This window comes from Pseudomonas sp. UBA6562 (genome assembly GCF_002434265.1).
Taxonomy (GTDB): domain Bacteria; phylum Pseudomonadota; class Gammaproteobacteria; order Pseudomonadales; family Pseudomonadaceae; genus Aquipseudomonas.
The window spans coordinates 1-115,343 of sequence record NZ_DJJS01000006.1 but is presented as its reverse complement, the minus strand read 5'-3'; the positions used below and the strand labels follow the sequence as shown (position 1 = coordinate 115,343).

General features: G+C 63.3%; 90 protein-coding genes, 2 tRNA genes, 1 other RNA gene and 5 pseudogenes (1 of these 98 running past the window's edge). 59 read left to right on the top strand and 39 right to left on the bottom strand.

Translation table 11 applies throughout. The features are described 5' to 3' along the window. The 7 genes and pseudogenes from B4M43_RS08200 to B4M43_RS08175 form a co-directional block, all read right to left on the bottom strand. Positions 1-1,772, bottom strand: partial view of a non-ribosomal peptide synthetase gene (locus B4M43_RS08200; RefSeq protein ID WP_296265934.1) — the 5' end (the start) only. Its footprint begins 10,063 nt before the window's first position; the window shows 1,772 of its 11,835 coding nt (coding positions 1-1,772); its start codon is at positions 1,770-1,772; the stop codon falls past the left edge of the window. After that, positions 1,772-3,643 (bottom strand): annotated as a pseudogene (locus B4M43_RS21115) (amino acid adenylation domain-containing protein); the annotation flags it as partial. The gene B4M43_RS08200 and the pseudogene B4M43_RS21115, both read right to left, overlap by 1 nt. Before the next feature lie 54 nt (positions 3,644-3,697). Beyond that, a pseudogene (locus B4M43_RS08195) lies at positions 3,698-9,622 on the bottom strand (amino acid adenylation domain-containing protein); the annotation flags it as partial. Positions 9,623-9,987: 365 nt separating this feature from the next. Continuing rightward, complete coding sequence (locus B4M43_RS08190) at positions 9,988-10,884, bottom strand: formylglycine-generating enzyme family protein (protein WP_296265930.1); 897 nt, start codon at positions 10,882-10,884, stop codon at positions 9,988-9,990. Between the two features lie 392 nt (positions 10,885-11,276). Next, a complete protein-coding gene (locus tag B4M43_RS08185) occupies positions 11,277-11,750 on the bottom strand; it encodes a nuclear transport factor 2 family protein (protein ID WP_296265928.1) in 474 nt (157 codons plus the stop codon). Between the two features lie 99 nt (positions 11,751-11,849). Then, positions 11,850-12,305, bottom strand: coding sequence for a hypothetical protein (locus tag B4M43_RS08180; protein WP_296265926.1), 456 nt, complete (start codon positions 12,303-12,305; stop codon positions 11,850-11,852). Between the two features lie 53 nt (positions 12,306-12,358). After that, positions 12,359-13,354 (bottom strand): hypothetical protein, encoded by a 996-nt coding sequence (locus tag B4M43_RS08175; protein ID WP_296265925.1) that lies wholly within the window; start codon positions 13,352-13,354, stop codon positions 12,359-12,361. A gap of 393 nt (positions 13,355-13,747) precedes the next feature. On the opposite strand from B4M43_RS08175, the gene B4M43_RS08170 reads away from it, so the two are divergent. The 5 genes from B4M43_RS08170 (at position 13,748) to B4M43_RS08150 (ending at position 17,945) form a co-directional block, all read left to right on the top strand. Next, positions 13,748-14,188, top strand: coding sequence for a DUF2231 domain-containing protein (locus B4M43_RS08170; protein ID WP_296265923.1), 441 nt, complete (start codon positions 13,748-13,750; stop codon positions 14,186-14,188). After that, complete coding sequence (locus tag B4M43_RS08165) at positions 14,185-15,477, top strand: PQQ-dependent sugar dehydrogenase (protein WP_296265921.1); 1,293 nt, start codon at positions 14,185-14,187, stop codon at positions 15,475-15,477. The genes B4M43_RS08170 and B4M43_RS08165 overlap by 4 nt, the downstream gene beginning before the upstream one ends. 630 nt (positions 15,478-16,107) lie before the next feature. Next, entirely contained in the window at positions 16,108-16,359 is a 252-nt protein-coding gene (locus tag B4M43_RS08160) for a hypothetical protein (protein ID WP_296265919.1), read from the top strand. 21 nt (positions 16,360-16,380) lie between these two features. Beyond that, positions 16,381-16,929: a hypothetical protein gene (locus B4M43_RS08155; RefSeq protein ID WP_296265917.1), complete on the top strand. Its 549-nt coding sequence runs from the start codon at positions 16,381-16,383 to the stop codon at positions 16,927-16,929. Positions 16,930-17,066: 137 nt separating this feature from the next. Further along, complete coding sequence (locus tag B4M43_RS08150) at positions 17,067-17,945, top strand: hypothetical protein (RefSeq protein WP_296265915.1); 879 nt, start codon at positions 17,067-17,069, stop codon at positions 17,943-17,945. A gap of 192 nt (positions 17,946-18,137) precedes the next feature. Here B4M43_RS08150 and B4M43_RS08145 read toward each other — a convergent pair whose 3' ends face one another. Beyond that, complete coding sequence (locus tag B4M43_RS08145) at positions 18,138-19,097, bottom strand: methyltransferase (protein ID WP_414707832.1); 960 nt, start codon at positions 19,095-19,097, stop codon at positions 18,138-18,140. A 23-nt stretch (positions 19,098-19,120) separates the two neighbouring features. Further along, entirely contained in the window at positions 19,121-20,497 is a 1,377-nt protein-coding gene (locus B4M43_RS08140; RefSeq protein WP_296265910.1) for an iron-containing redox enzyme family protein, read from the bottom strand. A gap of 197 nt (positions 20,498-20,694) precedes the next feature. On the opposite strand from B4M43_RS08140, the gene B4M43_RS08135 reads away from it, so the two are divergent. The 10 genes from B4M43_RS08135 (at position 20,695) to B4M43_RS08090 (ending at position 29,985) form a co-directional block, all read left to right on the top strand. Further along, positions 20,695-20,979, top strand: coding sequence for a YceK/YidQ family lipoprotein (locus B4M43_RS08135; protein ID WP_296265909.1), 285 nt, complete (start codon positions 20,695-20,697; stop codon positions 20,977-20,979). Positions 20,980-21,328: 349 nt separating this feature from the next. Then, positions 21,329-22,540 (top strand): methyl-accepting chemotaxis protein, encoded by a 1,212-nt coding sequence (locus tag B4M43_RS08130; RefSeq protein ID WP_296265907.1) that lies wholly within the window; start codon positions 21,329-21,331, stop codon positions 22,538-22,540. 9 nt (positions 22,541-22,549) lie between these two features. Further along, entirely contained in the window at positions 22,550-22,918 is a 369-nt protein-coding gene (locus B4M43_RS08125) for a response regulator (protein ID WP_296265905.1), read from the top strand. A 23-nt stretch (positions 22,919-22,941) separates the two neighbouring features. Continuing rightward, positions 22,942-23,229 (top strand): STAS domain-containing protein, encoded by a 288-nt coding sequence (locus B4M43_RS08120; RefSeq protein ID WP_296265903.1) that lies wholly within the window; start codon positions 22,942-22,944, stop codon positions 23,227-23,229. A gap of 40 nt (positions 23,230-23,269) precedes the next feature. Continuing rightward, entirely contained in the window at positions 23,270-25,330 is a 2,061-nt protein-coding gene (locus B4M43_RS08115) for a chemotaxis protein CheA (protein WP_296265901.1), read from the top strand. Between the two features lie 29 nt (positions 25,331-25,359). Beyond that, positions 25,360-27,018: a methyl-accepting chemotaxis protein gene (locus tag B4M43_RS08110; protein WP_296265899.1), complete on the top strand. Its 1,659-nt coding sequence runs from the start codon at positions 25,360-25,362 to the stop codon at positions 27,016-27,018. Between the two features lie 39 nt (positions 27,019-27,057). Then, positions 27,058-27,597 (top strand): chemotaxis protein CheW, encoded by a 540-nt coding sequence (locus tag B4M43_RS08105; protein WP_296265897.1) that lies wholly within the window; start codon positions 27,058-27,060, stop codon positions 27,595-27,597. A gap of 9 nt (positions 27,598-27,606) precedes the next feature. Beyond that, on the top strand, positions 27,607-28,416 hold the full coding sequence (locus B4M43_RS08100) for a CheR family methyltransferase (protein ID WP_296265895.1): 810 nt from the start codon (positions 27,607-27,609) through the stop codon (positions 28,414-28,416). Then, positions 28,413-28,916: a chemoreceptor glutamine deamidase CheD gene (gene cheD / locus B4M43_RS08095; protein WP_296265893.1), complete on the top strand. Its 504-nt coding sequence runs from the start codon at positions 28,413-28,415 to the stop codon at positions 28,914-28,916. Before B4M43_RS08100 ends, cheD begins: the two co-directional genes overlap by 4 nt. Further along, entirely contained in the window at positions 28,909-29,985 is a 1,077-nt protein-coding gene (locus tag B4M43_RS08090; protein ID WP_296265891.1) for a protein-glutamate methylesterase/protein-glutamine glutaminase, read from the top strand. Before cheD ends, B4M43_RS08090 begins: the two co-directional genes overlap by 8 nt. 83 nt (positions 29,986-30,068) lie before the next feature. Here B4M43_RS08090 and B4M43_RS08085 read toward each other — a convergent pair whose 3' ends face one another. From B4M43_RS08085 to B4M43_RS08075, 3 genes are read right to left on the bottom strand one after another with little or no spacing between them, the layout of a single operon-like run. After that, positions 30,069-32,519, bottom strand: a complete 2,451-nt coding sequence (locus tag B4M43_RS08085; protein WP_296265889.1) for an alpha/beta fold hydrolase — start codon at positions 32,517-32,519, stop codon at positions 30,069-30,071. 9 nt (positions 32,520-32,528) lie between these two features. After that, on the bottom strand, positions 32,529-33,971 hold the full coding sequence (locus B4M43_RS08080) for a TIGR01777 family oxidoreductase (protein ID WP_296265887.1): 1,443 nt from the start codon (positions 33,969-33,971) through the stop codon (positions 32,529-32,531). A 2-nt stretch (positions 33,972-33,973) separates the two neighbouring features. Then, positions 33,974-34,441: a cell division protein gene (locus tag B4M43_RS08075; RefSeq protein WP_296265885.1), complete on the bottom strand. Its 468-nt coding sequence runs from the start codon at positions 34,439-34,441 to the stop codon at positions 33,974-33,976. A gap of 191 nt (positions 34,442-34,632) precedes the next feature. Here B4M43_RS08075 and B4M43_RS08070 point away from each other — a divergent pair, with 191 nt between their 5' ends. Further along, positions 34,633-35,055, top strand: a complete 423-nt coding sequence (locus B4M43_RS08070) for a DUF1493 family protein (RefSeq protein WP_296265883.1) — start codon at positions 34,633-34,635, stop codon at positions 35,053-35,055. A gap of 5 nt (positions 35,056-35,060) precedes the next feature. Here the strand turns inward: B4M43_RS08070 and B4M43_RS08065 are convergent. Both B4M43_RS08065 and B4M43_RS08060 read right to left on the bottom strand, forming a co-directional pair. Next, positions 35,061-35,907, bottom strand: a pseudogene (locus B4M43_RS08065) (IS5 family transposase). 410 nt (positions 35,908-36,317) lie between these two features. After that, positions 36,318-38,015, bottom strand: a complete 1,698-nt coding sequence (locus B4M43_RS08060) for a hypothetical protein (protein WP_296265882.1) — start codon at positions 38,013-38,015, stop codon at positions 36,318-36,320. 164 nt (positions 38,016-38,179) lie between these two features. Between B4M43_RS08060 and B4M43_RS08055 the strand changes: the two are divergent. After that, positions 38,180-38,692, top strand: a pseudogene (locus tag B4M43_RS08055) (IS5 family transposase); the annotation flags it as partial. Here B4M43_RS08055 and B4M43_RS08050 read toward each other — a convergent pair. Continuing rightward, a pseudogene (locus B4M43_RS08050) lies at positions 38,688-39,542 on the bottom strand (IS5 family transposase). The pseudogenes B4M43_RS08055 and B4M43_RS08050 overlap by 5 nt on opposite strands. A 769-nt stretch (positions 39,543-40,311) precedes the next feature. Here B4M43_RS08050 and B4M43_RS08045 point away from each other — a divergent pair. Next, a complete protein-coding gene (locus B4M43_RS08045) occupies positions 40,312-40,593 on the top strand; it encodes a DUF3077 domain-containing protein (RefSeq protein ID WP_296265880.1) in 282 nt (93 codons plus the stop codon). A gap of 199 nt (positions 40,594-40,792) precedes the next feature. On the opposite strand, the gene B4M43_RS08040 is transcribed toward B4M43_RS08045, so the two are convergent. The 6 genes from B4M43_RS08040 to B4M43_RS08015 all read right to left on the bottom strand — a co-directional run bounded on the left by B4M43_RS08040 (position 40,793) and on the right by B4M43_RS08015 (position 50,055). Continuing rightward, positions 40,793-42,682 carry a DNA/RNA helicase domain-containing protein gene (locus B4M43_RS08040; RefSeq protein ID WP_296265878.1) on the bottom strand — a complete coding sequence of 630 codons (1,890 nt, stop codon included), beginning with the start codon at positions 42,680-42,682 and terminating at the stop codon, positions 40,793-40,795. 168 nt (positions 42,683-42,850) lie between these two features. After that, positions 42,851-43,250: a transfer-messenger RNA gene (gene ssrA, locus B4M43_RS08035) on the bottom strand. Positions 43,251-43,353: 103 nt separating this feature from the next. Next, on the bottom strand, positions 43,354-43,653 hold the full coding sequence (locus B4M43_RS08030; RefSeq protein WP_296265876.1) for a hypothetical protein: 300 nt from the start codon (positions 43,651-43,653) through the stop codon (positions 43,354-43,356). An 88-nt stretch (positions 43,654-43,741) separates the two neighbouring features. Beyond that, on the bottom strand, positions 43,742-46,564 hold the full coding sequence (locus B4M43_RS08025) for an FAD-binding and (Fe-S)-binding domain-containing protein (protein ID WP_296265875.1): 2,823 nt from the start codon (positions 46,562-46,564) through the stop codon (positions 43,742-43,744). 243 nt (positions 46,565-46,807) lie between these two features. Then, positions 46,808-47,953: an FMN-dependent L-lactate dehydrogenase LldD gene (lldD, locus tag B4M43_RS08020; protein WP_296265873.1), complete on the bottom strand. Its 1,146-nt coding sequence runs from the start codon at positions 47,951-47,953 to the stop codon at positions 46,808-46,810. Between the two features lie 437 nt (positions 47,954-48,390). Continuing rightward, positions 48,391-50,055 (bottom strand): lactate permease LctP family transporter, encoded by a 1,665-nt coding sequence (locus tag B4M43_RS08015; RefSeq protein ID WP_296265871.1) that lies wholly within the window; start codon positions 50,053-50,055, stop codon positions 48,391-48,393. Between the two features lie 254 nt (positions 50,056-50,309). On the opposite strand from B4M43_RS08015, the gene B4M43_RS08010 reads away from it, so the two are divergent. Next, the gene (locus B4M43_RS08010; RefSeq protein ID WP_296265869.1) at positions 50,310-51,077 is read left to right on the top strand and encodes an FCD domain-containing protein; all 768 of its coding nucleotides are present in this window, start codon (positions 50,310-50,312) and stop codon (positions 51,075-51,077) included. Between the two features lie 34 nt (positions 51,078-51,111). Here B4M43_RS08010 and smpB read toward each other — a convergent pair whose 3' ends face one another. Further along, positions 51,112-51,594 carry an SsrA-binding protein SmpB gene (gene smpB / locus B4M43_RS08005; protein WP_296265867.1) on the bottom strand — a complete coding sequence of 161 codons (483 nt, stop codon included), beginning with the start codon at positions 51,592-51,594 and terminating at the stop codon, positions 51,112-51,114. Positions 51,595-51,757: 163 nt separating this feature from the next. Between smpB and B4M43_RS08000 the strand changes: the two genes are divergently transcribed. Next, positions 51,758-52,192 carry a type II toxin-antitoxin system RatA family toxin gene (locus B4M43_RS08000; RefSeq protein WP_296265865.1) on the top strand — a complete coding sequence of 145 codons (435 nt, stop codon included), beginning with the start codon at positions 51,758-51,760 and terminating at the stop codon, positions 52,190-52,192. 74 nt (positions 52,193-52,266) lie between these two features. On the opposite strand, the gene B4M43_RS07995 is transcribed toward B4M43_RS08000, so the two are convergent. Next, positions 52,267-52,800, bottom strand: coding sequence for an outer membrane protein assembly factor BamE (locus B4M43_RS07995; protein ID WP_296265863.1), 534 nt, complete (start codon positions 52,798-52,800; stop codon positions 52,267-52,269). 97 nt (positions 52,801-52,897) lie between these two features. On the opposite strand from B4M43_RS07995, the gene fur reads away from it, so the two are divergent. Beyond that, positions 52,898-53,302 carry a ferric iron uptake transcriptional regulator gene (fur, locus tag B4M43_RS07990; RefSeq protein ID WP_296265860.1) on the top strand — a complete coding sequence of 135 codons (405 nt, stop codon included), beginning with the start codon at positions 52,898-52,900 and terminating at the stop codon, positions 53,300-53,302. Positions 53,303-53,374: 72 nt separating this feature from the next. Here the strand turns inward: fur and recN are convergent, their stop codons facing one another. Next, entirely contained in the window at positions 53,375-55,048 is a 1,674-nt protein-coding gene (recN, locus tag B4M43_RS07985) for a DNA repair protein RecN (RefSeq protein ID WP_296265858.1), read from the bottom strand. A gap of 195 nt (positions 55,049-55,243) precedes the next feature. Between recN and grpE the strand changes: the two genes are divergently transcribed. The 8 genes from grpE (at position 55,244) to B4M43_RS07945 (ending at position 65,629) form a co-directional block, all read left to right on the top strand. Then, positions 55,244-55,798 (top strand): nucleotide exchange factor GrpE, encoded by a 555-nt coding sequence (grpE, locus tag B4M43_RS07980; RefSeq protein WP_296265856.1) that lies wholly within the window; start codon positions 55,244-55,246, stop codon positions 55,796-55,798. 100 nt (positions 55,799-55,898) lie between these two features. Further along, positions 55,899-57,821: a molecular chaperone DnaK gene (gene dnaK / locus B4M43_RS07975; RefSeq protein WP_296265854.1), complete on the top strand. Its 1,923-nt coding sequence runs from the start codon at positions 55,899-55,901 to the stop codon at positions 57,819-57,821. Positions 57,822-58,033: 212 nt separating this feature from the next. After that, complete coding sequence (gene dnaJ, locus B4M43_RS07970) at positions 58,034-59,155, top strand: molecular chaperone DnaJ (protein WP_296265853.1); 1,122 nt, start codon at positions 58,034-58,036, stop codon at positions 59,153-59,155. A gap of 12 nt (positions 59,156-59,167) precedes the next feature. Continuing rightward, entirely contained in the window at positions 59,168-59,974 is an 807-nt protein-coding gene (gene dapB, locus B4M43_RS07965; RefSeq protein ID WP_296265851.1) for a 4-hydroxy-tetrahydrodipicolinate reductase, read from the top strand. A 285-nt stretch (positions 59,975-60,259) separates the two neighbouring features. Then, positions 60,260-61,396, top strand: coding sequence for a glutamine-hydrolyzing carbamoyl-phosphate synthase small subunit (carA, locus tag B4M43_RS07960; RefSeq protein WP_296265849.1), 1,137 nt, complete (start codon positions 60,260-60,262; stop codon positions 61,394-61,396). Between the two features lie 105 nt (positions 61,397-61,501). Beyond that, positions 61,502-64,723 (top strand): carbamoyl-phosphate synthase large subunit, encoded by a 3,222-nt coding sequence (gene carB, locus B4M43_RS07955; protein ID WP_296265847.1) that lies wholly within the window; start codon positions 61,502-61,504, stop codon positions 64,721-64,723. Beyond that, positions 64,720-65,202: a transcription elongation factor GreA gene (gene greA / locus B4M43_RS07950; RefSeq protein WP_296265845.1), complete on the top strand. Its 483-nt coding sequence runs from the start codon at positions 64,720-64,722 to the stop codon at positions 65,200-65,202. The genes carB and greA overlap by 4 nt, the downstream gene beginning before the upstream one ends. Further along, positions 65,180-65,629, top strand: a complete 450-nt coding sequence (locus tag B4M43_RS07945; protein ID WP_296265843.1) for an MFS transporter — start codon at positions 65,180-65,182, stop codon at positions 65,627-65,629. The genes greA and B4M43_RS07945 overlap by 23 nt, the downstream gene beginning before the upstream one ends. A gap of 12 nt (positions 65,630-65,641) precedes the next feature. On the opposite strand, the gene yhbY is transcribed toward B4M43_RS07945, so the two are convergent. Further along, positions 65,642-65,950: a ribosome assembly RNA-binding protein YhbY gene (gene yhbY, locus B4M43_RS07940; protein WP_296265841.1), complete on the bottom strand. Its 309-nt coding sequence runs from the start codon at positions 65,948-65,950 to the stop codon at positions 65,642-65,644. 101 nt (positions 65,951-66,051) lie between these two features. On the opposite strand from yhbY, the gene rlmE reads away from it, so the two are divergent. The 16 genes from rlmE (at position 66,052) to B4M43_RS07860 (ending at position 82,087) form a co-directional block, all read left to right on the top strand. Beyond that, positions 66,052-66,675: a 23S rRNA (uridine(2552)-2'-O)-methyltransferase RlmE gene (gene rlmE, locus B4M43_RS07935; protein WP_296265840.1), complete on the top strand. Its 624-nt coding sequence runs from the start codon at positions 66,052-66,054 to the stop codon at positions 66,673-66,675. 207 nt (positions 66,676-66,882) lie between these two features. After that, a complete protein-coding gene (gene ftsH / locus B4M43_RS07930) occupies positions 66,883-68,790 on the top strand; it encodes an ATP-dependent zinc metalloprotease FtsH (RefSeq protein ID WP_296265838.1) in 1,908 nt (635 codons plus the stop codon). A gap of 8 nt (positions 68,791-68,798) precedes the next feature. Beyond that, entirely contained in the window at positions 68,799-69,650 is an 852-nt protein-coding gene (gene folP, locus B4M43_RS07925; protein WP_296265837.1) for a dihydropteroate synthase, read from the top strand. Between the two features lie 17 nt (positions 69,651-69,667). After that, the gene (gene glmM / locus B4M43_RS07920) at positions 69,668-71,008 is read left to right on the top strand and encodes a phosphoglucosamine mutase (protein ID WP_296265835.1); all 1,341 of its coding nucleotides are present in this window, start codon (positions 69,668-69,670) and stop codon (positions 71,006-71,008) included. A gap of 66 nt (positions 71,009-71,074) precedes the next feature. After that, positions 71,075-71,830, top strand: a complete 756-nt coding sequence (gene tpiA, locus B4M43_RS07915) for a triose-phosphate isomerase (RefSeq protein WP_296265833.1) — start codon at positions 71,075-71,077, stop codon at positions 71,828-71,830. A 1-nt stretch (position 71,831) separates the two neighbouring features. Continuing rightward, complete coding sequence (gene secG / locus B4M43_RS07910; protein WP_296265831.1) at positions 71,832-72,224, top strand: preprotein translocase subunit SecG; 393 nt, start codon at positions 71,832-71,834, stop codon at positions 72,222-72,224. 46 nt (positions 72,225-72,270) lie between these two features. Further along, positions 72,271-72,356 (top strand) — tRNA-Leu (locus tag B4M43_RS07905). Positions 72,357-72,454: 98 nt separating this feature from the next. Beyond that, positions 72,455-72,531, top strand: a tRNA-Met gene (locus B4M43_RS07900). Between the two features lie 129 nt (positions 72,532-72,660). Then, on the top strand, positions 72,661-73,119 hold the full coding sequence (gene rimP / locus B4M43_RS07895) for a ribosome maturation factor RimP (RefSeq protein ID WP_296267283.1): 459 nt from the start codon (positions 72,661-72,663) through the stop codon (positions 73,117-73,119). A gap of 59 nt (positions 73,120-73,178) precedes the next feature. Next, positions 73,179-74,660 carry a transcription termination factor NusA gene (gene nusA, locus B4M43_RS07890; protein ID WP_296265829.1) on the top strand — a complete coding sequence of 494 codons (1,482 nt, stop codon included), beginning with the start codon at positions 73,179-73,181 and terminating at the stop codon, positions 74,658-74,660. 27 nt (positions 74,661-74,687) lie between these two features. Next, positions 74,688-77,213 carry a translation initiation factor IF-2 gene (gene infB / locus B4M43_RS07885; RefSeq protein ID WP_296265826.1) on the top strand — a complete coding sequence of 842 codons (2,526 nt, stop codon included), beginning with the start codon at positions 74,688-74,690 and terminating at the stop codon, positions 77,211-77,213. Between the two features lie 115 nt (positions 77,214-77,328). After that, positions 77,329-77,730, top strand: a complete 402-nt coding sequence (gene rbfA / locus B4M43_RS07880; RefSeq protein WP_296265823.1) for a 30S ribosome-binding factor RbfA — start codon at positions 77,329-77,331, stop codon at positions 77,728-77,730. Positions 77,731-77,733: 3 nt separating this feature from the next. Continuing rightward, complete coding sequence (gene truB, locus B4M43_RS07875; protein ID WP_296265821.1) at positions 77,734-78,651, top strand: tRNA pseudouridine(55) synthase TruB; 918 nt, start codon at positions 77,734-77,736, stop codon at positions 78,649-78,651. Between the two features lie 189 nt (positions 78,652-78,840). Next, entirely contained in the window at positions 78,841-79,110 is a 270-nt protein-coding gene (rpsO, locus tag B4M43_RS07870; protein WP_296265820.1) for a 30S ribosomal protein S15, read from the top strand. A gap of 249 nt (positions 79,111-79,359) precedes the next feature. Further along, entirely contained in the window at positions 79,360-81,465 is a 2,106-nt protein-coding gene (pnp, locus tag B4M43_RS07865) for a polyribonucleotide nucleotidyltransferase (RefSeq protein ID WP_296265818.1), read from the top strand. 262 nt (positions 81,466-81,727) lie between these two features. Then, positions 81,728-82,087 carry a BON domain-containing protein gene (locus B4M43_RS07860; RefSeq protein WP_296265816.1) on the top strand — a complete coding sequence of 120 codons (360 nt, stop codon included), beginning with the start codon at positions 81,728-81,730 and terminating at the stop codon, positions 82,085-82,087. An 88-nt stretch (positions 82,088-82,175) separates the two neighbouring features. Here B4M43_RS07860 and B4M43_RS07855 read toward each other — a convergent pair whose 3' ends face one another. From B4M43_RS07855 to dksA, 11 genes are all read right to left on the bottom strand, one after another. Further along, on the bottom strand, positions 82,176-85,106 hold the full coding sequence (locus B4M43_RS07855) for a DUF748 domain-containing protein (protein WP_296265814.1): 2,931 nt from the start codon (positions 85,104-85,106) through the stop codon (positions 82,176-82,178). Positions 85,107-85,328: 222 nt separating this feature from the next. Then, positions 85,329-86,993: a glucose-6-phosphate isomerase gene (pgi, locus tag B4M43_RS07850; protein ID WP_296265812.1), complete on the bottom strand. Its 1,665-nt coding sequence runs from the start codon at positions 86,991-86,993 to the stop codon at positions 85,329-85,331. Positions 86,994-87,131: 138 nt separating this feature from the next. Next, a complete protein-coding gene (panC, locus tag B4M43_RS07845) occupies positions 87,132-87,995 on the bottom strand; it encodes a pantoate--beta-alanine ligase (protein WP_296265810.1) in 864 nt (287 codons plus the stop codon). After that, positions 87,992-88,792, bottom strand: a complete 801-nt coding sequence (panB, locus tag B4M43_RS07840) for a 3-methyl-2-oxobutanoate hydroxymethyltransferase (protein WP_296265808.1) — start codon at positions 88,790-88,792, stop codon at positions 87,992-87,994. Before panB ends, panC begins: the two co-directional genes overlap by 4 nt. A gap of 240 nt (positions 88,793-89,032) precedes the next feature. After that, a complete protein-coding gene (folK, locus tag B4M43_RS07835) occupies positions 89,033-89,512 on the bottom strand; it encodes a 2-amino-4-hydroxy-6-hydroxymethyldihydropteridine diphosphokinase (RefSeq protein WP_296265806.1) in 480 nt (159 codons plus the stop codon). Continuing rightward, positions 89,509-90,894: a polynucleotide adenylyltransferase PcnB gene (locus tag B4M43_RS07830; RefSeq protein ID WP_296265804.1), complete on the bottom strand. Its 1,386-nt coding sequence runs from the start codon at positions 90,892-90,894 to the stop codon at positions 89,509-89,511. The genes folK and B4M43_RS07830 overlap by 4 nt, the downstream gene beginning before the upstream one ends. 694 nt (positions 90,895-91,588) lie before the next feature. Next, entirely contained in the window at positions 91,589-93,037 is a 1,449-nt protein-coding gene (locus tag B4M43_RS07825; RefSeq protein WP_296265802.1) for a sigma-54-dependent transcriptional regulator, read from the bottom strand. A 4-nt stretch (positions 93,038-93,041) separates the two neighbouring features. Beyond that, positions 93,042-96,026: a sensor histidine kinase gene (locus tag B4M43_RS07820; RefSeq protein WP_296265800.1), complete on the bottom strand. Its 2,985-nt coding sequence runs from the start codon at positions 96,024-96,026 to the stop codon at positions 93,042-93,044. After that, positions 96,010-96,186, bottom strand: coding sequence for a hypothetical protein (locus B4M43_RS07815; RefSeq protein ID WP_010796831.1), 177 nt, complete (start codon positions 96,184-96,186; stop codon positions 96,010-96,012). The genes B4M43_RS07820 and B4M43_RS07815 overlap by 17 nt, the downstream gene beginning before the upstream one ends. 113 nt (positions 96,187-96,299) lie before the next feature. Beyond that, the gene (gluQRS, locus tag B4M43_RS07810) at positions 96,300-97,187 is read right to left on the bottom strand and encodes a tRNA glutamyl-Q(34) synthetase GluQRS (protein ID WP_296265792.1); all 888 of its coding nucleotides are present in this window, start codon (positions 97,185-97,187) and stop codon (positions 96,300-96,302) included. A 63-nt stretch (positions 97,188-97,250) separates the two neighbouring features. Then, positions 97,251-97,697, bottom strand: a complete 447-nt coding sequence (dksA, locus tag B4M43_RS07805) for an RNA polymerase-binding protein DksA (RefSeq protein ID WP_296265790.1) — start codon at positions 97,695-97,697, stop codon at positions 97,251-97,253. Between the two features lie 208 nt (positions 97,698-97,905). Here dksA and B4M43_RS07800 point away from each other — a divergent pair, with 208 nt between their 5' ends. Beyond that, positions 97,906-99,078 (top strand): pyridoxal phosphate-dependent aminotransferase, encoded by a 1,173-nt coding sequence (locus tag B4M43_RS07800; RefSeq protein WP_296265788.1) that lies wholly within the window; start codon positions 97,906-97,908, stop codon positions 99,076-99,078. Then, positions 99,078-99,791 (top strand): DNA/RNA nuclease SfsA, encoded by a 714-nt coding sequence (gene sfsA, locus B4M43_RS07795; protein WP_296265786.1) that lies wholly within the window; start codon positions 99,078-99,080, stop codon positions 99,789-99,791. Before B4M43_RS07800 ends, sfsA begins: the two co-directional genes overlap by 1 nt. On the opposite strand, the gene B4M43_RS07790 is transcribed toward sfsA, so the two are convergent. After that, positions 99,754-100,101, bottom strand: coding sequence for a Rieske (2Fe-2S) protein (locus B4M43_RS07790; protein WP_296265784.1), 348 nt, complete (start codon positions 100,099-100,101; stop codon positions 99,754-99,756). The genes sfsA and B4M43_RS07790 overlap by 38 nt on opposite strands. A 150-nt stretch (positions 100,102-100,251) precedes the next feature. On the opposite strand from B4M43_RS07790, the gene B4M43_RS07785 reads away from it, so the two are divergent. The 3 genes from B4M43_RS07785 to B4M43_RS07775 are packed head-to-tail and all read left to right on the top strand — an operon-like array spanning position 100,252 to position 102,934. Beyond that, positions 100,252-101,133, top strand: coding sequence for a heme/hemin ABC transporter substrate-binding protein (locus tag B4M43_RS07785; RefSeq protein WP_414707823.1), 882 nt, complete (start codon positions 100,252-100,254; stop codon positions 101,131-101,133). A 50-nt stretch (positions 101,134-101,183) separates the two neighbouring features. Next, positions 101,184-102,167, top strand: a complete 984-nt coding sequence (locus tag B4M43_RS07780) for a FecCD family ABC transporter permease (protein ID WP_296267281.1) — start codon at positions 101,184-101,186, stop codon at positions 102,165-102,167. Next, positions 102,167-102,934, top strand: a complete 768-nt coding sequence (locus tag B4M43_RS07775; protein ID WP_296265780.1) for a heme ABC transporter ATP-binding protein — start codon at positions 102,167-102,169, stop codon at positions 102,932-102,934. Before B4M43_RS07780 ends, B4M43_RS07775 begins: the two co-directional genes overlap by 1 nt. Positions 102,935-103,242: 308 nt before the next feature. On the opposite strand, the gene B4M43_RS07770 is transcribed toward B4M43_RS07775, so the two are convergent. Next, entirely contained in the window at positions 103,243-103,518 is a 276-nt protein-coding gene (locus tag B4M43_RS07770) for a TfoX/Sxy family protein (RefSeq protein ID WP_296265779.1), read from the bottom strand. A gap of 141 nt (positions 103,519-103,659) precedes the next feature. Further along, complete coding sequence (locus B4M43_RS07765) at positions 103,660-105,219, bottom strand: AAA family ATPase (protein WP_296265778.1); 1,560 nt, start codon at positions 105,217-105,219, stop codon at positions 103,660-103,662. A 116-nt stretch (positions 105,220-105,335) separates the two neighbouring features. On the opposite strand from B4M43_RS07765, the gene mrcB reads away from it, so the two are divergent. The 9 genes from mrcB (at position 105,336) to msrQ (ending at position 115,209) form a co-directional block, all read left to right on the top strand. Further along, the gene (gene mrcB, locus B4M43_RS07760; RefSeq protein WP_296265777.1) at positions 105,336-107,657 is read left to right on the top strand and encodes a penicillin-binding protein 1B; all 2,322 of its coding nucleotides are present in this window, start codon (positions 105,336-105,338) and stop codon (positions 107,655-107,657) included. Positions 107,658-107,667: 10 nt separating this feature from the next. After that, positions 107,668-108,465 (top strand): tetratricopeptide repeat protein, encoded by a 798-nt coding sequence (locus B4M43_RS07755; RefSeq protein WP_296265776.1) that lies wholly within the window; start codon positions 107,668-107,670, stop codon positions 108,463-108,465. Continuing rightward, the gene (locus tag B4M43_RS07750; RefSeq protein ID WP_296265774.1) at positions 108,462-108,797 is read left to right on the top strand and encodes a YqcC family protein; all 336 of its coding nucleotides are present in this window, start codon (positions 108,462-108,464) and stop codon (positions 108,795-108,797) included. The genes B4M43_RS07755 and B4M43_RS07750 overlap by 4 nt, the downstream gene beginning before the upstream one ends. Positions 108,798-109,206: 409 nt before the next feature. Continuing rightward, a complete protein-coding gene (locus B4M43_RS07745; protein ID WP_296265772.1) occupies positions 109,207-110,931 on the top strand; it encodes an acetolactate synthase 3 large subunit in 1,725 nt (574 codons plus the stop codon). A 1-nt stretch (position 110,932) separates the two neighbouring features. Then, complete coding sequence (gene ilvN / locus B4M43_RS07740) at positions 110,933-111,424, top strand: acetolactate synthase small subunit (protein WP_296265768.1); 492 nt, start codon at positions 110,933-110,935, stop codon at positions 111,422-111,424. Positions 111,425-111,480: 56 nt separating this feature from the next. Next, positions 111,481-112,497 (top strand): ketol-acid reductoisomerase, encoded by a 1,017-nt coding sequence (gene ilvC / locus B4M43_RS07735; protein ID WP_296265765.1) that lies wholly within the window; start codon positions 111,481-111,483, stop codon positions 112,495-112,497. 154 nt (positions 112,498-112,651) lie between these two features. After that, positions 112,652-113,503, top strand: coding sequence for a CDP-diacylglycerol--serine O-phosphatidyltransferase (gene pssA, locus B4M43_RS07730; RefSeq protein ID WP_296265763.1), 852 nt, complete (start codon positions 112,652-112,654; stop codon positions 113,501-113,503). A gap of 78 nt (positions 113,504-113,581) precedes the next feature. Then, positions 113,582-114,595, top strand: a complete 1,014-nt coding sequence (msrP, locus tag B4M43_RS07725; RefSeq protein ID WP_296265761.1) for a protein-methionine-sulfoxide reductase catalytic subunit MsrP — start codon at positions 113,582-113,584, stop codon at positions 114,593-114,595. Continuing rightward, entirely contained in the window at positions 114,595-115,209 is a 615-nt protein-coding gene (msrQ, locus tag B4M43_RS07720) for a protein-methionine-sulfoxide reductase heme-binding subunit MsrQ (RefSeq protein ID WP_296265759.1), read from the top strand. Before msrP ends, msrQ begins: the two co-directional genes overlap by 1 nt. Positions 115,210-115,343: the final 134 nt, after the last annotated feature.

Here is a 115,343-nt window from a genome sequence, read left to right as displayed (position 1 = left end):
GAGTTGGGGTCGAGCGGCACATAGGCGCCCCCCGCCTTGAGGATGGCGAGCATCCCCACCAGCATCTCGAACGAGCGCTCGCAGGCCAGGCCCACCAGGCGATCCGGGCCGACACCTTGGCCGATCAGACGATGGGCCAGGCGGTTGGCGCGGCGGTTGAGCTGGTCGTAGCTCAAGTGTTCGCCGGCCAGGCTCAGGGCGATGGCGTCGGGGCGCAACGCCGCTTGGCGCTCGATCAGCCGATGCAGGCAGTGCTCGACCGGGAACGCCTGCGGCGCCGGATTCCATTGCGCCAGGGTGGCGCGTAAGCCATCGGCGCCGAGCAGGTCCAGCTCGCCGACTCGCTGCTGCGGGTCGCGCACGATGCTGCGCAGCAGGTTGTGCCACTGTGCGGCCAAGCGCTCGGCGTCGGCGGCATCGAACAGGTCGGTGGCGTAGATCAGCGCGGCGCGTATGCTTTCGTGGGAGTCGTAGGTGTTCAGGGCCAGGTCGAACTGCGCGGTCTGGCTGCTCCAGTCGAGGGGCTCGATGCGCAGGCCGTCGTGGGCGGCAGCGGGCGGGCGTGCCTCTGCGGGATCGGCCGCCAGGTGGTTGTAGACCACCTGGAACAAGGGGTTGTGGCTGAGGTTGCGCGCCAGGTGCAGGGCCTCGACCAGTTGCTCGAAGGGCAGGTCCTGGTGCGCCTGGGCGCCCAGCGCGCGTTGCTTGACCTGGGCCAGCAGGTCGGTGAAGGGCTGTTGCCCGTCGATGTCGGCGCGCAGCACCTGGGTGTTGACGAAGAAACCGATCAAGCCCTCGGTCTCGACCCGGTTGCGGTTGGCGACGGGCACGCCGACGCGGATGTCGGGCTGCCCCGAGCAGCGGTGCAGCAGGGTCTGGAACGACGCCAGCAAGAGCATGAACAGGGTCACGCCCTGCCGTTGCGCCAAAGCCTTGAGCGCCTGGGCCAGGTCGCCGTCCAGGTCCACCGTGAGCCGCTCGCCGCGGCCATCGCGCAGCGCCGGGCGGGCGCGGCTGGCGGGCAGTTGCAGCAAGGGTTGCTCGTCGCCCATCTGCTCCAGCCAATAGGCCAGTTGCGCGTCGCGGCCACCGGCTTCCATCCAGTGGCGCTGCCACAGCGCATAGTCGGCGTACTGGATCGGCAAGGGCGGCAGTGCCCCGGCACCGGCGTAACCGGCGATCAGCTCGCGCACCATCACTTGCATCGACCAGGCGTCGGAAACGATGTGGTGCTGCACCAGCAGCAACACGTGCTCGTCTTCGGCCAGGCGCAGCAGGCGCACGCGCAGCAACGCCTGGTTGGGCAGGTCGAACGGTTCGGCGATGGCGGCGGCGACGAAAGCCTGCAAACGGCTTTCCGGGCTGCCGGGGCCGAGCGGCAAAGGCATTTGTTCGATGACGATGCGCGCCTCGGGCTCGACCACCTGATGGCGTACCCCGTCGCTTTCCACGAAGCGTGTGCGCAGGCTCTCATGGCGCGCCAGCAGCGCGTCGAAGCTCGCCTGCAAGGCCTGCACGTCGAGCGCGCCGCGCAGGCGCAGGGCGGTCGGCAGGTTGTAGGCGGTGCTGGTCGGGTCCAGTTCCCAGAGGAACCACTGGCGCTCCTGGGCGAACGACAACGGCACCTGGGCAAACGCCTGGCGCGTGACCGGGATCGGCAGGCGGGCGACGTCGATGCCCTTGTTGAGCATCTGCTGGTACAGCGTCTTGCGCGGCGCGCTGGGCAGTTTGACGAAACGCTCGATCAGCTCGGACAGGGCTTTGCTTTGCATCATTGGGTCTCCAGCTCATCGAGCAGGTCGAACAGGTCGTTCAGTTCGGTTTCGGTGGTGGCGGCGGCGGGCGCCGGCAGGCGGCGGGCGAAGTCTTCCAGGCTGGCGCTTTCGAACAGCGCCGCCAGCGGCGCCTCGATGGCCAGTTCCAGCTGCACCCGCGAGGTCACCTGGGTGGCCAGCAGGGAGTTGCCGCCCAAGGCGAAGAAGTTGTCGTCCAGGCCTATGCGTTCGGTTTTCAATACGCTCTGCCAGATGGCCGCCAAGGCTCGCTCGAGGGCGCCGGTCGGGGAGCGGAAGCACTGCTCCGGGCCGCCGACGTCCAGGCGCGCCAGGGCCTTGCGGTCGAGCTTGCCGTTGGCGTTGCGCGGCATCTGTTCGAGCACTTGGTACAAAGCCGGGACCATGTAGGTCGGCAGGCGGGCCTTGAGGAAGTCGCGCAGCGCGTCCAGCGCGCCAGGGCCGGCGGCCTCCGGCGCATCGAGGGTGAGGAAGGCCACCAGGCGTTTGCCCAGGGCGTGCTCGGCGACGATCACCGCCGCTTCGCGGATGCCGTCGAACTGGCCGATCTGCGCTTCGATCTCGCCCAGTTCGATGCGGTAGCCGTTGACCTTGACCTGCTGGTCGACACGGCCCAGGTACTCCAGTGCACCGTCCTCTTTGCGCCGACGCGCCAGGTCGCCGGTCTTGTACAGGCGCTCGCCCGCTTGCAGGGCGAAGGGGTTGGGCACGAACACCGCCACGGTCTTGGCCGCGTCGGCGCAGTAGCCGCGGCCCACGCCGACGCCGGCCACGCACAGCTCGCCCACTGCGCCGTCGGGCACTGGGTCGAGGTAGGCGTCGAGCAGGTACAGGCGGTTGTTGTCGGTGGGGTAGCCGATGGGGATGTGGGTGCGCGTGGTGCTGGCCGCGTCGATGCGGAAGAAGGCCACGTCGTCCGAGCACTCGGCCGGACCATAGGCGTTGACCAGCGCAATGCGCGGGTAGCGCTGCAACCAGGCGGCGGCGGTTTCGGCCGGCAGCGCTTCGCCGGTCGGCAGCAGCCAGCGCAGCGCGGGCAGCTCGGCCTGCCGCTCTTCGAGCAGGGCCTGGATCAGTGCCGGGACGATTTCCAGCACACTGACGCCGCGCTCGCGCACCTGGCGCAGCAGTTCGCTGGGGTGGCGCGACACGGCATCGGGGAAGATGCGCACCTGGGCGCCGCACAGCAGCGCAGTGAGGAACTGCCACACGGAAATATCGAACGACTGCGAGGCGGTCTGGGCGATGACGTCGCGCTCGTCCAGTTGCAGGTACGGCAGCTTGCTCAGCTGGTTGTTGAGCATGCCGGCCTGCTCGACCATCACGCCCTTGGGTTGGCCGGTGGAGCCGGAGGTGAAGATCACGTAGGCCAGGCTGTTGGGCGCGCTGTACACGCCCGGGCGGGCGTCGCCGGCGCCGAGGGCTTCGAGTTCCTCCCAGACCAGCAGGCGCACCGGGTGGGCGACGCCTGCCAGCAACTGCTCGGCGCGGGTCTTTTGCCGGACGGTGCAGAGCAGGGCCGGGGCTCGGCTGCGGGCGAGGATGTCGGCCAGGCGCTCGTCGGGGTGGCTCGGGTCGAGCGGCAGGTAGCCGGCGCCGGCCTTGAAGGCGCCGACGATGCTCGCCAGCAATTCCAGGTTGCGGTCGGCCAGCAGTGCCACCGCCTGGTCCTGGCCGACGCCCTGGGCGAGCAGGGCCTGGCCGACGCGGTTGGCCTGGCGGTCGAGTTCGCGGTAGCTCCACTGCCGTTCGTCGCAGGCAGCGGCGATGGCGTCGCCACGGCGCTCGACCTGGGCTTCGAACAACTCGACGAAGGAGCGCTCGAGGGCATGCTCGGCGCCGCTGTGGTTGTGTCGCAGGGCGAAGGCGTGCGGGTCGCTCGGCGCTGGGCGAGTGACCTCGCGCAGCGGTCGTTGCAGTTGTTCGGGCAGGCGCTCCAGGTAGGCCTGGAACTGCGCCAACAGGGTGTCCATGGTGGCGCGGTCGAAGTAGCGGGTGTCGTAGGACAGGTGCAGGCCCAGCTGTTCGCCGGGGTAGACCACCACGGTGATGGGGTAGTTGGTATGGGTGCGCGACGACTCCGACACCACGCCCATGTCCCGCGCGTCGCTGCCCACCGAGGCGTCGAGCGGCGCGTTCTCGAACACGAACAGGCTGTCGAACAGCGCCTGGCCCGTGGGCAGTTCGCTGCAGGCCTGGATGCGCACCAGCGGCAGGTAGTCGTACTCGCGCAGCGACACGTTGCTGTCGAGGATGCCGTGCAGCCAGTCCAGGGTGGATACGGACTGCTCGGGGGTCGGCACCTGTACGCGCAGCGGCACGCTGTTGATGAACAGGCCGACGGTGTCCTGCATCTCGGGAATGTGCGCCGGGCGCCCGGACACGGTCACGCCGAAGACGATGTCCTGGGTGCGGCTGTAGTGGTGCAGGGTCAGCGCCCAGGCCGCCTGGACGAAGGTGTTGAGCGTCAGCCGGTGGCGGTTGGCGGCGTCCAGCAGGCGTGCGCTGTGCTCGCTGCCGAGCCAGGTGTAGTTGTCGTCGATGCGCGAGTGCGCCGCGCCGCTGACCTGGGGGCGGTCGGTGGGCAGCGGCGTGGTCTGCTCGAGGCCGGCCAGTTGTTCACGCCAGAAGGCTTCGGCGGCCTGTGGGTCCTGGGCTTGCAGCCATTCGATGAAGTGCCGGAAGCGGTACGGCGTGCGCAACTGGCTGGGGCGCCGTTCGCGGGCGGCGTGGTACAGCTCGAAGAAGTCGGCCATCAGCAGCGAGCGGCACCAGGCGTCGATGAGGATGTGGTGGTTGCTCATGACGAAGCGGTGGCTGTGGTCGGCGAGCTTGATCAGCTGGAAGCGGATCGGCGGCTCGCGGCCCAGGTCGAAGCCGGCTTCGCGCTCTTCGCGCAGCAACTCGAGGATGTGGGGTTCGGCCCGTTCCAGCGGCAGGTCGCTGAGGTCGAGCAGTTTGACCTTGACCTGCGTGTCGCGGTGGATCACCTGCAACAGCTCGCCGCCGGTGTTCCACAGGAACGAGGCGCGCACCGCTTCGTAGCGCTGCACCACCTGCTGCCAGGCCGCGTCGAACAGGGCGTAGTCCAGCGGTTCGCGAATGGTGTAGCACTCCTGCATGAAGTAGATGCCCGAGTGCTGCTCCAGCAGGGTGTGCACCAGCAGGCCTTCCTGCATGGGCGACAGCGGGAAGATGTCGTCGATGTTGCGCGCCGGCATCGGCAGCGCGTCGAGCTGCGCCTGGCTGAGCGGGGCGAGGGGGAAGTCCGACGGCGTCACGCCATGGTGCTCACCGTCGGCGCAATGGGCGATCACGGCGTGCAGTTCGGTCTGGCACAGCTGCGCCAGGGCCTCGATGTGCGCGGGTTCGAACATTGCTTGGCTGAAGGTCCATGCCAGGTTCAGGCGGCCGTCGAAGACCTGGCCGTTGACCGTCAGCCAGTTGCCCAGCGGGGCACTGGCGTGTTTCTCGTCGCCGACCGGGTCCGCGCAGGGGGCGAACAGCGCGGCAGTCTCGCCGCCGAAGCTGCCGTCGAACTGGCCCAGGTAGTTGAAGGTGATGCGCGGCGTCGGCAATGCGGCCAGGCTGGCTTGCGCCTCGGCGCTGCCCAGATAGCGCAACGCGCCGTAGCCCAGGCCGTTGTCCGGCACGCCGCGCAGTTGTTCCTTGATGGTCTTGATCGAGGCAGCGAGGTCCGCCTGGGGCGACAGGCGCATCGGGAACAGGCTGGTGAACCAGCCGATCGTGCGGGTCAGGTCGAGGTCGTCGAACAGCGCCTCGCGGCCATGGCCTTCGAGCTGCACCAGCACCTCGGGCAGGCCGCTCCAGCGCTGTACGGCGCGGGCCAGGGCGGTCAGCAGCAGGTCGTTGATGCGCGTGCGGTAGGCGGCGGGGGCCACTTGCAGCAGCTGGCGAGTGTGCGCCTGGCTCAGTTGCGTGCCCACCGTGCGCGCATCGCGGGCCAGCAGTGGGGTGTCGGCCTTGGCGCCGGGCAGGTCGGCGACGAGGCCGTCCAATTGGCTATGCCAGTAAGCCAGCTCCGCCTCGGCGGCCGGGCGCTGGGCGTGCTGGCGCAGACGCTCGCCCCATGCCTTGAAGGCGCTGGTCTTGGCCATTGGCCGTGGCGTCTGGTTGGCTTGCAACTGGTCGTACACCTGTTGCAGGTCGTCGAACAGGATGCGCCACGACACGCCGTCGACCACCAGGTGGTGGATCACCAACAGCAGGCGCTGGCCGCCGTCTGCGCGGGTCATGAGCACGGCGCGCAGCAGCGGCCCGTGGGCCAGGTCGAGGCTGCGCTGGGCGTCGTTGGCGAGCGCCAATTGCGCGGCGTCGTCGGCCACTTCGGCCTGCCACAACAGGTTGGCGTCGGCGGCGATGGCGGCGTGATGCGCTTGCCAGCCGTCGGCGCCTTGGGTGAAGCGCAGGCGCAGGGCGTCATGGTGCGCCACCAAAACATCCAGTGCCTGGGCGAGCAGGGCGGGGTCCAGCGCCGCGCCGGGCTCGAGCATCACCGATTGGTTCCACTGCGCCCGCTCGCGCAAGGCACTGGCGAAGAACGCCTGCTGGATCGGCAGCAAGGGCGCTACGCCCGTGACCGGCCCTTGGTCGAGCGCCTGGCGGTCGGTGGCGATGCTGGCCACCTGGGCCAGGGCCTGGATGGTCTGTTGCTTGAACAGGTCCTTGGGGGTGAAGTGGATGCCGGCCTGGCGTGCGCGGCTGACCACCTGGATCGACAGGATCGAATCGCCGCCCAGCTCGAAGAAGTTCTCGTCGATGCCGATCTGCTCGCGGTTCAGCGAGGCCTGCCAGAGGGCGGCGATGCGCTGTTCCAGCTCGCTGCGCGGCGCCAGGTAGCCGCGCGGGCTGCCTTGGCTGTCGAGGGCGGGCAGGGCCTGGCGGTCGAGCTTGCCGTTGCGGGTCAGCGGCAGGGCGTCGAGGAACAGGTAGTGGGCCGGGACCATGTAGTCGGGCAGCACCTGTTGCAGCGCTTGGCGCAGGGCTTGGGCCGACTGGGCTTGGGTCGGCGCCAGGTACGCCACCAGTTGCATGCCGTGGGCGCCGGGCTGGGCGAGCACCGCCGCTTCGGCGATGCCGGGCTGGCGCAGCAGGTGGCTTTCGATTTCGCCCAGCTCGATGCGCAGGCCGCGGACCTTCACCTGGTGGTCGATGCGGCTCAGGTAGTCCAGGCTCGCATCGGGGCGGCAGCGAGTCAGGTCGCCGGTGCGGTACAGGCGTTGTCCGGGCGCGCCGAAGGGGTCGGGCACGAAGCGCTCGGCGGTCAGCGCCGGACGCTGGTGGTAGCCACGGGCGAGGCCGGCGCCGCCCAGGTACAGCTCGCCTGGTGTGCCAAGCGGGCAGGGCTGCAACTGGCCGTCGAGCACCCAGGCCTGGGCGTTGTCGATAGGGCGGCCGATGGGGGCGATGGCGCCGTCGATGGCGCGTTCGATCGCTTGGTGGCAACTGTCGATGGTGGCCTCGGTGGGGCCGTACAGGTTGACCACCTGGCCGTCGAAGCGCGCGCGGATCTGCGCCACCAGCTCCGCGCCCAGGGCTTCGCCGCCCAGCAGCAACAGGCGCAGGCCGGCCAGTTGTGCGGGCTCGGCCTGGGGCAGCAGGGCTTGCAGCAGCGAAGGCGCCATCTGCAACACGCTGATGCCTTCGACCTGCACCTCCTGCCAAAGCAGCGACAGGTCCTGGCCCAGGGCGGGGCTGGCCAGTACCAGTTCGGCGCCCTGTTGCAGCGGCAACCAGAACTCCCACACCGAGGCGTCGAAGCTGAAGGCGGTCTTTTGCAGCACGCGGTCGTCGGCCTGCAGTTGCAGGGCGCCCTGCATCCAGGCCATGTGGTTGCTCAGCCCGCCGTGGCGCACCTGCACGCCCTTGGGCTGGCCGGTGGAGCCGGAGGTGTAGATGAGGTAGGCCAGGTGCTCGGGGTCGACGGGCCGTTGTGGCGCCTGGGCGCTGTAGGTGCCGAGGTCGGCCACGGCCACCGCCTGGACGCCCTCGGGCAGCGGGAAGTCGGCGGCTTGCTCGGGTTGCAGCAGCACCAGGGCCACGCCGCTGTCGCGCAGCATGTAGTCGAGGCGCTCGCGGGGGTAGCTTGGGTCCAGCGGCAGGTAGGCGCCACCGGCCTTGAGGATCGCCAGCAGGCCCACCACCAGTTCGACGCTGCGTTCCAGGGCCACGCCCACGCGCACTTCGGGGCCGACGCCCGCGGCGATCAGACGGTGCGCCAGCTGGTTGGCGCGGCGCTCCAGGTCGGCATAGCTGAGGGTAGCGCCCGCGCAGCGCACGGCAGTGCGTTCGGGGGTCAGTGCGGCCTGGGCGGCCACTTGCAGGTGCACGGCGGGCAGGGCGCTGTGGTCGTGCTGCGGGCCTTGGGCGGCGGCGCACATGGCATCGCGTTGCGCGGCGTCGAGCATGTCCAGCTCGCCCAGCGTGTGCTGCGGATCGCGCAGCAGGGCGTCGAGCAGGTTCGACCAATGGCCGGCCAGTGTGGCGATGCGCGCGGGCGTGAACAGCGTGGCGTCGTATTCCAGGCAGGCTTCGACGCTGCGGGCGCTGTAGGCGACGTCCAGCGACAGGTCGAACTTGGCCTCTTGCTGGCCCAGTGGCAGGAAGTCCAAGGCCAGGTCGGCGAAGCGCAAGGGGCCGTTGTCGGCACCGGCCACGCGCCAGTTGAACAGAGTCTGGAACAGCGGGTTGGCCTGGGTGCTGCGTTGCAGGTGCAGCTGTTCGAGGATCAGCTCCACCGGGTGGTCGGCGTATTCCAGGGTGGCCAAGGCGTGGCGGCGCAGGCCGTGCAGGAAGTCCAGCGCGGGCTGGCTCGGGTCCAGGCGCGCGCGGAAGATCTGGCTGCTGACGAAGTAGCCGACCAGCCCTTGGGTCTGCGCCTGGTTGCGGCTGGCGTTGGGCACGCCGACGGTGAAGTCGCTCTGCCCGGCGTGGCGGCCCAGCAGCAGTTGCCAGGCGCCGAGCAGCACGCCGAAGGGCGTCAGGCCCTGGGCCTGGCAGAAGGCGTTGAGGCGCTCGACCTGGGCAGGCGCCAGGTGCAGACGGTGGGTGGCGGCCAGGGGCGCGCGGCTGTCGTCGCGCGGGTGGTCGGTGGGCAGGTGCAGCGGCTCCAGGCTGTCGCCCAGGTAGCTTTGCCAATAGGCGGCGGCCTGGTCGTGGGCAGCGCTGCGGGGATAATCCTCGCGCTGCCAGCGGGCGTAGTCGGCGTACTGGATGGTCGGGCGTTGCAGGGCCTGGCCCTGGTAGGCGCGGGCCAGGTCCTGCATGAGGATCGGATTGGACCAGGCGTCGGAGACGATGTGGTGCATGTTCAGCAGCAGCACGTGGCGCTGCGCCGGCAGGGCGATCAGGGTGGCGCGGATCAGCGGCGCCTGGCCCAGGTCGAAGGGCGTGCCGGCTTCGTCGATCAGGCACCGGTGCAGGCGCGCTTGCCGGGTTTCATCGTCGAGGTCGCGCAGGTCCTGGCGCTGCAGGTGCAGGCGCGCGTGCGGGTCGACCACCTGCTGCGGCTGGCCGTCGACTTCGACGAAGCGCGTGCGCAGGATGTCGTGGCGTTCGATCACCTGCTGCAAGGCCGCTTGCAGCCGCTCGGCGTCCAGCGCGCCGTCGAGCTGCAAGGCGCGCGGCAGGTTGTAGGCCGAGCTTTGCGGGGCGAACTGCTGGAGGAACCAGAGACGCTGCTGGGCGAACGACACCGCTTGCGGCGCCTGCCCGGCCACCGCCGCGATGACCGGCGCAGGGCCTTGTTCGTCGGCCAGCAGAAGGGCCAGCAAGTCGTCGTCGGAAGGGGGAAGCTGTGCAGTGGTCATCGGGTTCGTCGCCGTCGGCAGAGGAATTGGGCAGTACCGAGGAAGACGAAGGACGGGCGGGGGTATTTATAGGCGGGGGGCGACCTGGATGGCCGGTCAGGCTCGGACGGCGTGCATGGCTGATGGATGGGGGCGCAGCCTTCGGGCCGGCTTCGCCGTCCATCGCGGCTAAAGCCGCTCCCACACATCGGAGCGCCGAACCGGCCGCTCCTTTAGGGCACTCCCGCAGGCCACTAGGTTTCCGGATAAAACCCACTGTGTGGGAGCGGCCGGTTCGGCGCTCCGATCAGCCGCGATGGCCGGCATCGCCGGCCTGATTCAGGCAGCGCGCATTTATAGCTGTCGGAGCGCCGACTTGGCCGTGCTTACAGCTCGCGGGCCACGCGGAAACCCAACCAGTCCCCACGCCGCTCGGTATGGCGGTAGTTGCGGTTGCCCGAGCGCGAGAAGATCGGCGCTTCGGTCCAGTCGTTGCCGCGGATCATGCGCACCACGCAGTCGCCCGCCGTCCAGGCGCTGCCGTCGCTCGGGGCGCCTTCGTAGGTGTCGTTCTGGCAGTCGGCGGTCCATTCGTAGACGTTGCCGTGGGCGTCGTAGATACCGAAGGCATTCGGTGCGTAGCTGCCGGCCGGGGCGATGTAGCTGAAGCCGTCTTCGGGGCCGTAGGTGTTGGCGTGCTGGGCGATGCTGTAGGGCTTGCCCGGGTCGCGCGGGAACGGCTGCGGGCCGGTGCTGCCGGCGCGTGCGGCGTATTCGCGTTCGGCTTCGCTGAGCAGGCGGTAGTGCTGGCCGGTCTTCTTCGACAGCCAGACGGCGTAGGCCTCGGCTTCGCGGTAGTCCATGCACACGGCCGGGTAGCGGGCGGCGTCGTGGCTTTTGTATTCCTTGGTTTCGCTGTAGCGCGGCACCCCGGCGATGCACTCGCGGCCGGGGCGGTCGTCGCCGCTGGGCATCGTGTAGCCCGTGTCGGCGAGGTAGGCCTGCCATTGGCCGTTGAGCACCTGGAAGCGGCTGACGGCGAAGGGCTTGGCGAAGGTCACCTGGTGCAGCGGGCCTTCGTCGTCTTCACGGCCCTGTTCGCCGTCGGGCGTGCCCATGGTGAAGCTGCCGGCCGGCAGCACGACCATGTCCGGGCAGCCGGGCTTGCAGTCGGTGAACACCTCGCCGGCTTTGGCGGGCGCTGCCTGCGACCAGGGCGCTAGGACGCAGAGCAACGCGCCGAGGGCGACGCGGGAGAAGGCGGTGCAGAGGGGCTGGGTCATGGCGCGAGGGGTTCCCGGAACGTGGAGGCGATGGGCGGCGCGGCAGCGGCTGGCTTCAGCTGGCTGCGATGACGCCTGTGGCATTAGCGTTGTCTGGGAGGACGAGTGGACAGCGGGGGGATTTAACGGGCAGGTGGGGCGCTGGGCGTTTCGCTCTCGAGCGGCGGTAGGCGACGCAGAGGGTTGATGGGCTGGTCTATGACGGGTGTTGGCGCAGTGCTGCCGGGGCTGGCCTATGACGGATATTGGCGCAGCGCTGCCGGGGCTGGCCTGCAACGGGTATTGGCGCAGTGTTGCCGAGGCTGGCCTGTGGCAGGCATTGGCGCAATGCTGCCAAGACCCGCCTTGGCGCTGACAGGGCCTTGGCCGCTACGCGGTACGCCGAAGCGGAGTCAAAGCCCGAGTTCCGACAACCCCGGGTGGTCGTCCGGACGACGCCCCAGCGGCCAGCGGAACTTGCGTTCGGCTTCGCCGATGGGCAGGTCGTTGATGCAGGCGAAGCGGCGGTGCATCAGACCGTTGGCGGCGAACTCCCAATTCTCGTTGCCATAGGAGCGGAACCAGTTGCCCGAGTCGTCATGCCATTCGTAGGCGTAGCGCACGGCGATGCGGTTGTCGGCGAAGGCCCAGAGTTCCTTGATCAGGCGGTAGTCGAGCTCCTTGCGCCACTTGCGGGTGAGGAAGGCTTTGGCTTCTTCGCGGTTGCTGACGAACTCGACGCGGTTGCGCCATTGGGTGTCGGGGGTGTAGGCCAGGGATACCTTTTCCGGGTCGCGGGAATTCCAGCCGTCTTCGGCGAGGCGGACTTTTTGCACGGCCGTCTCCAAGGTAAAGGGGGGCAGGGGTGGGCGGCTGTCGGTGGTCATGGCGGGCTCCGGGGACGAGGTGATCGATGGCGTGACGGATGACTGTGCCGTAGCGAACGACGTTCCGGTTTTTGCGATAGGCGGCAGAACTTCTTCCGCTCATGCATCGCGCAGAGCTTCGTGTGCCGTCGAAGCCTCGCCGGCCTGCCGCCGCGCTCGACGCCGCGCCACCTTGAGCATGACCAGCCCCGTGATGCCGGGCATGGGGAAGATCAGGATGGCCGTTTCCACCCAGCCCAGCGAGCCATCGGACAAAATCATGGCCAGTACGCCGCTGTTGAGGATCAAGCCCCAGATCAGTGCGACGACCACAGCGGTGACCACACGAGGGTCGGCGTGCGGCGCCGGTTTTTCGGCCATGGCTTCGGCGAACGCTTTCCAGCAACCGCGCAGGCCGTAGGCCGAGATGATCACGATGGGAATGGCTATCCCCGGCGCGCTGAACAGCAGAATGATCAGGAACGGCAAGCCGACCATGAACGACCAGGTGACCGGGACCAGCCCGACCAGGGCGCCGAGGCTCAGGTAGATGCGCAGTTTCTTCAAAGGGGTCATGGGCGACTTGTCTCCAGGCGTCGAGGTTCGGGCAGGGTGGGCGTTCGCATGGCTCAGGGGCTCTCGGGCGGGTCGGGCGTGGAATTGGCGTCCTCCAGGTCCTCCAGGTCCTCGATGACCTTGAGCACCTGCCCGTCCGCGGCCTGCACCACGGTGTGTCCACCGGCCACGACCTGCCCGCTGCGCGTGTCGCGAGCCTGCAGGTCGTTCGGCAGGTAGAACTCCAGCTCGCCAGCGCGGTGCATGAGCTGGGTCCCGGCCGAGTAGCACATGGGCCCGAACTCACCGGGCCGGTCGAGCACGCCGCTCCAGGCCTGCGGCTGCCCGTAGGGCCGCGTGCCTCGCATGCTCAACGAATGCAGGCGCAAGCCGAGCACATCGACCGATCGCTCTTCGTCGCGGGCGACCCACCACTGCGCGCCAGCGATCAAGGTCACCGGCCCTGGCCAAACGATACCGCCCAGGCGTGTACCTGCGGCCAGCACGCAACGGTCAAGTGTCCATTGGCTTGGCTTGAACCTGGCGCCTGTAGGCACGTGGAGCTCGACGATGCCTGGCTCGCATCGCCAGCCGTCCACCGTTTGGCCGCTTGAGGTATGAAGCTGCGCACGGGTGTCCGACAGCTTCAGGCTGTGCACGGACATGCCTTTGATAATGAGGGGGTCGGGCGCAAAAGACGCTTTGTCCAAGCTGTCCATACCCCAGGGGATGGGCAGGCCGGGGGGCGAGGGGATGGGTTCGATCCGCTCGAGGTGCGCCCGTGTGCCTGCCGGCAGCACCAGCTCACCGAGTACCGTTTCCCGCTCCAACCGCGGATTCTGCGCACGCCACGTTTGCCATTCTTCGCTGTGTGACAGGCTATAGGGCACGCTGGCGACCACCAGCAGCGCCAACAACGCCGCGAAGCGCCCGCTGCGGGCGAGGATGTAGCGGTTGCTGCGCGGGACCATCAGCGCCACCACCGCGGTGAGCATGAGCCAGAGGAAGATGGTGCTGGAGATAAAGGCCAGATAGCCGCGCAGCAGAAATTGAAGGTCGACGGACGTCATGGCCATCCTTGGGAGCCTCGAACAGGGGGGCGCAGGGTAAACCAACGCAGCGTCCGAGCCAAAGGTCGCCCTCGACCGTTCAAACGCCACCAAACCATCGAACCCAAGTTCGCCCTCGACCGTTCGAACGCCACCAAACCATCGAACCCAAGCTCGCTCTCGACCGTCCGAACACCACCAAACCATCGAACCCAAGTTCGCCCTCGACCGTCTGAACGCCACCAATCCATTTGATAAGGGCTGTATGTCAAAACGTTTCAGTGGGCTGTCGAACCTGAACTAACCCCCCCGCAGCGCAATCCTTCTCTATGCGCAGTCAGCACCCGCCAGATGGACCGGTTCCTTCGCACCGGCCGTCGTCCCCCTCGGATCGCCGAACGATAAGGAACCGCCGTGACCACGACCACCTACCCCGACTACCGGTGCCGACCCGGCCCGCTGCATTCGATCCTCCTGGGCGGCAGCGTGCCACTGTTCCTCGGCGCCTTGCTCAGCGACATCGCCTACAACAACACCTTCCAGATCCAATGGGCCAACTTCGCTTCCTGGCTGATCGCCGGCGGTCTGTTGTTCGCAGGCCTGGCGCTGCTGTTCGCGCTGGGCAACCTGGTCCGTGCCGAGCACAAGGGCGGCCGCCCGGTGCTGTACTTCATCCTGCTGCTGGTCACCTGGGTGCTGGGCCTGGTCAACGCTTTCGAGCACGCCAAGGACGCCTACGCCGTGATGCCGTCGGGCCTGATCCTGTCGGCCATCGTCGCCGTATTGATCCTGATCACCGCCTGGCTGGGCTTGAGCAATCTGCGCAGCGACCTGCGCACGGGAGACGCCCGATGAAAACCTTAGGCGCATTGACCACCCTCAGCGTGGCGCTGCTGCTCAGCGCCTGCGGCGGCGAAGCCGACAGCACCCTGGCCCGCGGCCCCGACCCGAAACTGCCGGAGCCGCAGCGCGGCCTGCTGCCGAGCATGAAGATTGCCGAACCCGAGGCCTGGGGCGAGCAGAAACCCACCGTGCCGGACGGCTTCAGCATCACCGCCATCGCCACCGACCTGAAGATTCCGCGCCAGACCCTGGTGTTGCCCAACGGCGATATCCTGGTGGCCGAAGGCCGTGGCGGCAACGCCGCCAAGCTCAAGCCCAAGGACGTGATCGCCGGCTACATCAAGGCCAAGGGCAACACCCAGGTCAAAGGCGGCAACCGCCTGACCCTGCTGCGCGACGCCGACGGCGACGGTACCTACGAGACCAAGACCGTCTTCGCCGAAAACCTCAATGCCCCTTACGGCCTGGCCTTCTTCGACGGCAACCTGTACGTCGCCAACCAGGACGCCGTGGTGCGCTTCGCCTACCAGGACGGCCAGACCCAGGCCAGCGGCGCACCGACCAAGCTGGTCGACCTGCCCTCGGCGATCAACCACCACTGGACCAAGTCCATGACCATCAGCCCCGACGGTCGCTACCTGTACGTCGGCATCGGCTCGAACAGCAACATCGGCGAGCGCGGCATGGAAGTGGAAATCGACCGCGCGATGATCTGGCAGATCGACGCCGCGACCGGCATGCACAAGCCTTACGCCACCGGCGTGCGCAACCCCACGGCGCTGAGCATCCAGCCCGAGACCGGCCAGCTGTGGGCGGTGGCCAACGAACGCGACGAACTGGGCCCGGACCTGGTGCCCGACTACCTGACCTCGATCCAGGAAGGCAAATTCTACGGCTGGCCGTACGCCTACTGGGGCCAGAACGCCGACAAGCGCGTGCAGCCGTTCAAGCAGGAAATGGTCGATATCGCCACCAAGCCGGACTACAGCCTGGGCTCGCACGTCGCGGCATTGGGTGTGGACTTCTCCATTCCCGAGATGGGCACGCAGTTCGCCAACGGTGCCTTCGTGGGTGAGCACGGCAGCTGGAACCGCGACAACCCGGTGGGCTACAAGGTGATCTTCGTGCCGTTCGCCGATGGGCGGCCGTCGGGCGAGCCGGTGGACTTCGCCACAGGGTTCCGCAGCGAAGACGGCAAGACCCGTGGTCGGCCGGTGGGCGTGACGGTGGATCCGAAAGGGGCACTGATCATTGCCGACGACTTGGCCAACACTGTGTGGCGCGTGACGCGCAACCGTTGAGCGAGAAGCCCCGGCGCAGGGTGACTGCGCCGGGGCTTGTGGCGGCTGTTAAGAAGCTGCTACAGCGCAAGCTTCGACCAATGCTTCCGCTCTCTTCCTTGAGCAATGTGTGACGGCAGCCGGCGCTTCGCGGCGCCCAAGCCCTGCGCGCGTCAAATGAGACGCCACCTATTTCGATCAGCGATGCCTACCGTCAGCAGCAACTTTCGACGCCGCCGATGCGGCAGCGAGATATGCCCTCAAGTATCGGAATTCGAATGCAACCGGCCCTCAATACGTCCCCTGGTTCCCGCCGGCCGGCAGTGCCATTGCAAGCACTTGCATACTTGCAAAGCCGCGACATAGTCACCGACCCTGATCTACAGGCGAGCATGGTAAGGACACTCCGAATGTGGTTCAAACCCCTTGCGTTAGGCGTTCTACTGTTGCCATTGGTGAGCGCGTGCGTTGCCAAGTCCTTCCAACCGCCTTCCAATGCATGAAGCGCGCAGGCTATACACGCGCCGATGGTCTCGACCTGTGTGCGTTGGCTAAGGGTCGTGAGCTGAAGGCTTGCGCTTCAGCCCATTGAAACGATGAAGATACTGATCCGATTGCGATGAGTTGCCCACACACAAGGAAGATCACTCCATGAAATATGCACTGTTCGCAACACTGTTCCTCGCCCTTGGCGGCTGCGTGACCCTGTCCGGCGTATACACCGTCACTGCCCAGGACGCCTCGGGCAAGCCGATCCCGAAACTCGGCAAGATCGTTGCCGAGGGCCGGCACATCTACACCGCGCGCAATGCCATGTGCAGCATCGCACCGGACGCCACGGTGATCATCCGTAACGCCGACACCGGTGAAGAGCTCAAGGGCGAGAGCCCTCACCGCTGCTGACTGCACTGACGAGGAGCGCTCATGAAAACACTACCGATCCTCGGTTTGGCCGTGGCCGTGAGTGGCTGCGGCAACCTCTCCAATATCCGCGCGTTTTCCACCGATTACGTAGAGCCCAGCGCCGGTGAGACCGCACGCCTGCGCGTAGTCACCAACGGCATGGTGCGCGGCATACCCGCTAGCGACTGTATCGACTGGCGTGTGCCCGGCGCCGGAGTGATGGCGGTGGCCAAGTCCGGATTCGCCGACCGCAACAATGGCCGCAGCCTGGGTATGCCCGTGGGCAGTTGGCGCCTGAATGAGCCGAGCCTGGCGAGTGCCGAACTCAAGGTGCCGGCGGGCAAACCCTTCATCCTGAATTTTCTGAGCGAGGGGTATGGCTCGGCAGGCCGGTCGCGCAATTGCCGACAGTCGTATCGCTTCGTGCCCAAGGCCGGCCAGGACTACGAGGCGATCTTCTACGAGGCCGGCGGGTGTGTGGTGGCGTTGCGGCGGTTGTATCAGGAGGGCTGGACAGAGACTGGACCTATGGAAAGGGCAGAGCTTTGTCGGATGACGGACGCGCTTTAACACCTCATGGCGGGCGAGGCGTTCGATGTGCCTCGCCTAGATACTCCAATGCCACGTCACCAGTCCATCGGACTGAACGCCCCTTCGCCTGCGCGGTTCTCAAATGGAACATCCAGTGAGTTTTGCAGGGGTTCGAGATGACGATCACCATCAACAGCTATACCACCGTGAAGAAACGCGAGCGCGTGCCGCACGACGTCTTCGCCCACTACTGGCGCGACGTGCACGGGCCGCTGTGCTCGCGGTTGCCGGGGTTGGGTCTGTACATCCAGCACCATTTCTCGCGCAACCAGGATGCGCATTTATGGCCGCTGGCTGACGGTGTGCGTGAGATTGCGGACTACGAACTCGATGGCGGCGTGGAGATCGGCTTCAAGTCCGCCGACCAGCAGGCACGCTTCAAGGAAGCCAGCCCGTTGCTGTTTTCGGACGAGCAAAACATGTTCGAAGAGACGCTGGCCTACGACCTCCCGCAAGGCTCGCTGATGGTGAAGAACCTGTTGGCGGACGAGCGGCTTAACGGGCTCGACCATGCCGACCGGATCCATGTGCATCTGAGCCCACGGCAGGGGTTGGAGGATTTGCAGGCGTACGTGCGCGACCAACTGGCGCCGGTGCTGGCGGCAGATGCTTCAGTGCTGAAAGTGCAATTGCACCTGTGCGCACCCTTCGAGAACGACGGCAACCATCCACCCGCGCCGAATGTGGCGCACACGGCAACGCCGGAACGGATGGAGCTGGTGGTGATGGAAGTGGCGTTTGGCAACCCGGTGGCGCGGCGGCGATTCTTCGACAGTGAGGCGTTCAAGAACACCTTGGCGGATCAGGCTCGGCATATACGGTCGCTGAAAGCGTTTGCCGTGAGTGGCGTGTACAAGTACGTGGTCGATGGCGAAATGACTACGGCCGGACTGCGCGGGAGCCGGGCGGCGGAGTTGATCGAGTATCTGGGGGCTGTCAATCAGCTGGAGAGTAAGGTGGAGGCGGTGTTCAAGAGCGTGGAGGCTGCGCAGTAAACCGACTTGACGCAACACAGGCTTGGCGCATTCCTGTTGGAGATGGGCTGGGTCTGCTTGCACCGCTTAAGGAGGAAGCAGGCTGTCAGTAGCAGGCTTTGCGCGAGTTGCCCCTGTCTTGCCTACCAGGGTGCTGACCTTGATTGAAGTTCCAGCACCCTGGGTGTCGAAAAGTAAGCGTTGCAAGCTCGCTTACGGAGTCTTGGTCACGGTAAGCACGACCGCAGCGATGCGCTCCGCGCAGGCGTAATTGTCCGACTCCAGCTCCTCTCCAAACACATCCGGATCGACCTCGCGATACGACCAGGTAAACCCTGGCTTGTCGACCAGAGGCTGGGCGCTTTCCAGGAACAGGTCGGTGCCGTCCACCCAAGGGGTGCCCGTGTAAAGAAGAAGGGTGCCACCCGGCGTCAACCGGTCCAGCGCTTGCTCGACGATACGCACGGCCAGTTCCGACCCCAGGCGATCGCCGCCATGGCGGTAGGCCCGCTTTTGCGTGTCCTGCATGTATGGCGGGTTGGCGACGATCAGGTCGAACTGGCCCGAAGCCCCGTTCAACAGGTCGCTGTAGCGAGGCGAAACGTTTTCGGTCTGCGCCAAGGCCGCGTTGACGGCCGTGAAGCGCAGCGCGGTCGGGTTGATGTCCAGCGCCTGTACCTGGGCTTCGGGTCTGGCGTGGGCGATCACGATGGCGCCCGCGCCGCTGCCGCAACCGATGTCCGCCGCAGTGCGTATGGGATGCGTCGAAGCGCCTAAGTGCGCTTCGATGGCCTGGGCGAAGCGGTAGGTGTCGGGGCCGAAGAAGACGGCATCGCGCGCAGTGGTGGGGAAGCCCGAGTGGACGAAGAGCAGCTCGCCCAGGCTTGAGTAGCGCACGGTACTGATCCAATGCCCGTCCTGAGCGCGGATGACCTCGCTTTCCCATAATGCCTCAGCTTCCACGCCAGGCAGCACATGCGCTTCGAACGGGCGGTTCCAGCCGAAGACATCCCGCACGTCACGCGCCTCACGGTTCTGCGCTCTTTCGTTGTTGCGCTGGTGGGTCAGCGGCGTGACGGTCATGAACCGGTAGTTGTCCGCCAGCAACTGGCGGCCCATCTGTAGCAAGGCCAGATCATGGGCCCGCTCTTCAGGCGCAGCAGCCTCATCCATAGCTGCCTGGGTATCGAGTGGGCTCATACCGCCAACGATCCTTCCGCAAGTTTACGGGCGTACACGCGAGTGGCACTCAGCCCCTCGGGCGTCGCATGGTGCGCGGGCGACAACAGGTCGATCAGCGCGTCCGTCGCCACCGTAGTGCGGGACGACGCAGCCGTGGACGCCGCATCAGCCGACAGGCGACGGCGGAACTGCGCACGGAAGGGGTTCTGCCGTCTGGCCGCGTGCTCGTCGAGCCAATCCCCGGCGATCCAGTCGCGCAACAGCTGCATTTCATAGCCGTTGAACACCCCGAACATCGGCGCGCCCGGCCCGTCCATCAACTGCCAGAAACGGCTGTCGGCCGGGTCCTGGTTGTGTTTGATCCAGCCCTTGTTCTCCAGCACCGTGAGGAATTCGCGGCAGCGCCCAGGCTCCGACAGCCACTCGTTGACCGTGCGCCCGTCGAGACGGCAGTAGTCGGAGTGCAGGTGCTGGCCGAAGGTACGCTTGCGCTCCAGCATGGCGACCACTTCCTGCTCCAGGTCGAAGCCGGAAATCACGGCTTTGGTGCCTTTGCCCAGTTCGTTGAGCAAATAACCGGCGCGCATTCTGGCGATGAAGTCCTCACGGGTATCGTCCGTGGGCAACAGGTCCAGCACAGTGTCCACCGCCTTGCGGGCATGGCCGGTACTGGCGTTGTCGATGGTGACGTGGAGGGTGAAGTAATAGGGGTCGATGCCCAGCTCGTTCAGCTCGAACGAAGAGATGAGCAAGTGCAGCGGCAATTGTTCGTAGCCCAGGTTGTAGCCGAGCAGTTCGGGCAGGTATTCGTCGCCCAGGTGGCCGAGCGCCAGCTGGATGGCGCCTTGCACGTACAGCGCCTCTTCGAGCAGTTCGGTCGGCGCGCAGTCGTGGTCGGCCAGCAACTTGCGGTAGAGCACGACATGGTTCAGGCCGGGATCGCCGTCGCCCAACTCTTCCAGGTAGGTGCGGATCAGGTTGTGGTAGCGCCAGTCGCCGGCGTGGGAGAGCGAGTTGTACAGCCAGGCGCCGTCGACCAGTTTGGTCGGGGCCACGTGTTGGAGGAAGTACAGGGCATGGGCCTTGCTGCCGAAGTATTGGCGGCCCTCGCCGGCATGCCGGCCCTTGAGGTACTCGCGGTAGGCGCAGGCGACAGCGTCGCCGTTGTCTTCGATCCAGGTCGGCAGGTCGTCGAGGTTTTCGGGTAGGCCTTCGACTTCGTCGCCGAGTTGTTTGGCTTGCGCCAGTTGGGCTTGCAGAAAACCGCGTACCGGCGTCAGGTCGGTGTCTTGCGGATGGCGTAACAGAGCGTGGTAAACCGAAACGGGGGTACAGGCTTCCGGCGGCGTGGTGGCAGTCAGGCGTGGGGCGAGATTTCGCAGGGAAGTCATACGGGGCCTACACGGTTTTATGGTTTCTAAGTGGGAGGTAGGCGTGGCGGGATAAATTCCATAGAGTTCGGTGTGGGCTGACCGGTGGTGGCGGGCCGTTCGAAAGCGCTGGCGGCCTTCGTGCTGACCAGCAGGTATGCTACCGGCACGCCGCAATCGGACGACCACGGACGACGGCTTCATTCATAAGGAAATCCATGCGCGCAAGAGTCCTGCTGTTGGCCCTGTCGCTGTCGTTGAGCGGTTGTTTCAGCACCTTGGGGCATTTGAGCGGGGACCGCTGCGTGTATCACGGCACGCGGTTGTCCTGGGTCTGGGCGACCGAACCCAGCCTGTCGGGTGGCTGGCCCTTTCTGATCGATACGCCTTTTTCGGCTGTGCTGGATACGGTGCTGCTGCCTTACGACCTGACCGCGTTCCTGCCGGAGGACATGGGCGGCGACCACGAGCCATGTGAGATCAGGCCATTGAGAATCATGTGACGGGTTACCAACCAGAGGGAACGACTTCTTCGTCGTTCGCTTAAAAATCCAGGCGACTATTCCCTGTCGCCAAAGCAACTCGCCATCGCCACAAACCGCCTCTTGTCCCGCGCACCCCGCCAGCAATTGCAGCAACAGCCGCCAAGACGCTGACATCTTTAGCCTCCCAAAAACCGGTGCCGATGGTTTCGCTCGGGCGAAATCCGGACGGCTGTGGACACTCCGAGCACACAGGCATCCGCCGGTCATGAATCGGACGGAAGGCACCTAGATTGTCTAAAGTTGTTACAAACAAGGCTGATAACCCTTTTGTCATCTCCACCCGCTACACCGTTCAAGGATCGAACTCATGACCCAGCGTCAGTCCAGCCGCATTGCCTCTCCCGGTGTTCCGCGTCTTAGTTGGTTTGCGTTCGTTCCTGTCGTTCCGGCCGTCATCTGGATACTCGTGCAATCGACCTCGACGGCCAACCTGCTGGCCTGCGCGGCACTGGCAGCGATCGGCCTGGGTGCCTGTGCCTGGAGCGCGGCCTCGCAGCGCAACGCACTGCAACGAGCGCTCGCACAGGCGCAAGCGGAGCAGTCGAGTGCGCATGCGGACGACGGCATGGCCGTCCGGGCACAGCTCGACGAAGTCCTGCTCGGCGCCATGCCCATCTGGGCCAAGCAGGTGGAAAGCTCGCGCCACCAGACCGAAGAAGCCATCGTCAGCCTGGCGGATCGCTTCACCGGGATCGCCACCCGCTTGCAGGAAACCGTACAGGCGTCGCAGCACGCGGCCGGCGAACTGGACGGGCAGGCCGCTGACGGCGCCCTCGAAGCGCTGGCGCGCAGCGACGGCGAATTGAGCCAGGTGATCGACTCGCTCAAGGCCACCCAGACCAGCCGCGACCAGACCCTGGCCCAGGTACGCAGCCTGACCGCCTATACCGGCGAACTGCGGACCATGGCCGCCGATGTGGCGGCGATTGCCGCACAGACCAACCTGCTGGCCCTCAACGCGGCCATCGAAGCGGCGCGTGCCGGCGAGGCCGGTCGCGGCTTCGCGGTGGTGGCCGATGCGGTGCGCAGCTTGTCGAGCAAGTCCAGCGAAACCGGCCAGCAGATGTCGGCCAAGGTCGACATCATCAACAACGCCATCACCCAACTGGTGCAGGCCGCCTCCAACAGCGCCGACCAGGACAGCCATTCGGTGAGCGAGTCCGAACACACCATCCAGGTGGTGCTCGCCCGCTTCCAGAGCATCACCGGGCGTTTGGCCGATTCCGCCGACCTGCTCAAGCAGGAAAGCCACGGTATCCGCGACGAGATGACCGAGGTGCTGGTCAACCTGCAGTTCCAGGACCGGGTCAGCCAGATACTCAGCCACGTGCGCGACAACATGCACGCCCTGCACGGGCATCTCGTGCAGGCCAACCAGGCCCCCGACCAGCCGCTGGCCATCGACGCCCGGCAATGGCTGGCGCGCATGGAAACCACCTACGCCACCGAGGAGCAACGGCGCCTCCACCATGGCGAGGCGGCGGTGCAACCCAATTCCCAAGACATCACTTTCTTCTAGGAGCCCAGCATGGCGAAGAATGTATTAGTGGTCGACGACTCCAGCAGCGTACGGCAGGTGGTCGGCATCGCGCTGAAAAGCGCCGGTTACGACGTGATCGAGGCCAGCGACGGCAAGGACGCCCTGAACAAGCTGACCGGGCAGAAGGTGCACCTGATCATCAGCGACGTGAACATGCCCAACATGGACGGCATCACCTTCGTCAAGGAGGTCAAGAAGCTGGCCAGCTACAAGTTCACGCCGATCATCATGCTGACCACCGAGTCCCAGGCCTCGAAGAAGGCCGAAGGCCAGGCCGCGGGCGCCAAGGCCTGGGTGGTCAAACCGTTCCAGCCGGCGCAGATGCTGGCGGCGGTCTCGAAACTGATCCTGCCCTGACACCCGGCGCCAGGGAGGCCGACATGCCGCTCACCCTCGAAACCCTCGACGGCACCACCCAGGTGGGCGTCGACGGCGAACTCACGATCTACACCGTCGCCGAACTGGCGGGCACCTTGCTGCCGCAGATCGGCGCCGCGCCGCGCCTGGCGCTGGACCTGTCCCAGGTCACGGAAATGGACGGCGCCGGCTTGCAGTGGCTGGCCGTCGTCCAGCGCGAAGCCGGCCTCGCCGGCAGCGCCTTGCAGGTGACCGGCCAGAGCCAGGCGGTCACGCAGGCGCTCCAACTGTGTCGCAGCGCCGCGCTGTAACCGGCACTGCTCCGTTCATCGCTCGACAAGGAAGGTCCAGGTGGGCATCAATCTCGATCAGGCATTGCAGACCTTCATCGTCGAGGCGCGCGAACTGTTGCAAGCCATGGAGCAATCCCTGCTGCAACTGGAAAGCGACCCCGACGACCAGGATGCCCTCGGCGCGATCTTCCGCGCCGCGCACACCATCAAAGGGTCCGCCGGGCTGTTCGGCCTCGGGTCGATCGTAGGCTTCACGCACATCGTCGAAGACGTGCTCGACCGCCTGCGCGAGGGCAGCGTGGCGGTGGACGCGGCCCTGATCGCGTTGCTGCTCAAGTGCGGCGACCACATGCTCGAACTGATCGACGTGGTCGCCAGCCGCGGCGAGGCGCCGAGCCCGGCCGCGCTGGCCCGCGACGAAGCCCTGCGCGAGGCGCTGAGCGCCTATCAGACGTTACGCACCGCCACTGCCGACGCCGCTCCCGCGGTACTGGCCGACGACGCGCAGGCCGACGTGCTCTGGCACATTTCCCTGCGTTTCGGCGTGGACGTGTTCCGCAATGGCATGGACCCGCTGTCGTTCCTGCGCTACCTCGAAACCCTGGGGCAGATGGTGCAGGTCACCACTTTGACTGACAGCATTCCCGCCCTGGAACACTGGGACCCGGAAAGCTGCTACCTGGGCTTCGAGATCGACCTGCGCTCGACGGCCAGCCAGGCCACGCTCGTTGAGGTGTTCGACTTCGTGCGCGACGACTGTGAGGTGCATATCCAGGCGGTCGACGAAACGCCCGACAGCGACGTGCCCAGCAACAGCGGCGTGGCCACCGGCAACGACCTGATCGTGGCGCATGCCGAGCAGGATTCGGCGCCTGCTCCGGCCCAGCGCCTGCCGGCCAACACCGAGGCGAAAACCCGCGACGGCAGCTACGTACGGGTCAACGCCGACAAGCTCGACGCGTTGATCAACCTGGTCGGCGAACTGGTGATCGCCAGCGCCGGCGCGAGCCTGCTGGCGCGCGCCTGCGACAACGACCCGCTGCAGGAAGCCACCTCGACGGTGTCGGGGCTGGTGGAGGACATCCTCGACGGCGCCCTGCACCTGCGCATGGTCCCCATCGGCGAGACCTTCAACCGCTTCCGCCGCGTGGTGCGCGACGTCAGCCAGGAACTGGGCAAGGACATCGAGCTGATCATCGACGGCGCGGACACCGAGCTGGACAAGACCGTGGTGGAGAAGATCGGCGACCCGCTGATGCACCTGCTGCGCAACGCCATGGACCACGGCATCGAAAGCGCCGAGGCGCGGCGTGCGGCGGGCAAACCGAGCAAGGGCCACCTGAGCCTCAACGCCTACCACGACTCCGGCAGCATCGTCATCGAAATCGCCGACGACGGCGCCGGCCTCGACCGCGAGCGCATCCTGGCCAAGGCCCAGGAGCGTGGGCTGGTGGCGAGCGGGGCGGTGCTCACCGACCAGGAGGTCTACAACCTGATCTTCGAAGCGGGGTTCTCCACCGCCGAGGCCGTCACCAACCTGTCCGGGCGCGGCGTGGGCATGGACGTGGTCAAGCGCAACATCACCCTGTTGCGCGGCACCGTCGACCTCGACAGCCGCCCCGGCCAGGGCACGTTGGTGCGCATCCGTCTGCCGCTGACCCTGGCGATCATCAATGGCTTCCTGGTCGGCATCGACCAGTCCACCTACGTGATTCCGCTGGACATGGTCCAGGAGTGCATCGAACTGGACGACCGCCAGCGCCAGTCCGGCCGCGACCAGGGCTACCTGGACCTGCGCGGCGAGGTGCTGCCCCTGGTGGACCTGCGCGACCACTTCGACCACGAAGGCCCGCCCGCGCGCCGGCAGAACGTGGTGGTGGTGCGCTACGCCGAGCACAAGGCCGGGCTGGTGGTCGACGACCTGCACGGCGAGTTCCAGACCGTGATCAAGCCCCTGGGCAAGCTGTTCGGCGCCCTGCGCGGCATCAGCGGCTCGACCATCCTCGGCAGCGGGGCGGTGGCCCTGATCCTGGACGTGCCGGCCCTGCTCAACCAACTCGTACAACTGGAAGCCCGCACGGCCCAGGCGCCTCAGTCGCCGACGCCTTCCGCCCGCTGACGTCTTTGCAACTCCATGGAGGTTCCCCGATGAAATGGTTCTACGATCTCAAGATTTCCACCAAGCTGATCAGCTCGTTTCTGGTGGTCCTGGCACTGACCGGGGCCATGGGCACCTTCGCCATCCTGCAGCTCGGTGCCGTCAACCATGCCGCTCAGGAGATCAAGAGCAATTGGATGCCCTCCATGCGGGCAGCGGCAGGCATGCGCTTTTTCGCCGCCACTTACCGGTTGAAGGAAAACCGCCACCTCAGCACCGAGATCGCCGAAGAAAAGACCCAGGCCGAACGTGAAGCCGAAGAGGCGCGCGAGCAGTTCGAAACCCGCATGCAGACCTACGAGCCGCTGGTGGCCAGCGACGAGGATCGGCAACTGCTGCTCAGCGTGAGAAGCGCCTGGGACGCCTACCTCGAGAGCAGCAAACAGGTGCTGGCGCTGTCCCGTCAGAACCAGGAAGCGCAGGCGCGCAGCTTGCTCCGGGGCGAATCCAAAGGGCACTTCGACGAGGTGACGGCACGCTTGCAGAAAATGGTCGAGCTCAACGATGCCGGTGCGAGTGCTGCGGGTGACAAGGGCTCGGCGCTGTACGAGCGTGCCCGCGTGTCGATCATCGCGGTGCTGGTCCTGGCATTGCTGATCGGCCTGGGCCTGGCGCTGTTCATCGCACGGATCATCTCCCGCCCCCTGCGCCAAGCCGCGAGCGCCGCCGAGCACCTGGCCGAAGGCAACCTCAACGCGCACATCGAGGCGGGTGGCAAGGACGAGACCGGCATGGTGCTCAACGCCATGCGCAACATGGTCGGCAAGCTGGCGCACATCATCGGTGAAGTGCGCAACGCCGCCGACAACCTCGCCAGCGCCTCCGAGCAGGTCAGCGCCACCGCGCAATCGATGAGCCAGGCCACCAGCGAGCAGGCCGCCAGCGTCGAGGAAACCAGCGCGTCGGTGGAGCAGATGAGCGCCAGCATCAACCAGAACACCGAAAACGCCAAGGTCACCGACGGCATGGCCAGCAAAGCCGCCAAGGAAGCCACCGAGGGCGGCGAATCGGTGCAGCAGACGGTGGTGGCGATGAAGAAGATCGCCCAGCGCATCAGCATCATCGACGACATCGCCTACCAGACCAACCTGCTCGCGCTCAACGCCGCCATCGAGGCCGCACGGGCCGGCGAGCACGGCAAGGGCTTCGCCGTGGTGGCCGCCGAAGTGCGCAAGCTGGCCGAACGCAGCCAGGTGGCCGCCCAGGAAATCGGCGAGCTGTCGTCGAGCAGCGTGGACATGGCCGAGAAGGCCGGCAGCCTGCTCGACGAAATGGTGCCGTCGATCAACAAGACCTCCGACCTGGTGCAGGAAATCAGCGCCGCGTCCGAAGAGCAGGCCGCCGGGGTCGCGCAGATCAACACGGCGATGACCCAGCTCAACCAGGTGACCCAGCAGAACGCCTCCAGCAGCGAGGAGCTGGCGGCCACCGCCGAAGAGATGAGCAGCCAGGCCGAGCAACTGCAACAGGCCATGAGTTTCTTCGTACTCGATGCAGCGTCCAAGCCTGCGCCTCAGAGCGGCGGCACGGACAGCCCCGGCAGCACGCCCAACCGCCAACCGCCACGCAGCAAACCCGTGCCGGCGCGCAAGGCGTTCGCCTACAACATGGCCAGTGCGCCGGACGAGTCGGATTTCACCCGTTTCTGATCCCACGATCGACGCGGGCCTACCAGGGAGAGCAGCGACATGGGCGCAGTAACGACGACGCGGCAGCGCGCAGTGGCGGTGGACGAGGACGGGCAGTACCTGACCTTCATGCTGGGCGGCGAAATGTTCGCCATCGGCATTCTGGGCATCAAGGAAATCATCGAATACGGCAGCCTGACCGTGGTGCCGATGATGCCCGCGTTCGTGCGCGGGGTGATCAACCTGCGCGGTGCCGTGGTGCCGGTGGTGGACCTGTCGGCGCGCTTCGGGCGGGCCCACTCGGCGATCACCCGGCGCTCCTGCGTGATCATCCTCGAAGCGAGCAGCGAAGACGGCCAGCCCCAGGACATCGGCCTGCTGGTCGATACGGTGTCTGCCGTGCAGGAGATCCCGGCCACACAGATCGAGCCGCCACCGAGCTTCGGTGCGCGCATCCGCGCCGACTTCATCAGCGGCATGGCCAAGGTCGACGGCAAATTCGTCATCGTGCTGGCGGCGGACAAGGTGCTGTCCATCGACGAGATGGCCAGCATCGCCGAGGCCGGCCAGGCGCCGGCCGCCGACCTCGACCCGCGCTGAGGCCCGACCATGCCCAACACCGTTGCCATCGACGACCGCGAGTTCGGCCAGTTCCAGAGCTGGCTGTACCGCGCGGCCGGCATCAACCTGTCGCCGGCCAAGAAAGCCCTGGTGGCCGGGCGCCTGTTCAAGCGCCTCAAGCACTACGAGCTGCAGAGCTATGGCGAGTACTTCAAGCTGATCATGCACGACCAGCGCAAGGGCGAACTGCAGGTCGCGCTGGATCTGCTGACTACCAACGAAACCTATTTCTTCCGCGAGCCCAAGCACTTCGACTTCCTGCGCCAACACGTGCTGCCCCAGGTCGCACCGGGCCGCACGTTCCGCGTGTGGAGCGCGGCCAGCTCCACCGGCGAGGAGCCCTACAGCCTGGCCATGACCCTGGCCGAAAGCCTGGGCAGCACGTCCTGGGAAGTGGTCGGCTCGGACATCAGCTCCCAGGTGCTGGCCAAGGCGCGCACCGGGCACTACTCGATGGAGCGCATCGAGACCTTGCCCAAGCCGTTGCTGGTCAAATACTGCCTCAAGGGCATCGGTCGCCAGGCCGGCACCGTGCTGATCGACAAGACCCTGCGCAACCGTGTCAATTTCGTCCAGGTCAACCTCAACGAAGCGCTGCCGGCGCTGGGCGAGTTCGAGGTGATCTTCCTGCGCAACGTGATGATCTATTTCGACCAGCCGACCAAGTGCCAAGTGGTCGCACGCCTGTTGCCGCTGCTCAAGCAAGGCGGTTACCTGATCATCAGCCACTCGGAAAGCCTGCACGGGGTCAACGACACCCTGAAGCTGGTGGCCCCCTCGATCTACCGCAAACCATGAAAAAGCCCATCGGTGCCACCGAAGTGGTCCTGGCCCCCGGCCAAGTCAGTTTTGCCACACGGCCGACGCGCCTGCGCACCTTGCTCGGCTCGTGCGTGGCGATCACCTTCTGGCACCCGCAGCGGCTGATCGGCGGCATGTGCCACTTCATGCTGCCGGGGCGCCCGCGCAAGCAGCAGCCCCTCGATGGCCGCTATGCCGACGAAGCCCTGGAACTGTTGCTGCGCCACGCGCAAGCCAATGGCACCCAGGCCCAGGACTATCAGGTCAAGCTGTTCGGCGGCGGCGAGATGTTCCCCGAGCTGCGCCGCCGCCTGCCGACGCAGGACGTGGCCGGTCTGAACATTCGCGCGGCGCTGGCCCTGACCGAGCGCCACCACCTGCACCTGACGGCCCAGGACATGGGCAGCACCGGCCACCGCACGATCCTGTTCGACCTGTGGAACGGCAACGTCTGGGTCCGGCACCAACCAATGGGAACCCTTCAAGAACATGCCTAGCAAAAAAATCAGTGTGCTGCTGGTCGACGATTCCGCCGTGGTGCGCCAGGTGCTGCAGGCGATTCTCGGCGACACGCCGGACATCCACGTCATGGGCGCGGCGTCCGACCCGCTGTTCGCCATGGACAAGCTGGCGCGGGAATGGCCGGATGTGATCGTGCTCGATGTGGAGATGCCGCGTATGGATGGCATCACCTTTCTGAAGAAGATCATGAGCGAGCGGCCGACGCCGGTGATCATCTGTTCGTCGTTGACGCAGAAGGGGGCGGAGACCTCCTTGCAGGCGTTGTCGGCGGGGGCGGTGGAGATCATCACCAAGCCTTCCACTGGGTTGAAGGGGTTTCTGCTCGAATCGGCGGCTGAGTTGGTGGCGGCGGTGCGGGCTGCTGCCAATGCCAATGTCAGGAACTTGGGCAAGCGGAGTGCGAGCCCTGTACCGGCGCCGGCTACCAAGCTGAGTGCGGATGCGATCCTGCCTGCGGGGACCGGCCAAGCCATGGCCCAGACCACCGAGCGTATCGTCGCCATCGGCACCTCCACCGGCGGCACCCAGGCGCTGGAAGCGGTGCTGACGGCGCTGCCGCGGGTGTGCCCAGGGATGGTGATCGTGCAGCACATGCCGGAGAAGTTCACCGCTTCGTTCGCCGAGCGGCTCAATAGCGTGTGCCAGATCGAGGTGCGCGAGGCACGTAACAATGATCGGATTTTGCCGGGGCTGGCGTTGATTGCGCCTGGGGGGAAGCATTTGATGGTTACGCGCAGTGGGGCGTATTACCACGCGCAGGTGATCGATGGGCCGTTGGTGAATCGGCATCGGCCCTCGGTGGATGTGTTGTTTCGGTCGGTGGCGCGGTTTGCGGGGCGGAATGCGACGGGGATCATCATGACAGGGATGGGGGACGATGGGGCGCGGGGGTTGAAGGAGATGCTCGAGGCGGGGGCGGCGACCGTTGCTCAGGATGAAGCCAGTTGCGTGGTGTTTGGGATGCCCAAGGAAGCCATCAAGCTCAATGCCGCTCAACGGATCATGGCGTTGGGGGAGATCCATCAGGCGATTTTGTATAAGTGAATCTAAGGCGCGCATGGCGCCTTTTGATGGGCCTGTGCGAAGGACGAAGGGGCAGGGCGGGCCCTATCGTCCTGCCTGACCGATCAAGCGGGATGTTCGCCCACCGCCAGACTCAACGCTCCATCGCGGTACACCACCTCTCGCCCTACCCACCCCGCATCCAACTGCGGCAACACCGCCGAAGGCTTGCGCAACTCTCGCAGCAACGTAGACCCATGGGACAACCGCCCGCCCATGCGCGCGACCACGGCCTTGGCCTGCTGGTACTGCGCATGGCGCCCAGGGTCCAGCGTCTCCTCGAACAGGATGTCCTGCCCCAGAATCCCGCGCACATGGCCGGGGTAGATCATGAAGCCCACCGCCTGTTCCAGCCCTTCGCTGCCGTCCTGCCAGAAGCTGCCGGCCCGGCTGCGCACGTCGGGGTGGGGCGCGAACCAGGCTTCACGCTCCGCCGGCGGCATCGCGTGATGCACGCGGAAGAAGATGCGCATGAGGTTGTCGCGATACCACTCGCGCACCTGCAAGTAGTAGCCGCGCAGCCCGATCAGGCCCATGCGGTGGGCCAAGGCCACGGGCCGAGGCCAGCGCGGCAGCGGTTGCAGCGGCAGGTCGACCAGGTCGGGGCGCGGCGTGCCGGGGTCGGTTTCCCATGGCAGACGGTGTGGGCTGTTGCTCAAATCGTCGTAGGCCGTGGCCGGGCGCCCCAGCAGGAAACCGCCGCTGCTGGCCAGGGCCGTGGCGATGCACAGATTGCCCTGCACCACGAACACGTAGAAACGGCTGAACCAGTCGGCCAGGCGCTGCCCGTCGGTGCCCTCGGCCTTGAGCTGCGCCAACTCCGCATCGAAGCGTTGCAGCCCCGGCTCCAAGGTCGCCAGGTGCCGGCGAGCGATGCGCTGCATGCGCCAGAACAGCGGCAGCGAGCGCAGCACCCGCCATGGTCGCCACGGCAAGGCCGGCGTCGCGCCGCCCACCTCGCCGGCATAGTTGGCGGCCGAGACGCCCCAGTCCGACAGACGCGCCAGAAACAGGTCGTTGTTGATGTAGGACGCCCCGCCGAATACGGCGGTGAACGGCTCGTTGTCCTGCAACACGCGGCTGTCCCAGCGCGCCATCACCGCCGGAATGCTCGCTGCCGCGCGGCGCTGGGCGTATTCGACGAAACGGCTGGGCTGCGGCGGCAGGATCTCGGCGATATTGGCGGCGGTCAGGTGACGGCGCCAGCCATGCTCGCTGATCGGGCGGTACTGCAACAGCCACAGCTGCTGCCCATCCCAGGCCCACTCGACGTCGCCGGGCACGTAGTGGAAGACCTTGAGCACGCCTTGCAGGAAAGCCCACAACGCCGCCGCATCCAGCCCATGCCGAGGCTCGAACGCGCCGCTTTCCCACGCAGGCCCCAAACGCGACAGCACCGCCCGTTCAGGCGTGGCCTGACCGTCGGCGAGCGACTCCAGATGCCCCTCCACCCATTCCACTTCCACGGCCAAATGCCGCACGAAGGCGATGCCCGACAGCAGCGGCGTGACGAAGCGCTGCACCACCACTTCCTCGACACCCGCCGTGCGCAGTTGCCGCACGCGTTCCGCGACCTCATGGCCCGGCACCCGCAGGTAGGTGGTGCTCAGGCCGGCATTGGCGGCGTCGGCCTGGTCCTCGCCGTAGCTGGAAGAGCGCACCGCCCAAGTGACCTGCGGGTGCTCGGCGAGCAGCGGCGGCAGGCGCGGGTCGTGCTCATGGTCGAGGGTCAGCGCCTGCGGCACCGGCTGCCCGGCCAGCTCCGCCAGGCGCAAACGCCCACCCTTGGTGTGCGCCACGAAACCCGGCGCACCCGACTCCACCCACGCGGCGAAGGCCTGCGGCGCGTCGATCCACGGGTAATGCCCCCAGCCCGGTTGCAGGCTGATGCGCAAATCGGCCCGCGCCAGAATCGCCGACCAGGCCGCCGCCTGGGCGATGCCGAGCATACGGTCCTGATCGCCCCACACCAGCTCGACCGGGTCGGTGACCCACTCCAGCAAGGTCAGCGCCGTGTCGGCGCGCAACTGGTCCCACGACGGCACGAACGCCCGGCACCGCGCATAGCCCGCGCCCATGCGCCGATACTGCGCCTCGCTCCAAGGCTGCCTGGAAAACTTGTGCGCGAACCACTGCGGCTTGTGGCTCAGCGACCAGTGGATGGCCTTGCGCAGCACCAGCGGCGACATCAGCGCCGGCAAACGCCGCTGCCAGAGAAACGCCCCCACCGGTGACAGCAGCACACTGCGCGCGAAGTGGCCGGGCCGACGCTGCAAGGCGTGCAGCACGATCAGCGCACTCACCCCCACGGCCACGATGGCCTGGCCAGGCTCGGTCATCTCCAGCAGAGCTTGGGCGTAGCCCGACAGGTCCGCGCACGGCGGCTGCGGATTGCTGCCGAAGCCCGGCAGTTCCAGGGCCTGCACGCGGTAATGCTCGAAGTGCGGCAGGGCATCGTCCCACCAGTCGGCCGCGCTGCCGTTTCCGGCCAATAGGTACAGCAAAGGCTTGCTCATCGAGGCTCCTCAGGCCAGGTCGCGCAACGCGCTGTCCAGGGTCGGATAGTGGAAGCGGTAACCCGCCTGCTGCAAGCGCGTGGGCAGCACGCGCTGACCGTCAAAGAACAGCTCGGCCATTTCGCCCGCCAACGCCCGCACCGGCGCCGCCGGCACATGCAGCCACACTGGGCGCTTGAGCCGGGCACCGGCCGCCTCGACGAACGCCGCCTGGCTGACCGGCTCGGGCGCCACCAGGTTGTAGGTGCCGTGCAGGGACGCATCCTCCATTGCCCGCGCCATCACCTGCAACACATCCTCCCGGTGCACCCAGCTCATCACCTGGCGACCGTCCCCCATGCGCCCACCCAAGCCCAGCCGCAGCGGCAGCAACAGCGCCGGCAACGCACCGCCAGGCCCGAACACCACACCCAAACGCAACACCACCTGCCGCACACCGAGCTCAGCAGCAGGCCGCGCCGCCGCTTCCCAGCTCGCGCACAGCTCGGCCATGAAACCACTGCCCATGCTCGCGCCTTCGTCCAACGGCTCGCTGCCGTCGCGCACCCCATAGAAGCCCACCGCCGACGCCTGAATCCACAAAGCCGGCCGATGCGTCGCCCCGCGCATCCACCCCAACAGCGCCTGCGTGGTCGCCACCCGGCTCGCCAGCAGCTTCGCCTTGCGCCGCGCCGACCACCGCGGCCCCGCGACCGGCATGCCCGCCAGGTTGATCACCACATCGAAGCGCTCGTCCAGCCCCAGCTTGCCCAGCGCACGCACACACCGCGCCCGCCCATCGAACTGATAGGCCGCCCGCAACGGATCGCGCGCCAGCACCGTCACGGTGTGCCCGGCATCGAGCAACTGATTGACCAGCGCTTCGCCAATGAACCCCGTGCCCCCCGTCACCAGCACCTGCCGATACGCCCCCATGACGAAGGGATTGGCCGGCAGCCCCTTGCGCTGCATGCGCAACGCCGCCAGCCCGTCGCGGACACCCGACACCGTCACGCCAATGGCGAACAGCGTCAGCAACCACCCCTGCCAATCCAGGTCGATCGGCACCAGCCCACTGGGCAACTGCGACCACGCCAGCAACTGCACCCCATACAACGCAAAGAACGCCCCCGCATTGATGGCCAGCACCGTGTGCATGATGCGCTCGATGGCCGGCAGCTTGCGGCTGCGGTCTTCGACGACGAAGTCCCACAAGGTCAGGCCGATTTCCAGCGTGAACAGCACCGCGATCACGATCGCCCACACACCCTGGAATGCCAGATGCGCGATGCCCAGGAACAGCACCCCGTAGAAGCACGAGCGCACGGCATGGATCGCCAGCTCCAGCCGCGCGCTGTGGCGCTGGGGCAGGGCGACGGTGAGTTCGTGGTGGTAGAGGGTATCCAGCGCACCGAGGAAACCTTGGCAGAGCAGCAGGGTGATGGCCCAGTGCAGGGCGGGGAGGTCGGCCACGTTCAAGTCCTTTTGTGAGTGGAGGTGGGGCGGTCATGGCGGTAGAGCCCTATCAGAGGGGGTAACAGGGCCAGTAGTGCCACGACGTCGACGATCAGGTGCGACCAGATGCCGGCTTGGAGGGAGATGAGGATGTCCTGGGGGGCCCAGAGGACGAGGCCGGCGATGAGCCAGGCCCAGGCGTGGTGGGAGCGGAAGCGGTTGCCCAGGTGGATGAGGGCGAGCATGTAGAGGGCGTAGCTTTGCAGGGTGGCGCCGAAGAGGGCTTGCCACCAGATTTGCTGGTTGCGGGCGAAGGTGGGGGCGGGGGTGGGCCAGAAGGCTTGTTCGATGGTGAGTTGGTAGGGGTCTAGGAGCGGGTTGTGGGCTGCCCAGGTGAGGAGTAGGCCTGCGAGGAGGTGGGTTAGGGCGGCGGTTTGGAGCCAGCGGATGTAGAGGTGGCGGGGTGGGGGGCGGTGGTTGGGGGTCATGGGGTGGTGTGGGTTTCGGGGGGTAGTGGATGTTGGGGGTGTTTTGGGTGCTGGGTTAATGGTACTGCGGTTGCAGGCGTGATTCTTATCGCCGGGTGGACGTTTACGGTAGTGGGGCTAGGGTTGGTAGGCTACGGAACAGGTGTGACTGAAGATTCTATTGTGAGCGGCGAAGGGTAGGTTTTCTAGTTATGGATGAGTCTGTTGATTACGAGCTGATGGATAGGATTGTTGTTTGTATCCAGGATACGGTGGGTTTTGGGAGGAGGGCGTTTGAGCGTTTTAGCTTGGCGACTGATGTTGCGAGGGATTTGGGGGTAGATGGGGACGATGCGAATGAGCTGATGGTGGAGTTTTTCGAGAGGTTCTCTATTGAGCTTAATGATTATGATCCTTATCGGTATTTTGTGGAGGAGGGGTTTAATATTTTCTTTTTCAGGCGCGCTAAGGATAGGCGGGGGAATATACCGTTGAGGGTGGGGATGTTGTATTTGGCGTTGAGGGAAAAGCGTTGGGATATGCAGGGTTTTGAAAGGGATGTGTTCAGTGATGCGCCGCTTTATGGACGTACAGAGGATATTCCTGTTGAGGGTTACAAGATAAAGAGTCGTTGATGTGCCTAGGCTCCGTACGAAATAAGGCTACGTAGACACCGCATGGAGCAAGCCAGCGAGACCATTGCTGCATAACTTTTTGCGAGCTTGTCGAAACGCGTTAAGAGCTGGCGATTCTCTTTCAGCCAGCCGAACATGCGCTCGATGACGTTGCGCTGTCGGTATTTGGGCTGGTCGAACAGCATGGACAAACCGGGCTTAGGCTTACGCTTAATCGAGCGCATCGGAATGACGGGCTGTATGCAGCAGCGGTCGCAATACTGGCGCAAGGAATCTGCGTCATAGCCTTTATCAGCTAACAGCCACTTGCAGCGTTTACGGGGCCGGCTGCGCTGGGTGGAAGGTATGCTGATGCCATCAAGCAGCGGCTGTGCATAGCTGGTATCACTGGCTTGACCGCCAGAAAGGAGGAAACGCAACGGTACTCCGTTGGCGTCGCAGAGCATGTGAATCTTGGTCGTCATACCACCACGACTGCGGCCTAGAGCATGATAGGCTCGTCAGATTCCTTTTTTTTGCACCTGACGAAGCCCGAGTGGCACGCACTGCGGTCGAGTCGATCATCCAGGTCTGCAGATCAATCAAACCTTGCTCGTTCTGCTTAAGGTGCAAGCGCTTGAGCATCCGATCAAATGCCCCGTTGTTTCGCCAGTCGCGGAACCGTTGATAGACGGTCGACCAAGGTCCGAAACGCTCTGGCATGTCACGCCAGGTGGCACCGGAGCAAAGTACCCAAAGCACGCCATTGAGCATCATCCGGTCACATACTCGAGGCCGCCCACGCCTACGTTCGATGAAAAGATCGGAGACTGCATCCCAAGTCTCATCCGAAATCTTGTACCGCTTCGCCATCACAGGACTCCTTTCAGTTGATGGTCGGGGAATGTACAAAATCCTTGGTGCCGAGGGGCAATAACTGGGTTTCTACGAATTTCGTACAGAGCCTAGAACCTTAATTTTCTCTGGTTTCAAAGAGCTAGAGGCCTTGTTGAGGGGATGTGGTTTGACACTTGAATCCTGTTGCATTTTTCTGAAAATTGATGGCTCAACCAGAAGCGATCTATGAGTTCCATTAATTGCATGATTGTAGTAGGAGAGGAAGGCGAGTCAGACGCTCACCTCGCTCAATTTATCATGAACAGCTCATCAATTAGCTTTCGGTTTCATTGCAGCGCTGCGGCAAAATCAAATAGATGTATTTATATTAAATGCATCACTACCGTATCCCACAAATACAGTCTATCCATTGCCTCAAATTCGAATCATTTCTTCGTATAATTTTTTTTGGGTGTGGCTATTTTGGGATTGACAAGTACGATAATATCGCCCAAAGGGAAGAAGAAAGACTCTGGCTCCACCTGGGCGATTGCCTGCTCCACAGACTCTCGAAGGATTATGACGAATTCTACGGCCGACGCTTTAGGGTTAATTGTCCGTTGACGCAAGAAGTTACCCCAATCGCACCAGACTGCTCGTGTGTCGTGATCTTCAGCCGCGGTATAGTGAGCATGATAACGTCCTAAAACTATAAGATGGATCGAAGGATCTTCATCAGATTTTATCGAAAGTCGCTCCTTCACTCCATTAAGGCCAACCGACGCTATCCAGTTAGATACAGCCAATACCCATCTGTTGCTGTCACGGACTAAACTACTTGCATTATTCCGTCTCAACTTTTCATCATTCATAAATGGCTGCTGCCATTTTAGCTGAAAAAAGATAAGGCTGTTGCAATTAGTATCATACGCAACGAAATCAATATCTGTGACCACCCTGCCATCTTGTTTTATATTGACGCCACCCGAGCATATCCATCGAGGATATATAAACTGATTCATAAGCTCAGAAATCCATCGCAGTTCGCGCCGGTTTGCCGCCTCGAACCATTCTTTTTCGTATCTCCTGTGCAACTCTTTCCAAAGGAATGGAAATGGATTGAGCTCTAGTCCGTACATTGGAAGAACTACGAAATCTCGACTTGTCCTGACAACAGGTGCGAGCGCTGGCACGCCACTATTCAAATGATAATTAGAATTGTCCGGACTTAGTGTTAAGTGGCCGAGTATTTCAGATACATCTTCTTGCGTTTTTTGAAGAAAATTAGCCACTCCCCTGACAAGGTCTTTGAGAAGCGCGCCGCCAGTAAAAAGATTTCTTATGCCTATCCTGGGATCGTCTGCGTTACGAAGTCCGGCATAACATAATCTTTGTTGCGACATCGCGGACAATGCTTCCAAGACTTCTATATACGCTGCATATGGGCGACCGCCAAATTGATCGTTGTCATCTAACATATCCCTAAATGAGATTCTCCGCAGATATAAGGCCGCCCACTCTCTAAAGTACTCATCAACGCCATCGAACGGTAGCTCTTCAGGGGACCTATTACTGCGTAAGTACTTAACTAAATCAGGCAGTACCTCCATGTGGCGTAACTCCAAGGCTTCTTCCTGTTGGCGATCCTGTACAACTGTCATGTCGCTGAGCCAGTTCAGTCCTTCTAAGCCAACCTGCTCGCGATAGGCAGTTGTATTATCGATCGATAGCAAGAGTAGCGTCTTTCCTCTCAACTTGCGCTGATCGATTTCAGCCTTTAGGGCACCCGAGCGCAACAAATTTAACTGCTTCTCAGCTATGGTAAGGTAGCCCATTCGCACCAGGAACTCGTCTGTTTGTTCGGCCGTTCTCGGGTTCGAGGCAAAAAGCTTAGGCACATCGGGTTTTAGCTTGGTAGGTAAAACTTTTTGCAGGGCGGCGTTAATCGCATGTTTGCGAATATTTTCCATCTGTCGCTCTGAATCCTTTAAATGCTGCAACTCTGGGATTAGTTCGCGACAGAATGTAAAGTCAATAGCGCGAAGAGTCTCAAATGTCAAAGCTTCTGAAGGTTTTTCATAACCGCTTAATAGGTATCGTTCATCTTCGATTGTTGTTTGGAGGAGATCTATTGGATTTTTCATGATTGTCTATGTGAGCGGGATTATAAATTAAGTCATCTTCGTTCAAAGAATAGGTGGGGAACAGGACTATTTCTAGGCTGTGTACGAAATTCGTAGAAATCTAGTTATCGCCCCCCATTCTTAGGGATTTTGTAAAGTCCTGGGTCATTAACGAAGGGAATCCTGTGACAGCAAAGCGGTACGCAATTTCGGACGAGGTCTGGGATGTGGTCTCCGATCTCTTCATTGAAACACGTACGCATGGCTGGCCTCGAGCGAGCGACCGGCTAATGCTCGATGACGCACTCTGGGTGCTTTGCTCCGAAGCGGCATGGCGTAACATGCCTGAACGTTCCGGCCCCTGGTCAACTTTGTCCCAACGGTTCGGGAACTGGCGAATCAACGGGGCACGTGATCGGATGCTCAAGCGCTTGCACCTGAGGCTGAACGAACAAGGTTTGATAGATTTACAGACTTGAATGATCGACTTAACCGCAATGCGCGCTACTCGAGCCTCGTCAGATGCTCGAAAACAGGAGTTTGACGAGCCTACCGATCACGCTTTAGGCCGCAGCCGCTGGGGCTTGACCAAAATCTACATGCTCTGCGACGTCAACGGAATACCGTCGCGCTTTCTTCTCTCTGGCGGTCAAGCCAGTGACATCAGCTACGTGCAGCCGCTGCGCGAGGGCGTTAGGCACTGTACGAAATAAGGCGCCGTAGACCCCGCATGGCGCAAGCCAGCGAGACCAGCGCTGCATAACTTTTTGCGAGCTTGTCGAAGCGTGTTACGAGTCGGCGATTTTCTTCCAGCCACCCGAACATGCACTCGATGACATTGCGTTGTCGATACTTGGGCCGGTCGAACAACCTGGGCAAACCTGGCTTAGGCTTGCGCTTCATCGAGCGCATCGGAATGACGGGCTGCATGCGGCAGCGGTCGCAGTACTGGCGCAAGGCCTCTACGTCATAGCCTTTGTCGGCTAGCAGCAACTTGCAGCGTTTACGAGGCCGCCTCCGCTGGGCGGAAGGTATGCTGACGCCATCGAGCAGCGGCTGCGTATAGCTATATCACTGGCTTGACCGCCAGAGAAGAGAAAGCGCAACGGTACCCGTTGGCGTCGCAGAGCATGTGGATTTTGGTCGTCAGACCACCGCGACTGCGGCCTAGAGCGTGATCGGCAGGCTCGTCAGATTCCTTTTTTTTCGAGCACCTGACGAGGCCCGAGTGGCACGCACTGCGGTCGAGTCGATCATCCAGGTCTGCAGATCAATCAAACCTTGCTCGTTCAGCTTCAGGTGCAAGCGCTTGAGCATCCGATCGAATGCCCCGTTGTTTCGCCCGTCCCGAAACTGTTGATCCACGGTCAACCAGGGGCCGAAACGCTCCGGCATGTCACGCCAGGCAGCACTGGAACAAAGTACCCAAAGCACGCCATAGAGCATCAGCCGGTCACTTACTCGAGGCCGACCACGCCTACGGGTTCCGATGAAAAGATCGGAGACCGCATCCCAGGCCTCGTCCGAAACTTCGTACCGATTCGCCAGCAGAGGGTTCCTTTCCGTTGATGGCCGGAGAATGTACAAATCCTTGGGGGCGAGGGGCAATCACTAGGTTTCTACGAATTTCATACAGAGCCTAGGAAAGCTAGCCGGGGCGGCGGTTGCAGCCAGTAGATGGAAAGGCGACAGAGTGGAGGTTTGGCGGTGCTATTCGCGTATCTGCTTGGCCCTACAGCCGACCACGTGATTTCTCAATGTTTCAAAAAATCAGACTTTTCGTCTTCTCTGTAGGACTTTTCCCAAAGATACTCCTTCCCTCGTAAAAGCGTTGTACTGGGCCAACACGCGCTCTAGTCTCGCCGAGTCGTTGCACCTCAACGACCGGTTTTGACAGACCGAGCATTGTTGGTCACGCGTCGCGCCTCTATGGCGGCTGTACGTGGGGCACCTCGTGTGCGCCGAGTGCCAACAATCTCGGTCTGTCAACCCGCGTATAGCTGCCACCCTTCCGTTTGACAGCGGAGGTGGCAGTTCAACCATTGTTGGAGAAAGAACATGCTCAAGATCGTTCCAGATCCACCGCTTCCCACACCTCTGAAATACCTCTATCGCCTAATACATATGCCCGTTCTAGCCCAAGAGCAAAGCGGGCGGATGGCCTTTTGCACAAAGCGGTTAGCGAAGCAGGGTCGCAGGACATTCAGGCGGCTAAGTGGAGCTTTGATAACGGCCCGATCAATCAGCGTTTATGGCCGTACTGGTAGTGTGTTGATGAGTGCTCGGTATCACTTTCGAATGGAGGAGGGGAATCGCCATGGGCGGTAAGTACACGAATCAGGATTCGCGTGTTACGCCCGGCATCGCGAAATGTTCGGAGGGCCAGCAGTCGCCCGACTTGTTTCGAGTCGCTCAAGGTATCCCCTTGGACTACGCGCTTGAGCAGGCATGCGTGATGATCGGGTGCGTACAAAGGCTGACCTATGTCGGCGTCATGGAGAAGGATGAAACGCTGGTTTGGGCTGCGCACCTGCTGTCTGGCATGGGGCAGGCGCTTGTTGCAGATGTGAGAATTGCTTTGAGCTATGCCGACGCATAACCGAAGCCTTCGCTGATCTTTGCGGCCGTTTTCGGAGGGGGGCTTTCACTACAATGTTGCCCCAAAAACTACTAGGCGAGTGAAGCCCCCAACAAATTCCTGAGCATGGGGGAGAGCTGTTTCCACGAGCTGAAACGGGAATTGACTCGGAAGGACTTGCGGGGTGCGAGCACAGGCTAAGCCCCGCAATGATCAAAACCTACATCACAGATGATGAGCCTTGCACCGGCTCAGAAGTACCTATCGCCTGCTGAAAATAAGCAGCTGTCTCAGGGTCGGTGCAGTAGAGGTAGCAACCTTTCATACCCCTCGTCATGAGCGTTCTGTAGGTGTTCTTGATGATTGCCTCTGTCTCGCGCTGCGCAAGCTCAGGATTCATCTTGCTTAGCTTTTTGTAGCCCTTGATAGATTTGTCGAAGCGATCTCGCTGTCCCGGATCGGTTACAACTCGCCCATTACGAACGATCAGGTCAGGACCAATAATCACCCCGATGTAATCGACCTCTAGCCCCTGGCAGGTGTGTATGCACCCCACTTGCTCGACTGATTGAGGTGCAACGATCCAAAGACTACCGTCCTGACTAAGATTCCACTGACGGCGGTAGTCCCCAATCACTATATCGTCGGCATAAGCGTCTTTCTTGCTGAGCCAAGGCCAGCAATAGCCTGCGACAACGCGCGCCTTGTTTGCCGAATTACGGGCTTTGATCGCATCGTGGAGCGCCTGCGGATCGTCGAAAATCTGAAACTCGTAGCTTTCAGGGTTCAGATGATCATTAGCCGTTTGCCGAATTTGCAGGGCATTATCCAACCAAGCCAAGTACCCGTCAGAGCCACTGCAGCGAAATTGAGAGGCGAGCGAATACTCTTCAATTACCGCACCTTTGGCCTGCGCGTACTGCCGAATCTTCGCTTTGCTACCGATGTCGGCTAGCGTGACTCGCTGCGCCTCATCGATGAAAAACACCGTGCATTTGGAGGAACCTATCAGTTCTTTAATCTGGTTCTCGCCCAAATTGCCATACAAACCGCTTTTTTCGTTCAGGCGATGAGCTTCATCCACGACCAACGCGTCAAACAGGTTCGGTTCAACATCAATGAACGAGCCGGAACCGGTAAACATGTGTGAGAACTTTGTTCGGGTGAGAGTGCCGATCAATTTGGTCTCATAGACTCGCCGAGGTGCAGCGTTTTTCGAGACATATTTGCCTACCAGACCCTTGGCGGTGAGTTTGACCAACAGGTTCAGGGCAAGCACCGTTTTGCCAGTGCCTGGTCCTCCCTCGATGATTAGCACCCTAGGCTGATCCGCCGAAGCTCCTTGGATAGCTGCCAGCGCTGCTTCGTAGACTTCTTTCTGGTCGTCGATTAGAACGAATTCAGGATTTCCTTTGAGCAAGCCGCTCAGGGCATCGGCTAGGGCCTTGGAAGGCCGAATTCTGCCATTGGCTAGCTCGTACAGGACTGCTTTGTCGTCGCCCGAGTGAATGTACTGTTGGATGAAGGATCGGAGCTTGACCAGCTCATCTTTGCCCTTTAGGAACAGAGGCGCTTTGTCGATGTAGGGCTGGTAGTGGGAGGAGTCAATCACGCCGTCGCGTGCGTAATTGTGCAGGTACGCGCAAGGCCGAAGTGTGATGCCTTGGGCATAAACCGCTTCGTTGAAGCCTTCCAGCAAGGAGGCGTAAGACCATGCCTGGTAGGACGGGTGGACGGTTTCGTTCATGCCTTTGCCAAGGGCTGTGACAACAATCGCATCCTTGTGGGACTGTTTTGAGCTGCTCCACTGCTTGAGCTCGACTAGGACGACATTCTTTTCGCCAGCGGGTCCGTGGCCGGTCAGGGTGAAGTCAATGCGCTTCGAGGACTGAGGGAGGTGCAATTCGATCGCCACGCCGCTATTAGCAGGTATGCCTGGCGCCCTGAGCGCTTTGGCCATGTAGCCCAATGAACCTTTCCAGGAAGCTAGCTCCGAAGGCCCAACGGTCTTGCCTGTTTTAGCGCTGTAGCGAGCGAGGATGACGTCTTCGATATCGTCATTATCTGTGTCGTAGAGGAATTGCTGCTGGGTTGCTTCGTAGACGATCACTCGGTCTTCCCTGAGTCCGATGTAGGAATGGTCCTATTTTTCGGTGGGTTGACGACAATGTCTAGTTTGTCGAGAGCGGTAGGGAGATATAGCTGACAATCCAGTTGTAGGGTCTGTGAATTCAAGCCAAAAAAAAGACGCCCTAAGGCGTCTTCTTCATCTCGGATTTGGTGGAGCCGGGGGGATTTGAACCCCCGTCCGCCAGTACTCCGCTGTCGGTACTACATGCTTAGCCATCTCAACTGAGTTAATCCGCAGCCGCCCGAGTGGCAGGGTGCTTTGGACGAGCTGGGTAAGTTTTAGTCGCTTTGCCCCCAACGTGCTACACGACGATCCTGTTCTGTATGACAGTCACTTCGGGTTTACAGGCATCCCCTGGTGACTGCTGGAGCCGAAGCTACCAGAAGCAACGGGTCAAGAGGACCGCTTAAGCGGCCAGCTTGAACTCCGCGCCGTAGTTTTCGTCATTGGCAACTATAGAAAGTTGCAACAGTGGATTTACGAGTTCTGTTACCAACTCGGCATGCACCTAGAGTTTCGCGACCGGCGTCGAATCCTAATCGGCCCCATACTCAGCTCTAGCTGACCGCACCTTTCGATGCGAAGGCGCAGTGTACGCCTTTATGCGGGCGACGTCGAATTTTCGTCGAGGCGCCCGCTCTAGCTCGCCCTTAGGCGCCGCCACCGCTGCCGGAAGCGCTGCCGCTGCCTTTTTCGGTTTTGTTCAGCTCGCTCAGGACCTTGGTGGAGATGGTGACGCATTTCTCCTTGTCGCCGTTGGTCTGGGCCATCTTCGCTTCTTTGACCTGGTCGCCGACCGTCATCTTGGTGGCTTCGGACGCGGTGGTCATGGTCTTCATGGTGTCGTCGATTTTCTGCAGGTTACCCGCACAAAGGTCTTCGGCGGCGAAGACCGGGGAGGCCAGCAGGGTGGCAGCCGCGAACAGGGCTGAAAGCGCAGTACCTTTCATGGATGTCTCCTTCTGAGGCCTCGGGAAGGTGGGCCTAATGCATGGACTGCGCCGCGATTGCAGGGGTTCCGTGTAAATGCTGGCGTATTCATGGCGAGGGTTGCGGCGGCTTGGGTTGGGTCACGCGGTCCACCAGGTAGACCAGGCTGTGGTAGTCGATGCCGCTGTAGGTGGACAGGCCGATTTCGCAGGTGCGGCTGGTGGAGATGCCTTCGTCGCAGTGCTGTACGGCGTCTTTCAGGCTGCGCAGGGCGTGGGCGTTGAGTTCGGGGGTGGTGAAGCCTTTGTCGCCAGCGAAGCCGCAGCAGTGGATGCCTTCGGGGATCACCACTTGGGTGCTGCAACGGCGGGCGAGGTCGATCAGGGCCTGGCTTTCGCCCAGGTGCTGGGTGCTGCAGGTGACGTGTACGGCGATGGGGGTGCTCTGCGGGGTGAAGGTCAGGCGCTCGAGCAGGTGGGTGCGGATGAAGCGCACCGGGTCGTAGAGGTCGAGGCGGGTGTCGGCCAGGTCCTGCATCAGGCGCAGGGTGCAGGGGCTGGTGTCGCAGTAGATCGGGTCGAGGCCGCCGCGGCTCGCTAGCAATAGGGCGGCGAGCAGTTCCTGGCGTTTGTGTTCGGCTTGCTCGGGGTAGCCTTTGGAGGCGAAGGGTTGGCCGCAGCACAGGCTGTCGGCCTGCTCGGGGAAGATCACCTGGTAGCCGGCTTTTTCCAGCAGGGCGCGGGTTTTTTCTATTAAAGGCGTTTGCTCGCGGTCGGCGTAGGCGGGGCCCATCACGCGGGACACGCAGGCGGCGAGGTACACCACGCGTGGGCGGTCGTCTTTTGGGCTGGGGGCGAAGCTGAGGGGGCGCAGGGGTTGCGGCATGGCGGGCGTCCACATGGGCAGTTTGCCCCGGCTGGCCTGGGTCAGACGCGCACTCAGGCGTTGCAGGCGCGGGGCGCCCAGCAGGCGGCGGGCGCCGTTGGCGGTGGCCAGGGTGAGGCGGGCGCCTTTCAGGGTGGTGGCGAAGTGCTCGGCCAGCCAGTGGGCGGTGGTGCCGTGCTGGGCGGCCTGGCTGCGTAGTTTCTTCACCAGTTCGCCGGTGTTGATGCCCACCGGGCAGCGTTGGGCGCACAGGCCGGTGGCGGCGCAGGTGTCGAGGCCCTGGTACTGGAAGTGGTCGAGCAGCTCGCGAGTGCTTTCGCCGGCGCGGCGGCGGGCCTGGATGTCGCGCCACATGACGATGCGCTGGCGCGGGCTGAGGGTCAGGCCCTTGGACGGGCAGACGGGTTCGCAGAAGCCGCACTCGATGCACTTGTCGACGATGTCGTCGGCGGCGGGCAGGGGTTTCAGATTCTTGAGGTGGATGTCGGGGTCTTCGCTGAGCACCACGTCGGGGTTGAGGATGCCGTTGGGGTCGAGCAGGCGCTTGAGCTGCCACATCAGTTGGTAGGCGTCGTGGCCCCATTCCAGCTCGACGAAGGGTGCCATGTTGCGGCCGGTGCCGTGTTCGGCCTTGAGCGAGCCGCCGAACTCCACGGCCACCAGTTGCGCGACGTCGTCCATGAAGGCCTGGTAGCGCGCCACTTCCGCCTGGCTGTTGAAGCCTTGGGTGAAGACGAAGTGCAGGTTGCCTTCCAGGGCGTGGCCGAAAATGATCGCTTCGTCGTAGCGGTGCTTGTCGAACAGCTGGATCAGGCGGTTCACGCCTTCGGCCAGTTGCTCCACGGGGAAGGTGACGTCTTCGATGATCACCGTGGTGCCGGTCTGACGCACGGCGCCGACGGCGGGGAAGGTGTCTTTGCGCATTTTCCACAGCTGGTTGTACACGGCCGGGTCTTCGCTGAAGTCGACCCGTTGTTCGACCGGGAAGTGGGCGATGGAAGCCATCACTTGCGTCAGTTGTTCGTGCAGCAGGCTCTGGCTGGCGGCGCGGGATTCGATCAGCAGGGCGCAGGCGCCGTCCGACAGGCCCGTGACCCACACCGGCATGCCGGGCATGGCCTGCACCGAGCGCAGGCTGCGGCGGTCGAGCAGTTCCACGGCCGAGACCGGTTGCTGTTTGAGCAGCGGCACGGCGCGGCAGCAGGTTTCGACGCTGGGGAACACCACCAGGGCGCTGGCCTTGTGCGGGTGGTCGGGCACGGTGTCGTAGGTGACGGCGCTGATGAAGCCCAAGGTGCCTTCGGAACCGACCAGCAGGTGTTGCAGGATGTCGAGCGGGGCGTCGTAGTCCACCAGGGCGTTGAGCGACAGGCCGGTGGTGTTCTTCAGGCGGTATTTGTGCCGGATGCGCGCGGCGAGTTCGGTGTTGGCGCGGGTTTCCTGGCCGAGGCGGGCGAGGGCGGCGAGCAGGTCGGCGTGGCTGCGCTCGAAGGCGGCGACGCTGGTTGGGTCTTCGCTGTCGAGGCTGGTGCCGTCGGCCAGCACCAGGCGCAGGCCGGCGAGGGTGTGGTAAGTGTTCTGCGCGGTGCCGCAACACATGCCGCTGGCGTTGTTGGCGACGATGCCGCCGATCTTGCAGGCGTTGATCGAGGCTGGGTCCGGGCCGATCTTGCGGCCGTAGGGGGCCAGCCAGGCGTTGGCCTGGGCGCCGATGACGCCGGGTTGCAGACGGATCTGCGCGCCGTCGTCGCGGATTTCGCGGGCGTTCCAGTGGTCGCCCAGGACGATCAGGACAGAGTCGGTGATGGCTTGGCCGGAGAGGCTGGTGCCGGCGGCGCGGAAGGTCACGGGGACGCGGTCGCGTTGGGCGAGTTTGAGCAGGGCGACGACTTCGGCTTCGGATTCGACGCGGATCACCAGTTGAGGGATGAGGCGGTAGAAGCTGGCGTCGGTGCCGAAGGCCAGGGTGGAGGTGGGGTCGTCGAAGCGGCGGTCGGCGGGGATGAGGGCGGTGGCGTCGCGGAGGAATGAGGTGGGGAGGGTCATGTCGGTTCCTTGGCGGGGTGCCACGTTTTTGGGTGGTTTCGAAAGGCCTGGATGCTGCGTTGGAAAGCAGTCGGGGCGATTTGTCTGGCGTTCGTTGGTGAAATCAGTAATTGCGGGTATGGGCCTGTGGGTTGCGATTCATCTCTAAAGATTGGCGGCGGGGCCGTTGGGCCGGCGGTGCCGGCCATCGCGGCTGAAGCCGCTCCTACAGGGGGAGCGAGTTGATCCCACAGGGGGTAGGCATCAGGTGTAGGTGGTTTGTACGAGGGAGTCGCGGGTGATGTCGGCGATCGACTTGGCGCCGGTCAGTACCATCGCCACGCGCATCTCTTTTTCGAACAGTTCCAGCAGGTTCTTTACGCTGGCTTCACCATGGGTGGCCAGGGCGTAGAGGAAGGCGCGGCCGATCAGCACGCTGTCGGCGCCGAGGGCGATCATGCGCACCACGTCGAGGCCGCTGCGGATGCCGGAGTCGGCGAGGATCTTGATCTGCCCCTTGACCGCGTCGGCGATGGCCGGCAAGGCGCGGGCGGTGGACAGCACGCCGTCGAGCTGGCGGCCGCCGTGGTTGGAGACGACGATGCCGTCGGCGCCGAATTTCACCGCATCGCGGGCGTCGTCGGGGTCGAGGATGCCCTTGATGATCATCGGGCCGTCCCAGAATTCACGGATCCATTCCAGGTCTTTCCACGAGATCGACGGGTCGAAGTTGTTGCCCAGCCAGCCGATGTAGTCGGCCAGGCCCGTGGGGTTGCCGCGGTAGGTGGAGATGTTGCCCAGGTCGTGGGGCTTGCCCATCACGCCGACGTCCCAAGCCCATTGCGGATGGGTCATGGCTTGCAGCATGCGCCGCAGCGGGCCGTTGCGTCCGCTCATGCCGGAGTGGGCGTCGCGGTAGCGGGCACCGGGCACGGGCATGTCGACGGTGAACACCAGGGTGCGCACGCCGGCGGCCTTGGCCCGCTCCAGGGCGTTGCGCATGAAGCCACGGTCCTTGAGTACGTAGAGCTGGAACCACATGGGCCGGTTGATGGCCGGCGCCACTTCTTCGATGGGGCACACCGACACGGTCGACATCGTGAAGGGAATGCCATGGGCGGCGGCGGCGCGCGCGGCCTGGACTTCGCCGCGGCGGGCGTACATGCCGGTGAGGCCGACCGGGGCGAGGGCGACCGGCATGCTCAGCGTTTCGCCGAACAGGTCGGTGGCCAGGCTCAGTTGCGACATGTCGTTGAGCACGCGCTGGCGCAGGGCGATGCTGGCCAGGTCTTCGACGTTGTGGCGCAGGGTGTACTCGGCGTAGGCGCCGCCGTCGGCGTAGTGGAACAGGAAGGGCGGCAGCTTGCGCTGGGCGGCGGCGCGGTAGTCGGTGGACGCGGAAATGATCATGGTGTCTCGCAGCGTGGGTGGAGGCGGTTGCCGGACGCGGGGTGGGCGTGCGGATTTCGCATCGATGCGTGTAGGAACAGCCCCTGGTTCCACGGGGCGATGTGAAACCTGGCTGCTGGATTCTGCGCCCATTGGCAGGTACAGGGGGTACGGTGCCGGGCACTGTATGAAAAGCTTTGGGGGTAGGTCATGCCGCGGCGACACCCGGCGCAATCCCTACGCAGGGCTCGGCGACTGCACCTGTTTTCGCCTTGTCTGGCCGATACTCCAAGACTTTTCATACACATCCAGTGCCCAGCCCGGTGGTGAACCAGCATTGATGGGGCGTGGCGCAGAGATGCTGGGCACAGCCCCTGCACAGGGGTCGGTGAACTGCATCTGTCTTCGTCTTGCCTGACCGGTGTCCCAAGACTTTCCATACAGCCCCAATCCTCAGCCTAGTGGTGAACCAGCATCCCGGTCAGCCAATAGGCCTGGACCAGAGTAATCACGCCAACGATGGTGGCGAAGAACAAGCTGTGTTTCACGGTGAAGCGGAACAGGTCCGACTCCTTGCCGACCAGGCCGGTGGCGGCGCAGGCCACGGCGATGGACTGCGGGGAAATCATCTTGCCGGTTACCCCGCCACTGGTGTTGGCCGCCACCAGCAGGGTGTCGCTGACGCCGATCTGGTGCGCGGTGGTGGCCTGCAACGAGCTGAACAGGGCGTTGGACGAGGTATCGGAGCCGGTCAGGAACACGCCCAGCCAGCCGAGGAACGGCGAGAAGAACGGGAACGCCGCGCCGGTGCCGGCCAGCACCAGGGCCATGGTCGAGGACATGCCGGAGTAATTGGTGACGAAGGCGAAGGCCAGCACCATGCCGATCGACAGGATCGGCCAGCGCAGCTCCCACAGGGTTTCCTTCAAAGTGGTCAGACCAGTTTTGCAACTGACCTTGAGCACCCACATGGAAATCAGCGCCGAGAGGAAGATGGCGGTGCCGGTGGCCGAGATCGGGTCGAACTTGAATACGGCCGGCATGGCCGTGGCAGTGGTGACGATGGGCGCGGTCTTGATGACCAGTTGATCCAGGTGCGGGATGGCGAAGTTGAACACGAAGTTGTACATCGCACCGCCCGGTGCGAAGGCGGCCTTGAAGGGCTTCAGTGTCCAGATAGTCACCAGCACGGTGAGGATCAGGAACGGCGACCAGGCCTTGAAGATTTCCCCGAGACTGTAAGGCGAAGGCTGGCTACCGCCGCCTTGGGCGAGTACGGCGCCGCCTTGGCTCTGGACCATCGAGCGCTTGGGCTGCCAGACCTTGAGGAACAGGGTCAGGGCGATCAGGCTGGCCAGGGCCGAGGTAATGTCGGGCAGCTCCGGGCCGATGAAGTTGGAGGTGAAGTACTGGGTCACGGCGAAGCTCAGGCCGGCCACCAGGGCAGCGGGCCAGGTTTCCTTCACGCCGCGCAGGCCGTCCATCATGAACACCAGCCAGAACGGCACGAACAGCGACAGCAGCGGCAGTTGGCGGCCGGTCATGGCGCCGATGTGGAAGGCGTCGATGCCGGTCACCTGGCCGGCGACGATGATCGGGATGCCCAGCGCGCCGAAGGCCACCGGGGCGGTGTTGGCGATCAGGCACAGGCCGGCGGCGTACAGCGGGTTGAAGCCCAGGCCCACCAGCAGCGCGGCGGTGATCGCCACGGGGGCGCCGAAGCCGGCCGCGCCTTCCAGGAAGGCGCCGAAGCAGAAGCCGATCAGCAGCACCTGCAGGCGCTGGTCGTCGGTGATCGACAGCACCGAGCTGCGGATCACTTCGAACTGGCCGCTCTTGACCGTGAGTTTGTACAGGAACACGGCGGCGACGATGATCCAGGCGATCGGCCACAGGCCGTAGAGGAAGCCATAGCCTGCGGCGGCCAGGGCCATATCGGCCGGCATGTTGAAGGCGAAGATGGCGATCAGGATCGACAGGCCGAGGGTGATGCTGCCGGCCACGTGACCCTTGAGACGAAACACCGCCAGGGCCAGGAAGAAGAACACGATGGGCACGACGGCGGCCAGGGCGGAGAGGCCGAGACTGCCCAGTGGGGCATAGAGTTGTTGCCAAGTTTGCATATGGGGAGACCCCTAATTGTTGTTAGTCAGCGTTGGCACTGGATAATTGGTAATACCAATTTACAATGGCTGATGGCTAGGTTAAAAGCCTTGTCTGGGGTGTGTCAATTTGTCTCGGTGCCAACTTTGGTCGAGGGTCGATGAGCGGTGCTGGGTACGGCGGCGGATTTCGTCGTCTGGGGCGTGTCGCGCTGGCCTGGATCGGCGAGAATAGAGCGCTTCGGGAGTCGCCCGAGGTTCGTGGAGAGCATGTGATGGTTTTTGATCAGGTCCGCCAGCGGCGGCTGTCCGACGGTATCGTCGAGCGCTTGGAGGGGATGATTCTCGAAGGCACCCTGACCTCGGGGCAGCGCTTGCCGGCCGAGCGTGCGCTGGCCGAGCAGTTCGGCGTGTCGCGGCCGTCGCTGCGTGAAGCCATTCAGAAGTTGGTGGCCAAGGGCTTGCTGGTCAGCCGCCAGGGCGGCGGCAACTATGTGGCCGAGGCCTTGGGTTCGACCTTCAGCGATCCGTTGCTGCAACTGCTCGAGCGCAACGGCGATGCCCAGCGCGACCTGCTGGAGTTTCGCCATACCCTGGAGGCCTCATGCGCGTTCTATGCGGCGCAGCGGGCGACCGAGCCGGACCGGGCGCGGCTGACGGCGGCGTTTGAGGCGTTGCAGGACTGCTACAGCCGGGCGGGCGACGTGAGCCGGGCCGAAGAAGGGGTGGCGGATGCGAGTTTCCACTTGGCGATTGCCGAAGCGAGCCACAACGCGGTGTTATTGCACACCATCCGCGGGCTGTTCGATCTGCTCAAGCGCAACGTGGTGACCAACATCGGCGGCATGTACCAGCAGCGTTCGGAAACGCGCGACATGCTCATCGGTCAGCACCGCGAGCTGTACAAGGCGATCATGGAAGGGCGTGCCGAGGATGCGCGGGAAGTGTCGAGCCGACACATTCTCTATGTGCAGGAAGTGTTGGCCGAAGCCCAGCAGGAGGCGCAGCGGGTGGCGCGGGCCGAGCGGCGCAGCGGGCATTGAGCGACCGCCCACCCTGGGGTGGGCGGGGGCAGGGTCAGAGGTCCTTGCCTTTGCTGCGCACGGCGCGCTGGATCTCGCGGTTGGAGTCGCGCTCGCGCAGGGTGTCGCGCTTGTCGAACTCCTTCTTGCCCTTGCCCAGGGCAATTTCGCACTTGATCAGGTGCTTGCTCCAGAACAGCGCCAGGGCCACGCAGGTGTAACCCTTCTGCGCCACGGCCGATTCCAGGCGTTCCAGCTCGCGCTTGTTCAGCAGCAGTTTGCGCGTGCGCATCGGGTCGGCGATGACGTGGGTGCTGGCGGTGGTCAGCGGCGTGATGTGGCTGCCGAACAACCAGGCTTCGCCATCCTTGAGCAGCACGTAGCTGTCTACCAGGTGCGCCTTGCCGGCGCGCAGACTTTTCACTTCCCAACCGGACAGGACCAATCCGGCCTCGAACTTGTGTTCGATGAAGTAATCGTGGCGCGCTTTCTTGTTCTGCGCGATGGTCCCTGTCGGATGTTTCTTTTGTTTAGCCATAGGGGCGGCATTATAGGGATTCGTTACGCTGGCGGCTACGGGATTTGGGTGTGCTTGAGCCTGTGGATTGAATGCCGGACAATGGGCCATCCTCGTCCTTGAACAGGACCAGTTTCCGATGCGCCACGAGGCGCTACCGCCCCGCTCTGGAAGTGATGCCTGGATGACTACCCATATTCAACGCTCCGCCCTGCTGCCGTACCCCGCGCAGATGCTGTACGACCTGGTCAACGATGTCGCCAGTTACCCGGAGTTTTTGCCGTGGTGCTCATCCACCACCGTGCTCGAAGCCAGCGAAACCCAGATGCGCGCCAAGCTCGAAGTGGCCAAGGGTGGCATCAGCCAGCACCTGGTCACACGCAATACGCTGGTGCCGGGCCAGTCGATCGAGATGAACCTCGAAGAAGGGCCGTTCAGCCAGTTGCACGGCGTCTGGACCTTCAAGCCCCTGGGCGAGAAGGCCTGCAAGATCAGCCTGGACCTGTCGTTCGACTACGCCGGTTCCCTGGTGCGCGCGACCTTGGGGCCGCTGTTCAACCAGGCCGCCAATACCCTGGTCGATGCGTTCTGCGAAAGGGCCAAACAGCTTGCGGGCTGATCAGGGCGCGCACTTGTCGAGCAGGCACAAAAAAGCCCGGGGTTGAATGCCCGGGCTTTTTTATTGCACACCTGTTATGGCGAAGTTTCCAGCGGGGCTGGAACGGGCACTGGCGTGGTTTCGATGCTGTCGATCTCGCGCTGGATGGACTCTTCGGTGGAACCTGGCGCTGCAGGTTTTTCAACCGGCTGCTGCACGGGCGCTTCGCCCGAACCTTCCTGCGGCACGACATTGGTGTCGCTGCCACCGCCGAGGATTTCCTGGTCGCGGCTGACGCCTGGCATGAAGTCGCCGGCGAGGTTGACCAACTGGTCGTTTTCGTTGAAGAAGATGCTCATGCGTTCTTGCTGGCGTTTACCGCCGCCAGGCTGAAGGCTATAGAGGTAATCCCAGCGATTGGTATTGAACGTGTCCTGCAGCAGGGGATTGCCCATGATAAACCGCACTTGCCGTCGGGTCATTCCCGGACGCAATTGGTCTATCATGTCCTGCGTGACGACATTGCCCTGCTGGATGTCGATTTTGTAAACCCCGGGAAACGAGCAACCGGCGAGTGCGAGCAGTCCCACAAGGGTGAGGCTGTTTAGCAAGAGCTTGGTGTTTTGCATCGGTGGGCGACTTCCACTATCTTGGCTGGACAACGTAAACCCCGATCATACCCGTATTAAGAGAAGCTGCGAAGCAGCATCGGCGAGAAAGCTGACCATGGTTGAAAATAGCGAACTACGCAAAGCCGGGCTCAAGGTGACCCTACCTCGAGTGAAGATTCTTCAGATGCTCGATTCTACCGAGCAACGTCACATGAGTGCCGAGGACGTCTACAAGGCGCTGATGGAGGCTGGCGAGGATGTCGGTCTGGCCACCGTGTATCGCGTTCTGACCCAGTTCGAAGCAGCAGGTCTGGTGGTTCGCCACAACTTCGACGGCGGCCATGCGGTATTCGAGCTGTCCGATGGTGGCCACCACGACCATATGGTCAACGTGGAAACCAGCGAAGTGATCGAGTTCATGGATGCCGAGATCGAACGCCGTCAGAAAGAGATCGTGGCCGAACATGGCTTCGAGCTGGTGGACCATAATTTGGTCCTGTATGTGCGCAAGAAGAAGTAACGGATTGCGGCACTGACGAAACAAGGCGACCCTCGGGTCGCCTTGTTCGTTTAGGGCTACTGAAAAGTAGTTTCAGCTTTTGCTGGTCACGACCATCTTGCGCGCATGGGCCAGGGATTCCTTGGTCAGGTCGATGCCGCCCAGCATCCGCGCCACTTCCTCGACCCGCTCGCGTTTGCCCAGGTGGGACACGGCGGTGTGGGTGGTATCGCTATTGCGCACCTTGTGCACGAACAGATGGTGGTGGCCTTGCGCGGCGACCTGCGGCAAGTGGGTTACGGTCAGCACCTGGCCGCGATCGCCCAGGCGGCGCAGCAACTGGCCGACGATTTCCGCGGTGGGGCCGCCGATGCCGACGTCGACTTCGTCGAACACCAGGGTCGGGATGCGCGAGGTTTGCGCCGTGATCACCTGGATCGCCAGGCTGATACGCGACAGCTCGCCACCCGAGGCGACCTTGGCCAGGGCCTTGAGCGGCTGGCCGGGGTTGGCGCTGACCAGCAGTTCGATCTGCTCCAGGCCGTAGGGCGACAGCTCCTGGCCGTCGAGCGGTTGCAACACGATCTGGAAGCGCCCGCCGGGCATGCCCAGGCGCTGGATTTCCTGCTCGACCGCCTGGGCGAGTTCCACTGCGGCCTTATTGCGCAGGGCGCTGAGGGCGCCGGCCTTCTCTTTATAGTGCTTGGCGTAGGCCGCCAGCTCGTCGGCCAACTGCTCCAGGGATTCGTCGCTGGCATTGAGGCCTTCGAGTTCCTCCAGCAGGCGCTGTTGCAACTGCGGCAGCTCGGTGGGATGCACGCGGTGTTTACGGGCGAGGGTATAGATGGTGTCGAGGCGTTCTTCGAGCGCTTGCAGGCGGGCAGGGTCGGCATCGAAGTTGTCGAGGAAACGGTTGAGTTCGCCGACCGCCTCTTCGATCTGGATCTGTGCGCTGGCCAGCAGGTTGACGGACTCGTTCAGTGCTTTGGGCGCATCGGCCACCGCACCGAGGCGGTTGAGGCTGCCGGTCAGGGCGCTGAGCACGTTGCCCGAGTCGTTCTCGCTGCACTGGTCGATGACCTGCCGGCAGATGCCGAACAACGCCTCGGCGTTGGTCAGGTTCTTGTGTTCCTGCTCGATGTGTTCGAGTTCGTTCTCGCCCAGGCCCAGGTTGTCGAGCTCTTCGAGTTGATAGCTGAGCAGTTGCTGGCGGGCGCGTTGCTCGTCGCCGGAATTGGACAGGCGTTCGAGCTCCAGGCGCGTCTGCTTCCAGCGCTGCGAGGCCAGTTGTACCTGACGCGCCAGGTCGACGGCGCCGGCGTACTCGTCCACCAGGCGGCGGTGGGTGTCGGCCTTGAGCAGGGACTGGTGCTCGTGCTGGCTGTGGATGTCGATCAGCAGCTCGCCCAGCGCTTTCAGGTCGCCCAGCGTGCAGGGCGTACCGTTGATGTAGCCACGGCTGCGGCCTTCGGCGGTGATGACCCGGCGCATGATGCACGGACCGTCGTTGTTCAGGTCGCGCTCGGCCAGCCAGGCGGCGGCTTCGGGGATGTCGACCAGGTCGAAGGTGGCGAGGATGTCCGCCTTGTCGGCGCCGGGGCGCACCACCCCGTTGTCGGTGCGGTCGCCCAGGGCGAGGCCGAGGGCGTCGAGCATGATGGATTTGCCGGCACCGGTCTCGCCAGTGATCACGGACATGCCGCGGGCAAGCTCGAGGTCGAGGTGTTCGACAATGGCGTAGTTGTGGATCGACAGGTGCACCAGCATGGGGGCCGCTCCCAAAGGTTCAGGTCTGGTTATTTATACAGTGTTCCTCCGTAGGCTGACAATGCCCCTGCGACGTAGGGCGATTTGCGGCTTGTCGAACACGGCGCCCCTTGAAGCTGGTTTTTCCAGCCCCATATAGCTTGTCAGACCCCGCGAGCCTGGCTCGCCGACCCTTTATCGCTCAGGAGAGATTCCATGGCTGACGAACAGTTGGATGAAAAAGACCTCAATACCGAAGACACCGGCGCCACCGACCTGGCTGCCCGTGTACAGACGCTCGAGGAGCAACTGGCCGCCGCTCAGGATCAATCGCTGCGCGCCAATGCCGACCTGCAGAACGTGCGCCGCCGCGCCGATCAGGATGTCGAGAAAGCACACAAATTCGCCGTGGAAAAATTCGCGGGCGACCTGCTGCCGGTGATCGACAGCCTGGAGCTGGCCCTGGCCCACTCCAACGCCGACGACGAGCACGTCAAGCAGATCCGCGAAGGCGTCGAGCTGACCCTGAAGATGTTCCAGGACACCCTCAAGCGCCACCACCTCGAAGCCGTCGATCCGCACGGCCAGCCGTTCAACGCCGAGCATCACCAGGCCATGGCCATGCAGGAAAGCGCCGACGTCGAGCCCAACAGCGTGGTCAACGTGTTCCAGAAGGGCTACCTGCTCAACGGCCGTCTGCTGCGCCCCGCGATGGTGGTGGTCAGCAAGGCGCCGAGCGCGCCGCAACCTTCTATCGATGAAAAGGCTTGAAATCCTTCCGGGCGTCCCCATCTAGGTGTCAAGCACTCAAGTATTTCCGCAGTTGGCCTAAGCCGCCGCTGTAACCTCATTCAAGTTTCGGGAGAATCACATGGGCAAGATCATCGGTATCGACCTGGGGACCACCAACTCGTGCGTCTCCATCCTCGAAAACGGTAACGTCAAGGTCATCGAAAACGTCGAAGGCGCGCGTACCACGCCGTCCATCGTCGCTTACGCCAACGACGGCGAAATCCTGGTCGGCCAGTCCGCCAAGCGTCAGGCCGTGACCAACCCGCACAACACCCTGTTCGCCGTCAAGCGTCTGATCGGCCGTCGCTTCGAAGAAGACGTCGTGCAGAAAGACATCAAGCTGGTCCCGTACAAGATCGTCAAGGCGAACAATGGTGACGCCTGGGTCGAAGCCGCTGGCAAGGAAATGGCTCCGCCGCAGATCAGCGCCGAAGTCCTGAAGAAGATGAAGAAAACCGCCGAAGACTACCTCGGCGAAGCGGTGACCGAAGCGGTCATCACCGTACCTGCGTACTTCAACGACAGCCAGCGTCAGGCCACCAAGGACGCCGGCCGCATCGCCGGTCTGGACGTCAAGCGCATCATCAACGAACCGACCGCTGCGGCCCTGGCCTACGGCATGGACAAGGCCAAGGGCGACCACACCGTGATCGTCTATGACCTGGGTGGCGGTACCTTCGACGTGTCGGTGATCGAGATCGCCGAAGTCGACGGCGAGCACCAGTTCGAAGTGTTGGCCACCAACGGCGACACCTTCCTGGGTGGCGAAGACTTCGACATGCGCCTGATCGACTACCTCGTCGACGAGTTCAAGAAAGAGTCCGGCATGGACCTGAAGAACGACCCTCTGGCCCTGCAGCGTCTGAAAGAAGCGGCAGAGAAAGCCAAGATCGAGCTGTCTTCGGCCCAGTCGACCGACGTCAACCTGCCGTACATCACCGCCGACGCTACCGGTCCGAAGCACCTGAACGTGAAGATCTCGCGTGCCAAGCTCGAATCGCTGGTCGAAGACCTGGTCAAGCGCACCATCGAGCCTTGCCGCATCGCGCTGAAAGATGCTGGCATCGACGCCAGCAAGATCGACGACGTGATCCTGGTCGGTGGCCAGACCCGTATGCCGATGGTGCAGAAGGCCGTAGCCGATTTCTTCGGCAAAGAAGCCCGTAAGGACGTCAACCCCGACGAAGCCGTCGCCATGGGTGCTGCCATCCAGGGCGCCGTACTGGCCGGTGACGTGAAGGACGTTCTGCTGCTCGACGTCAGCCCGCTGACCCTGGGTATCGAAACCATGGGCGGCGTGATGACCGCGCTGATCGAGAAGAACACCACCATCCCGACCAAGAAGTCGCAGGTGTTCTCGACTGCCGACGACAACCAGGGCGCCGTGACCATCCACGTCCTGCAAGGCGAGCGTAAGCAAGCGGCGCAGAACAAGTCGCTGGGCAAGTTCGACCTGGCCGACATTCCGCCAGCACCACGCGGTGTGCCGCAGATCGAAGTAACCTTCGACATCGACGCCAACGGCATCCTGCACGTCGGCGCGAAAGACAAGGCTACCGGCAAGGCACAGTCGATCGTGATCAAGGCCAACTCCGGTCTGTCGGACGAAGAAGTCGAGCGCATGGTGCGTGACGCCGAGGCCAATGCCGAGGAAGACCGCAAGTTCGAAGAGCTGGCCGCTGCCCGTAACCAGGGTGACGCGCTGGTCCACTCGACCCGCAAGATGGTCGCCGACGCGGGTGACAAAGTCACCGCCGACGAGAAAACCGCCATCGAAGCGGCCGTGGTCGCGCTGGAAGCTGCCGTGAAGGGTGACGACAAGGCTGCCATCGACGCCAAGGTCGAAGAGCTGTCCAAGGTATCCGCACCTGTCGCGCAGAAGATGTACGCCGAGCAGGCCGAACAGCCTCAAGGCGGCGCCCAGCAGGCCGAGCCCGAAGCCATGCACGACGACGTGGTCGACGCCGAGTTCGAAGAAGTCAAAGACAACAACAAGCAGTAAGTTCTGCGAGTTGTCGGCCAGCGACCCGCCTGTGGCGGTGAGCTGGTAGGATGTCGCCGCGCGGGGGCTTGCTCCCGCGTTGGCGTGTCTGGAATACGAGAATTTTTTACAGCATCCGTCGGCACTTCAGTGCGTGCGACGGGTGCCTGCTTGTGGCCTGGCGCGGTTCTGCGCGGCAATGTGCCAAACGCCCCCAAGAGTGCAAATGACTTATGGCAAAGCGTGATTATTACGAGGTCCTGGGTGTCGAGCGCGGCGCCAGTGAAGCGGACCTGAAAAAGTCCTACCGCCGTCTGGCGATGAAATTCCACCCCGACCGCAACCCGGGTGACAAAGACGCCGAGGACTCTTTCAAAGAGGCCAATGAGGCGTACGAAGTGCTGTCCGATGCCAGCAAGCGTGCCGCCTACGACCAGTACGGCCATGCCGGTGTCGAACAGGGTGCCGGTGGCGCGGGCTTCGGCGGTGCCAACTTCTCCGACATCTTCGGTGACGTGTTCAGCGATTTCTTCGGTGGCGGCGGCGGCCGTGGCGGGCGCGGTGGCGCGCAGCGCGGCAGCGACCTGCGCTATACCCTCGAATTGAACCTGGAAGAAGCCGTGCGCGGCACATCGGTCAACATCCGTGTGCCGACGCTGGTCAACTGCGCGCCGTGCGACGGCTCCGGTGCCAAGAAAGGCTCCACGCCGGCCACCTGCCCGACCTGTGGCGGTATCGGCCAGGTGCGCATGCAGCAAGGTTTCTTCTCGGTGCAGCAGACCTGCCCGCGCTGCCATGGCCAGGGCAAGATCATCACCGACCCGTGCGGCGCCTGCCAGGGCGAAGGCCGCGTCGAAGAGTACAAGACCCTCTCGGTCAAGGTGCCGCCAGGGGTCGATACCGGTGACCGCATCCGTTTGTCCGGCGAAGGCGAAGCCGGCGCCCAAGGCGGCCCGACTGGCGATCTGTACGTGGTCATCAGCGTACGCGAGCACGCCATCTTCCAGCGCGACGGCAAGCACCTGTACTGCGAAGTCCCGATCAGCTACACCGACGCGGCCCTGGGCGGCGAGCTGGAAGTGCCGACCCTCGACGGTCGAGTCAAGCTGCGTATCCCCGAAGGCACCCAGACCGGCAAGCAGTTCCGTCTGCGTGGCAAGGGCGTGGCGCCGGTACGTGGCGGCGGGGCGGGCGACTTGCTGTGCCGCGTCGCGGTGGAAACGCCGGTCAACCTGAGCCGTCGCCAGCGCGAGCTGCTCGAAGAGCTGCGCGATTCGCTCGAAGGCGACAGTTCCCATTCGCCCAAGGCCAGCGGTTGGTTCGAGGGTGTGAAGCGCTTCTTCGGCGACCTCTGACAAGGAGTGGGTATGCGACGTATTGCAGTGATGGGCGCCGCCGGGCGCATGGGCAAGGTGCTGGTCGAGGCCGTGCAGCAGCAGGCGCCGAAGGCTGGCCTGACGGCGGCGATCGATCGTCCCGACAGTACGCTGGTCAACGCCGATGCTGGTGAGCTGGCGGGGCTGGGGCGCATCGGCGTGACGATCTCCGACGACCTGGTCAAGGTCAGCGAAGAGTTCGACGTGCTGATCGACTTCACCCACCCCTCGGTGACCCTGAAGAACCTGGCCTTCTGCCGCAAGGCGGGCAAGGCCATGGTCATCGGCACCACCGGCTTCAGCGAGCAGGAAAAGCAACTGCTGGCCGAGGCGGGCAAGGACATTCCGATCGTCTTTGCGGCCAACTTCAGCGTGGGTGTGAACCTGTGCCTGAAGCTGCTCGACACCGCGGCCCGCGTGCTGGGCGACGATGTCGACATCGAGATTCTCGAGGCCCATCACCGGCACAAGGTCGATGCGCCGTCGGGCACTGCGCTGCGCATGGGCGAGGTGGTGGCCAAGGCTTTGGACCGCGACCTGCGCGAAGTGGCCGTCTATGGCCGCGAAGGGCAGACCGGCGCGCGTGATCCCAAGACCATCGGTTTCGCCACCGTGCGGGCGGGCGACGTGGTCGGCGACCACACCGTGCTGTTCGCCGCCGAAGGCGAACGCGTGGAGATCACCCACAAGGCCTCGAGCCGCATGACCTTCGCCAAGGGCGCGGTGCGTGCCGCGTTGTGGCTGGATGGCCGTGAAGCCGGTCTGTACGACATGCAGGACGTGCTCGACCTGCATTGAGTGGGCCTCGCGCCCGATCGGCACGCCCTGACGACTTTCGTGTGGGGCGTGTCGCTCACTTCACCGCAAGCCTAGGGCGTTAACCCACTAACGCATTTAAATGGCGCATCTGCGGTAGACCTAAAACCACTTTTTCTGTAAGCTACAGCTTTAGTGTGTCCACTAAAAGCGCGCAGGCAGAATGAACCAGTATCAGCATAGAAAGCGGGGTGACGTGTCCATACGTCATTCCGCTTTTTTGCAACCTGCGATCGCCCTTTCAGGTTTTATTTACGGGAGGTCTTCTTGACTAAGCCAGCCATACTCGCCCTTGCCGATGGCAGCATTTTTCGCGGTGAAGCCATTGGGGCCGACGGCCAGACCGTTGGTGAGGTGGTGTTCAACACCGCTATGACCGGCTACCAGGAAATTCTTACAGACCCGTCGTATGCCCAGCAGATCGTCACCCTGACCTACCCGCACATCGGCAACACCGGCACCACGCCGGAAGACGCCGAGTCGAACCGCGTGTGGTCGGCCGGCCTGGTCATCCGTGACCTGCCGCTGCTGGCCAGCAACTGGCGCAACAAGCAGTCGCTGCCGGACTACCTCAAGGCCAATGGCGTGGTCGCCATCGCCGGCATCGACACCCGTCGCCTGACGCGCCTGCTGCGTGAGAAGGGCGCCCAGAACGGCTGCATCCTGGCCGGCGACGACATCACCGAAGAAGCCGCCATCGCCGCCGCCCGCGCGTTTCCGGGCCTCAAGGGCATGGACCTGGCCAAGGTCGTGTCCACCACCGAGCGCTACGAGTGGCGCTCCAGTGTCTGGGAACTGAAAACCGACAGCCATGCCACGATCGAAGCCGACCAGCTGCCCTACCATGTGGTGGCCTTCGACTACGGCGTGAAGGTCAACATTCTGCGCATGCTGGTCGCACGCGGTTGCCGCGTCACCGTGGTGCCGGCACAAACCCCGGCCAGCGACGTGCTGGCCCTGAGCCCGGACGGCGTGTTCCTGTCCAACGGCCCGGGCGATCCGGAGCCTTGCGACTACGCGATCAAGGCGATCCAGGACGTGCTGGAAACCGACGTGCCGGTGTTCGGTATCTGCCTGGGCCACCAGCTGCTGGCCCTGGCCTCCGGCGCCAAGACCGTGAAGATGGACTTGGGCCACCACGGCGCCAACCACCCGGTCCAGGACCTGGACACCGGTGTGGTCATGATCACCAGCCAGAACCACGGTTTCGCCGTCGACGAAGCCACCTTGCCGAGCAATCTGCGCGCCATCCACAAGTCGCTGTTCGACGGTACCCTGCAGGGCATCGAGCGCACCGACAAGAGCGCGTTCAGCTTCCAGGGTCACCCTGAAGCGAGCCCAGGCCCGACCGACGTCGCGCCGCTGTTCGATCGTTTCATCGATGCCATGGCCAAGCGCCGCTGAGCCACCTGCTTGCAGGCCCCGGACCGGCCCACGCCGCGTCCGGACGCGCCTGACCAGAGTGTTGAAGACGGCTTGCCCACTGACCCGCGCAACTGAGTGACCACCATGCCAAAACGTACAGACATCAAAAGCATCCTGATTCTCGGCGCTGGCCCGATCGTGATCGGCCAGGCCTGCGAATTCGACTACTCCGGCGCCCAGGCTTGCAAAGCCCTGCGCGAGGAAGGTTTCCGCGTCATCCTGGTGAACTCCAACCCCGCCACCATCATGACCGACCCGTCCATGGCCGACGCCACCTACATCGAGCCGATCAAGTGGCAGTCGGTGGCCAAGATCATCGAAAAAGAACGCCCCGACGCCGTACTGCCGACCATGGGCGGCCAGACCGCACTGAACTGCGCCCTGGACCTGGAGCGCCACGGCGTGCTGGAAAAGTTCGGGGTCGAGATGATCGGCGCCAACGCCGACACCATCGACAAGGCCGAAGACCGCTCGCGCTTCGACAAGGCCATGAAGGACATTGGCCTGGAGTGCCCGCGCTCGGGTATCGCCCACAGCATGGAAGAGGCCAACGCGGTGCTCGAGAAGCTCGGCTTCCCATGCATCATCCGTCCGTCCTTCACCATGGGCGGCACTGGCGGCGGCATCGCCTACAACCGTGAGGAATTCGAAGAGATCTGCACCCGCGGTCTGGACCTGTCGCCGACCAAGGAACTGCTGATCGACGAATCGCTGATCGGCTGGAAGGAATACGAGATGGAGGTGGTCCGCGACAAGAAGGACAACTGCATCATCGTCTGCTCCATCGAGAACTTCGACCCGATGGGCGTGCACACCGGCGACTCGATCACCGTCGCCCCGGCGCAGACCCTGACCGACAAGGAATACCAGATCATGCGCAACGCCTCGCTGGCGGTGCTGCGTGAAATCGGTGTGGAAACCGGCGGCTCCAACGTGCAGTTCGGCATCTGCCCGGACACCGGGCGCATGGTCGTCATCGAGATGAACCCGCGCGTGTCGCGTTCCTCGGCGCTGGCCTCCAAGGCCACCGGCTTCCCGATCGCCAAGATCGCCGCCAAGCTGGCCGTCGGCTACACCCTCGACGAGCTGCAGAACGACATCACCGGCGGCCGCACCCCGGCGTCCTTCGAGCCGTCGATCGACTACGTGGTCACCAAGCTGCCACGCTTCGCCTTCGAGAAATTCCCCAAGGCCGACGCCCGCCTGACCACGCAGATGAAGTCGGTCGGCGAAGTCATGGCCATCGGCCGTACCTTCCAGGAATCCCTGCAGAAAGCCCTGCGCGGCCTGGAAGTCGGCGCCTGCGGTCTGGACCCGAAAGTCGACCTGACCAGCGCGGAAGCCGCCGGCATCCTCAAGCGCGAGCTGACCGTGCCAGGCGCCGAGCGCATCTGGTACGTGGCCGACGCCATGCGTTCGGGCATGACCTGCGACGAAATCTTCGCCCTGACCGGCATCGATCTGTGGTTCCTGGTGCAGATGGAAGACCTGATCAAGGAAGAAGAGAAGGTCAAGACCCTGGGCCTGTCGGCGATCGACAAGGACTACATGCTGCGCCTCAAGCGCAAGGGCTTCTCGGACCAGCGTCTGGCCAAGCTGCTGGGCATCACCGACAAGAACCTGCGTCGTCACCGCCACAAGCTGGAAGTGTTCCCGGTCTACAAGCGCGTCGACACCTGCGCCGCCGAGTTCGCCACCGACACCGCTTACCTGTACTCCACCTACGAGGAAGAGTGCGAGGCCAACCCGTCCACCCGCGACAAGATCATGATCCTGGGTGGCGGCCCCAACCGTATCGGCCAGGGCATCGAGTTCGACTACTGCTGCGTGCACGCGGCCCTGGCGCTGCGTGAAGACGGGTACGAGACCATCATGGTCAACTGCAACCCGGAAACCGTCTCCACCGACTACGACACCTCCGACCGCCTGTACTTCGAGCCGCTGACCCTGGAAGACGTGCTCGAAGTCTGCCGCGTCGAAAAGCCCAAGGGCGTGATCGTCCACTACGGCGGCCAGACCCCGCTGAAGCTGGCCCGCGCCCTGGAAGAGGCCGGCGTGCCGATCATCGGCACCAGCCCCGACTCGATCGACCGCGCCGAAGACCGCGAGCGCTTCCAGCAAATGGTGCAGCGCCTGAACCTGCTGCAGCCGCCGAACGCCACCGTGCGCAGCGAAGAAGAAGCCATCCGCGCGGCCGGCGACATCGGCTATCCGCTGGTGGTGCGTCCTTCCTACGTGCTGGGCGGTCGCGCCATGGAGATCGTCTACGAGCTGGACGAACTCAAGCGCTACCTGCGCGAAGCGGTACAGGTGTCCAACGACAGCCCGGTACTGCTCGACCACTTCCTCAACTGCGCCATCGAGATGGACGTGGATGCGGTCTGCGACGGCACCGACGTGGTGATCGGCGCGATCATGCAGCACATCGAACAGGCCGGCGTGCACTCCGGTGACTCGGCCTGCTCGCTGCCACCTTACTCGCTGAGCAAGGACGTACAGGACCAGGTGCGCGAACAGGTCGCCAAGATGGCCCTGGAACTGGGCGTCGTAGGCCTGATGAACGTGCAGCTGGCGTTGCAGGGCGACAAGATCTACGTGATCGAAGTCAACCCGCGCGCTTCGCGTACCGTGCCCTTCGTGTCCAAGTGCATCGGCACCTCGCTGGCGATGATCGCGGCCCGTGTCATGGCCGGCAAGTCGCTCAAGGAACTGGGCTTCACCCAGGAAATCATCCCCAACTTCTACAGCGTCAAGGAAGCCGTCTTCCCGTTCGCCAAGTTCCCAGGGGTTGACCCGATCCTCGGCCCTGAGATGAAATCCACCGGTGAAGTCATGGGTGTCGGCGACAGCTTCGGCGAAGCCTTCGCCAAGGCGCAGATGGGTGCCAGCGAAGTGCTGCCCACCGGCGGCACCGCGTTCATCAGCGTGCGCGACGACGACAAGCCGCAAGTGGCGGCCGTCGCCCGTGACCTGATCGCGCTGGGCTTCGAGGTCGTGGCCACCGTCGGCACCGCCAAGGTGATCGAAGAGGCCGGCTTGAAGGTCCGCCGTGTCAACAAGGTGACCGAGGGCCGTCCGCACGTGGTCGACATGATCAAGAACGACGAAGTGTCGCTGATCATCAACACCACCGAAGGCCGCCAATCGATCGCCGATTCCTACTCGATCCGTCGCAATGCGCTGCAGCACAAGATCTACTGCACGACCACCATTGCCGCGGGTGAAGCCATCTGTGAAGCGCTGAAATTCGGTCCGGAAAAGACCGTTCGCCGCTTGCAGGATCTGCACGCAGGGTTGAACGCATGAGCATTACCAAGTACCCGATGACTGTCCAGGGCGCTCGCGCCCTGGAAGAGGAGCACACGTTCCTGAGCAAGACCGAGCGCCCGCGCCTGAGCCAGGCGATCGGCGAAGCGCGCGAGCTGGGCGATCTCAAGGAAAACGCCGAATACCATGCCGCCCGTGAGGAGCAGGGCATGGTCGAGGCGCGTATTCGCGACATCGAAGGCCGCATGCAGAACGCGGTCATCATCGACGTGACCACGATTCCGCATTCCGGCAAGGTGATCTTCGGTACCACCGTAGAGCTGGCCAATACCGAAACCGACGATCGGGTGAAATACCAGATCGTCGGTGAGGACGAAGCCAACATCAAGCAGGGCAAGATTTCGGCCAGTGCGCCCATCGCGCGCGCCATCATCGGCAAGGACGAAGGCGACATCGTCGTCATCAAGACGCCCAGCGGCACGGTCGAGTACGAGATTGTCGAAGTCCAGCACATCTGATCGACGCCTGCGGGCGCCGTCGCTTGAAGGCATCCTCTGGCAACTGGCCCAGGTATTTTGGGTCGGTGGCCTGTGGGTGTTCCACGTAGGGCTGGTGCCCGCGCTCAAGGTGTCGGGGCTGGCACCCTTGCTGGTGCAGGACATCGCCGGGCAGATCGACCGCTGGTTGGTCGGCGTGGCATTGCTCGGGCTGCTGACCCAGCTGGCGGTGTTGGCGAAGGTGGAAGGTCTGGCGGCCTGGTGGCGACAGTTCCGCGGGCAGATGCTGTTGCTCGGGTTCGGCGCCTGTGTGGCGTACTACACGCTGCGCTACGGCATTTCCGTAGGCGAGCGCTGGCAGATGTTCTGTTTCCTGGTACTGGGCTTTTCCGGCATCGTGCTGGTGGCCCAGCCGGTACCGGTCAGGGCGCGTCGTCCGCGCCACTGATCGGGGCTACCGTTACTTGTAACGGTGGACGTTGGACAGCTGCTTGTTCGGCTGCGGATTCTTGCGGTAGACCAGCGCTTTCTTGCCGATGGTTTGCACCAGCTCGGCACGGCCGGCCTTGCACAGTGCTGCAATGGTGGCCGCCCGCTCTTCGCGATCTTCGGAACGGATTTCCACTTTGATCAGCTCGTGGTCGGCCAAAGCCCTTTCCAGCTCGGCTACCACACCCTCATTCAGGCCGTTGCCGGCGATGATCAGAACCGGCTTGAGGTCGTGACCAATGGATTTGAACTGCTTCTTCTGCTCGTTATTGAGCGGCATAATCTGACCCTTTTCGTCTGATTCTGTAAAATTGACCGGCATTTTACCCGAGGGCCCCTGGCTCGCCCAGTCAATCACCACGCATATCATCGAGGTGCCCCGTGGCGCAACGTTCCAAAAGCAGCCAAAACTGGCTGCGTGAGCATTTCAACGACCCCTTCGTCAAACAGGCGCAGAAGGACGGCTACCGTTCCCGGGCCAGCTACAAGCTGCTGGAGATCCAGGAAAAGGACCGTTTGATCCGCCCCGGCATGAGCGTCATCGACCTGGGTGCGGCGCCGGGTGGCTGGTCGCAGGTGACCAGTCGTCTGATTGGTGGGCAGGGTCGCCTGATCGCCTCGGACATCCTGGAGATGGACTCGATTCCCGATGTCACCTTCATCCACGGCGATTTCACCCATGACGCGGTGCTCGAACAGATCCTGCAAGCCGTCGGCGATTCGCACGTCGACCTTGTGATTTCGGATATGGCCCCAAACATGAGTGGTACGCCGGAAGTCGACATGCCGCGCGCCATGTTCCTGTGCGAGTTGGCACTGGACCTGGCCGGCCGGGTGTTGCGCCCGGGCGGCGACTTCCTGATCAAGATCTTCCAGGGTGAAGGCTTCGATGCGTACCTCAAAGACGTACGCAGCCGGTTCGACAAAGTGCAGATGCGCAAACCGTCGTCCTCCCGTGACCGTTCCCGCGAGCAATATCTGCTCGGCAAGGGCTTCAAGGGTTGAAGAGGAGGGCGTAGGCTCGTTAGGTAATAGTTATTTCCAATCGGCCCTTGCGTCAGCACTATCTGAACTTCGTGTAGTCTTCATTTCACAAAGGGTTACAGACGGCGCCTGCCAACGCGTGGGCGATGTAGTAAGTTAGGGCGCTGTATATCATGCGAGGCACGGCCGCGTCGTGCGCCGACCTCAGAGGGTAGCTAATTGAACGACATGGCAAAGAATCTGATCCTGTGGTTGATCATCGCAGCCGTCCTGGTGACGGTGATGAACAACTTCTCCAGCCCGAACGAGCCGCAGACCCTCAACTATTCCGACTTCATCCAGCAAGTCAAGGACGGTAAGGTCGAGCGCGTCACGGTCGACGGCGCCGTCATCAACGGTAAACGGTCCGATGGCGACACCTTCAAGACCATCCGTCCGGCCATTGCCGACAACGGCCTGATCGGCGACTTGGTCGACAACAACGTCGTCGTCGAAGGCAAGCAGCCCGAGCAGCAAAGCATCTGGACCCAACTGCTGGTGGCCAGCTTCCCGATCCTGGTGATCATCGCGGTGTTCATGTTCTTCATGCGCCAGATGCAGGGCGGCGCCGGCGGCAAGGGCGGGCCGATGAGCTTTGGCAAGAGCAAGGCGCGCCTGCTGTCCGAAGACCAGGTGAAAACCACTCTGTCCGACGTCGCCGGTTGCGACGAGGCCAAGGAAGAAGTGGGCGAGCTGGTCGAGTTCCTGCGCGATCCGGGCAAGTTCCAACGTCTGGGTGGTCGTATCCCCCGCGGCGTGCTGATGGTCGGCCCGCCCGGTACCGGTAAAACGTTGTTGGCCAAGGCCATCGCCGGCGAAGCCAAGGTGCCGTTCTTCACCATTTCCGGTTCCGACTTTGTGGAAATGTTCGTCGGCGTCGGCGCCAGCCGTGTCCGCGACATGTTCGAACAGGCCAAGAAGCATGCGCCGTGCATCATCTTCATCGACGAGATCGACGCCGTCGGCCGTCACCGTGGCGCTGGCATGGGCGGTGGTCACGACGAGCGTGAGCAGACCCTGAACCAGCTGCTGGTGGAAATGGACGGCTTCGAGATGAACGATGGCATCATCGTCATCGCCGCCACCAACCGTCCTGACGTGCTCGACCCCGCGCTGCTGCGTCCTGGTCGCTTCGACCGCCAGGTGGTGGTCGGGCTGCCGGACATCCGTGGTCGTGAGCAGATCCTCAAAGTCCACATGCGCAAAGTGCCGGCAGGCGACAATGTCAACCCGGCGGTCATCGCTCGCGGTACGCCCGGCTTCTCCGGTGCCGACCTCGCCAACCTGGTCAACGAAGCGTCGCTGTTCGCAGCCCGTTCCGGCAAGCGTCTGGTCGAGATGAAAGAGTTCGAGTTGGCCAAAGACAAGATCATGATGGGCGCCGAGCGCAAGACTATGGTCATGTCCGAGAAGGAAAAACGCAATACCGCTTATCACGAAGCGGGTCATGCGATCGTGGGTCGCATCGTTCCCGAGCACGATCCGGTCTACAAGGTTTCGATCATTCCGCGCGGTCGGGCCCTTGGCGTGACCATGTTCCTGCCCGAGGAAGATCGTTACAGCCTCTCCAAGCGCGCGCTGATCAGCCAGATCTGCTCGCTGTACGGTGGCCGTATCGCCGAAGAGATGACTCTTGGTTTCGACGGTGTCACCACCGGTGCGTCGAACGACATCATGCGTGCCAGCCAGATCGCACGGAACATGGTGACCAAGTGGGGCCTGTCGGAAAAACTTGGGCCGTTGATGTATGCAGAAGAAGAGGGCGAGGTCTTCCTGGGTCGTGGCGGCGGTTCGCAGCAGGCCAGCGTCTCCGGCGAAACGGCCAAGCTGATTGACTCGGAAGTGCGCAGCATCATCGACCAGTGCTACGCCACGGCGCAGCAGATTCTGACTGAAAACCGCGACAAGCTCGACGCCATGGCCGATGCGCTCATGAAGTACGAAACCATCGATGCCGAGCAGATCGACGACATCATGGCTGGTCGCGCACCGCGTGAGCCACGCGATTGGGACAACGACGCAGGCGATTCCGGTACGCCGGCTTCCCAGGGCGATCGCCCAGAGTCCCCGATTGGCGGTCCAGCCGCTCATCACTAAGGGCTTCTATGACTTTCCCGCAGTACTCCACCCGGTTGCCTTGCGGCAACCGGGTTTTGGACCTTTCCCGTACCCACGTCATGGGCATCCTCAACGTCACCCCCGATTCGTTCTCGGACGGGGGGCGTTTCGCGCAACGTGACCAGGCGCTGTTCCACGCACAAGCGATGGTCGAGGCCGGTGCCACGCTGATCGACATCGGCGGCGAATCGACCCGGCCGGGCGCCGATCCTGTGACGGTGGCGCAAGAGCTGGAACGTGTCGTGCCCATGGTCGAGGCCATTGCCAAACGCCTGGATGTGGTGATTTCCGTCGATACCTCGACACCCGAAGTCATGCTCGAATCGGCACGCGTAGGTGCAGGTTTGATCAACGACGTGCGTGCGCTCGAGCGCGAGGGCGCATTGGCCGCCGCAGCGGCGACCGGCCTGCCGGTGTGCCTGATGCATATGCGTGGCGAGCCGGGTACGATGCAGGACGCCCCTCACTACACCGATGTCACCGCAGAAGTGCGCGACTACCTGCAGCAGCGCATGGCGGTGTGTGGCGCGGCCGGCATCCCAGCAGAGCGGATCATCCTCGACCCTGGGTTCGGTTTCGCCAAGACGCTCGAGCACAACCTCAGCCTGTTCAAGCATCTGGAGGCGCTTCAGGAACTGCACCGCCCCTTGCTGGTCGGAGTGTCGCGCAAGAGTATGATCGGCCTGACCCTGCAGCGCCCGGTGGATGAGCGCCTGTACGGTGGCTTGGCGCTCGCGGCGCTCGCCATGACCAAAGGCACCAGCATTCTGCGTGTCCATGACGTGGCCGAAACCGTCGATGTCGTGCGAATGATCGCCGCGGTGCAGAACGCCGAATAGAACAATTGGAGTTTCATATGAGCAGAAAATATTTCGGCACCGACGGCATTCGTGGCCGCGTCGGGCAATTTCCCATTACCCCGGATTTCATGCTCAAGCTGGGGTGGGCGGCGGGCATGGCGTTCCGCAAGCTCGGCCATTGCCGCGTATTGGTCGGCAAGGACACGCGTATCTCAGGCTACATGTTCGAGTCTGCCCTGGAGGCCGGGCTGTCTGCAGCCGGTGCCGATGTCATGCTGTTGGGGCCGATGCCCACGCCTGCCATCGCCTACCTGACGCGCACCTTCCACGCCGAAGCGGGCATCGTTATCAGTGCTTCGCACAACCCGCATGACGACAACGGCATCAAGTTCTTTTCGGGCAAAGGCACCAAGCTGCCGGACGACATCGAGCTGATGATCGAAGAGCTGCTCGACCAGCCCATGACGGTGGTCGAGTCCACCAAACTTGGCAAGGTGTCGCGCATCAACGACGCCGCCGGGCGCTACATCGAGTTCTGCAAGGGCAGCGTGCCGACCGGCACCAGCTTCGAAGGGCTCAAGCTGGTGGTCGACTGCGCCCATGGCGCCACCTACAAAGTCGCGCCGAGCGTGTTCAAGGAGCTGGGCGCCGACGTCACCGTGCTGCATGCCCAGCCGGACGGTCTGAACATCAACGAAGGTTGCGGCTCCACGCACATTGAGTCGCTGCAAGCCGCTGTGCTGGTCGGCCATGCCGACCTGGGCATCGCTTTCGACGGTGATGGCGATCGCGTGCTGATGGTCGATCATACGGGTGCGATCGTCGATGGTGACGAGTTGTTGTTCGTCATTGCGCGCGATCTTCAGGCGCGTGGCAAATTGCAGGGCGGTGTGGTGGGCACGCTCATGAGCAACCTGGGTCTGGAGTTGGCGCTCAAGGACCTGGACATTCCCTTCGCCCGTGCCAAGGTCGGTGACCGCTATGTCATGGCTGAGCTGCTGGAGCGCGACTGGCAGTTGGGCGGCGAAAACTCGGGTCACGTGGTGTGCTGCAACCACACCACGACCGGCGATGCGATCATTGCCGCGCTGCAGGTGCTCATGGCCCTCAAGCGTCGTGGCGAAACCCTGGCCCAGGCGCGTCAAGGCGTGCGCAAGTGCCCGCAGGTGCTGATCAACGTGCGGTTCGCCGCCGGCCAGGACGATCCACTGGAAAACCCTGCCGTGCAACAGGCCAGTGCCGAGGCCACCGAGGCGATGGCCGGCCGTGGTCGCGTGCTGTTGCGCAAGTCCGGCACCGAGCCGTTGGTGCGCGTGATGGTCGAAGGCGATGACGAAATTCAGGTGCGCCGCCACGCCGAAGCCTTGGCCAAGCTCGTCGAACAAGTCTGTGCTTGAAAGACGCTTGCCAGGGCGTTTCTGGTTGGGTAATATCTGCGCCCACTTCGACCTGTGAGGTAAAGCATGCGCCGCCCCATGGTAGCTGGTAACTGGAAGATGCACGGTACCCGCGCCGGTGTCGCTGAACTGCTCGAAGGGCTACGGAAGTTGCCCCAGTCGGGTGAGGTCGAAGTTGCGGTATTTCCTTCTTCGTTGCACATCGGTCAAGTAATCGATGCGCTCCAGAGTGGTGGAATCGCCGTAGGTGCACAGAATTCTGCAATACAGCCCGAACAGGGCGCGTTGACTGGGGAAGTTGCTCCGAGTCAATTGGCTGAACTGGGTTGCAAGTTGGTGCTGGTAGGTCATTCGGAGCGTCGCCAGGTCATTGGCGAAAGCGAGAAAGTGCTTCAGCAGAAGTTTGCAGCCGCCCAGGCCTGCGGTTTGAAGCCAGTGCTCTGCATCGGGGAAACCCTTGAAGAGCGTGAGGCGGGCAAGACACTCGAAGTTGTCGAGCGTCAACTGAGCAGTATCATCGACACGTTCGGTGTTGCCGCTTTTGCCAATGCGGTGATCGCTTATGAGCCTGTTTGGGCCATCGGTACAGGCCTTACGGCCTCCCCGCAGCAAGCTCAGGATGTGCACGCGGCTATTCGCGCGCAGTTGGCGAAAGAAGATGCCGAAGTCGCAGCTCATGTCCAGCTGCTCTACGGCGGTAGCGTGAAAGCGTCCAATGCCGCCGAATTGTTCGGCATGCCGGATATCGATGGGGGGCTCGTTGGTGGAGCGTCCTTGAACGCAGACGAATTCGGTGCAATTTGTCGCGCCGCAGGAAACTGAAATGCTGGAAACAGTCGTAGTTGTTTTTCATCTGTTGGCCGCGCTGTCGGTAGTAGCGCTGGTGTTGATGCAACAGGGTAAAGGTGCCGAAGCCGGTGCTTCTTTCGGTGCGGGTGCTTCTAACACTGTATTCGGAAGTCAAGGTTCGGCAACGTTCCTAAGTAAATTGACCGGTATACTCGCTGCTACTTTCTTTCTGACCGCACTTGGGTTAGGATACTTCGCAAAGCAGCAGGCTCACCAGCTTTCCCAAGCCGGTTTGCCAGATCCAGCGGTTCTTGAAGTTAAAGAGCCAAAGCCTGCGGTCAATGACGATGTGCCTGTTCTGAAAGAGCAGAAGAGCGAAACCACCCAGCAAGGTGATGTACCTCCTCCGGCTGAAGAACAAAAGTAAAAGGTTACACAATGCAGTAAGCGTCACGGGTTTCAAATGTAGTATTGCCGAGGTGGTGGAATTGGTAGACACGCAACCTTGAGGTGGTTGTGCCCATAGGGTGTAGGGGTTCGAGTCCCCTTCTCGGTACCAATTGAAGCATGAGAGCCCGCTGTAGCGGGCTTTCTTGCAGGTGGAGGTCGGATTGACCCTGAGCAGGGTTCAGTCTTATACTTTTGCCCCAGCTTTGTCGCGGGGTGGAGCAGCTTGGTAGCTCGTCGGGCTCATAACCCGAAGGTCGTTGGTTCAAATCCAGCCCCCGCAACCAGCTTCAGCGAAGCCCCTTTTCAGGGGCTTTTTGCTAGCCGAACAGTTTCGACGCCGTTGTCCAATGGCGTCTCCAGGGATGGGCGTTTCGCCCATTTTTTATTTGCACAGCATGCACGAGGGGGTTCAGGTGTCGAGCAAGCTAGAACAGTTGCAGGCCTTGTTGGCCCCGGTTGTCGAGGGTCTGGGCTTTCAATGCTGGGGGATCGAATACATCTCCCAGGGCAAGCACACGGTGTTGCGTGTCTACATCGACAAGGAAGGCGGGATCATGGTGGAGGACTGCGAAGCCGTCAGCCGCCAGATCAGCGGTGTGCTTGATGTTGAAGATCCGATCAGCAGTGAGTACGCCCTTGAGGTGTCTTCGCCCGGTATGGATCGCCCGCTGTTCACGTTGGAACAGTTCGCCTCGCATGCCGGCGAACAAGTGAAGATCAAGCTGCGTACGCCTTTCGAAGGCCGTCGCAACTTCCAAGGCCTCCTCCGCGGCGTAGAGGACCAGGATGTGGTGGTCCAGGTGGACCAAAACGAATTCCTGTTGCCGATCGACTCGATCGACAAGGCCAATATTATTCCCAGTTTTGACTGAGACGTGCCGGGCCCGCTGGATCATACGGGTCCAATGGCTTGCGCAAGGCGAGGCGTACGATGAGCAAAGAAGTACTGCTGGTTGTTGAATCGGTATCCAACGAAAAGGGTGTACCCCCTGGTGTGATTTTCGAGGCGCTGGAAGTAGCGCTGGCGACCGCAACCAAGAAACGTTTTGAAGACGAAGTCGATCTGCGTGTGGAAATCAACCGCCACACCGGCAGCTACGAGACGTTCCGTCGCTGGACCGTGGTCGATGAAGACGCACTGGACGATCCGGCGATCGAAACCTGGCCGACCAAGGTCCACCTGACCCACCCCGAAGCTCAAGTCGGCGACGTGATCGAAGAAAAGATCGAGTCGATCGAGTTCGGTCGCATCGCGGCCCAGACCGCCAAGCAGGTCATCGTGCAGAAAGTGCGCGAAGCCGAACGTGCCCAGGTGGTCGACGCTTACCGCGAGCGGGTCAACGAGATCATCTCCGGCACCGTCAAGAAAGTCACCCGTGACAACATCATCGTCGACCTGGGCAACAATGCCGAAGCATTGCTGGCCCGTGAAGACATCATTCCCCGCGAAACCTTCCGCGTCGGTGTGCGTTTGCGCGCACTGCTCAAGGAGATTCGCAGTGAAAACCGCGGCCCGCAGCTGATCCTGTCGCGCACCGCGCCACAGATGCTGATCGAGCTGTTCCGCATCGAGGTCCCGGAAATCGCCGAAGGCCTCATCGAAGTCATGGCCGCTTCCCGGGATCCGGGATCGCGTGCCAAGATCGCCGTCCGCTCCAAGGACAAGCGCATCGACCCGCAAGGTGCCTGTATCGGCATGCGCGGTTCGCGTGTGCAAGCCGTGTCCGGCGAGTTGGGTGGCGAGCGTGTCGATATCGTCCTCTGGGACGATAACCCGGCACAATTTGTCATCAACGCCATGTCGCCGGCTGAAGTCGCGGCGATCATCGTTGATGAGGATGCCCATGCCATGGACATCGCCGTCGCCGAAGACAACCTCGCCCAGGCCATCGGTCGTGGCGGGCAGAACGTTCGCCTGGCCAGTCAGTTGACCGGCTGGACCCTGAACGTGATGACCGAGAAGGATATCCAGGCCAAGCAGCAAGCAGAAACTGGCGACATCCTGCGTAATTTCGTTGAAGAACTGGAAGTCGACGAGGAGCTGGCACAAGTGCTGGTCGACGAAGGCTTTACCAGCCTCGAAGAAATTGCCTACGTACCGTTGGAAGAAATGCTCAACATCGATGGCTTCGACGAGGAAATCGTCAACGAGCTTCGCGCTCGTGCCAAGGACCGTTTGTTGACCAAAGCCATCGCTACCGAAGAAAAACTGGCAGACGCCCAGCCGGCCGAAGACCTGCTCTCCCTCGAGGGCATGGATCCGGACCTGGCGGCGGAACTGGCGGTGCGCGGTGTGGTTAACCGCGAAGACCTGGCCGAGCAGTCGATTGACGACCTGCTCGACATCGACGGCATCGACCAAGAGCGTGCCGGCAAGTTGATCATGGCCGCCCGAGCCCACTGGTTCGAGTAATTAGGCGTGGCCTGAGGAGAGAAATGCATGACGCAAGTCACGGTGAAAGAACTGGCCCAAGAGGTCGAGGCACCGGTAGAGCGCCTGCTGCAGCAGATGCGTGAGGCGGGCCTACCGCACACCGACGCCGGTCAGGTAGTGACCGACAATGAGAAGCAGGTCCTGCTGACTCATTTGAAAAGCAGCCACAAAAGCAAGGCGCAGGAACCGCGCAAGATCACCTTGCAGCGCAAGACCACCAGCACCCTGCGTGTGGCCGGTAGCAAGAGCATCAGCGTAGAAGTACGCAAGAAGAAAGTATTCGTTCAGCGCAGCCCTGAAGAAATCCAGGCCGAGCAGAAGCGTGAGCTCGAAGAGCGCCGTGCGGCGGAAAACGCCGAGCGCGCCAAGAGCGAAGCGCAGAACCAGCAGCGCGCCGAAGAGCAGAACCGTCGTCAGGCCGCCGAGGCACCTGCCTCCGCACCTGCCGCCAAGCCTGCTGCTGCACCGGCAGCGCCAGCCGTGGCCAACGCGCCGGTGTCCGACGACGCCGCTGCACGTGCCGCCGAGCGCAAGAAGGACGAGACCCGTCGCAACGAGACGCGCACCCGTGAAGACGACCGCCGTGGTGGCGAGCGTCGTGGTGAAGCGCCGCGCGTGTCGATCAAAGTCAAGGTGAAGGAAAAGGAGAAGGCGCCGACCCCGCGCGCCGCTCCACGCACCACCGACGAAGAGAGCGATGGCGCGCGTCGCGGCCGTGGCGGCAAAGGCAAGCTGAAGAAGCGCAATCAGCATGGCTTCCAGAGCCCGACCGGTCCGCTCGTGCGTGACGTCACCATCGGTGAGACCATCACCGTGTCCGAACTTGCCCAGCAGATGTCGGTCAAGGGCGCGGAAGTCGTCAAGTTCATGTTCAAGATGGGCACTCCGGTGACCATCAACCAGGTGCTGGATCAGGAAACTGCCCAGCTGATCGCCGAAGAGCTGGGCCACAAGGTCACGCTGATCAGCGACAGCGCGCTGGAAGATTCCCTGGCCGAGTCGCTGAAGTTCGAAGGCGTGGTCGAATCCCGTGCGCCGGTCGTGACCGTCATGGGCCACGTCGACCACGGCAAGACCTCGCTGCTCGACTACATCCGTCGCGCCAAGGTCGCTGCGGGCGAGGCCGGTGGCATCACCCAGCACATCGGTGCCTACCACGTCGAAACCGACCGTGGCATGGTCACCTTCCTCGACACCCCGGGTCACGCCGCGTTTACCCAAATGCGTGCCCGTGGTGCCAAGGCGACCGACATCGTCATCCTGGTGGTGGCGGCCGACGACGGTGTCATGCCGCAGACCCGCGAAGCGGTGCAGCATGCCAAGGCGGCCGGCGTTCCGCTGGTGGTCGCGGTGAACAAGATCGACAAGCCGGGTGCCGACCTCGATCGCATTCGCAACGAGCTGTCCGTCGAAGGCGTGACCTCCGAGGACTGGGGTGGCGACACGCCTTTCGTCAAGGTTTCGGCCAAGATGGGCACCGGTGTCGACGAACTGCTCGAAGCCGTGTTGCTGCAAGCCGAGATCCTCGAGCTCAACGCCACGCCGACCGCGCCTGGTCGCGGTGTGGTGGTCGAATCGCGCCTGGACAAGGGCCGCGGCCCGGTCGCTACCATCCTGGTTCAGGACGGTACGCTGCGTCAGGGCGACATGGTCCTGTGCGGTTCCAACTATGGCCGCGTGCGTGCCATGCTCGACGAGAACGGCAAGCCTGTGAAGGAAGCCGGCCCGTCCATCCCGGTCGAGATTCTCGGCCTGGACGGCACTCCGGAAGCCGGTGACGAGCTGTCGGTAGTGGCTGACGAGAAGAAAGCCCGCGAAGTCGCCATGTTCCGCCAAGGCAAGTACCGCGAGGTCAAGCTGGCCCGTGCGCACGCCGGCAAGCTGGAGAACATCTTCGAGACCATGGGTCAGGAAGAGAAGAAGACCCTCAACATCGTGCTCAAGACCGATGTGCGTGGCTCGCTCGAGGCGCTGCAAGGCTCGCTCGGCGGCCTGGGCAACGACGAAGTGCAGGTGCGTGTGGTCGGTGGCGGCGTCGGTGGTATCACCGAGAGCGATGCCAACCTGGCGCTGGCCTCCAACGCTGTACTGTTCGGCTTCAACGTGCGTGCCGATGCCGGTGCGCGCAAGATCGTCGAGCAGGAAGGTCTGGACATGCGTTACTACAACGTGATCTACGACATCATCGAAGACGTCAAGAAAGCGTTGACCGGCATGCTCGGCAGCGATGTTCGCGAGAACATCCTGGGCGTCGCCGAAGTGCGCGACGTGTTCCGTTCGCCGAAGTTCGGCGCCATCGCTGGCTGCATGGTCATCGAAGGTATCGTCTATCGCAACCGTCCGATCCGCGTGCTGCGCGACGACGTGGTGATCTTCGAAGGCGAGCTGGAATCGCTGCGTCGCTTCAAGGACGATGCTGCCGAAGTGCGTAACGGCATGGAGTGCGGTATTGGCGTCAAGAGCTACAACGACGTCAAGGTCGGCGACAAGATCGAAGTGTTCGAGAAAGTCCAGGTGGCCCGTACCCTGTAAGGGTCGTGCCGGGCGCAGCCTCCGCGTGATCGCGGCAGGCAGCGCCTCACCAGGTAACGCCCGGTCAGGCTCGCGCCTCGCCGGGCGTTTGCCGCTTTAGATACAGGTAGCAAGAATGGCCAAAGAATATAGCCGTACCCAACGTATTGGCGATCAGATGCAGCGCGAGCTGGCCGAGCTGATCCGCCGTGAAGTCAAGGACCCGCGTGTCGGGCTGGTCACCATCACCGCCGTCGACGTCAGCCGCGACGTCGGTCACGCCAAGGTGTTCATCACCGTCATGGGCGACGATGACGACGGTACCGCCGTGGCTCAGAGCCTCAAGGCCCTGAACAGCGCCGCCAGTTTCCTGCGCCTCCACCTGGGCCGCGCGATGCAGTTGCGCAGCGTGCCGCAGTTGCACTTCCACTACGACGAGAGCGTCAGCCGTGGCGTCCATCTGTCGGCGTTGATCGAACGCGCCGTGGCCGAAGACCGTCTGCACCAGGCAGACGAACCGGACGTCGACAAGGAGTAAGCGGTGGCCCAGGTCAAACGTATTCGCCGTAACGTCAGCGGCATCATCCTGCTCGACAAGCCGCTGGGGTTCACCTCCAACGCGGCCCTGCAGAAAGTCCGTTGGTTGCTCAACGCGGAGAAGGCCGGCCATACCGGTAGCCTCGATCCGTTGGCCACCGGCGTATTGCCCCTGTGTTTCGGCGAAGCGACCAAGTTTTCGCAATACCTGCTCGATTCCGACAAGGGCTACGAGACGGTCATGCAGCTGGGGCAGACCACCAACACCGGCGACGCCGAAGGCGAGGTGTTGCAGACCCGCGAAGTGACCGTTGGTCGCGCCGACATCGAAGCGGCCCTGCCGGCGTTTCGGGGGCCGATCAGCCAGATACCGCCCATGTACTCGGCACTCAAGCGTGACGGGCAGCCGCTGTACAAGTTGGCGCGTGCCGGAGAGGTAGTGGAGCGCGAGCCGCGTTCTGTTACTATTACGCGCCTCGAACTGCTCGAGAGCGAAGGCAGCCGCGCGCGGCTGTCGGTGGGCTGCACCAAAGGCACTTATATTCGCACCCTGGTCGAAGACCTGGGCGAAGCCTTGGGTTGCGGCGCGTACGTCGCCGAGCTGCGTCGGACCCACGCCGGGCCGTTCGAATTGGCGCAGACCGTTACCCTCGAAGCGTTGGAGCAAGCTCACGCCGAAGGCGGCAACGAAGCGCTCGACCGCTTCCTGATGCCATCGGACAGCGGTCTTTTGCATTGGCCGCTGGTATGCTTGTCGGCCAATAGCGCGTTTTACTGGCTGCACGGTCAACCCGTGCGAGCACCCGAATCGCCGCAGTTCGGCATGGTTCGGGTACAGGACGACAGCGGTCGCTTCCTCGGTATCGGCGAAGTGAGCGAAGACGGGCGCATCGCGCCGCGTCGATTGATTCGGTCCGAGTGATTCGGTCGGATAGACTCGGTCGAAATGATTCGGCCAGACTGGCCGAAACCACAGGCCAGGGCCTCGGCCCGAACCTGTGGATGAAAGGGTGGCTGTTAATAGGCGCGGTCATGCCTTCTTTATTAATACGGGGTTTTCCCCCGGCCTATTGGAATCCGCTTGCGGGTTCCGTTCATCAGGAGAAGCCAAATGGCACTCAGCGTCGAAGAAAAAGCTCAGATCGTTGCCGACTATCAGCAAGCCGCCGGTGACACCGGTAGCCCGGAAGTGCAGGTTGCTCTGCTGACCGCCAACATCAACAAGCTGCAAGGCCACTTCAAGGCCAACGACAAAGACCACCACTCCCGTCGTGGTCTGATTCGTATGGTCAACCAGCGTCGTAAGCTGCTGGACTACCTGAAGGGCAAAGACACCACGCGTTACAGCACCCTGATCGGTCGTCTGGGCCTGCGTCGCTAATAGCGGCCTGGCCAGTGGTGTGCGGGGCGTGTCGCCATCTTTGGCAGTGCTGGACATCAGCATCGCCGTCGGATACGCCCGGCATCTCTTCGAGGTTGGCAGCCTGAGCCTGTCGTGCGGTTTTCCCGCGCGGCAGTCAGGCTCCCAGCCTCGTGTTGTATCTGGACGGTCAACGGGGCCGATTCCCTGTTCTGCCCAAGAATTCGCAAGAAACCAGTTCCCCCAGAGCCATTGAAAAGGTAGGAAACCGTGAACCCGGTAATCAAGAAATTCCAGTTCGGTCAGTCGACCGTTACGCTAGAAACCGGCCGCATTGCCCGTCAGGCAAGCGGCGCCGTGCTGGTCACCGTCGATAACGATGTCACCGTGCTGGTGACCGTGGTCGGTGCCAAGCAAGCCGATCCAGGCAAGGGCTTCTTCCCTCTGTCGGTGCACTACCAGGAAAAAACCTACGCTGCCGGCAAGATCCCTGGCGGCTTCTTCAAGCGCGAAGGCCGTCCTTCCGAGAAAGAGACCCTGACCTCGCGCCTGATCGACCGTCCGATCCGTCCGCTGTTCCCGGAAGGCTTCATGAACGAAGTGCAGGTCGTCTGCACCGTGGTCTCCACTAGCAAGAAGACCGATCCGGACATCGCTGCGATGATCGGCACCTCGGCCGCCCTGGCCATCTCCGGCATTCCGTTCGAAGGCCCGATCGGCGCTGCCCGTGTCGCGTTCCATGAAAGCACCGGCTACCTGCTCAACCCCACCTACGAGCAACTGGCCGCCTCGAGCCTGGACATGGTCGTCGCCGGTACCGCTGACGCCGTGCTGATGGTCGAATCCGAAGCCCAAGAGCTGACCGAAGACCAGATGTTGGGTGCAGTACTGTTCGCCCACGACGAATTCCAGTCGGTCATCAAGGCCGTCAAAGAGCTGGCCGCCGAAGCTGCCAAGCCGACCTGGGACTGGAAACCTGCCGTCGCCAACACCGAACTGTTCGACGCCATCCGTGCCGAGTTCGGCGCAGCCGTTTCCGAAGGCTACACCATCACCGTCAAGGCCGACCGCTATGCTCGTCTGGGCGAGCTGCGCGATCAGGCGATCGCCAAGTTCTCCGGCGAAGAAGGCCAGCCTTCGGCTGCCCAGGTCAAAGAGATCTTCGGCGAAATCGAATACCGCACCGTTCGCGAAAACATCGTCAACGGCAAGCCGCGTATCGACGGTCGTGACACCAAGACCGTGCGTCCGCTGAACATCGAAGTCGGTGTTCTGCCCAAGACCCACGGCTCGGCCCTGTTCACCCGTGGCGAGACCCAGGCCCTGGTCGTCGCGACCCTGGGTACCGCGCGTGACGCACAGCTGCTCGACACCCTCGAAGGCGAGAAGAAAGACCCCTTCATGCTGCACTACAACTTCCCACCGTTCTCGGTGGGCGAGTGTGGCCGCATGGGCGGTGCAGGCCGTCGCGAAATCGGTCACGGCCGTCTGGCCCGCCGTTCGGTCCAGGCCATGCTGCCGGGCGCCGACGTCTTCCCGTACACCATCCGCGTCGTCTCGGAAATCACCGAGTCCAACGGTTCCAGCTCCATGGCCTCGGTCTGCGGCGCTTCCCTGGCCCTGATGGACGCCGGTGTGCCGATGAAGGCACCGGTCGCCGGTATCGCCATGGGCCTGGTCAAGGAAGGTGAGAAGTTCGCCATCCTCACCGACATCCTCGGTGACGAAGACCACCTGGGCGACATGGACTTCAAAGTGGCCGGTACCGCCAAAGGCGTCACTGCGCTGCAGATGGACATCAAGATCAACGGCATCACCGAAGAGATCATGGAGATCGCCCTGGGCCAAGCCCTGGAAGCGCGCCTGAACATCCTCGGTCAGATGAACCAGATCATCGGCCAGTCGCGTACCGAACTGTCGGCCAACGCACCGACCATGATCGCGATGAAGATCGACACCGACAAGATCCGTGACGTCATCGGCAAAGGCGGCGCGACCATCCGCGCCATCTGCGAAGAGACCAAGGCGTCGATCGACATTGAAGACGATGGCTCGATCAAGATCTTCGGCGAAACCAAGGATGCGGCCGAAGCGGCACGTCAACGCGTACTGGGCATCACGGCCGAGGCCGAAATCGGCAAGATCTATGTCGGCAAGGTCGAGCGAATCGTCGACTTCGGTGCCTTCGTCAACATCCTGCCGGGCAAAGACGGTCTGGTGCACATCTCCATGCTCAGCAACGAGCGCGTAGAGAAAGTCACCGACGTGCTCAAGGAAGGCGAGGAAGTCGAAGTACTGGTACTGGACGTGGACAACCGCGGCCGTATCAAGCTGTCGATCAAAGATGTGGCGGCGGCGAAATCCTCCGGCGTGTAAGCGTGATCGTGCGGTAAATCGAAAGGGCCCCAGCGGGGCCCTTTCTTTTTGCCTGTCGTTTTTATTCGCGGACTTGCATCTTGCATGCAGGATTTGACGACGGCTTGCAAAATGCACGAACGTACCAATCCATAAAAATGCTAACTACTTGTTTTAATTGAGATTTATTAAATTTTGAACCTGGCACAGCCTCTGCAATCTATTTAGTTACCTGCAGCCGGAAACCACGGCGCAGACTTTTCGAAAAACAGGAGTGTCTTGTATGAAGAAGTTCGCTATCGCTGCCGCCGCTGCTACCGCTCTGACCCTGACCATGACCAACGCGGCTTTCGCTGCCCAGCAAACTTCCCAGGCCCCGCTGATGATGGCGGCCGGTGAAGTCACCAAGGCCAAGCAAGAAACCAGCGACACCTGGATCACCACCAAGGTCAAGGCTGACCTGCTGACCGAGAAAGGCATCCCAGGTTCGGACATCACCGTTGAAACCACCCACGGTGTAGTTGCATTGTCCACCAACGATGGCGTTACCCTGACCGAAGCCCAGAAAACCACCGCCGTTGCTATCACCAAGAAAATCAAAGGCGTGAAGAGCGTCACCACCGAAGCGCTGAAAACTCAGTAAGCTTCTGGTTTGGCCCGATGGATCGGGCCACATGAAAAACCCGGCACTCGTGCCGGGTTTTTTGCATCTCAGGGAATGGCCATACCCCTCATTCCACGTCCAAATGCAACGGCGTGACGACTCGGCCATCGCTCTGCGCTTGCCCCAGGGTCGTATCGACGAAGTACACCCGGTCGTCGCTCAGCCCACCTTTGTCGACCAGGTAGTCCTTGATGCTACTGGCTCGGTCCTGCCCGAGTTGGCGCTGGAGCGTGGCGCTTTCCGACCAGAACTTCAGCACGGCCTCGCGCAACTGCAGCGTACGCTGCTCACGGCTCAATCGTTCCCATTGCGGCGGCGGTTGCTGTTTTAGGCGCAGGCGATAGATGCCTTCGAGCATGGCGGGCTTGTCGTCTTCGCTGACGACCAGCATGGACGCATTGGCCGGCACCTTGTCACCGCGCCTTTGCAAGATCTTGTACCAAGTGGCCTGGTACTCGCGCTCCAGGCGTTGACGTGCCAAGAGCGGCCCGTCGCTGGATTGCGCACTGGTACCTTCTATCTCCAGACGCAGCTGCGGCCGCGCCTTGAGGCCAGCAGCCAGTTTGTCCAGCGCAGCGCGCGCATCGCCGGCCAGTTCGCTGGAGCCAGGCGCGAAGGCCACGGTACTGAGGTCTTGCGACTGTCCGCCGGCTACCAAGCTACCGATGAGCTTGAACGGCGACTGCACGGCGCGCAGGGCCAGGTTGCGCAGGGTCTGCCACACGATCGGCATCACGCTGAACTGCGGATTGTTGAGGTCGCCCGACACCGGCAGTTTCAGGGAGATCTTGCCATGGCTGTCCTTGAGCAGCGCTACGGCCAGGCGGATCGGCAGGTCGACCGCATCGGGGCTGTCGACCCGGTCGCCCAATTGCAATTGCTCGACTTCGACGGTGTTCTCCGCCTGCAGCCGACCCTGGGTGATGACGTAGTGCAAATCGAGGTTGAGCCGACCCTTGCGAATGCGGTAACCGGCGAATTTGCCGGAGTAGGGCGTCAATGTGGTCAGCTCGACGCGGCGGAAGCTGGCGGCGATGTCGAGGCTGTCCATCGGGTCGAAGGGGTTCAGCGCACCGTGGACGATCACCGGCGCGTAACGGTCCACCTTGCCCTGGATGTCCACGCTGGCAGGTAGGGAGCGACGATTGTCGATAGTGCCGACCATGCCGTTGAGTTGCTGCGCGGCGGTGGCGAAGTTCGGCGTCAGGGTGAGGTCGGCGAAATTGGCCGAACCGTCCTTGATGTCGATCCGACCGATCCGAATGCTCAGCGGCTTGTCGGCGGGTTTGGCCGGCTGCGCGGGCGTGGAGGCGGCCTGGGCGCCGGCAGGTTGGGGGATCAACAGGTCATCGATGTTGGTGGTGCGGTCTTCGTTGATGATGAAGCGCGCGTAGGGCTGCTGCAGCGTCACCTTGTCGATCGACAGCGCATCGCCGTGCACGTAACGAATACCGTCGGCATCGACCTGCTGCCATTTGACCAGGTCGCGGTTCTTGATCGTGTCGAGAGTGTGCAACTGGTCGACTTGCGCCTTGCCGCTGACGGTCAATGCCAAGGGATCGACGCTGGCCAGCTCGACCTTGAGCTGGCTGTCGAGCATGCCACTGCGCAGTTCCAGAAGGATGTAAGGGTTGATGTAAGCCTGGGCGATACGCAGGTCGATGTCCTGGGTGCTGACATCGAGGTTGGCACTGACCGGTGCCAGATTGACCTGGCCGGCCGCTTGCAGCTTGCCTTGCTTGCCGACGCCGGTGTCGAGCTTGAGCTCGAACGGCGAGCCGTTGAGGCTATCGTAGCCACGCATCGTCAGGTTGAGCGGGCCGACGTCCAGGGCTACCGGCTCTTTCTGCCGACGGTCCTGCAAGTGGATCAGCGCGTTGTGTGTCTGTACGTCTTTGAGCAGCACCTGCCACGGCTTAGCCGGCGCCGAAGCCTGGGTGCGGGCAGGCTCGGCCGTTGCAGGTACGTGCTTGCCCTTGGTCGAGGGCGCACTCGGCTGGCTGGCGAACAGCGCCTGCCAATCCAGCTGACCGTCGGGTTGGAGGGCGGCCCAGGTTTCCAGCTTTTCGCTACGGACCTTGCCCACGATGACGCGCTGCTTGGCCAGGTCGAGGGTGGCGTCGCTGACGTCGAGGCTGGCCAGGCGCGCCAGGGGTCGACCATCGGGCGCTTTGATGGCGAACGGCGCTATGCGCAGGGACGCCTTGTCGAGCAGCAGCTCGGTGCCTTTGGCGAAATTGAGGCGGTAATGCGTGTCGAGGCTCAGGACGCCGTCTTGCAGCACCAGGGGCAGGCTGTCGCGTATGTAGGGCCACCACAGCTTCATCTTGGCATCGGTGATCTTCAATGTGCCTTCGGAGGCGAAGGGCGCCAGGCCGAGGCTGCCTTGCCAGTCGATGCGCCCGCCGGCTGGGCTTTTCGCCACCAGCGTCATGTCGGCGCTGTCATCGGCCAGGGTGCTCAAGTTGTTCAGCTCGAGATTCATCGAGTCGTAGAGAAACTCGATCGGCTCGCTGGGGCGCAGGTCCTTGAAGTGCACGTAGCCTTCGCTGATCGCCAGGTTGCCAACGCGCAGCGGGAAGGGGTCGCTGGCCGGCTCGTCAGGCTTGGAAGGGCTGGGCGGGACGTTGAACAATTGCGCCAGGTTGAGGTGCCCGTCCTTGGCGAACACCACCTCACCGCGTGGCTTGTCCAGCGCTACGGCGTCCAGGTGCAGCATGCCGCGCCAGAGGCTGTCCAGTTGCAGGTTCGCGTACAGCCGCTCGAAGCCCAGCTGCGGTTTGCCGGGCTCGCCGATCTCCAACCCCCAGAGGGTCAGTTCGAAGCTGAAGGGATTGAACTCAATGCGTTGCAGGTGGGCAGGCGCGGTGGCGTACTGGGCCAGTTGCTGGTTGGCGATGCGCAGGGCGATGCCTGGCAGTACCAGAAAGCCCAACAGGCTGTAGAGGGCCACCAAGGCCAGCACGGTGCCAAAGGCGCGGGTCAATGCTCTGAGCATGCGGGGCATCATCAGGTCGCGGGCGGGAGTGGTTGGAGTATGGCATGGGGTAGCGGTTCCGCGGCAACTGCACAAAGACTTGCAATTCCCGTCGCGTTCGACGTGTGGAGTGCTTGCCGTGCGCTTCCCATTGGCGCAAAGCGGAGCGTCGGTCAGCCGCCAGGCCGGCTGTGGGAAACGAAAACGGGCGCCGAAGCGCCCGTACCGGTCCAGCCAACGACTTCAGCCGCGGTGACGGCTGCGGAAGTAGTTGATCAGGCCTTGGGTCGAACCATCTTCGGCGTGTTTCTCTTCGGCGCCGACAAGACGCTCGTAGACGCCCTTGCCCAGCTCCTTGCCCAGCTCGACGCCCCACTGGTCGAAAGCGTTGATGCCCCACACCACGCTCTGCACGAACACCTTGTGCTCGTACATCGCCACCAGCGCGCCAAGGCGGCGCGGGCTGATACGTTCGACCACCAAGGTATTGCTCGGACGGTTGCCCGGAATCACCTTGTGCGGCGCCAGCTTGTCGATGTCCGCTTCGTTCATGCCCTTGGCGCGCAACTCGGCTTCGGCTTCAGCGCGGGTCTTGCCCTGCATCAGCGCCTGGCTCTGCGACAGGCAGTTGGCGTACAGCCACTGGTGATGGTCGGCCACCGGGTTGAAGCTCACCACCGGCACGATGAAGTCGGCGGGAATCAGGTGGGTGCCTTGGTGCAGCAGCTGGTGGTAGGCGTGTTGACCGTTGCAGCCCACGCCGCCCCAGATCACCGGCCCGGTGCTGACCGGCACGGGCGAGCCGTCTTGCAGCACGCTCTTGCCGTTGGACTCCATGTCCAGCTGTTGCAAGTGCTTGGTGATGTTACGCAGGTAGTGGTCGTACGGCAGGATGGCGTGGCTGTCCGCGCCCCAGAAGTTGCCGTACCACACGCCCAGCAGGGCCAGCAGCACAGGCATGTTCTGCTCGAACGGCGCGCTCTGGAAATGCTGGTCCATGGTGTAGGCGCCGGACAGCAGCTCTTTGAAGTTGGCGGTGCCGATGGCCAGGGCGATCGGCAGGCCGATGGCCGACCACAGCGAATAGCGCCCGCCGACCCAATCCCACATCGGGAAGATGTTTTCTTCGCGGATGCCAAAGGCCATGGCCGCCTGCTTGTTGCTGGACACGGCGATGAAGTGGCGATAGAGCTCGGCTTCCGAGCCGCCCTGGGCCAGGTACCAAGTGCGCGCCGCAATGGCGTTCTTCAGGGTTTCCAGCGTGTTGAACGACTTGGACGAGACGATGAACAGCGTGGTTTCGGCGCGTAGCTTGGCCGAGAGTTCGTGGAACTCGCTGCCGTCGATGTTGGCCAGGTAATGGCAGCGCACGCCGCGCTGGGCGTAGGGCAGCAACGCTTCGGAGACCAGCTCCGGGCCCAGGAAGGAGCCGCCGATGCCGATATTGACTACGTCGGTGATCGGCTTTTCGGTATAGCCGCGCCACAGGCCGTCATGGATGCGCGTCACCAGCTCGGTCATCTGGTTGAGGACCTTGTGCACCTCGGGCATCACGTTGACGCCGTTGACGTCCAGCTTGTCGCCCACCGGACGGCGCAGGGCGGTGTGTAGCACCGGGCGACCTTCGGAGGTGTTGATGATCTCGCCGCTGAACATCGCCTTGATGGCATCGGCCAGACCGACCTGCTCGGCCAGCTCCACCAAATGGGTGCGGGTCTGCTCGGTGATCAGGTTTTTCGAGTAGTCGAGGAACAGGCCACAGCTGCTCAGGGAGAACTGGTCGAAGCGCTGTGGGTCGGCATTGAAGGCGTCACGCATGCTGAAGTCTTGCAGCGCTTCGCGATGCTGCTGGAGCGCCTGCCAGGCCGGCAGGGTCGTTACATCATGAGGAGTGCGGTAATACGCCATTGCGAATGAGTTCCTGGGTACAAGTTGCTGCGTTGGACAGTGGCTGTCCGCGGCAGTTGCGAGCCGTCGTGCAGTATAGGCAATCCTGATTCGATCGAGCGGGAAACGCAGCACAGGGCGTCTGCGCTGCCTACCAGTTCAGGCGCTGGGCTGCTCCAGATGTACGTAGAGGTTGTCGATCAGCCGTGTGTTCCCCAGGAAAGCGGCGACCAGAACGACCAGGTCGCGGTCGTCCAGTTGCGCTGGGCGCAGCGACAGCGCGTGGCGCACTTCCAGGTAATCGGTGCGCAAGCCCGCCGCCTCCAGCTGTGCCCGGCCTTCGTCCAGCAGGGCTTGATAGTCGCGGCGGCCGCGGCGCAGGCCTTCGGCGACCTGGGTGAGCGTGCGGTACACCGCTGGGGCGATCGCGCGCTGCGCCTCGCTGAGGTAGCCGTTGCGCGACGACAGGGCCAGGCCGTCCTCGGCGCGCACGGTCGGTTCGCCGAAGATCTGGATGGGCATGTTGAGGTCGCGGACCATGGCGCGAATCACGGCCAGTTGCTGGTAGTCCTTTTCACCGAAGACGGCGAGATCGGGCTGGACCATGTTGAACAGCTTGTTGACCACGGTGGCCACGCCCTCGAAGTGTCCCGGCCGGCTTGCGCCGCACAGGCCTTCGGACAGCTGCGCCACGCTGACGCGGGTCTGCGCGACGGTGCCTTCGGGGTACATTTCTTCCACGGTGGGGGCGAACAACAGGTTGCAACCGGCCTCCAGCAGGCGCGCCTGGTCGGCGACCAGGGTGCGTGGGTAGCTGGCCAGGTCTTCGTTGGCGCCGAACTGCAGCGGGTTGACGAAAATGCTGGCGACCACGAAATCGGCGCGTTGTGCGGCTTTGGTCACCAGCGCGGCATGGCCGCTGTGCAGATTGCCCATGGTCGGCACGAAACCGATGCGTTTGCCTTCCCCACGTGCGCGCGCCACGGCGGCGCGCAGCTCACGGACGGTCTTGACTGTATTCATGCGCTGAACCCATGTTCGCTGGCTGGGAAACTGACGTCCTTGACTGCCGCGACGTATGCGGCAAGGGCGCCTTGAATGTCTTGCTGGCCTACCATGAAGTTCTTCACGAAGCGCGCCACGCGCCCGCTCAGCGACAGGCCGAGCATGTCGTGCAGCACCAGGACCTGGCCGTCGGTGCCGCTGCCGGCGCCGATGCCGATCACCGGAATGCTCACCGCCTGGCTGATCTCGCTGGCCAGAGCGCTGGGCACGCATTCGAGCAGCAGCATCGCGGCACCGGCCCGTTCCAGCGCCTGGGCATCCCGGCGCAGCTGCTCGGCTTGGGCCTCCTGACGACCTTGCACCTTATAGCCGCCGAACACGTTGACCGCTTGCGGCGTCAACCCCAGGTGCGCGCACACGGGTACGCCGCGTTGGGCCAGCAGGGTGATGGTTTCGGCCAGCCACGCCGCGCCTTCGATCTTGACCATGTGCGCACCGGCCTGCATCAGCGTGGCGCTGTTGGCCAGGGCCTGCTCGCAGGTGGCATGGGCCATGAACGGCAGGTCGGCCAGAATCAGCGCCCCGGCGTTGCCGCGTTTGACGCAGGCGGTGTGGTAGGCCATGTCGGCGGTGGAGACCGGCAGGGTGCTGTCGTGCCCTTGCAGGACCATGCCCAGCGAGTCCCCCACCAGCAGCACCTCGACGCCTGCCTCGCTCGCCGCCTTGGCGAAGGTGGCGTCATAGCAGGTCAGCATGGTGATCTTTTCACCTTTGGCTTTCAGGCCGTTGAGGGTCGTCAGGGTCACAGCGGGCATGTCGAAAATCCTCGTTCAGGCCCTGAGGCGACGACTGCGGATGCAAGGGTCGCCGTTCGCTCAGGGCGCTACATCGTCGTTCGCGATGTTCATTGCCGGCCGTCTACGGCCAAAGACTGTTGGCACCGGGGTGCCGCGGGAGGCCTATAGTCGTGACGCGAGGGAGGGAAGTCAATCACCTGTTACCGGCCCGTTACAGGCAAGGTGTTACGCCTGTTACCGCTTGCGCACGCGACGTTTCTACAGGCGTTCGAGGCCGACGAAGGGGCAGGCGGCGAGACGCTGGGCGAGGGTGCTGCCGTCGGCGAGCAGGGTCTGCGCGGGCAGCAGTTCGGCGAGGGGATAGAGCACGAAGGGGCGCAGGTGCATCTGCACATGGGGCACTTGCAGGCGCGGCAGGTCGATGCGGCGTTCACCGAACAACAGGATGTCCAGGTCGAGGGTGCGCGGCCCCCAGCGCTCGGCGCGGACACGGCCTTGCTCGTTTTCCACCGCTTGCAGCGCATCGAGCAGCGCCAACGGCTCGAGTGCCGTGTCCAGGGCGGCCACGGCGTTGGTGTAGCGTGGCTGGCCGGGCAGCAGCGAGTCGCTGGCGTAGAAGGCCGACACGCCCGCTAGGCGTGTGTCTGGCAACTGTTCCAAGGCTTGCAACGCGCTACGCAGTTGGCCGGCCGGGTCGGCCAGGTTGCTGCCCAGACCAATGTAGGCGCGGGTGCTCACTCGAAGGCCTCGTCGTCGCCTTGTTTGCGCTTGCTGTTGCTGCGCTTGCGCTTGCGTGGAGCGGCCCCGTCTTCGCTGCGCCCGCCCAGCTCGCGGATCATCTCGCGGCGGGTGCCGTCGTGGGCTTCCTGATAATCCGTCCACCACTGGCCGAGGTCGTCGGTCTGCTCGCCTGCGCTTTCGCGCAGCAGCAGGAAGTCGTAGCCGGCGCGGAAGCGGGGGTTGTCCAGCAACTGGTCGGCACGCTTGCCGCTGCGCCGTGGCAGGCGTTCCTGCATGTCCCAGATTTCCCGGATCGGCAGGGTGAAGCGCTTGGGCACGGCGATGCGCTGGCACTGCTCGACGATCAACTCGTGGGCCGCGCCGTTCATGGCCGGAATCGGCGGCACGCCTTGGTTCTGCAGGAACAGCACGCGCGCGGGCAGGGCTGGCCAGAGCAAGGCCGCATAGAGGAAGGCCGGCGTCACCGGTTTGCCCTGGGCGACGCGCAAGTCGGTGTTGGCCAAGGCCTGGCTGATCAGCGTGTGGGTATAGCTTGGCCGGTCTTCCAACGCCTGGGCACTGGCTGGGAACAGCGGCTCGAACAGTTCGAGGTCGACCAGCATCTCGAAGACCATCGCGCCTTGCCCGGACAGGAACAGCTTGAGGCTTTCCTCGAACAGCCGCGCTGGCGGGATTTCACGCAGCAGGGGTGCCAGTTCGCGAATCGGCGCCACAGTGTGCTTTTCGATGCCGAAGTTGAGCTTGGCGGCGAAACGCACGGCGCGCAGCATGCGTACCGGGTCTTCCTGGTAACGGTGGGTCGGATCGCCGATCAGGCGCAGCAAGCGGTTGCGGATGTCGTGCACGCCGTTGGCGTAATCGAGAATGCGCTCGTTGACCGGATCGTAGTACAGGGCGTTGATGGTGAAGTCGCGGCGCTGCGCGTCTTCTTCCAAAGTGCCATAGACGTTGTCGCGCAGGATGCGGCCGCTGGCGTTGTGCGAAGAGCGGTGGCTGTCGGCCTGGTCTTCGTCGGAGTGGGGCGCACGGAAGGTGGCGACTTCGATGATCTCGCGGCCGAACTGGATATGCACCAGTTTGAAACGGCGCCCGATGATGCGCGCGTTACGGAACTCGGCGCGTACCTGCTCGGGTGTGGCGCTGGTGGCGACGTCGAAGTCCTTGGGCGTGATGCCCAGGAGCAGGTCGCGTACGCAACCGCCGACCAGGTAAGCCTGGTAGCCCGCGCTTTGCAGGCGCTCGACGATGCCGACCGCATGGCGGCTGAACTGGCTGCGTTGCAGCGAGTGCTGGCTCTTGTGGATCACCTCGGGTGTGGTGCGCACGTGATGTTGACCTGGTACCGGGGGGCGGAAAGACTGGAACAGCTTCTTCAGCATGGGATGCACTGTTTGAAGGAATGTTCGGCCAGCAATAGGGGAATGGCCGCATGATGGGCGGGGATTCTAGCATTTACTCGGAGAATGGTGTAGGCGGTGTGCTGAAGACACTGAAGGGGGAGAAACGACATGGGGAGCCTAAGCTCCCCATCAAGTCGTTGCGTACGCTCTTGTTGTTATTTTTACGGGCTTCTTGTTTTTGTCGAGTGCCCAGTCCACCCAGCTTGGCTGGTGAACGATCCCTATCGGAAGGGATTAAGAGCAAACGGATTGCTTTGATCGTTGAGCTGTACCGACCTAAAGGTCCAACCAGTTCAGGCGCTGCTTTTTAGTGCAGTTTTTGTTGTTCTCTGCCTGGTCATGGGGCAAGCCCCGGATACAACGCGTCTCCAAAAGAATCAGTTAGCTGCGCCTCCGCCGTGTTGTTCTTGTTATGCGTGAGCCGTTTCGTATTGTTTTTATTATGGGTTGCGGTGCTTGTTATTGTTCTTGTACCGAACATATTGCAGGCAGCGTGCCAACTTTGGTCAAGGCCCGTAGAACCTGGGTTTGAGGTGAGCCAGAACGGCTTGGTGACGGTTTGGAATAAGCATATTCGTTACCGTTCGCCTCGGAAGATGTTACGTCGTGTAAGGCGGGTAACAGGTTTTTGAGGGGGGTAGCAGGCGCGGCCTGTGCCGCACCTGAAAGACAATCACTGTTCGCTGGTGGCGCTGCTCTTGCGCCGCGGAATGCCCAGGCGCTGGCGCCGCTCCCACAGGCACTTGCGGCTCACGCCCAGTTTGCGGGCCAGTTCGGTCTCGGTCATGTGGTCCTGGTGCTCGAGCACGAAGTGGTGGAAGTAGTCTTCCAGCGACAGGTCTTCGCTAGGATCATGGCTGGCGTTACCGCTCACTGCCCCCGAAGACGGCAGTTGATCCAGCGGGTCGCCGTCTTCGAGGTCGGCCAGTTCGATGTCGATCCCCAGCAGCTCGGCAGAGATTTCCGGGCTTTCGCTCAAAATCACCGAGCGCTCCACGGCGTTTTCCAGTTCGCGCACGTTGCCCGGCCAACTGTAATGACGGATGGCTTGCTCGGCCTCGGCAGAGAACGTCAGGTCATCGCGGCCGATGCGCGCGCGTTGGCGGGCGAGGAAGGCGTGGGCGATCTCGTTGACGTCGCTGCCGCGCTCGCGCAGCGCCGGCAGTTTCAGCGCGATGACATGCAGCCGGTAGTACAGGTCTTCACGGAACTGGCCGGCCTTGGCCAGGCTTTTTAAGTCGCGGTGGGTCGCAGCGATCAGGCGCACGTCGACCTTCTGCGATTGCACCGAACCCACCCGGCGAATCTCGCCTTCCTGCAGGACGCGCAGCAGGCGCGCTTGCGCCTCCAGCGGCAGTTCGCCGATTTCGTCGAGGAACAGCGTGCCGCCGTCGGCCGCTTCGACCAGGCCGGCACGTCCCGCACTGGCGCCGGTGAAGGCGCCCTTTTCGTGGCCGAACAGCTCGGATTCGATCAGCGTTTCCGGAATGGCCGCACAGTTCACCGAGATCATGGGCGCCTTGGCGCGCCGCGAAAGGTTGTGCAGTGCCCGCGCAACCAGCTCCTTGCCGGTACCGGACTCACCCTGGATCAGCACATTGGAGTCGGTGGGCGCCACTTTGCGGATCTTGCCGAACAGGTCGAGCATCGGTGCACAGGCGCCGATGATGCCGATCTCGCCCGAGGCGTTGCCGGCAACGCTCTTGTCCGCCGCAGCCGATTTGCCCGTGCTGCGCGGTTCGGCCGATGCGCCGGCGGGGGCGACGGCTTTGGGGCGGTCGCGCAGGATACGCGCCACGGCCTGCAGCATTTCATCGTGGTCGAAGGGTTTGGCGATGTAGTCCACCGCACCCATCTTCATCGAGTCCACGGCCGAGCGCAGGCTGGCGTAACTGGTCATGATCAGCACCGGGGTGCCCTCGCCGAGCTTGATCAGCTCGGTGCCGGGCGCGCCCGGCAGGCGCAGGTCGCTGACGATCAGGTCGAACGTGGCGATGCTGAACTGCGCCTGGGCATCCTGTACCGAACCTGCCTCGCTCACTTGATACTGGTTCCTTTCGAGCAGGCGTCGCAAGGCCGAGCGGATGATGGTTTCGTCTTCGACGATCAGAATATGCGGCATGGATTCAATTCTCTCGACGGTCTCGAATGTCTGGGGACGTCGCTACGACATGCCGTGGCAGGGTAACGCGGATCCGGGTACCAAGTTGCCGTTCGGGGTCGGCAGGGCTGTCGATGGTGATTTGTCCATAATGCTCTTCCACAATCGAATAGACCAGCGCAAGGCCTAGCCCCGTGCCTTCACCGGGGTCCTTGGTGGTGAAGAAGGGTTCGAACAAGCGGTCCATGATGTTCTTGGGAATACCGCTGCCCTCGTCTTCGACGATCAGATCGACCATGTGTTCGTTCCCCTCGCTCAAGGCGCTGCGCACACGCACCGCACTGCCAGGCGGCGACGCGTCGCGGGCATTGGACAGCAGGTTGATCAGCACTTGCGCCAGGCGCTGCGGATCGCCCTCGACCCAATGTTCGGGGTCGCACAGGTTGAAGAACTGCACTTCGAAGTTGCGCCGGTTCAGGGCCAGCAGACCGATGGCGTCCTGCGCGACCTCGGCCAGGCACACCGGCTCTTCGCTGTTCTGCTGGCTGCCGCCGGCGTGGGCGAAGCTCATCAGCGACTGGACGATGCGCGACACCCGCTTGGTCTGCTCGAGAATCTGGCTCGACAGCTCGATGATCTCCCCGTCGCCCTCGCGCTCCTCGCGCAGGTTCTGCGCCAGGCAGGCGATGCCGGTGATCGGGTTGCCGATCTCGTGGGCCACCCCGGCGGCCAGGCGGCCGATGCTCGCCAGGCGTTCGGAGTGCACCAGCTTGTCTTCCAGCGCTTGGGTCTCGGTGAGGTCTTCGACCAACAGCACCAGACCGCTGTTGCCCGGCGCCAGCGGCTCGTCGATGGCCGCCTTGTGCAGGCTCAGCCAGCGCGGCTGGCCTTCGAGCGCCAGGCGATGCTTGTGCAGGTGCTCGTCGGGCAGGCTGACGAAATCCAGCAGCAGCCCGCGCCAGGGCTCGCCGATGGTGATCAGGCGCGAGCCGACCACGTGCTTGGCGGCGATGCCGGTCAGCTCTTCCATGGCCCGGTTCCACATGAGGATTTCCTGGTCCTTGGCCAGCGAGCACACGCCCATCGGCAGTTCCTGCAAGGTCTGCCGGTGGTAGCGGCGCAGCGCGTCGAGCTCGGCGGCCAGGCCCGTGAGGCGCGAGTGGTAGTCTTCCAGGCGGCTTTCGATGAAGTGGATGTCTTCTGTGACGTAGCTTTCGTTGCCCGACTTGTACGGCAGGAAGGTTTCGACCATGTCCTGGGCCACGCTCGGCCCCATCAGGCCCGACAGATTGGCCTCGATGCGGTCGCGCAGGCGCCGCAGGGCATAGGGGCGGCGTTCGTCGAAGGGCAGGTAGAGGTCGCGCAGGGCTTGCTCGACTTCCTTCTGCGCAGCTTTCGCGCCCAAAGGTTTGGCCAGTTGCGTGGCGAACTCCTGGGGCGAGGCGGCATGCAGTTCGCGCCGTTGCGGGCGGCGCACGTTGTCCACAGCGCAGGCCTCGGCTGCGCTGGCCTCTTCGCTGCTGGCGTTGGTGAACAGCGAAATCAGGGTGAACAGCAGCACGTTGGCGGCCAGCGAAGCGATGGCTGCCATGTGCCAGCTGGTGTCGTCGAGCACATAGATCATGTCCAGCAGCGGGATGTAGAAGCCCTGCACATTGCCCAGCAGCGGCAGCAGCATGGTCACCATCCACACCGCGATGCCCGCCAGCAGGCCGGCGATGAAGCCGCGTCGGTTGGCCGTGGGCCAGTACAGCACCGAGAGCACGCCGGGCAGGAACTGCAAGGTCGCGACGAAGGCGACGATGCCCAGATTGGCCAGGCTCTGGTGGTTGTTCTGGGTCAGGTAGAAGACGAAGCCCGCCGCGATGATGGCCACGATCAACGCCCGTCGCGTCCATTTCAGCCAGCGATAGATGTTGCCCTCGGCCGGTGGCTGATAAAGCGGCAATACCAAATGGTTGAGGGCCATGCCCGAGAGCGACAGGGTGGTGACGATGATCAGCCCGCTGGAGGCCGACAGCCCGCCGATGTAGGCCAGCAAGGCCAACGCCGAATTGTTGGCGGCGATGCCCAGGCCCAGGGTGAAGTATTCCGGGTTGGTGGTCGCGCCCAGGCGCAGGCCGGCCCAGAGGATCAGCGGTACGGCCAGGCTCATCAGCAACAGGAACAGCGGCAGGCCCCAGCTGGCGCTGACCAGCGAGCGCGGGTCGAGGTTTTCCGTGAAGGCCATGTGGTACATGTGCGGCATGACGATGGCCGAGGCGAAGAACACCAACAGCAACGTGCGCCATGGCCCTTCCTGGAGCGGGGTGTGCAAGGCGGCCAGGGCGGTCTGATTCTGCAACAGCCAGGTTTCCAGTTCGTGCGGCCCGCCGAACACGCCGTAGAGCGCATACAGGCCGATGCCGCCCAGGGCCAGCAGCTTGATCACCGATTCGAAGGCGATGGCGAACACCAGCCCTTCGTGCTTCTCGCGGGTGGCGATGTGGCGCGAGCCGAAGAAGATGGTGAACAGGCTGATCAGCACGCAGAACGCCAGGGCCACCCGCGCCTTGACCGGCTCGCCGGTGAGGATGTTGATCGAGTCGGCCACCGCCTGGATCTGCAAGGCCAGCAAGGGCAGCACGCCGATGAGCATGAAGATGGTGGTCAGCGCGCCGGCCCAGGTGCTGCGAAAGCGGAACGCCAGCAGGTCGGCCAGGGACGACAGTTGATAGGTGCGGGTGATCTTGAGGATCGGATACAGCAACACCGGCGCCAGCAGGAAGGCCCCGGACACGCCCAGGTAGCACGCCAGGAAGCCATAGCCATATTGGTAGGCCAGCCCCACCGAGCCGTAGAAGGCCCAGGCGCTGGCGTAGACGCCCAGCGACAGGGTGTAGGTGAGCGGGTGGCGGATGACCGCGCGCGGAATCAGGCCACGCTCGCTGATCCAGGCCACGCCGAACAGCACCAGCAGGTAGGCGGCGCTGATCAGGACCATCTGGGTCAGGCTAAAGCTCATCGGCATCTCGTTGGCTCTGCAGAATGAAGGTGACGACGATCAGGATCAGCCAGAGCAGGTAGGGCCGGTACCAGGCGCCGGTCGGGTCGATCCACCAGTCCATGATGGCGGGTGAGAACAGGTAGATCCCCACCACCAGGAGCAGGACCAAACGATAGATGTACATGCTGGCCTCGAAGAATGGGTGGCGCGCAGCGAACAGGGCGGCCGTGGACGGACGTCCCTGTCGTCGAGCAGGGGGCCTGAATCTATTGGGCTTCTACCGTTGGGGCAAGTGTTCTAGCGCAGATCGGCTTCGGCCAGGGTGGTTTGCTGGGGAATCGCCGCGACCTGCCAGCGCTGGCGCGCGATGGCCAAGACCTCGGCGGGGCTAGCGTGCGCCATGTCGGGGTCGGTGGCCTGGCCCAGCGCACGCAAGGCACGCAACAGCAAGGCCGTGGCCTGGTCGGCGTCGAGCGCAGGGGAACGGTAGGTCTTGCCCAGCTTGTGGCCGTCGGGTTGCACGATGAGCGGCACATGCAGATAGCGCGGTTGCGCGAAGCCGAGCAACTCCTGCAAGTACAGTTGCCGTGGCGTGTTGTCGAGCAGGTCGGCACCGCGCACCACGTCGGTCACGCCCTGCCAGGCATCGTCGAGCACCACCGCCAGTTGGTAGGCGTATAACCCGTCGCGACGCTGGATGATGAAATCGCCCAGCTCCCGCCCCAGGTGCTGGCTGAACTCGCCTTGCACACGGTCCTGGAAACGGTAGGTCAGCTCCGGCACCCGCAAGCGGATCGCCGCGCCTTCGCGTGCGTGGCCGGCGTTGCGACAAAAACCGGGGTAGATACCGTCGTACCCTTCGAGCTGTTTACGCGAGCAGGTGCAGGCGTAGGCCAGACCCAGGTTGAACAGGCGATCGACCACGGCTGCGTAAGCCGCGTGGCGTTGGCTCTGCACCACCACCTCGCCGTCCCATTCCAGGCCGTAGCGCTCCAGCGTCTGCAGGATGGCATCGCGCGCGCCGGGCATTTCGCGCGGCGGGTCGGTGTCTTCCATGCGCAGCAGCCAGCGGCCGCCGACCGCGCGCGCATCCAGCCAGGAGGCCAGTGCCGCGACCAGTGAGCCGAAGTGCAGGAAACCACTGGGGGTGGGGGCGAAGCGTCCGATGTAGCGAGTGTCTGTCATGGTCTGGCTGGGCATATGAACGAAACGGGGCGCATGATGCGCCCCGTTCAGGTGGATGAAGGATCAACCCTTGCCGTGGGTCTTTTCCTTCTTCTCGGCAATTTCCTTACAGTCGAAGCACAGGTCCGCAGTTGGGCGGGCTTCCAGACGGCGCAGGCCGATCTCGATGCCGCAGCTGTCGCACCAGCCGTATTCTTCGTCGGTAATCTTCTGCAGGGTTTTGTCGATTTTCTTGATTAACTTGCGCTCCCGGTCACGGTTGCGCAGCTCCAGGGCGAATTCCTCTTCCTGGCTAGCACGGTCGGCCGGGTCCGGGAAGTTGGCTGCTTCGTCCTTCATGTGGTCCACGGTGCGGTCGACGCTTTGCATCAACTCACCTTTCCAAGCGGTCAGCAACTTGGTGAAGTGCGTGCGCATGGGCTCGGCCATGTACTCCTCGCCCTTCGTTTCCTTATAAGGCTCGACACCGTACATGGTCTGACCGGTTTTTTGCTTTTCTACGGTGGACATGAATAGACCGCCTCTCACTCATCTGATCCAATGCGCAGGCTGCTCCTTATCCGACACCCGCCGGCCCTGCGACTGCGAGCCGCCGAACTTATCAGATAGATCGGGGGCGCGCTACCCTCCCGATCTGGCTATGGACAGCGCCGCGTTCGGCACGTTCGGTAGCAGGCCGCAAGAAAAGAATTCAGTTCAGTCATCAGCGAGAAACGCCATGACGCAACCCTACAGCGCACGCAGTCGCGCGATCGAACCCTTCCACGTCATGGCCCTGCTGGCGCGCGCCAACGAGCTGCAAGCGGCTGGCCACGACGTCATCCACCTGGAGATCGGCGAGCCCGACTTCACCACCGCCGCGCCCATCGTCGCCGCCGGCCAGGCGGCCCTTGCCGCGGGCCATACCCGCTACACGGCCGCCCGTGGCCTGCCGGCATTGCGCGAAGCGATCGCCGGTTTCTACGCCCAGCGCTACGGGCTGGACATCGACCCGCAGCGCATCCTCATCACCCCAGGCGGGTCGGGCGCTTTGCTACTGGCCAGCAGCCTGTTGGTGGACCCGGGCAAGCACTGGTTGCTGGCCGATCCGGGCTACCCGTGCAATCGCCACTTCCTGCGCCTGGTCGAAGGCGGCGCGCAGTTGGTGCCGGTCGGGCCCGAGGAAAACTACCAACTGACCGCCGACCTGGTCGAGCGCCATTGGAACCAGGACACGGTCGGTGCGCTGGTCGCCTCGCCGGCCAACCCCACCGGCACGGTGCTCGAGCGCGCCGAGCTGGCCGAACTGGCGCGTGCGGTGCAGGCGCGTCAGGGCCACCTGGTGGTGGACGAGATCTACCATGGCCTGACCTACGGCATGGACGCACCGAGCGTGCTGCAGGTCGACGACGGCGCCTTCGTGCTCAACAGTTTCTCCAAATATTTCGGCATGACCGGCTGGCGCCTGGGCTGGCTGGTGGCGCCGCCGGTCGCGGTGGCCGACCTGGAGAAACTGGCGCAGAACCTCTACATCAGCGCCCCGAGCATGGCCCAGCACGCCGCGCTGGCCTGCTTCGAACCGCAGACGCTGGCGATTCTGGAGGAGCGCCGCGAAGCCTTCGCCCGTCGCCGCGACTACCTGTTGCCGGCGCTGCGCGAGTTGGGCTTCGGCATTGCCGTCGAGCCTCAGGGCGCCTTCTACCTCTATGCCGATATCAGCGCGTTCGGCGGCGATGCCTTCGCGTTCTGCCGGCATTTCCTGGAAACCGAACACGTGGCCTTCACCCCCGGGCTGGATTTCGGTCGCCACCTGGCCGGGCACCATGTGCGCTTCGCCTACACCCAGAGCCTGCCGCGCCTGGAGCAGGCCGTCGAGCGCATCGCCCGCGGCCTGCGGAGCTGGCAAGGCTGATGCGCTTCCATCCCGAACTGGAAGAGGGCCGCCTGCTGCGGCGCTACAAGCGCTTCCTGGCCGACATCGAATTGGCCAGCGGCGAACAGCTGACCATCCACTGCCCCAACACCGGCTCGATGCTCAACTGCATGGTCGAAGGCGGGCAGGTGTGGTTCAGCCGTTCCAACGACCCCAAGCGCAAGCTGCCCGGTACCTGGGAGATCAGCGAAACGCCCCAGGGCCGTCTGGCCTGCATCAATACCGCGCGGGCCAATGCATTGGTCGAGGAAGCCTTGCGCGCGGGGCTGATCGCCGAGCTGGCCGGTTTCACCGCGTTGCGCCGGGAAGTGGCCTATGGCGAGGAGCGCAGCCGCATCGACTTTCGTCTGGAGTACCCGCACGGCGCCGCTTACGTCGAGGTCAAGAGCGTGACCCTGGGCTACCCGGGCTCAGCGGTCGCCGCGTTTCCCGATGCGGTGACCCAGCGCGGGGCCAAGCATCTGCGCGAACTGGCCGCCTTGGCGCGTCAGGGCGTGCGGGCGGTGCAGCTGTATTGCGTCAACCTTACCGGGATCGATGCAGTGCGCCCGGCCGAGGAGATCGACGCGGCCTATGCCCAAGCCCTGCGCGCGGCGGCGGCCGACGGCGTCGAGGTATTGGCGTACGGCACTCGGCTGGATGCCGGGGAAATCTTCATCGATCGGCGTTTGCCGGTGTTGTTGAGTCCATGAGCCACAGGCCCTGGGCGTCTTCGTGACAGGCCAGGGCTTCGAGCCATTCCCCTTCGCAAGGGCCGGCGACGCACTCGCCGCTTTCCACCCGAAACAACGCGCCATGGTGCGCGCATTCGATGAGCTGGCCGCTGGGGTCGAGCAGGCTCGCCTCCGGCGACCACTGCAACCCGATACCCCGATGGGGGCAGCGGTTGCGGTAGAGGTAGACGCGGCCTTGTCGCCGTACGCCGAACAGCGTCGCCTGGTCGAGGCTGAACGCGCGGCTGGTGCCTTCGGGCAGGGCATCGGAAGGGCAGAGAAAATCCATGGTGTCAGCCTTGTGGGAATGCGCGCGTCGCTTGACGCTTCAATGCGAGTAATTATCAAATGGCCGCCAGCGTCGTACCGGCTGCCCATGGTGCGTAGTTCCACCAGGCGTCACAAGGCGCGTGGCCTGCTTTAGCGAGGAATCCCGATGATGCGCAAGTCCCTCACCTTGGTCAGCCTGTGCGCCGGCCTGGCCTTCTCTTCCCTGGCCTTGGCCCAGGAGCTGCCGCAGCGCTGGGTCAGTGCCGGTGGCGCTCTGAGCGAATGGATCAGCGCATTGGGCGGCGAGGCGCACCTGGTCGGCGTCGACACCACCAGCCAGCACCCGCAAACGCTCAAGGCATTGCCAAGCATCGGCTATCAGCGGCAACTGTCCGCCGAAGGCATTCTCAGCCTGCGCCCCGACGTACTGGTCGGCACCGATGAGATGGGACCGCCGCCCGTGCTTGCGCAAGTGCGCAACGCCGGGGTGCGGGTCGAGCTGTTTTCCAGCGAACCGGGGCTCGCTGCGGTCGACGACAACCTCAAGCGGCTGGGCAGCCTCCTTGGCGCCGAACAGCAGGCCGCTACGCTGGCCGGCGACTACCGCCAGCAGATCGATGCCTTGACCGCCTCGATCAAAAACGCCCAGGCCAAGCAGGCCGCGCCCGGTGTGCTGTTGCTGGTCGGCCATGCCGGCGGCAAACCCTTGCTGGCAGGGCAGGGCACGTCGGGGGACTGGCTGCTCAAGCAGGCCGGCGCGCGTAATCTGGCCGACCATCAGGGCTACAAACCCCTGTCGCTGGAGGCGCTGGCGGCCCTGGATCCGGACGTGCTGGTGGTGTCCGACCGCGCGCTGGGCGGCGAAGCGGCCGTGCAGGCTTTGCTCAAGGAGAACCCAGGCCTGGCCGGCTCCCGAGCGGTGCGTGAACAGCGCGTGATCACCCTCGATCCCACCTTGTTGGTCGGTGGCTTGGGGCCACGGCTGCCCGCTGCACTGGAGCGTCTGGCCCAGGCGTTCTATCCCGCAGGCCAGGTCAGCCTGGCGCGATGAGGCGGCTGCTGGCACCGCGCACGTTGTTCATCGGGCTGGGCCTGGCTTGCCTGTTGGCCGTATGGCTGTCGCTGGCATTGGGGCCGGTCAACCTGCCCTTGGCCGACACCTGGCGCGCGGGGCTGCGGCTGCTGGGCGTGCCGCTCTCGGGCGAAGGGCTGGGGCAGGCCGAACTGATCCTGGGGCAGATCCGTCTGCCCCGCACGTTGCTGGGCTTGGCCGTCGGCGCGGTGCTGGCGCTGTCCGGGGTCGCCATGCAGGGGCTGTTTCGCAATCCGCTGGCCGATCCGGGCCTGGTCGGCGTCGCCAGCGGCGCGGCATTGGGCGCGGCGGTGGCGATCGTGGGCGGCAGTTGGCTGGGCGGCATCGATGAGGCGTTCGCGCCTTATCTGTTGTCGGTCTGCGCGTTTCTTGGCGGCCTGGGCGTAACCGCGCTGGTCTATCGCCTGGGCAGGCGCGACGGCCAGACCAGCGTGGCGACCATGCTGCTCGCCGGCATCGCCCTGACCGCCCTGGCCAGTTCGGCCGTGGGGCTGTTCACTTATCTAGCCGACGACGCCACGTTACGCACCTTGACCTTCTGGAACCTGGGCAGCCTCAACGGCGCCAGCTACCAGCGCCTGTGGCCACTGCTGTTGGTCACCGGCGGCGTGGCGCTGTGGCTGCCGCGCCGGGCACAGGCGCTCAATGCATTGCTGCTGGGCGAGTCCGAGGCGCGGCACCTGGGTGTCGATGTGGAAGGGCTCAAGCGCGAGTTGGTGTTCTGCACTGCATTGGGGGTAGGTGCGGCAGTGGCGGCGGCGGGCCTGATCGGTTTCATTGGCCTGGTGGTGCCGCACCTTGTGCGCCTGTTGGCCGGGCCGGACCACCGCGTGGTGCTGCCAGCGTCGCTGTTGGCAGGCGGCACGTTGTTGCTATTCGCCGATCTGATCGCGCGGCTGGCACTGGCCCCTGCCGAACTGCCCATCGGCATCGTCACGGCCTTCATCGGTGCGCCGTTCTTCTTGTTCCTGCTGATCCGAGGACGCGGCTGATGCTCGAAGTCGAAGCCTTGCACCTGCGCCGCGGCCACAAAGCGGTGCTGAGCGATATCGACCTGCAACTGCAACCTGGCCAGATAGTAGGCGTGCTCGGCCCCAACGGGGCGGGCAAGAGCAGTTTGCTGAGCGTGCTGTGCGGGGAACTGGCACCGAGTCAGGGGCGAGTACGCCTGGCGGGGCGTGCGCTGGACAGTTGGCGCGGGCAGGAGAGGGCACGTTGCCTGGCCGTATTGCCGCAAGTCTCGAGCCTGGGCTTTTCCTTCACGGTTCGGGAAGTGGTGGGGTTGGGCCGTCTGCCCCATGCCAGCGGCGAGCGGCAGGATGGCGAGATCGTCGAAGCCGCGCTGCGGGCGGCCGATGCCTGGCACCTGTGTGCGCGTAGCTATCTGCAGCTGTCGGGTGGCGAGCGTCAGCGCGTGCACCTGGCGCGGGTGCTGGCTCAACTATGGCCCGGAGCGACCGGTACCACCCTGTTGCTGGACGAGCCGACCTCGATGCTCGACCCGCTGCATCAACACACCACCTTGCAAACGGTGCGCGACGTCGCCGACCGCGGCGCGGCCGTGCTGGTGATTCTGCACGACCTGAACCTGGCCGCCCGCTACTGCGACCGCATTCTGCTGTTGCAGGAGGGGCGCTGCCACGCCTTGGACGTGCCGTCACGGGTGCTCACACCCCAGGCCTTGCAGGCGGTGTTCGGTATCGAAGTGCTGGTGCAAGCGCATCCCGAGCGGGGGCACCCCTTGGTCATCATGCGCTGAAGCGGCGAAAGGGGCTGACCCGCGTAGGGGCCGTTCCTGTCCGCAAGCCGTGAAAGGCGGACGGGAACGGCCCCCGATCTGGCTGCGGCAGGCGATGGACCAGATCGCCTGCCATCCTCATCGACATCGGCAAAAGCACCGATAAAAAAAGACCCGGCAAATTGCCGGGTCAAAAACCGTGATTAGCCTGATGAGGAGATAATCTGAGAGTCCGACCAAGGGCTTTCAGGTTATCCAACCAGTCTCGCGACCAGTTGTGATAATCATAACGATTCTCATTTCGTAGTCAATCCCCTGCACCGCATTTATCAAATTATTTTTTGGTTCAGCGGTTTGGCATTCAGTTGCTGTAGCAGCGCCTGTTTGCGTTCGCTTGGCAAATCGTTCCAGTGCATGTCGAGCAAGGCACCTTCGATGGCATACAAAAGTACTTTCGATGCACGAAACCCCCGCAGCTTCACCGCCCGGTAGGCGCTGACCGCGCCGAGGCGGCGTAGGTCGGAGAGGCTGTGGATGCCGACGGCGTGAAGCCATTGCGCGGAGGTCTTGCCCAGATTTTTAAGGTGCTGCAACTCATCGTTCATCAAGCCTCCTTGCGATGGCTGAACGGTGTCGTCTGAGGAAATCGTCAGCAGAACAGCAGATGAGTGTAGCGGGGTTTTGCCAATGCGCCTTTTTTGCCATACGAGGCCGTGATCCGGCCTCGCCTGGCAAGGTTTGGGCGATTACAGGCCTGGCAGGCGCTGGCGAATCTGCTCGATCAGCCCATCCATGGCACTGGCTTGGTGGGTGTCGACACGCTTGCTGAGCAAGGTTTCGTCTTGATCGAGCGGCTCGCGCCCTGCCTGTTGCGCCTTGACGACTTCCAGCGTGGCATCCGATGGGTCGCTCTGCTCGGATCGACGCTGCTCCAGCCAACTGAGGATCACCGCTTCGGGCGCATGGCAGTCGAGGATCAGGAACGGCACGCCGGTTTCGCTGGCCACATGGGCCGCTGCATGGCGCTGGTCCTGCTTGAGGTACGTGGCATCGAGCACCACGGGCAAACCTGCCTTGAGAATGGTTGCCGCCAATTGGTGCAGGCGCTGGTAGGTGGCGATACTGGCATCTTCGGCATAGATACCGCTGGCCAGTGCCTCAGCCTCGGCCGATTGCTCGCCGAACAGACGCTTGCGCTCCACGTCCGAACGGACGCGAATGGCGCCCAGGGCTTCAACCAGACGCATGGCCACATGGCTCTTGCCCACCGCCGAGACGCCGTGAGTGATCGCCAGCAGCGACGAAGGAATGGCGCTGTAGCTCTCGGCCAGGTTGGCGTAGTTGCGGTAGGTACGCAGGGTGGTGGCGCGCTGCACGCCGTCGGCGTCGGCAGACAGGCTGAACAGCGCGACCTTGGCCCGTACCAGCGCGCGGTAGGCTTTATAGAAGTTGAGCAGCTCCAGGCCTTGGTAGTCGCCGGTCAGTTCCAGATACTGGCTGATGAAACGCCGCGCCAGCCACTTCAGGCCGCGGTCTTCGAGGTCCATGGCCAGGAAGGCGATGTCGGCGTAGACATCGGTCATGCGGAAGGGCTCGTTGAACTCGATGCAGTCGAAGATCACGACCTTGCCATCGATCACCGTGGCGTTGCCCAGGTGGATGTCGCCGTGGCATTCGCGCACGAAGCCCTCGGCCTTGCGCTTGAGCATCAACGACTCCAGGCGCTGGTAGGTGCTCTGTGCCCAGGCTTGCAGGTTGTCCAACTGCTCCAGGTCGGCGCTGTCCTTGAGGAACGGGCGAATCTGCTCGAAGTTCTGCTCGACCGGCTCCATGACGTGGTGCGGCGAACCCAATGGTTTGGTGTCGGGCACGCGGGGCGCGTCGAGGTGGAACGCGGCGATCTGCCGGGCCAGTTGGTCGATGTGGTCAGCGGTCAGTTCGCCATTGGCCTGCAGGGCATTGAGCATGTTCGCCTGCGGAAACTGACGCATCTTCAACACGTACTCGAGCGCTTCGCCTTCGCCGCCGATGACCGGTGCTTCCACACTGCCGGTGATCGGCAGCACATCCAGGTACAGGCCTTCGGTCAGGCGCTGGTTGAGGTGCAACTCTTCGTTGCAAAAATGCCGGCGTTTATCCAGGTCGGTGAAGTCGAGAAAACCGAAGTTCATCGGCTTCTTGATCTTGTAGGCGTATTCGCCGGTCAGCAGGACCCAGGAGATGTGCGTCTCGATGAGTTGGAACCCGTCCACGGGATGGGGGTACAGGGCGCTGTTCTGCAGCGCGTCGATCAGGGCTTGGCTCACGAGCGATCCTTCGGAGGGTCAGGGAATTCGAAGGGGCCATTATGGTCAATGGTGCCTTCCCTGCAAACCGCCGGGATGCCTGCCCAGCCAAAGTAAAGTGCGTATAATCCGCCGCCATGACTCGATCCCGAAAGCCCCGTACCCCCAAGAAATCCAGCCCCGGACGCGGCCGCGTCCTGCTCGGCTGGGCCCTGAAGCTCAGCCTGGTAGGCCTGGTCGCGCTCGCCGGCTTCGCCGTGTACCTCGACGCCACCGTGCAGGAAAAATTCTCCGGCAAGCGCTGGACCATTCCGGCCAAGGTCTATGCCCGCCCGCTGGAGCTGTTCGTTGGCCAGAAGCTGAGCAAGAACGACTTCCTCACCGAACTCGACGCCCTGGGCTACCGGCGTGAAGCCGCCGCCAGCGGCCCGGGCGAAGCGTCGGTCAACGGCAACAACGTCGACCTGAACACCCGTGGCTTCCAGTTCTATGAAGGCATGGAGCCCGCGCAGTTCGTGCGTGTACGCTTTTCCGGCGACTACGTGGCGGGACTTGCCGGGGCCAACGGCAGCAAACTGGACGTGGTGCGCCTCGAACCGCTGATGATCGGCGGTATCTACCCGAAAAACCTCGAAGACCGCATCCTGATCAACATCGACCAAGTGCCGCCGTACCTGCTCGAAACCTTGATCGCCACCGAAGACCGCGACTTCTATAGCCACCATGGCGTATCGCCCAAGTCCATCGCCCGGGCGATGTGGGTCAACACCTCGTCGGGCGCGATGCGCCAAGGCGGCAGCACCCTGACCCAGCAGTTGGTGAAGAACTTCTTCCTGACCAACGAGCGCAGCCTGAGCCGCAAGCTCAACGAAGCCATGATGGCGGTGTTGCTGGAGCTGCATTACGACAAGCGCGAAATTCTCGAGGCTTATCTGAACGAAGTGTTCGTTGGCCAGGACGGCCAGCGCGCCGTGCACGGTTTCGGCTTGGCCAGCCAATTCTTCTTCAGCCAGCCATTGTCGGAACTCAAACTGCACCAGATCGCCTTGCTGGTCGGTATGGTCAAGGGGCCTTCGTACTACAACCCGCGTCGTTATCCGGAGCGCGCCTTGCAGCGGCGCAACCTGGTGCTCGACCTGCTGGCCCAACAGGGCGTGGCCAGCCAGGAAGCGGTCGACGCCGCGAAGCAGATGCCGCTGGGCGTGACCAAGCGCGGCAGCCTGGCCGACAGCTCCTTCCCGGCCTTCCTCGACCTGGTCAAGCGCCAGCTGCGTGAAGACTACCGCGACGAAGACTTGACCGAAGAAGGCCTGCGCATCTTCACCAGCTTCGACCCGATTCTGCAGATGAAGGCCGAAACGGCCATGACCGAGACCTTCAAGCGTCTGGCTGGGCGTAAGGGCTCCGATGAGGTCGAGTCGGCGATGGTGGTGAGCAACCCGGAAACCGGCGAAGTGCAGGCGCTGATCGGCAGTCGGCAGTCCGGCTTCGCCGGCTTCAACCGCGCCATCGATGCCGTGCGGCCGATCGGCTCGCTGGTCAAGCCGGCCGTCTACCTCACGGCGCTGGAAAAACCCGGCACCTTCACCCTGACCAGCCTGGTGCAGGACGAGGCCTTCTCGGTCAAAGGCGCCGACGGGCAGGTCTGGCGTCCGCAGAACTACGATCGTCGCTCCCACGGCACCATTTACCTGTACCAAGGGCTGGCGCACTCCTACAACTTGTCCACGGCCAAGATCGGTCTGCAAGTGGGCGTGCCGAATGTGATAAAGACCATCGGCCGTCTGGGCGTGAACGTGAACTGGGACGCCTTCCCGTCGATGCTGTTGGGCGCGGGCGGCATGTCGCCCATGCAGGTGGCGACGATGTACCAGACCATCGCCAACGGCGGCTTCAATACCCCGATGCGTGGTATCCGCAGCGTGCTGACCGCCGAAGGCGAGCCGCTCAAACGTTATCCCTTCCAGGTCCAGCAGACCTTCGACGGCGGCGCCATCTACCTGGTGCAGAACGCCATGCAGCGGGTGATGCGCGAAGGCACCGGCCGCTCGGTCTACAATGTGCTGCCCAACTCGCTGACCCTGGCGGGCAAGACCGGTACCAGCAACGATTCGCGCGACAGCTGGTTCTCAGGCTTCAGCCAGGACCTGCTGGCCGTGGTCTGGCTGGGCCGCGACGACAACGGCAAGACGCCGTTCACCGGCGCCACCGGTGCGTTGCAGGTCTGGACCAGCTTCATGCAAAAGGCCGACCCGTTGCCCTTGGACATGCCGCAACCGGACAACATCGTGCAGGCCTGGATCGATCCGAACACCGGGCAAGGGTCCGACCAGAGCTGTCCGGGCGCCGTGCAGATGCCGTATATTCGCGGCAGCGAGCCTGCGGCCGGTGCCGCCTGTGGTGGCGAGCAAGCGCCGGACGACTCGGTCATGGACTGGGTCAAGGGCTGGATGAATTGAGCACTAGAGCATGAGAGGGCGTGAATTGAACAAGTGGTGGTTTCCAGTCTTGACGGCCATTGCCGTGCTGCAGGGTTGCTCCAGCGTTCCGCGCGGCAACATTCCGGTCGTGGATTCGAGCTCTCGCGTGTCCAACAGCGAGCGCATCCAACAGCGAGCGCACACGGCGGCGACGCCCAACACCGGTACTGCGCAGGCGCAGTCGCTGCCGGAAGATTCCGGCGTGACGGTGATGATTCCCCAGGGCGCGGGCGCCTCGCCGATCCAGTCGTTCCCGGCCGGTAGCGGCGCGGCGCCGATCGAGGCCACGCCCATCGAAACGGCGCCCGTCAACGCAGCGCCTGTCACCAGCGACCCCAACCCTATCGCCGACGAGCCGTTCGACATCGCGTCGATGTCCGCACCGCAATCGGCGCCTGCCGCCAGTGCGCCGACCGGCATTCCGCGCAGCAACCGCGCTGCGGAACTGGCCGCCGACGAGCAGCTCGACGGCCCGGTGCTGGCATTGCTGACCACCGCGCAGCAACAGCAGGGCAGTGGCGACTTCAACGGCGCCTCCTCGAGCCTGGAGCGCGCCCAGCGCATCGCGCCGCGCGAGCCGCAGGTATTGTTCCGCCTGGCCCAGGTGCGTCTGAGCCAGGGCGATGCCGCACAAGCCGAGCAGTTGGCCCGCCGCGCCCTTACTTACGCCAACGGTCGCCCCAGCTTGCAAGCCGAGCTGTGGAACACCATCGCCCAGGCCCGTGAAAAACAGGGCGACAGCGCAGGCGCGGCGGCGGCAAGGCAGAAAGCCAAGGTCAACCTATGACCGTCGAGCAGCGTGTGCTGGACATCGCCGATCAGCTGTTGCTGATCGAGCGCGAGTTGCAGGTGCAGGGCTGGTGGGTGAACACTGCGCCCGATCCCAAGGCCCTGGCGAGCGTCGAGCCGTTCGCCGTCGACACCATGGCGTTCGAGCAATGGCTGCAATGGATTTTCCTACCGCGCATGACGCAGATCATCCAAGGCGGCCATCCGTTGCCCAACGCTTCCGGCATCCTGGTCATGGCCGAAACGGTGTTCGCCGACCGTCCCGAGCAAAGCCGCGAGCTGCGCCGACTGCTGGCAGCGTTCGATCGTTCGATAGGCGCTGACGCCTGATTTCTGCTCTTTTCACCCTCAGGGCCGCAATTTGTGGCCCTTTTTTATGGATAACTTTATTTTCCTGCTGTAACGATAGGAAAACGTGGTGGCAAATAATCGTACTGACAGATTATCCGCAATAATTTTTCTTGACTTGAAGCGGCAGAATCAGAAGAATCCAGTTTCCGCTTAAGGGGGACTGCCAGAAGCAGACCCGCCAAGCAGATCATGAGGCGCATACCCGCGCCGCCTGCTACACCCCGCAACGCGTTACCTCGCGCTGGGTGGGAACCCCCCGCAACACTCTGGGGCGATCCCAATACTTGCTCAGTCAGTGCTGACGTTTTCGCTCATGCTCTGCTTGGCAGTAAACCTATTAAGACCCGTCCATCGAGGGCGGTATTCTGGCGTTTTAGAGGTGAACATCGTGGAGCTCTTATCCGGCGCTGAAATGGTCGTCCGCTTTTTGCGCGACGAAGGCGTTAAGCACATCTACGGGTACCCTGGTGGTGCTCTCCTTCATGTTTACGATGCCCTGTTCAAGGAACCGGAAGTCGAACATATCCTGGTTCGCCACGAGCAGGCTGCGACCCACATGGCCGATGGCTATGCCCGTGCCACGGGCAAGGCCGGCGTCGTGCTGGTGACTTCCGGTCCTGGCGCGACCAACGCCATCACCGGTATCGCCACGGCCTACATGGACTCGATCCCGATGGTGATCCTGTCCGGTCAGGTGCCCAGCACCATGGTCGGCACCGACGCCTTCCAGGAAACCGACATGATCGGTATCTCGCGGCCCATCGTGAAGCACAGCTTCATGATCAAGCACGCCAGCGAGATCCCCGAGATCCTGAAAAAAGCCTTCTACCTGGCAGAGTCCGGCCGTCCCGGTCCGGTCGTGGTCGACATCCCGAAAGACATGACCAACCCGGCCGAGAAGTTCGAGTACGTCTACCCGAAGAAGGTCAAGCTGCGCTCCTACAGCCCAGCCGTACGTGGCCACTCCGGGCAGATCCGCAAAGCGGCCGAGATGCTCCTGGCCGCCAAACGGCCGGTGGTCTACGCCGGTGGCGGGGTGATTCTCGGCGGTGGCTCCGAAGCCCTGACCGCGATCGCCAAGTCGCTGAACCTGCCGGTCACCAACACTTTGATGGGCCTGGGCTGCTTCCCCGGCAGCGACGACCAGTTCGTCGGCATGCTCGGCATGCACGGCAGCTACACCGCCAACATGGTCATGCACCATGCCGACGTGATCTTCGCCGTCGGTGCGCGCTTCGATGACCGCGTGATCAACGGCCCGGCCAAGTTCTGTCCGAACGCCAAGATCATCCACATCGACATCGATCCGGCGTCGATCTCCAAGCTGATCAAGGCCGACGTGCCGATCGTGGGCCCGGTCGACAGCGTGCTGACCGAAATGCAGGCGATCCTCAAGGAAATCGGCGAGCTGCCCGACAAAGCCGCAGCCGATGCCTGGTGGAAGCAGATCGACGAGTGGCGTGGCGACCAGGGTCTGTTCCCCTACGACAAGGGCGACGGCAACGTCATCAAGCCGCAGAAAGTCATCGAAACCCTGTGCGAAGTCACTCGGGGCGATGCCTACATCACCTCCGATGTCGGCCAGCACCAGATGTTCGCCGCGCAGTACTACCGTTTCAACAAACCCAACCGCTGGATCAACTCCGGCGGCCTGGGCACCATGGGCTTCGGCTTCCCGGCGGCAATGGGCATCAAGCTCAACTTCCCCGAGCAGGACGTGGCTTGCGTGACCGGCGAAGGCAGCATCCAGATGAACATCCAGGAGCTGTCCACCTGCATGCAGTACGGGCTGCCGGTGAAGATCGTCAACATGAACAACGGCGTATTGGGCATGGTGCGCCAGTGGCAGGACATGGCCTACAACGGTCGCCACTCGCACTCCTACGTCGAGTCGCTGCCCGACTTCATCAAGCTGGCCGAAGCCTATGGCCACGTCGGCATTCGCATCACCAAGCTCGAAGACCTCAAGCCCAAGTTGGAAGAGGCCTTCGCGATGAAGGATCGGCTGGTGTTCATCGACATCGCCATCGACCGCACCGAGCACGTCTATCCGATGCAGATCAAGGACGGTTCGATGCGCGACATGTGGCTGAGCAAGACGGAGCGTACCTGATATGCGGCACATCATTTCCCTGCTGCTGGAAAACGAACCCGGTGCCTTGTCTCGCGTGGTCGGCCTGTTTTCCCAGCGCAACTACAACATCGAAAGCCTGACCGTGGCGCCCACCGAAGACCCGAGCCTCTCGCGTCTGACGCTGACCACGGTCGGCCACGACGAAGTGATCGAGCAGATCACCAAGAACCTCAACAAGCTGGTCGAGGTGGTCAAGCTGGTCGACCTGTCGGAAAGCGCGCACATCGAGCGCGAGCTGATGCTGGTCAAGGTCAAGGCGACCGGGGCGCAGCGCGCCGAGATCAAGCGCACCACGGACATCTTCCGCGGGCAGATCGTCGACGTCACCGCCAGCGTCTACACCGTGCAGTTGAGCGGCACCAGCGACAAACTCGACAGCTTCATCCAGGCCATCGGTACGGCCTCGATTCTGGAAACCGTCCGTAGCGGCGTGACCGGTATCGCACGTGGCGACAAAGTCCTGAGCATCTGACTCAATACAATTAGCGATGGCCCTACAGGGGCCGAGATATAACCAGGGGTAAGTGCATGAAAGTTTTCTACGATAAAGACTGCGACCTTTCCATCGTTCAGGGTAAGAAAGTCGCCATCATCGGTTACGGTTCGCAAGGCCACGCCCAGGCCTGCAACCTGAAAGACTCCGGCGTCGACGTCACCGTCGGCCTGCGCAAAGGCTCGGCCACCGTCGCCAAGGCCGAAGCCCATGGCCTGAAAGTCGCCGACGTCGCCAGCGCCGTTGCGGCGGCCGACCTGGTCATGATCCTGACCCCGGACGAATTCCAGGGCGCCCTGTACAAGAACGAAATCGAGCCGAACATCAAGCAGGGCGCTACCCTGGCTTTCTCCCACGGTTTCTCGATCCATTACAACCAAGTCGTGCCGCGCGCCGACCTCGACGTGATCATGATCGCGCCGAAGGCCCCGGGCCACACCGTGCGTTCCGAGTTCGTCAAAGGCGGCGGCATTCCTGACCTGATCGCGATCTACCAGGACGCCTCGGGCAACGCCAAGAACGTCGCGCTGTCCTACGCCGCAGGCGTCGGTGGCGGCCGTACCGGCATCATCGAAACCACCTTCAAGGACGAGACCGAAACCGACTTGTTCGGCGAGCAGGCCGTGCTGTGTGGTGGTACCGTCGAGCTGGTCAAGGCCGGTTTCGAAACCTTGGTCGAAGCTGGCTACGCGCCGGAAATGGCCTACTTCGAGTGCCTGCACGAACTGAAGCTGATCGTCGACCTCATGTACGAAGGCGGCATCGCCAACATGAACTACTCGATCTCCAACAACGCCGAGTACGGCGAGTACGTGACCGGTCCTGAAGTCATCAACGACGAATCCCGCAAGGCCATGCGCAATGCGCTGAAGCGCATCCAGGACGGCGAGTACGCGAAGATGTTCATCAGCGAAGGCGCCACCAACTACCCATCGATGACCGCCAAGCGTCGCAACAACGCTGCGCACGGCATCGAAGTCATCGGCGAGCAACTGCGCTCGATGATGCCGTGGATTTCGGCGAACAAGATCGTCGACAAGGCCAAGAACTGAGTTCGGTCTCGACCACACGAAGAACGCGGCCTCGGCCGCGTTTTTTCGTTCTGGGGCCGGCATCTGGTATAAAGCTGACCGGTGGCGTGTGTGGCAGAACCGGTCATACGCGCCCGTGTCGAACGTTTTCCACCCTGTTGCAAGGTACTTTTACATGAGCGAACGTCCCGAAGAGCCGCATACGCCCTCCGACGCCGAAAGCCTGTTGCCTGTCGATGAGCATGTCGAAGAAGGGCACGATGCGGATGGGCACAAAGTGCGGCATCGCGGCATCTACCTGCTACCCAATCTGTTTACCACGGCCAACCTGTTCGCCGGGTTCTACTCGATCATCAGCTCCATCAACGCTCACGGCTACATGAGCGCCGGCAACCCGCGCGAGGCCAGCAACTACTTCGCCTTCGCCGCCATCGCGATTTTCGTGGCCATGGTCCTCGACGGCCTGGACGGCCGCGTCGCACGTATGACCAATACCCAGAGCGCCTTTGGCGCCGAATACGACTCGCTGTCGGACATGGTCGCCTTCGGCGTCGCCCCGGCGTTGCTGGCGTTCGTCTGGGCGCTTGGCGACATGGGCAAGGTCGGCTGGATGGTCGCCTTCATCTATGTGGCGGGTGCGGCACTGCGCCTGGCGCGTTTCAATACCCAGGTCGGCAAGGCCGACAAGCGCTACTTCATCGGGCTTGCCAGCCCGGCGGCGGCGGGTGTGGTGGCGGGCATCGTATGGGCCTTCAGCGACTACGGCATCCAGGGCTCGAAACTGTCGTTCCTGGTGGCGTTGATCGTCGCTGCGGCTGGCATGCTGATGGTCAGTAACATCAAGTACAACAGTTTCAAGGAACTGGATCTCAAAGGTCGTGTGCCCTTCGTGGCCATACTGGCTGTTGTCCTGGTGTTCGCGGTCGTATTCAGCGATCCGCCGCGAATCCTCCTCTTGATCTTCCTGGGTTATGCCGCATCCGGGCCTATCCAGTTCCTGCTGCGCAGTCGCCGTCGCAAACGCTAATAATCCGGCAGATGCAGGAATAAGCGTCAGGCTCCATAGTCTTACAGGTACATCCGCTACCTGTGCTATGGAGCCATCATGCTCATCAAGATTCGCAAGTCTTCCGACTGCACTGCGTCACAGATCACGCCCGAATCCCTCTACCTCTCGCGCCGCAGCGTGCTCGGCGGTTCGCTCGCCGGCCTAGCTGTGGCGGGACTGCCGCGCATCGGCGCTGCGAGCGAAGCCTCGCGTTATGCCGACGTCGAGTCCGGCAAGGCGCCTGCCTGGTTCACCGACAAGCTGGCCAGCACTCGCTGGGGAGCGATCACGGTCAAGGACGAGGCGATCACGCCTTATAAAGACGCCACTCATTACAACAACTTCTATGAGTTCGGGCCTGACAAGGGCGATCCGGCTGCCAACGCCGGTAGCCTCAAGACCGAACCCTGGAGCGTGGTGATCGATGGCGAAGTGGGCAAGCCTGGGCGCTATGCCCTGGAAGACCTGGTCAAGCCGAGTCAGTTCGAAGAGCGTGTCTATCGGCTGCGCTGTGTAGAAGCTTGGTCCATGGTCATTCCATGGCTGGGCTTTTCGCTGGCCGAGCTGCTCAAGCGCGTCGAACCAACCTCCAAAGCCCGCTTCGTTCGCTTCGAAACCCTTCAAGATCCCAAAAGCATGCCGGGACAGCGATCCGGGTTCGCCTTGATCGACTGGCCTTATGTCGAAGGCTTGCGCCTGGATGAAGCCATGAATCCCTTGGCGCTGTTGGCAGTAGGGATGTATGGCCGCGAACTTCCCAACCAGAACGGTGCGCCACTGCGCCTGGTGCTGCCTTGGAAATACGGTTTCAAAAGTATCAAGTCCATCGTGCGCATCAGTTTGGTGGAGCAACAGCCGCAAACCACGTGGCAAGGGCTTGCGCCGACCGAGTATGGCTTCTATGCCAACGTCAATCCGACCGTAGACCACCCCCGTTGGAGTCAGGCGCGTGAGCGACGGCTGCCGAGTGGGTTGTTCAGTCCGAACGTGCGCAGTACCGAGATGTTCAACGGCTATGCCGAGGAGGTGGCAGGGCTTTATCAAGGCATGGACTTACGGAAGAACTACTGATGCGTTATCCACTGTTTCGTTTGGCGATATTCATCCTGGGCGTGGCGTTTCCCGCCTGGTGGGTATACGAGGCGGCCGCCAACCTGCTGGGACCGGACCCAGGCAAGATCCTGGTGGACCGTCTTGGGTTGGGCGGGTTGATCTTCCTGCTGGTGTCGCTGGCCATGACGCCGTTGCAGCGTGTGACCACGTGGGCGGGGTGGATAGTAGCGCGCCGGCAGATCGGTTTATGGGCGTGCGCCTATATAGGGCTGCACCTATCGGCCTACCTGGTGTTCATCCTGGGGCTCGATTGGGGGCAGTTGACCGTCGAGCTCAGCAAGCGCCCCTACATCATTGTCGGTGCCTTGGCCTTCCTGGGGCTGCTGGTATTGGCGGCCACTTCCAACCGTTACAGTCAGCGCAGGTTGGGTGCGCGTTGGAAGAAACTGCACAAGCTGACGTACCCCGTGCTTGGGTTGGCGTTGCTGCACTTCCTCTGGATCGTGCGTTCGGACCTGACCGAGTGGGCTATCTATGCAGGCATCGGGGCGTTGCTGTTAGTGCTTCGGGTGCCGGCGATCGCCAAACGCCTGAAGAGAACCCGGGGCAGGGCGGCAAGCAGGGCAGTCTGAAAGTATTTTTAAATAAGCCCTTGACCCCTCGCCAGATCTCTTTATACAGCGCACCACTTACGGGGCAAACGGAACGTAACACTCATTGAGATTCCACGAGTTGACCGTTTTCCCAAGACTGGAAGCGCTTCGAT

Coding starts and splice junctions, on each gene's coding strand:
- dksA (WP_296265790.1), bottom strand. CDS start 97,697: ATGTCCACCGTAGAAAAGCAAAAAACCGGTCAGACCATGTACGGTGTC.
- B4M43_RS08060 (WP_296265882.1), bottom strand. CDS start 38,015: ATGAAAAATCCAATAGATCTCCTCCAAACAACAATCGAAGATGAACGA.
- B4M43_RS07815 (WP_010796831.1), bottom strand. CDS start 96,186: ATGTACATCTATCGTTTGGTCCTGCTCCTGGTGGTGGGGATCTACCTG.
- B4M43_RS08180 (WP_296265926.1), bottom strand. CDS start 12,305: ATGACCCCTTTGAAGAAACTGCGCATCTACCTGAGCCTCGGCGCCCTG.
- B4M43_RS07775 (WP_296265780.1), top strand. CDS start 102,167: ATGCTCGAAGTCGAAGCCTTGCACCTGCGCCGCGGCCACAAAGCGGTG.
- secG (WP_296265831.1), top strand. CDS start 71,832: ATGCTGGAAACAGTCGTAGTTGTTTTTCATCTGTTGGCCGCGCTGTCG.
- B4M43_RS08015 (WP_296265871.1), bottom strand. CDS start 50,055: ATGCAAACTTGGCAACAACTCTATGCCCCACTGGGCAGTCTCGGCCTC.
- smpB (WP_296265867.1), bottom strand. CDS start 51,594: ATGGCTAAACAAAAGAAACATCCGACAGGGACCATCGCGCAGAACAAG.
- msrQ (WP_296265759.1), top strand. CDS start 114,595: ATGCGTTATCCACTGTTTCGTTTGGCGATATTCATCCTGGGCGTGGCG.
- ilvC (WP_296265765.1), top strand. CDS start 111,481: ATGAAAGTTTTCTACGATAAAGACTGCGACCTTTCCATCGTTCAGGGT.
- ftsH (WP_296265838.1), top strand. CDS start 66,883: ATGGCAAAGAATCTGATCCTGTGGTTGATCATCGCAGCCGTCCTGGTG.
- glmM (WP_296265835.1), top strand. CDS start 69,668: ATGAGCAGAAAATATTTCGGCACCGACGGCATTCGTGGCCGCGTCGGG.
- B4M43_RS08120 (WP_296265903.1), top strand. CDS start 22,942: ATGCCGCTCACCCTCGAAACCCTCGACGGCACCACCCAGGTGGGCGTC.
- B4M43_RS08085 (WP_296265889.1), bottom strand. CDS start 32,519: ATGAGCAAGCCTTTGCTGTACCTATTGGCCGGAAACGGCAGCGCGGCC.
- B4M43_RS07860 (WP_296265816.1), top strand. CDS start 81,728: ATGAAGAAGTTCGCTATCGCTGCCGCCGCTGCTACCGCTCTGACCCTG.
- recN (WP_296265858.1), bottom strand. CDS start 55,048: ATGCTGGTGCACCTGTCGATCCACAACTACGCCATTGTCGAACACCTC.
- B4M43_RS08030 (WP_296265876.1), bottom strand. CDS start 43,653: ATGAAAGGTACTGCGCTTTCAGCCCTGTTCGCGGCTGCCACCCTGCTG.
- B4M43_RS07790 (WP_296265784.1), bottom strand. CDS start 100,101: ATGGATTTTCTCTGCCCTTCCGATGCCCTGCCCGAAGGCACCAGCCGC.
- panB (WP_296265808.1), bottom strand. CDS start 88,792: ATGCCCGCTGTGACCCTGACGACCCTCAACGGCCTGAAAGCCAAAGGT.
- tpiA (WP_296265833.1), top strand. CDS start 71,075: ATGCGCCGCCCCATGGTAGCTGGTAACTGGAAGATGCACGGTACCCGC.
- B4M43_RS08185 (WP_296265928.1), bottom strand. CDS start 11,750: ATGACCACCGACAGCCGCCCACCCCTGCCCCCCTTTACCTTGGAGACG.
- B4M43_RS08000 (WP_296265865.1), top strand. CDS start 51,758: ATGACTACCCATATTCAACGCTCCGCCCTGCTGCCGTACCCCGCGCAG.
- B4M43_RS08010 (WP_296265869.1), top strand. CDS start 50,310: ATGGTTTTTGATCAGGTCCGCCAGCGGCGGCTGTCCGACGGTATCGTC.
- B4M43_RS07830 (WP_296265804.1), bottom strand. CDS start 90,894: ATGCTGAAGAAGCTGTTCCAGTCTTTCCGCCCCCCGGTACCAGGTCAA.
- B4M43_RS07800 (WP_296265788.1), top strand. CDS start 97,906: ATGACGCAACCCTACAGCGCACGCAGTCGCGCGATCGAACCCTTCCAC.
- B4M43_RS08140 (WP_296265910.1), bottom strand. CDS start 20,497: ATGACTTCCCTGCGAAATCTCGCCCCACGCCTGACTGCCACCACGCCG.
- B4M43_RS07750 (WP_296265774.1), top strand. CDS start 108,462: ATGACCGTCGAGCAGCGTGTGCTGGACATCGCCGATCAGCTGTTGCTG.
- B4M43_RS07770 (WP_296265779.1), bottom strand. CDS start 103,518: ATGAACGATGAGTTGCAGCACCTTAAAAATCTGGGCAAGACCTCCGCG.
- rpsO (WP_296265820.1), top strand. CDS start 78,841: ATGGCACTCAGCGTCGAAGAAAAAGCTCAGATCGTTGCCGACTATCAG.
- B4M43_RS08145 (WP_414707832.1), bottom strand. CDS start 19,097: ATGGATGAGGCTGCTGCGCCTGAAGAGCGGGCCCATGATCTGGCCTTG.
- B4M43_RS07820 (WP_296265800.1), bottom strand. CDS start 96,026: ATGCCGATGAGCTTTAGCCTGACCCAGATGGTCCTGATCAGCGCCGCC.
- B4M43_RS08175 (WP_296265925.1), bottom strand. CDS start 13,354: ATGACGTCCGTCGACCTTCAATTTCTGCTGCGCGGCTATCTGGCCTTT.
- B4M43_RS07755 (WP_296265776.1), top strand. CDS start 107,668: ATGAGAGGGCGTGAATTGAACAAGTGGTGGTTTCCAGTCTTGACGGCC.
- B4M43_RS08125 (WP_296265905.1), top strand. CDS start 22,550: ATGGCGAAGAATGTATTAGTGGTCGACGACTCCAGCAGCGTACGGCAG.
- B4M43_RS08135 (WP_296265909.1), top strand. CDS start 20,695: ATGCGCGCAAGAGTCCTGCTGTTGGCCCTGTCGCTGTCGTTGAGCGGT.
- B4M43_RS08150 (WP_296265915.1), top strand. CDS start 17,067: ATGACGATCACCATCAACAGCTATACCACCGTGAAGAAACGCGAGCGC.
- infB (WP_296265826.1), top strand. CDS start 74,688: ATGACGCAAGTCACGGTGAAAGAACTGGCCCAAGAGGTCGAGGCACCG.
- B4M43_RS08025 (WP_296265875.1), bottom strand. CDS start 46,564: ATGACCCTCCCCACCTCATTCCTCCGCGACGCCACCGCCCTCATCCCC.
- B4M43_RS08075 (WP_296265885.1), bottom strand. CDS start 34,441: ATGACCCCCAACCACCGCCCCCCACCCCGCCACCTCTACATCCGCTGG.
- yhbY (WP_296265841.1), bottom strand. CDS start 65,950: ATGCCGCTCAATAACGAGCAGAAGAAGCAGTTCAAATCCATTGGTCAC.
- B4M43_RS07995 (WP_296265863.1), bottom strand. CDS start 52,800: ATGCAAAACACCAAGCTCTTGCTAAACAGCCTCACCCTTGTGGGACTG.
- grpE (WP_296265856.1), top strand. CDS start 55,244: ATGGCTGACGAACAGTTGGATGAAAAAGACCTCAATACCGAAGACACC.
- ilvN (WP_296265768.1), top strand. CDS start 110,933: ATGCGGCACATCATTTCCCTGCTGCTGGAAAACGAACCCGGTGCCTTG.
- B4M43_RS08100 (WP_296265895.1), top strand. CDS start 27,607: ATGCCCAACACCGTTGCCATCGACGACCGCGAGTTCGGCCAGTTCCAG.
- pssA (WP_296265763.1), top strand. CDS start 112,652: ATGAGCGAACGTCCCGAAGAGCCGCATACGCCCTCCGACGCCGAAAGC.
- sfsA (WP_296265786.1), top strand. CDS start 99,078: ATGCGCTTCCATCCCGAACTGGAAGAGGGCCGCCTGCTGCGGCGCTAC.
- B4M43_RS08165 (WP_296265921.1), top strand. CDS start 14,185: ATGAAAACCTTAGGCGCATTGACCACCCTCAGCGTGGCGCTGCTGCTC.
- mrcB (WP_296265777.1), top strand. CDS start 105,336: ATGACTCGATCCCGAAAGCCCCGTACCCCCAAGAAATCCAGCCCCGGA.
- B4M43_RS08090 (WP_296265891.1), top strand. CDS start 28,909: ATGCCTAGCAAAAAAATCAGTGTGCTGCTGGTCGACGATTCCGCCGTG.
- B4M43_RS08190 (WP_296265930.1), bottom strand. CDS start 10,884: ATGACCCAGCCCCTCTGCACCGCCTTCTCCCGCGTCGCCCTCGGCGCG.
- B4M43_RS08130 (WP_296265907.1), top strand. CDS start 21,329: ATGACCCAGCGTCAGTCCAGCCGCATTGCCTCTCCCGGTGTTCCGCGT.
- B4M43_RS07825 (WP_296265802.1), bottom strand. CDS start 93,037: ATGCCGCATATTCTGATCGTCGAAGACGAAACCATCATCCGCTCGGCC.
- pgi (WP_296265812.1), bottom strand. CDS start 86,993: ATGGCGTATTACCGCACTCCTCATGATGTAACGACCCTGCCGGCCTGG.
- folP (WP_296265837.1), top strand. CDS start 68,799: ATGACTTTCCCGCAGTACTCCACCCGGTTGCCTTGCGGCAACCGGGTT.
- B4M43_RS07785 (WP_414707823.1), top strand. CDS start 100,252: ATGCGCAAGTCCCTCACCTTGGTCAGCCTGTGCGCCGGCCTGGCCTTC.
- dapB (WP_296265851.1), top strand. CDS start 59,168: ATGCGACGTATTGCAGTGATGGGCGCCGCCGGGCGCATGGGCAAGGTG.
- fur (WP_296265860.1), top strand. CDS start 52,898: ATGGTTGAAAATAGCGAACTACGCAAAGCCGGGCTCAAGGTGACCCTA.
- B4M43_RS08105 (WP_296265897.1), top strand. CDS start 27,058: ATGGGCGCAGTAACGACGACGCGGCAGCGCGCAGTGGCGGTGGACGAG.
- panC (WP_296265810.1), bottom strand. CDS start 87,995: ATGAATACAGTCAAGACCGTCCGTGAGCTGCGCGCCGCCGTGGCGCGC.
- lldD (WP_296265873.1), bottom strand. CDS start 47,953: ATGATCATTTCCGCGTCCACCGACTACCGCGCCGCCGCCCAGCGCAAG.
- carB (WP_296265847.1), top strand. CDS start 61,502: ATGCCAAAACGTACAGACATCAAAAGCATCCTGATTCTCGGCGCTGGC.
- B4M43_RS08070 (WP_296265883.1), top strand. CDS start 34,633: ATGGATGAGTCTGTTGATTACGAGCTGATGGATAGGATTGTTGTTTGT.
- B4M43_RS08160 (WP_296265919.1), top strand. CDS start 16,108: ATGAAATATGCACTGTTCGCAACACTGTTCCTCGCCCTTGGCGGCTGC.
- nusA (WP_296265829.1), top strand. CDS start 73,179: ATGAGCAAAGAAGTACTGCTGGTTGTTGAATCGGTATCCAACGAAAAG.
- B4M43_RS08045 (WP_296265880.1), top strand. CDS start 40,312: ATGGGCGGTAAGTACACGAATCAGGATTCGCGTGTTACGCCCGGCATC.
- msrP (WP_296265761.1), top strand. CDS start 113,582: ATGCTCATCAAGATTCGCAAGTCTTCCGACTGCACTGCGTCACAGATC.
- B4M43_RS08155 (WP_296265917.1), top strand. CDS start 16,381: ATGAAAACACTACCGATCCTCGGTTTGGCCGTGGCCGTGAGTGGCTGC.
- dnaK (WP_296265854.1), top strand. CDS start 55,899: ATGGGCAAGATCATCGGTATCGACCTGGGGACCACCAACTCGTGCGTC.
- dnaJ (WP_296265853.1), top strand. CDS start 58,034: ATGGCAAAGCGTGATTATTACGAGGTCCTGGGTGTCGAGCGCGGCGCC.
- B4M43_RS08110 (WP_296265899.1), top strand. CDS start 25,360: ATGAAATGGTTCTACGATCTCAAGATTTCCACCAAGCTGATCAGCTCG.
- gluQRS (WP_296265792.1), bottom strand. CDS start 97,187: ATGACAGACACTCGCTACATCGGACGCTTCGCCCCCACCCCCAGTGGT.
- rbfA (WP_296265823.1), top strand. CDS start 77,329: ATGGCCAAAGAATATAGCCGTACCCAACGTATTGGCGATCAGATGCAG.
- greA (WP_296265845.1), top strand. CDS start 64,720: ATGAGCATTACCAAGTACCCGATGACTGTCCAGGGCGCTCGCGCCCTG.
- cheD (WP_296265893.1), top strand. CDS start 28,413: ATGAAAAAGCCCATCGGTGCCACCGAAGTGGTCCTGGCCCCCGGCCAA.
- B4M43_RS07855 (WP_296265814.1), bottom strand. CDS start 85,106: ATGCTCAGAGCATTGACCCGCGCCTTTGGCACCGTGCTGGCCTTGGTG.